This window comes from Pseudomonas sp. Irchel s3f7 (assembly GCF_900187615.1).
In the GTDB taxonomy this organism is placed as follows: Bacteria; Pseudomonadota; Gammaproteobacteria; order Pseudomonadales; family Pseudomonadaceae; genus Aquipseudomonas.
Genome location: NZ_FYDO01000002.1, coordinates 172193 through 287535, shown reverse-complemented (window position 1 = coordinate 287535; position 115343 = coordinate 172193). Strand labels below are relative to the sequence as shown.

The 115343-nt window shown below is 59.9% G+C and carries 95 protein-coding genes, 3 pseudogenes and 1 riboswitch (2 of these 99 running past the window's edge); of the genes and pseudogenes, 56 read left to right on the top strand and 42 right to left on the bottom strand.

Translation table 11 applies throughout. From position 1 onward, the window contains the following. The 18 genes from aroB to gspM all read left to right on the top strand — a co-directional run. Positions 1-1059: the 3' portion of a 3-dehydroquinate synthase gene (aroB, locus tag CKW19_RS02815; protein WP_095056484.1), read on the top strand. It extends 42 nt beyond the left edge of the window; only the last 1059 of its 1101 coding nucleotides appear in the window; its start codon lies off the left edge, out of view; its stop codon occupies positions 1057-1059. Between the two features lie 10 nt (positions 1060-1069). Continuing rightward, positions 1070-2662, top strand: a complete 1593-nt coding sequence (locus CKW19_RS02810; protein WP_095056483.1) for an AAA family ATPase — start codon at positions 1070-1072, stop codon at positions 2660-2662. A gap of 351 nt (positions 2663-3013) precedes the next feature. After that, positions 3014-7459, top strand: a complete 4446-nt coding sequence (gene gltB / locus CKW19_RS02800; RefSeq protein WP_095056482.1) for a glutamate synthase large subunit — start codon at positions 3014-3016, stop codon at positions 7457-7459. Positions 7460-7584: 125 nt separating this feature from the next. After that, positions 7585-9003 (top strand): FAD-dependent oxidoreductase, encoded by a 1419-nt coding sequence (locus CKW19_RS02795; RefSeq protein WP_095056481.1) that lies wholly within the window; start codon positions 7585-7587, stop codon positions 9001-9003. A gap of 222 nt (positions 9004-9225) precedes the next feature. Then, the gene (hemE, locus tag CKW19_RS02790) at positions 9226-10293 is read left to right on the top strand and encodes a uroporphyrinogen decarboxylase (protein WP_095056480.1); all 1068 of its coding nucleotides are present in this window, start codon (positions 9226-9228) and stop codon (positions 10291-10293) included. Between the two features lie 292 nt (positions 10294-10585). Next, the gene (gene gbpA / locus CKW19_RS02785) at positions 10586-12052 is read left to right on the top strand and encodes an N-acetylglucosamine-binding protein GbpA (RefSeq protein WP_095056479.1); all 1467 of its coding nucleotides are present in this window, start codon (positions 10586-10588) and stop codon (positions 12050-12052) included. Positions 12053-12061: 9 nt separating this feature from the next. Further along, positions 12062-12679, top strand: coding sequence for a cytochrome b/b6 domain-containing protein (locus CKW19_RS02780; protein WP_371856334.1), 618 nt, complete (start codon positions 12062-12064; stop codon positions 12677-12679). 179 nt (positions 12680-12858) lie between these two features. Further along, on the top strand, positions 12859-13221 hold the full coding sequence (locus CKW19_RS02775) for a hypothetical protein (RefSeq protein ID WP_371856333.1): 363 nt from the start codon (positions 12859-12861) through the stop codon (positions 13219-13221). A gap of 8 nt (positions 13222-13229) precedes the next feature. Then, complete coding sequence (gene gspD, locus CKW19_RS02770; protein WP_095056478.1) at positions 13230-15149, top strand: type II secretion system secretin GspD; 1920 nt, start codon at positions 13230-13232, stop codon at positions 15147-15149. Positions 15150-15153: 4 nt separating this feature from the next. Continuing rightward, complete coding sequence (gene gspE / locus CKW19_RS02765; protein ID WP_095056477.1) at positions 15154-16626, top strand: type II secretion system ATPase GspE; 1473 nt, start codon at positions 15154-15156, stop codon at positions 16624-16626. Between the two features lie 3 nt (positions 16627-16629). After that, a complete protein-coding gene (gene gspF / locus CKW19_RS02760) occupies positions 16630-17838 on the top strand; it encodes a type II secretion system inner membrane protein GspF (protein WP_095056476.1) in 1209 nt (402 codons plus the stop codon). A 3-nt stretch (positions 17839-17841) separates the two neighbouring features. Continuing rightward, entirely contained in the window at positions 17842-18285 is a 444-nt protein-coding gene (gene gspG, locus CKW19_RS02755) for a type II secretion system major pseudopilin GspG (RefSeq protein ID WP_095056475.1), read from the top strand. A gap of 7 nt (positions 18286-18292) precedes the next feature. Then, complete coding sequence (gene gspH / locus CKW19_RS02750) at positions 18293-18760, top strand: type II secretion system minor pseudopilin GspH (RefSeq protein ID WP_095056474.1); 468 nt, start codon at positions 18293-18295, stop codon at positions 18758-18760. Further along, positions 18753-19136, top strand: coding sequence for a type II secretion system minor pseudopilin GspI (gspI, locus tag CKW19_RS02745; protein WP_095056473.1), 384 nt, complete (start codon positions 18753-18755; stop codon positions 19134-19136). The genes gspH and gspI overlap by 8 nt, the downstream gene beginning before the upstream one ends. Continuing rightward, the gene (locus CKW19_RS02740) at positions 19129-19671 is read left to right on the top strand and encodes a type II secretion system protein GspJ (protein ID WP_095056517.1); all 543 of its coding nucleotides are present in this window, start codon (positions 19129-19131) and stop codon (positions 19669-19671) included. Before gspI ends, CKW19_RS02740 begins: the two co-directional genes overlap by 8 nt. 41 nt (positions 19672-19712) lie before the next feature. Further along, a complete protein-coding gene (locus CKW19_RS02735) occupies positions 19713-20516 on the top strand; it encodes a type II secretion system protein GspK (protein ID WP_256580289.1) in 804 nt (267 codons plus the stop codon). Next, positions 20513-21619: a type II secretion system protein GspL gene (gene gspL / locus CKW19_RS02730; RefSeq protein ID WP_095056471.1), complete on the top strand. Its 1107-nt coding sequence runs from the start codon at positions 20513-20515 to the stop codon at positions 21617-21619. Before CKW19_RS02735 ends, gspL begins: the two co-directional genes overlap by 4 nt. Further along, the gene (gene gspM, locus CKW19_RS02725; protein WP_095056470.1) at positions 21616-22047 is read left to right on the top strand and encodes a type II secretion system protein GspM; all 432 of its coding nucleotides are present in this window, start codon (positions 21616-21618) and stop codon (positions 22045-22047) included. The genes gspL and gspM overlap by 4 nt, the downstream gene beginning before the upstream one ends. On the opposite strand, the gene CKW19_RS02720 is transcribed toward gspM, so the two are convergent. Next, complete coding sequence (locus tag CKW19_RS02720) at positions 22040-23320, bottom strand: MFS transporter (protein WP_095056469.1); 1281 nt, start codon at positions 23318-23320, stop codon at positions 22040-22042. The genes gspM and CKW19_RS02720 overlap by 8 nt on opposite strands. A gap of 118 nt (positions 23321-23438) precedes the next feature. Between CKW19_RS02720 and CKW19_RS02715 the strand changes: the two genes are divergently transcribed. The 3 genes from CKW19_RS02715 to CKW19_RS02705 all read left to right on the top strand — a co-directional run bounded on the left by CKW19_RS02715 (position 23439) and on the right by CKW19_RS02705 (position 25797). Further along, the gene (locus CKW19_RS02715; RefSeq protein ID WP_095056468.1) at positions 23439-24341 is read left to right on the top strand and encodes a LysR family transcriptional regulator; all 903 of its coding nucleotides are present in this window, start codon (positions 23439-23441) and stop codon (positions 24339-24341) included. Between the two features lie 509 nt (positions 24342-24850). Continuing rightward, positions 24851-25114: a DUF6124 family protein gene (locus CKW19_RS02710; protein ID WP_095056467.1), complete on the top strand. Its 264-nt coding sequence runs from the start codon at positions 24851-24853 to the stop codon at positions 25112-25114. A 299-nt stretch (positions 25115-25413) separates the two neighbouring features. Further along, positions 25414-25797: a type II toxin-antitoxin system PemK/MazF family toxin gene (locus tag CKW19_RS02705; RefSeq protein WP_095056466.1), complete on the top strand. Its 384-nt coding sequence runs from the start codon at positions 25414-25416 to the stop codon at positions 25795-25797. A 214-nt stretch (positions 25798-26011) separates the two neighbouring features. Here the strand turns inward: CKW19_RS02705 and CKW19_RS02700 are convergent, their stop codons facing one another. Both CKW19_RS02700 and CKW19_RS02695 read right to left on the bottom strand, forming a co-directional pair. Beyond that, positions 26012-26266, bottom strand: a complete 255-nt coding sequence (locus CKW19_RS02700) for a hypothetical protein (RefSeq protein WP_095056465.1) — start codon at positions 26264-26266, stop codon at positions 26012-26014. 70 nt (positions 26267-26336) lie between these two features. Continuing rightward, positions 26337-26684, bottom strand: coding sequence for a DUF6124 family protein (locus CKW19_RS02695; protein ID WP_095056464.1), 348 nt, complete (start codon positions 26682-26684; stop codon positions 26337-26339). A 448-nt stretch (positions 26685-27132) separates the two neighbouring features. On the opposite strand from CKW19_RS02695, the gene CKW19_RS02690 reads away from it, so the two are divergent. Beyond that, positions 27133-27729, top strand: coding sequence for a helix-turn-helix transcriptional regulator (locus CKW19_RS02690; protein ID WP_095056463.1), 597 nt, complete (start codon positions 27133-27135; stop codon positions 27727-27729). After that, positions 27722-28594 (top strand): queuosine precursor transporter, encoded by an 873-nt coding sequence (locus CKW19_RS02685; protein WP_095056462.1) that lies wholly within the window; start codon positions 27722-27724, stop codon positions 28592-28594. The genes CKW19_RS02690 and CKW19_RS02685 overlap by 8 nt, the downstream gene beginning before the upstream one ends. 52 nt (positions 28595-28646) lie before the next feature. Here CKW19_RS02685 and queC read toward each other — a convergent pair whose 3' ends face one another. The 20 genes from queC to CKW19_RS02585 all read right to left on the bottom strand — a co-directional run bounded on the left by queC (position 28647) and on the right by CKW19_RS02585 (position 47150). Next, positions 28647-29342, bottom strand: coding sequence for a 7-cyano-7-deazaguanine synthase QueC (gene queC / locus CKW19_RS02680; protein ID WP_095056461.1), 696 nt, complete (start codon positions 29340-29342; stop codon positions 28647-28649). Between the two features lie 215 nt (positions 29343-29557). Continuing rightward, on the bottom strand, positions 29558-30784 hold the full coding sequence (locus CKW19_RS02675) for a beta-ketoacyl-ACP synthase (protein WP_095056460.1): 1227 nt from the start codon (positions 30782-30784) through the stop codon (positions 29558-29560). Continuing rightward, the gene (fabG, locus tag CKW19_RS02670; RefSeq protein WP_095056459.1) at positions 30784-31512 is read right to left on the bottom strand and encodes a 3-oxoacyl-ACP reductase FabG; all 729 of its coding nucleotides are present in this window, start codon (positions 31510-31512) and stop codon (positions 30784-30786) included. The genes CKW19_RS02675 and fabG overlap by 1 nt, the downstream gene beginning before the upstream one ends. Then, entirely contained in the window at positions 31505-31969 is a 465-nt protein-coding gene (locus CKW19_RS02665) for a hotdog family protein (protein WP_095056458.1), read from the bottom strand. Before CKW19_RS02665 ends, fabG begins: the two co-directional genes overlap by 8 nt. Further along, positions 31966-33162, bottom strand: a complete 1197-nt coding sequence (locus CKW19_RS02660; protein ID WP_095056457.1) for a beta-ketoacyl-[acyl-carrier-protein] synthase family protein — start codon at positions 33160-33162, stop codon at positions 31966-31968. Before CKW19_RS02660 ends, CKW19_RS02665 begins: the two co-directional genes overlap by 4 nt. Then, complete coding sequence (locus CKW19_RS02655; protein WP_095056516.1) at positions 33159-33650, bottom strand: hypothetical protein; 492 nt, start codon at positions 33648-33650, stop codon at positions 33159-33161. Before CKW19_RS02655 ends, CKW19_RS02660 begins: the two co-directional genes overlap by 4 nt. An 83-nt stretch (positions 33651-33733) precedes the next feature. Continuing rightward, positions 33734-34981, bottom strand: coding sequence for an NAD(P)/FAD-dependent oxidoreductase (locus CKW19_RS02650; protein WP_095056456.1), 1248 nt, complete (start codon positions 34979-34981; stop codon positions 33734-33736). Next, on the bottom strand, positions 34968-36125 hold the full coding sequence (locus tag CKW19_RS02645; RefSeq protein WP_095056455.1) for a sodium:proton antiporter: 1158 nt from the start codon (positions 36123-36125) through the stop codon (positions 34968-34970). The genes CKW19_RS02650 and CKW19_RS02645 overlap by 14 nt, the downstream gene beginning before the upstream one ends. Beyond that, a complete protein-coding gene (locus CKW19_RS02640; RefSeq protein WP_095056454.1) occupies positions 36125-38464 on the bottom strand; it encodes an MMPL family transporter in 2340 nt (779 codons plus the stop codon). The genes CKW19_RS02645 and CKW19_RS02640 overlap by 1 nt, the downstream gene beginning before the upstream one ends. Continuing rightward, complete coding sequence (locus CKW19_RS02635) at positions 38448-39152, bottom strand: outer membrane lipoprotein carrier protein LolA (protein WP_095056453.1); 705 nt, start codon at positions 39150-39152, stop codon at positions 38448-38450. Before CKW19_RS02635 ends, CKW19_RS02640 begins: the two co-directional genes overlap by 17 nt. Continuing rightward, entirely contained in the window at positions 39149-39574 is a 426-nt protein-coding gene (locus CKW19_RS02630) for a thioesterase family protein (RefSeq protein WP_095056452.1), read from the bottom strand. The genes CKW19_RS02635 and CKW19_RS02630 overlap by 4 nt, the downstream gene beginning before the upstream one ends. Further along, positions 39567-41111, bottom strand: coding sequence for a histidine ammonia-lyase (gene hutH / locus CKW19_RS02625; protein ID WP_095056451.1), 1545 nt, complete (start codon positions 41109-41111; stop codon positions 39567-39569). Before hutH ends, CKW19_RS02630 begins: the two co-directional genes overlap by 8 nt. Continuing rightward, a complete protein-coding gene (locus CKW19_RS02620) occupies positions 41092-42033 on the bottom strand; it encodes a glycosyl transferase (protein WP_095056450.1) in 942 nt (313 codons plus the stop codon). Before CKW19_RS02620 ends, hutH begins: the two co-directional genes overlap by 20 nt. Further along, positions 42030-42764: a glycosyltransferase family 2 protein gene (locus CKW19_RS02615; RefSeq protein WP_095056449.1), complete on the bottom strand. Its 735-nt coding sequence runs from the start codon at positions 42762-42764 to the stop codon at positions 42030-42032. Before CKW19_RS02615 ends, CKW19_RS02620 begins: the two co-directional genes overlap by 4 nt. Before the next feature lie 137 nt (positions 42765-42901). Next, complete coding sequence (locus CKW19_RS02610; RefSeq protein ID WP_095056448.1) at positions 42902-44581, bottom strand: acyl-CoA synthetase family protein; 1680 nt, start codon at positions 44579-44581, stop codon at positions 42902-42904. Then, a complete protein-coding gene (locus tag CKW19_RS02605; protein ID WP_095056447.1) occupies positions 44578-45123 on the bottom strand; it encodes a hypothetical protein in 546 nt (181 codons plus the stop codon). The genes CKW19_RS02610 and CKW19_RS02605 overlap by 4 nt, the downstream gene beginning before the upstream one ends. Then, a complete protein-coding gene (locus CKW19_RS02600) occupies positions 45120-45374 on the bottom strand; it encodes an acyl carrier protein (protein ID WP_095056446.1) in 255 nt (84 codons plus the stop codon). Before CKW19_RS02600 ends, CKW19_RS02605 begins: the two co-directional genes overlap by 4 nt. 9 nt (positions 45375-45383) lie before the next feature. After that, the gene (locus tag CKW19_RS02595) at positions 45384-45659 is read right to left on the bottom strand and encodes a phosphopantetheine-binding protein (protein ID WP_095056445.1); all 276 of its coding nucleotides are present in this window, start codon (positions 45657-45659) and stop codon (positions 45384-45386) included. Then, the gene (locus CKW19_RS02590) at positions 45640-46449 is read right to left on the bottom strand and encodes a 1-acyl-sn-glycerol-3-phosphate acyltransferase (protein WP_095056444.1); all 810 of its coding nucleotides are present in this window, start codon (positions 46447-46449) and stop codon (positions 45640-45642) included. Before CKW19_RS02590 ends, CKW19_RS02595 begins: the two co-directional genes overlap by 20 nt. Beyond that, positions 46425-47150 carry a beta-ketoacyl synthase chain length factor gene (locus CKW19_RS02585; RefSeq protein WP_095056443.1) on the bottom strand — a complete coding sequence of 242 codons (726 nt, stop codon included), beginning with the start codon at positions 47148-47150 and terminating at the stop codon, positions 46425-46427. The genes CKW19_RS02590 and CKW19_RS02585 overlap by 25 nt, the downstream gene beginning before the upstream one ends. Before the next feature lie 333 nt (positions 47151-47483). On the opposite strand from CKW19_RS02585, the gene CKW19_RS02580 reads away from it, so the two are divergent. Beyond that, on the top strand, positions 47484-48254 hold the full coding sequence (locus CKW19_RS02580) for a ParA family protein (RefSeq protein WP_095056442.1): 771 nt from the start codon (positions 47484-47486) through the stop codon (positions 48252-48254). A gap of 17 nt (positions 48255-48271) precedes the next feature. Here CKW19_RS02580 and trxC read toward each other — a convergent pair whose 3' ends face one another. Further along, positions 48272-48706 carry a thioredoxin TrxC gene (gene trxC / locus CKW19_RS02575; RefSeq protein ID WP_095056441.1) on the bottom strand — a complete coding sequence of 145 codons (435 nt, stop codon included), beginning with the start codon at positions 48704-48706 and terminating at the stop codon, positions 48272-48274. 196 nt (positions 48707-48902) lie between these two features. On the opposite strand from trxC, the gene CKW19_RS02570 reads away from it, so the two are divergent. Together CKW19_RS02570 and CKW19_RS02565 are read left to right on the top strand one after the other, a co-directional pair. Further along, positions 48903-49199 carry a type II toxin-antitoxin system HigB family toxin gene (locus CKW19_RS02570; RefSeq protein WP_095056440.1) on the top strand — a complete coding sequence of 99 codons (297 nt, stop codon included), beginning with the start codon at positions 48903-48905 and terminating at the stop codon, positions 49197-49199. After that, on the top strand, positions 49196-49597 hold the full coding sequence (locus CKW19_RS02565) for a type II toxin-antitoxin system HigA family antitoxin (protein ID WP_095056439.1): 402 nt from the start codon (positions 49196-49198) through the stop codon (positions 49595-49597). Before CKW19_RS02570 ends, CKW19_RS02565 begins: the two co-directional genes overlap by 4 nt. Before the next feature lie 6 nt (positions 49598-49603). Here the strand turns inward: CKW19_RS02565 and selO are convergent, their stop codons facing one another. The 5 genes and pseudogenes from selO to CKW19_RS29410 all read right to left on the bottom strand — a co-directional run. After that, on the bottom strand, positions 49604-51067 hold the full coding sequence (gene selO, locus CKW19_RS02560; RefSeq protein WP_095056438.1) for a protein adenylyltransferase SelO: 1464 nt from the start codon (positions 51065-51067) through the stop codon (positions 49604-49606). Positions 51068-51115: 48 nt separating this feature from the next. Further along, positions 51116-54466, bottom strand: a complete 3351-nt coding sequence (gene mscK / locus CKW19_RS02555; protein ID WP_095056437.1) for a mechanosensitive channel MscK — start codon at positions 54464-54466, stop codon at positions 51116-51118. A gap of 34 nt (positions 54467-54500) precedes the next feature. Continuing rightward, entirely contained in the window at positions 54501-56243 is a 1743-nt protein-coding gene (locus CKW19_RS02550) for a potassium/proton antiporter (protein WP_095056436.1), read from the bottom strand. A gap of 154 nt (positions 56244-56397) precedes the next feature. Then, a pseudogene (locus tag CKW19_RS29415) lies at positions 56398-56997 on the bottom strand (methyl-accepting chemotaxis protein); the annotation flags it as partial. Between the two features lie 303 nt (positions 56998-57300). Continuing rightward, a pseudogene (locus tag CKW19_RS29410) lies at positions 57301-57957 on the bottom strand (MCP four helix bundle domain-containing protein); the annotation flags it as partial. A gap of 341 nt (positions 57958-58298) precedes the next feature. On the opposite strand from CKW19_RS29410, the gene CKW19_RS02540 reads away from it, so the two are divergent. The 4 genes and pseudogenes from CKW19_RS02540 (at position 58299) to CKW19_RS29400 (ending at position 60845) form a co-directional block, all read left to right on the top strand. Next, positions 58299-58508 (top strand): hypothetical protein, encoded by a 210-nt coding sequence (locus tag CKW19_RS02540; protein WP_095056434.1) that lies wholly within the window; start codon positions 58299-58301, stop codon positions 58506-58508. Beyond that, positions 58505-58807 (top strand): cell division protein ZapA, encoded by a 303-nt coding sequence (locus CKW19_RS02535; protein ID WP_095056433.1) that lies wholly within the window; start codon positions 58505-58507, stop codon positions 58805-58807. Before CKW19_RS02540 ends, CKW19_RS02535 begins: the two co-directional genes overlap by 4 nt. A 40-nt stretch (positions 58808-58847) precedes the next feature. After that, positions 58848-59981, top strand: a pseudogene (locus CKW19_RS29405) (cache domain-containing protein); the annotation flags it as partial. 18 nt (positions 59982-59999) lie between these two features. Next, positions 60000-60845, top strand: coding sequence for a methyl-accepting chemotaxis protein (locus tag CKW19_RS29400; protein ID WP_371856337.1), 846 nt, complete (start codon positions 60000-60002; stop codon positions 60843-60845). Between the two features lie 139 nt (positions 60846-60984). On the opposite strand, the gene CKW19_RS02525 is transcribed toward CKW19_RS29400, so the two are convergent. After that, positions 60985-62787 (bottom strand): acyl-CoA dehydrogenase, encoded by a 1803-nt coding sequence (locus CKW19_RS02525; RefSeq protein ID WP_095056431.1) that lies wholly within the window; start codon positions 62785-62787, stop codon positions 60985-60987. A gap of 234 nt (positions 62788-63021) precedes the next feature. Beyond that, complete coding sequence (gene putA, locus CKW19_RS02520; protein WP_095056430.1) at positions 63022-66972, bottom strand: trifunctional transcriptional regulator/proline dehydrogenase/L-glutamate gamma-semialdehyde dehydrogenase; 3951 nt, start codon at positions 66970-66972, stop codon at positions 63022-63024. Positions 66973-67432: 460 nt separating this feature from the next. Between putA and putP the strand changes: the two genes are divergently transcribed. The 5 genes from putP to CKW19_RS02495 all read left to right on the top strand — a co-directional run bounded on the left by putP (position 67433) and on the right by CKW19_RS02495 (position 73498). Beyond that, positions 67433-68917 carry a sodium/proline symporter PutP gene (gene putP, locus CKW19_RS02515; RefSeq protein WP_095056429.1) on the top strand — a complete coding sequence of 495 codons (1485 nt, stop codon included), beginning with the start codon at positions 67433-67435 and terminating at the stop codon, positions 68915-68917. 288 nt (positions 68918-69205) lie between these two features. Further along, a complete protein-coding gene (locus tag CKW19_RS02510) occupies positions 69206-71146 on the top strand; it encodes a type VI secretion system tip protein VgrG (RefSeq protein WP_095056428.1) in 1941 nt (646 codons plus the stop codon). After that, positions 71136-71873 (top strand): DUF4123 domain-containing protein, encoded by a 738-nt coding sequence (locus CKW19_RS02505; protein ID WP_095056427.1) that lies wholly within the window; start codon positions 71136-71138, stop codon positions 71871-71873. Before CKW19_RS02510 ends, CKW19_RS02505 begins: the two co-directional genes overlap by 11 nt. A gap of 357 nt (positions 71874-72230) precedes the next feature. Then, on the top strand, positions 72231-72458 hold the full coding sequence (locus CKW19_RS02500; RefSeq protein WP_095056426.1) for a hypothetical protein: 228 nt from the start codon (positions 72231-72233) through the stop codon (positions 72456-72458). A gap of 203 nt (positions 72459-72661) precedes the next feature. Further along, positions 72662-73498, top strand: coding sequence for a 23S rRNA (adenine(2030)-N(6))-methyltransferase RlmJ (locus CKW19_RS02495; RefSeq protein ID WP_095056425.1), 837 nt, complete (start codon positions 72662-72664; stop codon positions 73496-73498). 104 nt (positions 73499-73602) lie between these two features. Here the strand turns inward: CKW19_RS02495 and msrA are convergent, their stop codons facing one another. The 5 genes from msrA to aceE form a co-directional block, all read right to left on the bottom strand. Continuing rightward, positions 73603-74250, bottom strand: coding sequence for a peptide-methionine (S)-S-oxide reductase MsrA (msrA, locus tag CKW19_RS02490; RefSeq protein ID WP_095056424.1), 648 nt, complete (start codon positions 74248-74250; stop codon positions 73603-73605). Between the two features lie 103 nt (positions 74251-74353). Continuing rightward, complete coding sequence (locus tag CKW19_RS02485; protein ID WP_095056423.1) at positions 74354-77047, bottom strand: bifunctional diguanylate cyclase/phosphodiesterase; 2694 nt, start codon at positions 77045-77047, stop codon at positions 74354-74356. 231 nt (positions 77048-77278) lie between these two features. Beyond that, positions 77279-78673 carry an alkaline phosphatase D family protein gene (locus tag CKW19_RS02480; protein WP_095056422.1) on the bottom strand — a complete coding sequence of 465 codons (1395 nt, stop codon included), beginning with the start codon at positions 78671-78673 and terminating at the stop codon, positions 77279-77281. Positions 78674-78950: 277 nt separating this feature from the next. Beyond that, a complete protein-coding gene (gene aceF / locus CKW19_RS02475) occupies positions 78951-80897 on the bottom strand; it encodes a dihydrolipoyllysine-residue acetyltransferase (protein ID WP_095056421.1) in 1947 nt (648 codons plus the stop codon). Between the two features lie 11 nt (positions 80898-80908). After that, a complete protein-coding gene (gene aceE, locus CKW19_RS02470) occupies positions 80909-83554 on the bottom strand; it encodes a pyruvate dehydrogenase (acetyl-transferring), homodimeric type (RefSeq protein WP_095056420.1) in 2646 nt (881 codons plus the stop codon). A 384-nt stretch (positions 83555-83938) separates the two neighbouring features. Between aceE and glnE the strand changes: the two genes are divergently transcribed. The 16 genes from glnE to CKW19_RS02390 all read left to right on the top strand — a co-directional run bounded on the left by glnE (position 83939) and on the right by CKW19_RS02390 (position 102910). Beyond that, complete coding sequence (glnE, locus tag CKW19_RS02465) at positions 83939-86878, top strand: bifunctional [glutamate--ammonia ligase]-adenylyl-L-tyrosine phosphorylase/[glutamate--ammonia-ligase] adenylyltransferase (RefSeq protein ID WP_095056419.1); 2940 nt, start codon at positions 83939-83941, stop codon at positions 86876-86878. Between the two features lie 328 nt (positions 86879-87206). Then, a complete protein-coding gene (waaF, locus tag CKW19_RS02460) occupies positions 87207-88241 on the top strand; it encodes a lipopolysaccharide heptosyltransferase II (protein WP_095056418.1) in 1035 nt (344 codons plus the stop codon). A gap of 1 nt (position 88242) precedes the next feature. Next, on the top strand, positions 88243-89304 hold the full coding sequence (waaC, locus tag CKW19_RS02455) for a lipopolysaccharide heptosyltransferase I (protein WP_095056417.1): 1062 nt from the start codon (positions 88243-88245) through the stop codon (positions 89302-89304). Then, positions 89304-90428, top strand: coding sequence for a glycosyltransferase family 4 protein (locus CKW19_RS02450; protein ID WP_095056416.1), 1125 nt, complete (start codon positions 89304-89306; stop codon positions 90426-90428). The genes waaC and CKW19_RS02450 overlap by 1 nt, the downstream gene beginning before the upstream one ends. Continuing rightward, a complete protein-coding gene (gene rfaP / locus CKW19_RS02445) occupies positions 90425-91231 on the top strand; it encodes a lipopolysaccharide core heptose(I) kinase RfaP (protein WP_095056415.1) in 807 nt (268 codons plus the stop codon). Before CKW19_RS02450 ends, rfaP begins: the two co-directional genes overlap by 4 nt. Next, entirely contained in the window at positions 91231-91965 is a 735-nt protein-coding gene (locus CKW19_RS02440; RefSeq protein WP_095056414.1) for a lipopolysaccharide kinase InaA family protein, read from the top strand. The genes rfaP and CKW19_RS02440 overlap by 1 nt, the downstream gene beginning before the upstream one ends. After that, complete coding sequence (locus CKW19_RS02435) at positions 91962-92714, top strand: lipopolysaccharide kinase InaA family protein (protein ID WP_095056413.1); 753 nt, start codon at positions 91962-91964, stop codon at positions 92712-92714. Before CKW19_RS02440 ends, CKW19_RS02435 begins: the two co-directional genes overlap by 4 nt. After that, positions 92714-94165, top strand: a complete 1452-nt coding sequence (locus CKW19_RS02430) for a lipopolysaccharide kinase InaA family protein (RefSeq protein ID WP_095056412.1) — start codon at positions 92714-92716, stop codon at positions 94163-94165. Before CKW19_RS02435 ends, CKW19_RS02430 begins: the two co-directional genes overlap by 1 nt. Positions 94166-94283: 118 nt before the next feature. After that, positions 94284-94619, top strand: coding sequence for a YceK/YidQ family lipoprotein (locus CKW19_RS02425; RefSeq protein WP_095056515.1), 336 nt, complete (start codon positions 94284-94286; stop codon positions 94617-94619). A 164-nt stretch (positions 94620-94783) separates the two neighbouring features. Then, positions 94784-96541 carry a carbamoyltransferase gene (locus CKW19_RS02420; protein WP_095056411.1) on the top strand — a complete coding sequence of 586 codons (1758 nt, stop codon included), beginning with the start codon at positions 94784-94786 and terminating at the stop codon, positions 96539-96541. Further along, positions 96525-97655 carry a glycosyltransferase gene (locus tag CKW19_RS02415; protein ID WP_095056410.1) on the top strand — a complete coding sequence of 377 codons (1131 nt, stop codon included), beginning with the start codon at positions 96525-96527 and terminating at the stop codon, positions 97653-97655. Before CKW19_RS02420 ends, CKW19_RS02415 begins: the two co-directional genes overlap by 17 nt. After that, positions 97655-98551 (top strand): antimicrobial resistance protein Mig-14, encoded by an 897-nt coding sequence (locus tag CKW19_RS02410; protein WP_095056409.1) that lies wholly within the window; start codon positions 97655-97657, stop codon positions 98549-98551. The genes CKW19_RS02415 and CKW19_RS02410 overlap by 1 nt, the downstream gene beginning before the upstream one ends. Positions 98552-98559: 8 nt before the next feature. Next, positions 98560-99990 carry a PIG-L deacetylase family protein gene (locus tag CKW19_RS02405; protein ID WP_095056514.1) on the top strand — a complete coding sequence of 477 codons (1431 nt, stop codon included), beginning with the start codon at positions 98560-98562 and terminating at the stop codon, positions 99988-99990. Next, the gene (locus CKW19_RS02400) at positions 99991-100947 is read left to right on the top strand and encodes a glycosyltransferase (RefSeq protein WP_095056408.1); all 957 of its coding nucleotides are present in this window, start codon (positions 99991-99993) and stop codon (positions 100945-100947) included. A 39-nt stretch (positions 100948-100986) separates the two neighbouring features. Then, entirely contained in the window at positions 100987-101754 is a 768-nt protein-coding gene (locus CKW19_RS02395) for a glycosyltransferase family A protein (RefSeq protein ID WP_095056407.1), read from the top strand. Further along, positions 101744-102910, top strand: a complete 1167-nt coding sequence (locus CKW19_RS02390) for a hypothetical protein (RefSeq protein ID WP_095056406.1) — start codon at positions 101744-101746, stop codon at positions 102908-102910. Before CKW19_RS02395 ends, CKW19_RS02390 begins: the two co-directional genes overlap by 11 nt. A 40-nt stretch (positions 102911-102950) precedes the next feature. Here CKW19_RS02390 and CKW19_RS02385 read toward each other — a convergent pair whose 3' ends face one another. Further along, positions 102951-103592 carry a toluene tolerance protein gene (locus CKW19_RS02385; RefSeq protein WP_095056405.1) on the bottom strand — a complete coding sequence of 214 codons (642 nt, stop codon included), beginning with the start codon at positions 103590-103592 and terminating at the stop codon, positions 102951-102953. A 114-nt stretch (positions 103593-103706) separates the two neighbouring features. Here CKW19_RS02385 and msbA point away from each other — a divergent pair, with 114 nt between their 5' ends. Together msbA and hldE are read left to right on the top strand one after the other, a co-directional pair. Then, entirely contained in the window at positions 103707-105506 is a 1800-nt protein-coding gene (msbA, locus tag CKW19_RS02380; RefSeq protein WP_177408767.1) for a lipid A export permease/ATP-binding protein MsbA, read from the top strand. A gap of 174 nt (positions 105507-105680) precedes the next feature. After that, on the top strand, positions 105681-107105 hold the full coding sequence (gene hldE / locus CKW19_RS02375; RefSeq protein WP_095056403.1) for a bifunctional D-glycero-beta-D-manno-heptose-7-phosphate kinase/D-glycero-beta-D-manno-heptose 1-phosphate adenylyltransferase HldE: 1425 nt from the start codon (positions 105681-105683) through the stop codon (positions 107103-107105). A 149-nt stretch (positions 107106-107254) separates the two neighbouring features. Here the strand turns inward: hldE and CKW19_RS02370 are convergent, their stop codons facing one another. From CKW19_RS02370 to CKW19_RS02355, 4 genes are all read right to left on the bottom strand, one after another. Further along, positions 107255-108223, bottom strand: coding sequence for a metal ABC transporter ATPase (locus CKW19_RS02370; RefSeq protein ID WP_095056402.1), 969 nt, complete (start codon positions 108221-108223; stop codon positions 107255-107257). A 33-nt stretch (positions 108224-108256) separates the two neighbouring features. Then, the gene (locus CKW19_RS02365) at positions 108257-109069 is read right to left on the bottom strand and encodes an aldo/keto reductase (RefSeq protein ID WP_095056401.1); all 813 of its coding nucleotides are present in this window, start codon (positions 109067-109069) and stop codon (positions 108257-108259) included. After that, on the bottom strand, positions 109066-110241 hold the full coding sequence (locus CKW19_RS02360; RefSeq protein WP_095056400.1) for an FAD-binding oxidoreductase: 1176 nt from the start codon (positions 110239-110241) through the stop codon (positions 109066-109068). Before CKW19_RS02360 ends, CKW19_RS02365 begins: the two co-directional genes overlap by 4 nt. 149 nt (positions 110242-110390) lie before the next feature. Further along, positions 110391-110723 carry a multidrug efflux SMR transporter gene (locus tag CKW19_RS02355; protein WP_008004867.1) on the bottom strand — a complete coding sequence of 111 codons (333 nt, stop codon included), beginning with the start codon at positions 110721-110723 and terminating at the stop codon, positions 110391-110393. A gap of 103 nt (positions 110724-110826) precedes the next feature. On the opposite strand from CKW19_RS02355, the gene CKW19_RS02350 reads away from it, so the two are divergent. Both CKW19_RS02350 and waaA read left to right on the top strand, forming a co-directional pair. Continuing rightward, positions 110827-111729: a LysR family transcriptional regulator gene (locus CKW19_RS02350; RefSeq protein WP_177408766.1), complete on the top strand. Its 903-nt coding sequence runs from the start codon at positions 110827-110829 to the stop codon at positions 111727-111729. Between the two features lie 11 nt (positions 111730-111740). Beyond that, positions 111741-113021, top strand: coding sequence for a lipid IV(A) 3-deoxy-D-manno-octulosonic acid transferase (gene waaA, locus CKW19_RS02345; protein ID WP_095056399.1), 1281 nt, complete (start codon positions 111741-111743; stop codon positions 113019-113021). A gap of 159 nt (positions 113022-113180) precedes the next feature. Here waaA and CKW19_RS02340 read toward each other — a convergent pair whose 3' ends face one another. Beyond that, the gene (locus CKW19_RS02340; RefSeq protein WP_095056398.1) at positions 113181-114620 is read right to left on the bottom strand and encodes a TolC family outer membrane protein; all 1440 of its coding nucleotides are present in this window, start codon (positions 114618-114620) and stop codon (positions 113181-113183) included. 205 nt (positions 114621-114825) lie between these two features. Next, a riboswitch (TPP riboswitch) is annotated at positions 114826-114931 on the top strand. 165 nt (positions 114932-115096) lie between these two features. On the opposite strand from CKW19_RS02340, the gene thiC reads away from it, so the two are divergent. Next, a protein-coding gene (gene thiC, locus CKW19_RS02335) for a phosphomethylpyrimidine synthase ThiC (protein WP_095056397.1) crosses the window boundary here: on the top strand, positions 115097-115343 show its start. The gene runs 1643 nt beyond the window's last position; only the first 247 of its 1890 coding nucleotides appear in the window; the start codon lies at positions 115097-115099; the stop codon falls past the right edge of the window.

The window sequence follows — 115343 nt, the reverse complement described above, 5'->3', positions numbered from 1 at the left end:
ATTCATATTGGCGAAGGTTTGTTGGATCAGCCTGAGCTGCTGGCCCCGCACATTCGCGGACGGCAAGTGGCGATCATCTCCAACGAAACCGTTGCGCCGCTTTATCTTGAACGTCTGACCCGCAGCCTGTCGCAATTCTCGGTGATCTCCGTGGTGCTTCCCGATGGCGAAGCCTTCAAGACCTGGGAAACCCTGCAACTGATTTTTGATGGCCTGCTGACTGCGCGTCACGACCGTCGCACCACGGTGATCGCCCTCGGTGGCGGCGTGATCGGCGACATGGCCGGTTTCGCGGCAGCCTGCTATCAGCGTGGCGTCGATTTCATTCAGGTCCCGACCACGCTGTTGTCGCAAGTCGACTCTTCCGTGGGTGGCAAGACCGGGATCAACCACCCGCTGGGCAAAAACATGGTCGGCGCCTTCTATCAGCCGAACGTAGTGCTGATCGATACCGCCAGCCTCAATACCCTGCCGGCCCGTGAGCTCTCAGCTGGCCTGGCGGAAGTCATCAAGTACGGTTTGATCTGCGACGAGCCGTTCCTGACCTGGCTCGAAGACAACGTCGACCGCCTGCGCAATCTGGATCAACAAGCCCTGACCTATGCCATCGAGCGCTCTTGCGCGGCCAAGGCGGCGGTGGTCGGTGCCGATGAAAAGGAGACGGGTGTTCGCGCCACGTTGAACCTGGGGCACACTTTCGGTCACGCCATCGAAACCCACATGGGCTATGGTGTCTGGCTCCATGGGGAAGCGGTCGCTGCTGGCACCGTAATGGCTCTGGAAATGTCCGCGCGTCTGGGCTGGATCAGTGAGCAGGAACGCGATCGCGGCATTCGCCTGTTCCAGCGTGCCGGGTTGCCGGTTGTCCCGCCAGAAGAGATGAGCGAAGCCGATTTCCTCGAACATATGGCAATTGATAAAAAAGTGATCGACGGTCGTTTGCGCCTGGTGCTGCTGCGCCAAATGGGCGAAGCGGTGGTGACCGACGATTATCCGAAAGAGGTTCTACAGGCCACGCTGGGAGCGGATTACCGCGCCCTGGCTCAGCTTAAAGGTTAATAAGATCGAGATGACTAGTTTGCATGCCGACGAGGCGTTCCTCGGCCATTTCCAATTGAGTCATGACCCTTTTGCTCCGCGGGTTCCTGGCTTCAAATTCTTCCCGGCCCAGCGCAAACCGGTACTGGGGCAACTGCATCATCTGGCGCGTTACAGCCAGTTGTTGCTGGTCGTCACTGGCCCGCAGGGCAGTGGCAAGACCCTGCTGCGCCAGGCCCTCGTGGCCAGTACCAACAAGCAAACGGTGCAGAGCGTGGTGGTTTCCGCCCGTGGTGCCGGTGATGCGGCGGGTGTCCTGCGCCAGGTGGCCCAGGCGCTGGACGTGGCGCACGCCGAAATCGACGCAATCCTGGCCCAGGTGGTGCAACTTGCCCTTACCGGGCAGGAAGTCTACCTGCTGGTGGATGATGCCGAGCAGCTCGACGAGTCCGCGCTTGAAGCCTTGATGGGCCTGGCTGCCGGCGCGCCGGAAGGTCGCCCACATGTGTTCCTGTTCGGTGAGTCGTCGCTGATTGCTCAGCTTGATGCGTTGCACCTTGAGGAAGAACGCTTCCACGTCATCGAGCTGCAGCCTTACACCGAAGAAGAGACCCGCGAATATCTGGATCAGCGCCTTGAGGGTGCGGGTCGGGGTATCGAACTTTTCACCGCGCAACAGATCTCTGATATTCACGAAAGCTCCGACGGTTGGCCTGGCAACATCAACCAGGTCGCCCGCGATGCAATGATCGAAGCCATGATTGCCAGCCGCTCAGCGGTGAAGCGTCCAAAAATGGGGTTCAATATGCCGAAGAAACACGTATTGGCGATTTCCGCCGTCGTCGTGGTCGCGGTAGCCGCCGCCTGGTTGATGCCAGGTCGCAGCAAAGCACCGAGCACCGGTGCGCCGGCCAACGAACAGGCGCAATTGCCACTCGGCCAGGGCGCGCCACAATCGAGCGATGGCGCTCCGTCCGTCGAATTCGCCGGCAACACGCAGCCGATGCCTTTGCCGTTGGTCGGTAACTCGCAGCCGGTCATGCGTGGCCCGCTGGCCGAAGCGGCGGGTGGCATCACCGAAGGCGATGATGGTGTGCCGCTTGAAGGTTCGAGCGATACACCGCCAACCGTGACCACGGTTGCGCCGCCAGCGGGCGTTACGGCCGGTGCTGCGCCGACGCCAGCGGCCAAGCCGACACCTGCGCCGACTCAAGTCGCTACAGCCAAGCCGGCACCGGTTCCGGCGCCTGCCGCCAAGCCTGCTCCAGCGCCTGCCAAACCGGCCGTCGCCGCAGCCAAGCCTGCCGAGAAAACCGCGCCTGCCGCCAAGGCCGCTGGCGGTACCTGGTATGCCGGTCAGGCGCCGGGCAACTACGTGGTGCAGATCCTCGGCACCAGCTCTGAAGCGAGCGCGCAAAGCTTCGTGAAAGAGCAGGGCGGCGAGTACCGTTATTTCAAGAAAGTCCTCAACGGCAAGCCGCTTTACGTCATCACTTACGGCAATTTCTCCAATCGTGATGCAGCCGTTTCCGCCATCAAGGCCTTGCCAGCGAAGGTTCAGGCTGGTAAACCTTGGCCTCGCACTGTCGCCAGCGTCCAACAGGAACTGGCAACAACTCGCTGAAGATTCGGCGGCCTTACCCAGGCCGCCTCTCCAGGCACCTCAAAATCTCTGCAAGTGCGCGCCGTCTCTACAGACTGCGTGCCTTGTGGTGTCTGCGTCACAGTAGTCTTTGAGTCGTTGCGGTCAGAATTAAAAAAAGTTTTGACTAGCACAGCGTATCGCTTTAAACCTTTCACAAATGCGACATAGATTTGCGACATCTCGTCGTCAAATTTGTGAGCCTCTGTGTCGGTGTGTACAATGACCTCCCTTTTGCCCCCGCAAAGCTGGCGTACGTTCGGCGCGGAAGGTAACTAGTTGAATTGAAAAGAAATTTGCCTCGATAAGAGGCAGCCTGGTGAGAAAGTGTCTATGAAAGCAGGTCTGTACCAACCAGATGAATTCAAGGATAACTGCGGTTTCGGCCTGATTGCCCATATGCAGGGCGAGCCCAGTCATACCCTTTTGCAAACGGCCATCGAGGCCCTGACCTGCATGACCCACCGCGGTGGGATTAATGCCGACGGCAAGACCGGTGACGGTTGCGGTCTGCTGATTCAAAAGCCGGACGCGTTCCTGCGCGCTATCGCCCAGGAAACCTTCGGCGTTGAAATGCCCAAGCAATATGCGGTGGGCATGGTTTTCTTCAACCAGGACCCGGTGAAAGCCGAAGCCGCTCGCGAGAACATGAACCGCGAGATCCTGGCCGCCGGCCTGCAACTGATCGGCTGGCGCAAAGTGCCAATCGACACCAGCGTCCTCGGCCGCCTGGCCCTTGAGCGCCTGCCGCAGATCGAGCAGGTGTACATCGGCGGAGAAGGCCTGAGCGATCAGGACATGGCCGTCAAACTGTTCACCTCCCGTCGTCGCTCGTCCGTGGCCAACGCCGCCGACAGCGATCACTACGTGTGCAGCTTTTCCCACAAGACCATCATTTACAAAGGCCTGATGATGCCGGCGGATTTGACCGCCTTCTATCCAGACCTGAGCGATGAGCGCCTGCAAACTTCGATTTGCGTGTTCCACCAGCGCTTCTCCACCAACACCCTGCCGAAATGGCCGCTGGCTCAACCGTTCCGCTTCCTGGCGCACAACGGCGAGATCAACACCATTACCGGCAACCGCAACTGGGCCGTGGCCCGTCGCACCAAGTTCACCAACGATCTGATGGATCTGGAAGAACTCGGCCCGCTGGTCAACCGTGTCGGTTCCGACTCCTCCAGCATGGACAACATGCTCGAGCTGATGGTCACCGGTGGCATCGACCTGTTCCGTGGCGTGCGGATGATCATTCCGCCTGCGTGGCAGAACGTCGAGACCATGGACCCGGATCTGCGTGCGTTCTACGAATACAACTCGATGCACATGGAACCGTGGGACGGCCCGGCCGGCGTGGTAATGACCGACGGTCGTTACGCGGTGTGCCTGCTCGACCGTAACGGTCTGCGTCCGGCGCGTTGGGTGACCACCACCAACGGCTTCATCACCCTGGCTTCGGAAATCGGCGTCTGGAACTACCAGCCTGAAGACGTGATTGCCAAAGGCCGCGTTGGCCCGGGCCAGATCTTTGCCGTGGACACCGAAACCGGCCAGATCCTCGACACCGACGCCATCGACAACCGTCTGAAGTCCCGTCATCCGTACAAGCAATGGCTGCGCAAGAATGCCCTGCGCATCCAGGCAACCATGGAAGACAACGATCACGGTTCGGCGTTCTACGACGTCGATCAGCTCAAGCAATACATGAAGATGTATCAGGTCACGTTCGAAGAGCGCGACCAGGTGCTGCGTCCGCTCGGCGAGCAGGGCTACGAAGCCGTTGGCTCGATGGGCGACGATACGCCGATGGCCGTGCTGTCCCAGCGCGTGCGTACGCCGTACGACTATTTCCGCCAGCAGTTCGCGCAGGTCACCAACCCGCCGATCGACCCGCTGCGTGAAGCCATCGTCATGTCGCTGGAGATCTGCCTCGGTGCCGAGCGCAACATCTTCCAAGAGTCGCCGGAACACGCCTCGCGCGTGATCCTCAGCTCGCCGGTCATTTCCCCGGCCAAGTGGCGCTCGCTGATGAACCTCGATCGTCCGGGCTTCGAGCGCGCGATCATCGATCTGAACTACGACGAAAGCGTCGGCCTGGAAGCTGCGATCCGCAACGTTGCCGATCAAGCTGAAGAAGCCGTGCGCGCCGGTCGTACTCAAGTCGTGCTGAGCGACCGTCATATTGCCCCGGGCAAGTTGCCGATCCACGCTTCGCTCGCCACCGGCGCGGTGCACCACCGCCTGACCGAAAAAGGCCTGCGTTGCGACTCCAACATCCTTGTTGAAACCGCGACTGCACGTGACCCGCATCACTTCGCCGTGCTGATCGGTTTCGGCGCCTCTGCCGTTTATCCGTTCCTGGCCTACGAAGTGCTGGGCGACCTGATCCGGACCGGTGAAGTGCTGGGCGACCTCTACGAGGTGTTCAAGAATTACCGTAAAGGCATCACCAAGGGCTTGCTGAAGATCCTGTCGAAGATGGGCATCTCGACCATCACTTCGTACCGCGGTGCGCAGCTGTTCGAAGCCATCGGCCTGTCCGAGGAAGTCTGCAACCTGAGCTTCCGTGGCGTGCCGAGCCGCATCAAGGGTGCGCGTTTCGTCGACATCGAAGCCGAGCAGAAAGCCCTGGCCACCGAAGCCTGGAGCCCGCGCAAGCCGATCCAGCAGGGTGGTCTGCTGAAGTTCGTCCACGGTGGCGAATATCACGCGTACAACCCGGACGTGGTCAACACCCTGCAAGCCGCTGTGCAGCAGGGCGACTACAGCAAGTTTAAGGAATACACGTCGCTGGTGGACAACCGCCCGGTGTCGATGATCCGCGACCTGCTGAAAGTCAAAACCCTCGACACTCCATTGGACATCAGCGAGATCGAACCGCTGGAATCGGTGCTCAAGCGCTTCGACTCCGCCGGTATTTCGTTGGGCGCCCTGTCGCCGGAAGCTCACGAAGCCCTGGCCGAAGCCATGAACCGCCTCGGTGCGCGTTCCAACTCCGGCGAAGGCGGCGAAGACCCGGCACGCTACGGCACCATCAAGAGCTCGAAAATCAAGCAAGTCGCGACCGGCCGTTTCGGTGTAACCCCGGAATACCTGGTCAACGCTGAAGTGCTGCAGATCAAGGTCGCCCAGGGCGCCAAGCCGGGCGAAGGCGGTCAACTGCCAGGCGGCAAGGTCAACGGCCTGATCGCCAAACTGCGTTATGCAGTGCCGGGCGTGACCCTGATTTCGCCACCGCCGCACCACGACATCTATTCGATCGAAGACTTGTCGCAGCTGATTTTCGACCTGAAACAAGTCAACCCGAAGGCACTGGTCTCGGTGAAGCTGGTAGCAGAAGCGGGCGTCGGCACCATCGCCGCCGGTGTGGCCAAGGCCTATGCGGACCTGATCACCATCTCCGGCTACGACGGCGGCACCGGCGCATCGCCGCTGACCTCGATCAAATACGCGGGCGCTCCGTGGGAGCTCGGCCTGGCCGAAACCCACCAGACCCTGCGTGGCAACGACCTGCGCGGCAAAGTCCGGGTACAGACCGACGGCGGCCTGAAAACCGGCCTCGACGTGATCAAGGCAGCCATCCTCGGCGCTGAAAGCTTCGGCTTCGGCACCGCGCCAATGATCGCCCTGGGCTGCAAATACCTGCGCATCTGCCACCTGAACAACTGCGCCACCGGCGTAGCGACTCAGAACGAGAAGCTGCGCAAGGATCACTACATCGGTACCGTCGACATGGTGGTGAACTTCTTCACCTACGTCGCCGAAGAAACCCGTGAGTGGCTGGCCAAGCTGGGCGTGCGCTCCCTCGAAGAGCTGATCGGCCGTACCGATCTGCTGGAAATCCTCGAAGGTCAGACCGCCAAGCAACATCACCTCGACCTGACCCCGTTGCTGGGCAGCGACCACGTGCCGGCGGACAAGCCGCAGTTCTGTGGCGTTGAGCGCAACCCGCCGTTCGACAAGGGCCTGCTGGCCGAGAAAATGGTCGACATGGCCACCTCGGCGATCAACGACCTGAGCGGCGCCGAGTTCGCCCTGGATATCTGCAACTGCGACCGTTCCATCGGCGCACGGATCTCCGGCGAAATCGCGCGCAAGCACGGCAACCAGGGCATGGCCAACGCGCCGGTCACGTTCCGCTTCAAGGGCACTGCCGGTCAGAGCTTCGGCGTGTGGAACGCTGGCGGCCTGAACATGTACCTGGAAGGCGATGCCAACGACTACGTCGGCAAGGGCATGACCGGCGGCAAGCTGGTCATCGTTCCGCCGAAGGGCAGCGTCTACCGCACCCAGGACAGTGCCATCATCGGCAACACCTGCCTGTACGGCGCCACTGGCGGCAAGCTGTTCGCCGCCGGTACCGCGGGCGAGCGTTTCGCCGTGCGTAACTCCGGTGCCCACACCGTCGTGGAAGGCACTGGCGATCACTGCTGCGAGTACATGACCGGTGGTTTCGTCTGCGTTCTGGGCAAGACCGGTTACAACTTCGGCTCTGGCATGACCGGCGGTTTCGCCTACGTGCTCGACCAGGACAACACCTTCGTTGACCGGGTCAACCACGAACTGGTGGAAATCCAGCGGATCAGCGGCGAGGCGATGGAAGCCTACCGCAGCCATTTGCAACGCGTGCTGAACGAGTACGTCGAGGAAACCGACAGCGAGTGGGGTCGTGAACTCGCCGAGAACCTCGATGATTACTTGCGTCGTTTCTGGCTAGTCAAACCTAAGGCGGCGAGCTTGAAATCTCTGCTCTCCAGTACTCGTGCGAATCCGCAGTAACGACGCAGCTGCAAGCGGCAAGCTTCAAGCCGCAAGTTAACAGCAGTGCGCGTTGTGCCTGCCACCGTGATTGTCTTGCAGCTTGAAGCTTAGAGCTTGAAGCTGTCGTGTAAGAGGTTTTGAAGATGGGCGAACGACTCAGCAACGACTTCCAATTCATCGAGGTCGGGCGCAAGGATCCGAAGAAGAAACTGTTGCGTCAACGCAAGAAAGAGTTCGTGGAAATCTACGAACCCTTCAAACCCCAGCAGTCGGCCGACCAGGCCCACCGCTGCCTGGGTTGCGGTAACCCGTATTGCGAATGGAAGTGCCCGGTGCACAACTTCATTCCCAACTGGCTGAAGCTGGTGGCCGAGGGCAACATCCTCCAGGCCGCCGAACTGTCGCACCAGACCAACACCCTGCCGGAAGTCTGCGGCCGGGTGTGCCCGCAGGACCGTCTGTGCGAGGGTGCCTGCACCCTTAACGACGGCTTCGGCGCGGTGACCATCGGTTCGGTGGAGAAGTACATCACCGACACCGCGTTCGCCATGGGCTGGCGCCCGGACATGTCCAAGGTCAAGCCGACCGGCAAACGTGTCGCGATCATCGGTGCCGGGCCTGCGGGCCTGGGCTGTGCCGACGTGCTGGTGCGTGGCGGCGTGACTCCGGTGGTGTTCGACAAGAACCCGGAAATCGGCGGTCTGCTGACCTTCGGCATTCCCGAGTTCAAGCTGGAAAAGACCGTGCTGAGCAATCGTCGCGAAGTCTTCACCGGCATGGGCATCGAGTTCCGCCTCAACACCGAGGTGGGCACGGACGTGACCATGGAGCAACTGCTCGAAGAATACGATGCCGTATTCATGGGCATGGGCACCTACACCTACATGAAGGGCGGCTTTGCCGGTGAAGACCTGCCGGGCGTGTACGACGCGCTGGATTTCCTGATCGCCAACGTCAACCGCAACCTGGGCTTTGAAAAGTCGCCGGAAGATTTCGTCGACATGAAAGGCAAGAAGGTCGTGGTACTCGGCGGTGGCGACACGGCGATGGACTGCAACCGGACGTCGATCCGCCAGGGCGCCAAGTCGGTGACCTGCGCCTATCGTCGTGACGAAGCGAACATGCCGGGCTCGCGCAAAGAGGTGAAGAACGCCAAGGAAGAAGGCGTGAAATTCCTCTACAACCGCCAGCCGATCGCCATTGTCGGTGAAGACAAGGTCGAAGGCGTGAAGGTGGTCGAGACCCGTCTCGGCGAGCCGGACGCCCGTGGCCGTCGCAGCCCCGAGCCGATCCCGGGTTCCGAAGAGATCATCCCGGCCGACGCCGTGGTTATCGCCTTCGGTTTCCGTCCAAGCCCGGCGCCGTGGTTTGAGCAGTTCAGCATCCAGACCGACAGCCAGGGCCGTGTCGTGGCACCGGAACAAGGTCAGTACAAGCACCAGACCAGCAACCCGAAAATCTTCGCCGGTGGCGACATGGTGCGCGGTTCCGACCTGGTGGTGACGGCGATCTTCGAAGGCCGCAATGCCGCCGAAGGGATCCTGGATTACCTGGGCGTCTGATCGACGCCTCACCCTGTAGGAGCCGGCTTGCTGGCGATGAACGATAACGCGGTGTACCTGATACACCGCGTCGTCTGCATCGCCAGCAAGCCGGCTCCTACAGTGTTTTTGGGTGCTGCAAAAATGCGACAAATTGACTCGATAGACAAAAGGCTGACCTGCAACCGTGCCTTTTGCGTCGCGCTCTGAGAAAATGCCCGCACTTTTTTTCCGGATGCCGACATGACTGCCCTGAAGAACGACCGTTTCCTGCGCGCCCTGCTCAAGCAACCCGTAGACGTCACCCCCGTGTGGATGATGCGTCAGGCCGGTCGCTACCTGCCTGAATACCGCGCCAGCCGTGCCAAGGCCGGCGATTTCATGAGCCTGTGCATGAACCCGGCGTTCGCTTGCGAAGTCACGATGCAGCCGCTCGACCGCTACCCGCAACTGGACGCAGCGATTCTCTTCTCCGACATCCTGACCATCCCCGATGCCATGGGCCAAGGCCTGTACTTCGAAACCGGCGAAGGTCCGCGCTTCAGGAAAGTCGTCAGCACCCTGGCCGACATCGAGGCCCTGCCGATTCCTGATCCGCACAAAGACCTCGGCTACGTGATGGACGCGGTCAGCACCATCCGCCGCGAACTGAACGGCCGCGTGCCGCTGATCGGCTTTGCCGGCAGCCCATGGACCCTGGCCACCTACATGGTCGAAGGCGGCTCGTCGAAAGACTACCGCAAGACCAAAACCATGCTCTACGACAACCCGCAAGCCTTGCACCTGCTGTTGGACAAGCTCGCGCAGACGGTCACCAGTTACCTCAACGGTCAGATCATGGCCGGTGCGCAAGCGGTACAGATCTTCGACAGCTGGGGCGGTGCCCTCTCGGCGGCGGCGTACCAGGAATTCTCCCTGGCCTACATGAAGAAAATCGTCAGCGGCCTGATCCGCGAACACGAAGGTCGCAAGGTGCCGGTCATCCTGTTCACCAAGAACGGTGGCCTGTGGCTGGAAAGCATCGCCGATGCCGGCGCCGATGCACTGGGCCTGGACTGGACCTGCGACATCGGCAGTGCCCGCGCCCGCGTGGGTGACAAAGTCGCCCTGCAAGGCAACATGGACCCGACCGTGCTTTACGCAAAACCGGAAGCCATCCGTACCGAAGTCGGGCGCATTCTGGCCAGCTATGGCAAAGGCAGCGGCCACGTGTTCAACCTCGGCCATGGCATCACCCCGGAAGTCGATCCGGAGCACGCCGGTGCCTTCCTGCGCGCGGTGCATGAGTTGTCGGCGCAGTATCACGAGTAACGGTTAATCCCGGTTTCGCAAAAACCTGTCCCGCCTCGTGCCGGACAGGTTTTTTTATGCCGTTTAAAAGTTCGGTCGATAAATCATCACTGGCTGTAAGAGTAGTTTCTGATGTTGTCAGATAGGGGAATAGAGAGACTGTTCCCGCCTCGTTTGTTGACTCCTCCTACATAGAATTTTCTTCTATCCCCGTAAGGTTCCAGGCCCTTGTCCGGCGCAACGCCGAACAATCACGAAGCGAACTTCGGCGCCCACAAGGTGCCCTGTTTTCGATAATCAGCCTGGAATATTCATGAAAATCACGTTTGATAAAAGAAGTGCGTTGACCGCGTGCACGTCCACTGCGGTCCTGTTGTCGGCAATGCTGACCACGCAAACCGTTTCCGCACACGGCTATCTGGAAGTGCCACCTTCCCGTGCCCTGGTTTGCCAGAAAGGTTTGAACACAAACTGCGGCGGCGCCCAGTACGAACCGCAAAGCGTCGGTGAAACCTTCAAAGGCTTCCCGGCTGGCGTCGGCGGCGCACCGCTGCAGGGCCCGGTCGATGGCAAAATCGCCAGTGGCGGCCACGCGCTGTTCTCCGCACTGGACGCGCAGTCCGCCACCCGCTGGCACCTGACGGAAATCAAGAATCGCACGATCGATTTCCAGTGGCGCTACACCGCCGTTCACCCGGCCACCAAGCATGAGTACTTCATCAGCCGCGACGGCTGGAACCCGAACGAATCGCTCAAGCGAGCCACTTTTGAAGAAAATCCGTTCTGCACCGTCGATGGTGGCAATCAGAAGCCGTCTGACAGCGATAAGCACACCTGCACCATCCCCCCTGAGAAAACCGGTCATCACGTCATTCTGGCGATCTGGACTGTCGGTGATACCGATGCGGCGTTCTACAACCCGACTGACGTGAACATCCTGGCGGAAGCAGAACTGCCGGGTGGTTGGTCCTCCGTGGGCAGCATCGCGCCTTCGACCACATTGCTGGTGGGCGACAAGGTCAAGGCTCGTGCGTTCTCCGCTACTGGCGAGAACCCGGAGTACAGCGTCGAAATCAGCATCGACAACGCTGAAGGCGGCGTGCCGCAAAACTGGGCATTCAACCTGGCGGAAAAGATCAACGCCACCCACACCCTGGTCCGTGCCGGTGTCCGTGATGAAAGCGGCAATATCGAACCGGTCAAAGGCAGCAACAGTATTTACGCCCAGAAACAAAGCGGTGTTATCCGTTACGAAGTGCAGCTGGACATGAAGGAAGACGCCGCCGCGCGCCTTGGGGTGTCGACGCTGCAACCTGAGTACGTGCTGGACAAAGGTCAGGCCAAAGTCGATTTCGGCGTGCTGTCCAACCGCAGGATGAACATCGAAGCGACGTTGTTCGACAAGAGCAACAAGCCGGTCGGTGTGACCTCGACACAAATCGACAGCGGTTCAGCCATGCTCAGCATGGATGTTCGCAGCAATCCGGATGTGCACACCCTGACGCTCGTCGGCACCACCCTGGATGGCCGTACCACTCGCCAGGATACCCAGACCGTCAACATGACCGGTGAAGGCGCAGGCGCCGACTATGACTTCGTGTTCCCCGAAGGCATCAGCGACTACACCGACGGCACCAAAGTCCTGCAACCGAAGACCAATGAAGTCTTTGAATGCAAGCCGTTCCCTAAGTCCGGTTACTGCAAGCAGTACAGCCCGAGCGCCAACGGTTACGAGCCCGGCGTCGGTGCTCATTGGCACATGGCGTGGAACAAGCTGTAAGTCCTTTGCGTGACACTTCAGGTGATCGAATTCGGGTCGCCTGAAGACTCATCTCATCTGTTGATGATCGGGTTGAAAATGACGGTTTTGGTTTACTCCACGCTGCGTGTATGGCTGCACTGGTTTTCGGCGGCTGTCATTTTATGGACGTTGCTGTCCGGTTTTTTTGTGGCCAGTGTTGACGTTTCGGCACCCATCAAACAGTCGGTAGCGTCCTTCAATGTCTCGCTGACGACCGTGTTCATACCGTTTTTTGTATGGCGGCTGTTTTTGTTTTTTTCGCATGTCCGTTGTTTGGACTGGAAATCCATTTTGCTTGTCGATGCGCTTGCACCGTTGGTGCACATGCTGATTTATCTGATTGTCGCCATCGTACTGGTGACTGGCGTGTTGATGATGGATCGTCCGATTGATGTGTTTGGGGTTGTGGAATTTGCTCAACCGCTGCGTGATCCGCATCTGATCGCCCGTTACTTCACCGTGCATATTTGGGCATGTGTTGTGCTTTCGTTACTGATTGCGCTGCATGTCGGTGCCGTGATTTTCCATGAAGCCTGCAACCATCGCGTGTTGCGACGAATGTCATTTTTTCGGTGCAACAAGGCGGCGAAGGGGCAATTTGAGTGAATGGAGCTGTGAGGTTTTCACTGGCACGTTTGACCAGGCTCGCTGCACGTCTGTGCTTATTGGCGGTGCCAGTAAGCTACGGCGCATTTCTGGCCTGGCAAGAGTGGCGTTTTCGCGAAGGCCTTGCGACTCCTCCCCAGCCCGTCGAGATCATTCGAACAGCTGCACTGCCCCGAGAAATGCTAGATGCAACCTCGGTCGCTACGGTGCTCGGCCTCACGGCCGGTGCGCAGTTGGTACCCAGTACCGAACCACTGATCTTGCACGCGAGTTTTGTTATCCGCAGCGGATTATCCAAAGCGTTGCTGGCGGACTCCCAGGGTTCGCACCTTTACAAGGTGGGAGATCGCCTGCCCGGCGGCAGCGTACTGCGCCGGATCGAGGCCGGTCAGGTGGTGTTGTGGAGCAAGGGGCGAGAAGAATTGTTGGCCCTCAAGCCTGCTGCCAGCGCTTTTCTGCATCGGGTTGAAGCCCCCGCCAAATCACCGGCACCGATCATTTCTCCGCGTTTTTTCCTCCCCGATACCGGGGTGTCAGAGTGAACACATTCATGAATAGCGTTCTCGGGGCACAGGCGTTGCGGCCTGTGCTTTTTTTTGTCGCCATGACGATCGCGTTGTTCCACGGCGCCCTTGAGGCCGAGGAAGAAAAATGGCAGTTGGCGATGAACAATGCCGAACTGCGCGACATCGTCGAAGAGATCTCCAACATTCTGGGAACCACCGTGGTGCTGGACCCTCGAGTCTCCGGCCGCATCACGGTCATGTCCCGCCAGGCGCTGGACCGCGAAGGGGTGCGCCGGCTGTTCTATTCGGTGCTCGATGCCCACAACTTTACGGTGATCGACGAGGGCGACCGGATCCTCATCACGCCGGTTGCCGAGGCCAGGACGCGCGCCGGTCAGGGCTCGGAAAAGACCGCCACGGCCTCGCAATATGTGACCCGTGTCATCGACTTGAACACCAGCAGCGCTGCGGACATTGCCGGGCTGGTGCGGCCGTTGGTGTCGGCCAGTGGCTACGTCGGCCCGTCGGTGTCGGCCAATGCGTTGGTGGTGACCGATACAGCGGCCAATGTGGCTCGCATCGGCAAGGTCGTGCGCCAACTGGATTCCGGTCAGAACAACCTGCATACCGTGGTGCAACTGCGGCATGCCCAGGCCGCTGATGTCGCGCCCGTGATCGAGGCTTCGCTGGGCAAACGCAACGCCGAGTCCGCCATCCAGGTGTTGGCCGACAACCGCACCAATCGCCTGATCTTCATCGGTCCGCCGGCCGTTCGCCAGCGCCTGACCGAGTTGGCGCGAGGCCTCGATACGCCCGCCACCGCCACCCTCGACAACGCCCGGGTGATTCGCCTGCGCCACAGCGATGCCAAGCAATTGGCCGAGATTCTGGAGTCGATGGGGCAGGGCAGAAAGCAGGCGCCCGGCGTCGGCAATGCAAGGGACGCATCCACCGGCGCGACGTTCATGATCAAGGCTGACGAAAGCCAGAATGCCTTGGTGCTGATCGCCGAACCGGCACAAGTGCGGACCATCGAAAGCATCGTGCGTCAGTTGGATCAGCCACGGGCCCAAGTGCTGATCCATGCCGCCATCGTCGAAATCTCTGGGGACATCGCCGAGGCCGTCGGTGTGCAGTGGAACCTCAACACCGGCGACGCCAAAGGCTTCATCAACTTCCCCGGCACCGACATTCCGATTGTCGGCGGGCTGACATTCGATGAGAAAAAATCGGCCCCCGAAGGCGCGATCCTGCAACTGGGCAGCGACCGCTTCGGTGCGTTGATTTCGGCGCTGGCCAGCAACACCCACAGCAACCTGCTCTCGACGCCGAGCCTGTTGACGCTGGATAACCAGGAAGCGGAAATCATCGTCGGCCAGAACGTACCGTTCAAGACGGGCTCCTACGCGACCAACAGCAACGGTGCGGACAATCCGTTCACTACCGTCGAGCGCAAGGACGTGGGCATCAGCCTGAAGATCAAGCCGTACATCAATGAAGGCTCGACTTTGCGTCTTGAGGTCCAGCAGGAAGTGTCGGACATCGCGCCGTCGGTGTCGGGCATCGACTCTTCGGATTTGATCACCAACAAGCGTGCGCTCAAGAGCACCATCCTCGCCGACGATGGCGAAATCATCGTGATCGGCGGGCTGATCCGGGATAGCGTGCGCACCCAGAAAAGCGGTGTGCCGCTGCTGCGCGATATTCCGTATCTCGGCGCGCTGTTTCGCTGGAGTCGCGACACCCAGACCAAAAGCAACCTGATGGTTTTTCTGCGTCCGACCATCGTGCGCAGCAAAGAGGACCTGTCCCAGGTCAGCCAGCAGCGGTACAACGCGCTGCGTGACCTGAGCAAGTCCGGCGCCGGTGAAAACAACTCGTTGCTGCTGCCGGCCGAAGCGCGCCAGTTGTTCGAGCCCGTGAGTGACGCGCCAGTGTTCGACCTGCGCGGCAAGGCGCCGTGATGCCATGAGCGGAGTCTGCGAGCAATTGGCGTTCGGGTTTGCCCGGCGTTGCGGTGTGCTGCTGGAGCAAGCGGGTGACAAGCCATGCCTGGTGATACGCGCCGATGCATCGCTGACCGCGTTGGCGGAAGCGCAGCGCGTGTGCGGCCGGGCGCTGCCGATACAGATCGTCGAGCCCGGCGAATACGCCTTGCGTCTGGCAGCGGCCTATCGCGAAGGGCATAGCGCGATGGAACAGGTCGCCCAAGGGCTGGACGAAGAGCTGGACTTGCTCAGCCTGGTCAATCAAGTCCCGCAAACCGCCGACCTGCTGGAGCAGCAGGGCGATGCGCCGATCATTCGGTTGATCAACGCCCTGCTCGGCGAAGCGGTGCGCGAGCATGCCTCCGACGTGCATCTGGAAACGTTCGAGCAATACCTGTCGGTGCGCATGCGGGTCGACGGCCAGTTGCGTGAAATGCTCAGGCCGCGGCGCGAACTGGCGACGCTGCTGGTGTCGCGGATCAAGGTCATGGCGCGCCTGGACATTGCCGAAAAGCGCGTGCCCCAGGATGGCCGAATGGCTTTGCGTCTGGCCGGTCATGAAGTCGATGTGCGGGTCTCTACGCTGCCTTCAGCGCACGGCGAACGAGTGGTGTTGCGCCTGCTCGACAAACAGGCCGGGCGACTGGATCTGCATCGGCTGGGCATGCCGGATGACACGCTTGCAGCGTTGCACCTGTTGCTGGGAAAACCCCATGGCATTCTCCTGGTGACCGGTCCCACGGGCTCCGGCAAAACCACCAGCCTGTATGCGGCCCTGAGCAGCCTCAACGACCAGACCCGCAACATCCTCACCGTCGAAGACCCTATCGAATATCACCTGCCGGGCGTCGGTCAGATGCCGGTGAATCCAAAGGTAGACATGACCTTCGCCAGAGGCTTGCGGGCGATATTGCGACAGGACCCGGACGTGGTGATGGTCGGCGAAATCCGCGACCGCGAAACCGCCGAGATCGCTGTCCAGGCCTCCCTCACCGGGCACCTCGTGCTGTCGACCTTGCACACCAACAGCGCGGCCGGCGCGGTCACGCGGCTGGTGGACATGGGTGTCGATGCCTATCTGCTGGCGTCCTCATTGGTCGGCATTCTGGCCCAGCGACTGCTGCGCATGTTGTGTCCGCACTGCAAGGTTTCGTACATCGCCGACACTGCGGCTTGCGAACGTCTGGGGCTCGATCCTATAACGCCGCCGTCGTTGTTCAGAGCGGTGGGGTGCGAGCAATGCCAGCACGGTTATCGCGGACGCATCGGCATTTACGAGTTGATCAGCGTAACCCCCGCGGTGTCGGCGCTCATCCATCAGGGCGCCAGCGAACAGGCGCTGATCGAAGAAGCGCGGAAGGTTTCACGCAGCCTGTTTCAGGACGGCCAGCAGCGGGTGGTGAGCGGATTGACCAGCCTCGACGAACTGTTGCGCGTGACGCAGGAGCACTGACCGATGCCGACCTTCGATTACCGCGCCCACGATGCCCATGGCCGATCCTGCAAGGGACGGTTGGAAGCTGATGGACCGCGTCATGCACGGCAATTGTTGCGTGAGCGTCACTTGTGGCCGCTTGCGTTGAGCGAGATAGACGTCAGCAGGGACGCGGGAAAGGCATTCCATCGCGGACGCTTGAGCGCAGCGGATCTGGCCTTGCTGACCTTGCAGCTTTCAACATTGGTGCAGGCCGGTCTGCCGCTGGAAGAAGCGCTCGAAGCGGTGGCGAAGCAGAGTGCCAAACGCAAGGTTGCAGGCCTGCTGTCGGCGGTCAGGTCCCGGGTAATGGAAGGCCATGCGCTGGCCTCGGCGTTAGGGCAGTTTCCCAAGGCGTTCCCCGAGTTGTTCCGCGCCACCGTGGCAGCCGGCGAGCGCTCCGGGCACTTGGGGCATGTGCTTGAACAACTGGCGGCTTACACCCAGGCCCGACAGGCCTCGCGACAGAAAATCCAGATGGCCCTGGTGTACCCGTTGATCCTGATGCTGGCCAGCGTGGCGATCGTCGGCTTTCTGCTCGGCTACGTCGTGCCGGACGTGGTGAAGATCTTCGTCGACAGCGGTCAGCCATTGCCCTGGTTGACCCAGGCGCTGATCGGTGTGAGCGACGGGTTGCGCAATCATTTCCTGCTGATGATAAGCGTGCTGGCCGCATTGCTCGGCCTCTGGCGCTGGAGTTTGCGCCAGCCGCTGTGGCGCCTGCGCTGGCATCGCTGGGTATTGAATGTGCCAGTCATCGGCGACGTATTGCGCGCCATGGATGCCGCACGGTTTGCCAGTACGTTGGCGATCCTCGGCAAGAGTGCCGTGCCGCTGGTGGATGCGCTGGAGATCGCCGCGGCGGTCATCGGCAACCTGACCATTCGAGCGCGGATGGTCGACGTCGCCCGTTCGGTCCGCGAAGGCGCAACCCTGACCCGGGGCCTGGAACAGAGCGGCGATATCCCGCCGATGATGCTGCACATGATCGCCAGCGGCGAACGCGCCGGTGAACTCGATCGCATGCTCGCCCGCGCCGCCGAACAACAGGAAAGCAGCCTCGCCGCGCGCATTGCGCTGGTGGTGAGCCTGTTCGAGCCGGCGATGCTGGTGCTGATGGGCGGCGTCGTGCTGCTGATCGTCATGGCCATCCTGCTTCCGATTCTCAGCCTCAACCAATTGGTGAATTGATCCATGCAACCTGTCCGTAAAAACAAACAGCGCGGTTTTACCCTGATTGAAATCATGGTGGTGGTCGTCATCATTGGTGTGCTGGGGGCCATCGTGGTGCCGCAGTTCATGAGCCGTCCCGATCAGGCCAAGGTCACCGCTGCCAAAATCGATATCCAGGCCATCGCCACCGCACTGGAAATGTATCGACTCGACAACGCCCACTATCCCTCGACCCAGCAAGGCCTCGAAGCCTTGGTCAAGCGACCTTCCGGATCGCCGGCGGCACGCAACTGGAACCCGCAGGGCTACCTCAAGAGCATGCCCGTCGATCCCTGGAGCACGCCCTATCAGTACCTCAACCCCGGCGTGAATTCGGTCGATGGCACCTACGATTTGTATTCCCTGGGCGCCGATGGCGTCGCGGGCGGTGAAGGGCTCGGGGTGGATATTGGTCTCGGAGGATGACTGATTCATGGAAAAGCGCTGCCGAGGATTTACCTTGCTCGAACTGATGATCGTGATCGTGGTGATCGGCGTGTTGTTGGGCATGGTGAGCCTGGCCACGGGTGTCAGTCCGGCGCGCAAGGTCAAGCAGGAAGCCGGCCTCATGGCGCAGATGATCGGGCAACTGCGTGAGCGCGCCGTGCTCGACGGCCAGGAGTACGGCGTGCGGCTGAGCGTCGATGGTTTCCGGGTCATGCGTCTTGGCGACAGGGGATGGGAGTCGGTGGCGGCGCTGTCGCGCTGGCCGGATGGCGTGCAACCTCGTTTGGAACGGGACGGCTATACGCTGAGTTTGGGGGCTGACGAAGGTGCGCCGCAGTTGTTGATGCTCAGCAGTGATGAAACCAGCGCTTTCACGCTCAGATTCGTCTCCAGCAACAGGACCTGGTTGAGCCTGTCCGGCGACGGCATCGGCGAGGTCGTGATCAATGATTGAGCGCAAACCAATGTCGCACATGGCCGGCTTCACACTGTTGGAAATCATGGTGGCCCTGGCGATCTTCGCCACGCTGGCGGCAGCCGTTTTGTCGGCCAGCCAATACGTGCTGAAGCAGAGCAGCGCTGTCGAACAACGATTGTTCGCGGTCTGGCTGGCAGACAACCAGTTGAATGAATTACGCCTGCAGTCGCGCCTTGAAGTCGGGCAGCAGCAACGCTTGGTGCAGATGGATCAGCGTGACTGGCAGCTGCGTCAGCACATCAGCGCCACCGACGATCCGCGCCTGCTCAGGGCAGACGTTCACGTCAGCGTTCCGGGGCGTGAGCACACCCTGCACCGCGCCACTGGCTGGATTCCTGTTCGTGATCAGTAAGCAGCGTGGGTTCACCTTGTTGGAACTGGTGATCGCCATGGCTATTTTCGCCGTGCTGGGTTTGGCCAGTTGGGGCTTGTTCGATGGCGTGGTGCGCGTGCAGCAAGGCACGACGGCGCATGAACGGGAGCTCAGGCGTTTGCAGCGGGCGGTGGCGGTCATCGAGCGGGATTTGATGCACGTCACTGCGCAATCGGTGGTGCTTGCGCCGTCGCTTTTGCGGTTCCAGCGCAGCCATTGGCGCAACCCTCTGGATCAGCCCCGAAGTGAGCGCCAAGCGCTGACCTATCGCCTGGACAACGGCGTGCTGTGGCGTGAAAGCCAAGGCGAAGGCTCGCAAGTCATGCAACGGCAAAAGTTGCTTGAAGGTGTTCGTGGATTGAGCTGGCGTTTGTTCGACGAGCAGGCTGGCTGGTTCAGTGAATGGCCGCAAGGGCAGGCGTCCGAAATGCCGCTGGCGTTGGAGTTTCAGCTGTCGGTCGGGCGTTTCGAAGGCATCCGAAGGGTGCTGCCAATGCCGGGAACACGGCGGTGAATCGGCAGCGCGGCATCGCGCTGATCAGCGTTTTACTGGTCATGAGCCTGGCGCTGTTGATCACCAGCGGCTTGTTGCGCAGTCATCACCTGTCGCTGCAAAGCAGTGGGCAGCAGTTGCAGCAATTGAGTTTGCGCCAACTCGCGACCGGGGCAGAAGACTGGGCGATCTTGTGGTTACAGGCGGCGTTGCAGGAGCCCGAGCAAGCCACCGGCCAGGCTCATAACCGGATCGGCATGACACCCGGTTTTGAACTTGAAGACGCACAGATCCGAGTCGACATCGAAGACCTCGCCGGGCGCTTCAATCTCAACGCGTTGCTGCGTCAGGGACAAATCGATCAGGTCACCCTGGACCGCTGGGAGCGCCTGCTGAAACTGCTCAACCTGCCGCCGTTGCAGTTGAGCCAGGTCGGTCCGTTGGGTGAGCTGAGCCAGTTGCGTTTGTTGCCGGGCATCGATGGACCACTGTTGCAGCAACTGGAACCCTGGGTGGCGACGTTGCCCCTCGACGCGGCGCTGAACATCAACGCCGCGCCGACGCTGGTGATGCGAGCGCTCGGTGACGTAGACGCCGCGACCGCCAACACGCTGGTTCGACAGGCATCGACGACGCCCTGGGCCAGCGTTCAGGCCTTTACGCAAGACCCGTTGCTCTCCGGGTTGGGTTTGAGCAGCCACGGCCTCGGCATCCAGAGTCGCTGGTATCGGATCACCGTGCAGGTGACCCAGGGCGGACGCATTTTGCGCTTGGCCACGGATGTCGAACACGATCCGGACACCAGTCGCCTGAGCGTACTGCAACGCCGTTTTCTTCCTTTGACTGCCAACGAGAGGTCGCGATGAACACCTGGCTTTACCTGACTGCAGAAGGTTTGGAAACGGTATCGGTCGACTGGCCTTGTTGTGTAGGGGGCTCGACCGCTGACGGTCAGTCCATGCCTTTGAACCAAGCCGCGCAAGCGCTGCAAGGTCAGGCGATTGATCTGCTGTTGCCCATGGAAATGTGCAGCTGGGTACGCACCGATCCCTGGCCGACCAAACGCAAACCGAAGGCCCAGGCCATCGCCTTCGCCGTTGAGGACCAATTGAGCGAAGCGCTGGAGATGATGCACTTGAGCGTTGGCCCGCGTGACCGTGATGGCTGCTATCCGGTGTTGGTCATTGGAAGGGAACGTCTGGCGGGCGTGCTCGCACTGCTGGCCGAAGCGGCCATTGAGGTGCGTGGCGTGTTCGTCGATGCAGACCTCTTGCCCGGCGATCAACCGCTGGGCGTCTGGTGGTTTGGGCGCTGGTTGATCGGGGGTGCATTGCCGATGCGCATGGCCTTGTCGCACGACCATCGGGCGCAGCTCACACCGTTACTGCCCAAGGACATGCAGTGGCTGGATGCGCCTCAAGGTCACGACTCCTTCGCGCAATGGATGCACTCCCGACCGGCGCAGGCCATCAATCTGCTGCACGGCGTATTCGCACCGCGGCGACAGCGTTTGCCCTGGCGAATGGGGGGAATGGCGGCGCTGATGGTGGCGCTGTTGAGCTGGGGCGCCCTTGAAACGCGAATCAATTTTCTCGACAGCGAAACCCAGCGCCTCACGCTCCAGAATGAGCAGCGATTCAAGGCGCTGTATCCGGATCAAAGCCGCATCGTCGACCTGGCGGTACAACTCAAAATGCTGCAAAACCAGCCCGTAGAAGTGCAAGGCACGCGGGTGGCCGGGTTGGTCAACCTGATCGAACGGGTGGTCGGCGCCAGCCATGTCGAGGTCCAGCGCATCGAGTTTCGCGAGGGCGATGGCTGGAAAATCCAGCTGACCGCCAACACGTTCGCCGAGCTCGAACAGTTGCGTGAACGTGGGCGCCAGCAAGGCCTGCCCGTCAGGCTCGATAGCGCGAACAAAGCGGCCGACCGCGTACACGCGACCCTCACCATGGAGAACGAGGCATGAAACACGCATGGCAGCGACTGTCCGTCCGCGAACAACGGCTATTGCTGGGGTTGGGGGCGTTTTTGCTGGCAGTCATGGCGTTCAGCCTGATCTGGCAACCGACCCGCCAGCGACTGGAAGCGGTCGAGCGTCAATATCAGCAGCAGAGGGGGCTGGCCGCGCAACTGCAACACGCACTGCCGCGCAGTCAGGCACCGGCTTCCGCTCATCAGCCGCTGTCGCTGCGTATCAGCGAAAGCGCCGCGAAGGCGGGGCTGGAGATTCGTCAGATGGACAGCGATGACGATGTGTTGCGCCTGACCCTGAGCGGCAACGCGCAAGCCTTGATGCAATGGCTCGATAACCTTGAGCGCGACGGTGTTGCGCTGCAATCGCTGACGCTGGAAGCTCGCGACACCGAGTTGGAGGCTCGGGCTGTGTTCAGGTAGTCGAGGTGTTTTGCGGCAGTAGTGGCAACTTCGCCAGCTTCAACGCCACCAGCAACGCAATCACCAGCAGCGTGCCGATGAACAGCCCGATCCCGTTCCATCCACCCAAGTGCCAGAACACGCCACCCGCCGTACCAGCGATGCTCCCCCCGGCGTAATAGCTGAACAGGTACAACGACGACGCCTGCCCCTTGGCCCGGGTGGCGCGGCGGCCGATCCAGCTGCTGGCCACCGAGTGGGCGCCGAAGAAGCCGAAGGTGAAGATCAGCATGCCGATGATCACCAGCGGCAGCGGGGTGAACATCGTCAGGGCGAGACCGCCGATCATCAGCGTGATGGTGCTCCAGAGCACTTTGCGACGACCGAGTTTGTCAGCCAGCGAGCCGACTTTTGCCGAGCTGTAGATACCCGACAGGTACACCACCGAAAGCAACCCGACGAAGGCCTGTTCCATGTGGTACGGCGCGGCCAGCAGGCGATAGCCGATGTAGTTGAACAGCGTGACGAACGCGCCCATCAACACAAAGGCTTCGAGGAACAACAGCGGCAACCCGGCGTCGCGAAAGTGCATGGTGAAACCGTCGACCAGGCTGCGCGGATGCAGCGAGCGGGCGCGGAAGTTGCGCGATTCGGGGAGGATTTTCCAGAACACCGCCGCCGCAATCAGCGCCAGGCCACCGATCACCAGCATCGCCGTGTGCCAACTGACGAAGTCGATCAACACCCCGGTGATCAAACGCCCGCTCATCCCGCCAATCGCATTGCCGCTGATGTACAAACCCATGGCGAGGCCGATGTGCTGCGGGTGGATCTCTTCGCTCAAGTAAGTCATCGCCACCGCTGCCAGACCGCTCAACGACAACCCGATCAGCGCGCGCATCGCCAGCACGCCGTGCCAGCTCGGCATCATCGCACTGCCCATAGTGCACAGCGCGGCGGCGAACAGTGCCGCTACCATCACCTGTTTACGCCCGACCCGGTCGGAGATCGGGCCGGTGATCAGCAGGCCGATGGCGAGCATGCCGGTGGCGATCGACAGGATCAGGCTGCTCTGCGCCGCGTTGATGGAATACTCGTCGGACAGCAACGGCATCATCGGCTGCACGCAATAGAGCAGGGCGAACGTCGCGAAGCCGCCGCAGAACAACGCCAGCACCGTGCGCATGAACGCCGGGGTGCCTTTTTCGATGTAGATCTCTGCCAGCTCAGTAGCGATAGCGTCCGGTGCTGAAGGTGGAACTTCATGGGCGAGTGGGGCGACAGCAGTTTTCACGGGGGACCTCGGAGGACGCAGCCGGTCAGGCAATGAAAAAAGCATATAGCTGGCTAATGATTCAATCCAATATATTGTTCGACCTGTTTGATAGCTTTTACGACCTAATGGGGTTTCCATGGAATTGCGTCATCTGCGCTACTTCATCGCCGTCGCCGAAGAACTGCACTTCGGCCGCGCCGCACAGGTGTTGGGCATCTCGCAGCCACCGCTGAGCCAGCAGATTCAAGCGCTGGAACAGGAAGTCGGCGCACGGCTTTTTGAACGTACCAATCGTCGGGTCGAACTGAGCGAAGCCGGCCGCCTGTTCCTCGAAGAGGCGCGACTGGCGCTGGCGCAAGTCGCCAAAGCGGCGGATGTTGCGCGGCGGGCGCAGTTGGGCGAGTTGGGCGAACTGAAGATCGGCTTCACCTCGTCAGCCCCTTTCAACTCGACCATCCCCCAGGCAATTTTCTCGTTTCGCCAGCGCTTCCCGGCGGTGCACCTGAACCTGCGGGAAATGAGCAGCACCCAGGTCGCCGATGCGCTGGTGGACGAATCGATTGAAGTCGGCATCATGCGACCGTTGGGGCTGCCGGATTGCCTCAGCGTGGTCGAATTGATGCGCGAGCCGCTGGTCGCGGTCCTCAGCTCCAAACATCCGCTGGTGGAGGGCAGCGAAGAGGGCTTGTTCCTGTCAGCTCTGGCGCTTGAGCCTTTTGTGTTTTTTCCGCGCAGCTACGGCAGTGGCCTGTATGCGCAGCTGCTCAGCCTCGCCCGCGATGCCGGGTTCACGCCGCATTTTGCCCAAGAGGCTGGCGAGGCGATGACCATCATCGGGTTGGTGGCCGCGGGTCTTGGCGTCTCGGTGATGCCGGCGTCCTATCAGCGTATGCGCATCGACGGCGTGGTCTATCGGCCGCTGCTCGATCCGGCAGCGGTATCGGCGGTGTGGCTGGTGCAGCGCAAGGACCAGAAATCGGCGATGGCGCGGGCGTTTGTGGAGTTGCTGACGAGCAAGGTTGAGCCGTTGAAACCCTGACGGCTTCGCCGTCAATCGCTGGCAAGCCAGCTCCTACAGTGTCCAGCGGAGTGAACACAATGCTCGCCACACCACGGAACCCAGTAGGAGCTGGCTTGCCAGCGAAGGCGTCCGCAAGTACACCCAAAAGACCCTCTGCATGCCAACCTGGCGGGAAACTTCACCCCCTCCCGTGGGACATTTCTGAAATCCTTCCCAAAGGCTACAGCGTCTTGCGGCGCTGCCTACACCTACTCCAGAATCCGCCGGCTTGTGCGCTTTTGGGGCTGTCGGTAGCTTGATTCTTGTCACTGATTGTCAGTGATCGGGTTTAGCAGCCCGTATCGAAGTAAAGCGCATTTGCGCTCCTGATAGGCAGGTATGTCCATACCTGCCCTTGACGGTAGCTGTGCGCAGGGCGCCTTCGGGCGCGCCGGTTTCGCTTCGTCCGGTCTGCTAACCTGCGTACAGCTGCCACCCTTTTGATCAGTAGCAATTTGGTGTGGCCGCCATTTTCAGGACGCTGAATCATGACCCATGTGCCAAACCCACCGGATACCGATCCGGACGTGCCACACCAACCCAGCCCCCTATTCCTCATCGCCCCCGATATCGACAACCACACCCTGCTGGAATACGCCTGCGTGTCGCTAGCCTCGGCAAACGTCATGGCAAGTGACTTCGCCAGAGACCTGAAGGGCTCACAGGGCCACACACTGCTGGGGATCCAGCAGTCGATCATGCTGGGGGAGCTGGCGGTGAATCGGGTGCTGGATAATCTTGATCCGCCCTGATCACCCCATTGAGGGCTATGACAACTTGACCTGTCTGTGAAGGGGCCGAAAGGCGCTCAATCCAGCACGCCGCATAACGTCACACACACAATACTTCTGCTTGGGGCAGCTTTATCCGGTGACGGCGGCGTGGCTGGTGCAGCGCAAGGACCCAATGATCGCCGATCACCAAGGTATTTGTTGAGCTGTCGACGAGTCGAGATAAGGGGCTTGAACGCAGGGACACTTCACGTAACGGATCCGGTTTCGTGATTCACCCGATATTGAGCAGAATCGATTTCTTTAGATGAGTGCCATGGATGCCACTTCTATATCAACCCAAGGAAGGCAGCGTACTGATTTGCGATTTCAGGGGTTACGAAGTTCCCGAAATGATCAAGGTCAGACCTGTTGTCGTGATTCGCAAACACAGAACCAACAGCTTGTTGGTGACGGTTGTGCCGCTTAGTACAACCGCTCCGGATCAACTGCTTGAACACCATCTAGAGCTGCCGAATCATCTGCAGGGAGCAAGCCCGACGTGTTGGGCTAAATGCGATATGGTTGCCACCGTCAGTCTTTCCAGGCTCGACCGAATAAAGAGCCGAGATCGTCGAGGGAAGCGCACTTACGTCATTTCACAACTTGAAACAGATGAGTTTTTTGCGATAAAAGTCGCTGTACGCAAGGCCTTAGGCCTATAAGCGCAGCAAATTTGGCTGAGGTGGGCAAGTTGCCAGCGGTTGTTCGTAGGGGGATTTCGGACAATACTGATGGCGTTCCCGAAAGGGGCTTGTGAGACTCTGAGGATCCTGGGCAACCAGCCATCACAGAGCCAGGCAGGTAAAGGGCGATGACAAGCCGACCTGTTTGTGAAGGGGCGCCGAAAGGCGCCCTTTGTCGTTTCTGGTGTACGAGCTACGCCGAAATTTGCTTCTGCAATCGTCGCCCGATGACATCCATCAAATCACAGCCATCGCGCAATGACGTGACCAGTACACGCGCCAGTTCGCTGTAAATGCCTTCGTCACACGCTAGGTTTTCCAGCAGTTGAGTCGCGGTGCGGATGCGGTAGGCCGCTGTTTCGTGCAACACGTCCAGCGGTGCTTCGGTGTCGATCACCAACGATGCAATGGTGCAGTCGATGCCAGTGATAGGCATGTATCGATCCATGACAAAAAACCTCCAGTGGTAAGAACGCGAACACACCGTGCTCGCGGTTTGGCGAAACCTCAGGCGAGCCCTAAGGTGGGTCCAGGTTATCCAACGCTCTGTTGACCAGCAGTTCACCTAAAGCAGCCAGTTGCTGAATGGCCAGTGCGACATTGCGGCGCGAGCCTTCCAGCTCGCAGGCGAGATCCGTGCTCATGACATTCAGTGAGGCGAGGGTTTCGCAGGCGTGGGAAAGCAGCGACTCCGTATCGACGTTCGGAACGATGGTGAATACGTGGCTGACAGGATCGGGGCGATCCGGATTGCGCAGACGAGCGCTGACGAGGCGTTCGGTGATCTCGGAGAGTTTGGACAACTCGATGTGGTCGTCGGGTGGAAGGTCCGTTGATGGCGGAGGATTCGAGGTGGTTTTTTTCATGATGGAGCTCCCTGCAAGGTTAAAAGAAACATCGCCCGATCTCTTGGCGTCGCTGTTATTAATTACTGATTACGGGTGATGCGCAGGTAGATTTATTACCAGAAAATTCAATTTTATTAATCTAATAAATGAACATCTGTGTAATTAAATGATTCGTGAGTTGTAGTTTGTGCGTAATGTCTTACATCTTTTTCTTGTTTGTTTTTATTTGGTGTTTTTTACAATTTTTATGTGAGGTGTTTCTGTAGGAGACTCCTGTAAATTCTCGATGATTCGTATGTCGGAAATATCGTGGATGAAATATTTCCTAACGGTTGCTCTGCGTATTCCTGATATTTTTTTTGTGCCGCGCGTAGCTATGTAGGATGCTACTCTCACAAAGGCTTCTCGGTAGTATTTGCTTGAAGAGTCGGTAGGGCATGATCGAAAACAGAGTGCTAGAACGTTGATGTACAAAAAAGAAAAGACGGAAAAACTGAAAAATAATATTAAGTACCTGATTAAAAGTCGTGGCGAGACGCAGTTGTCGTTATGTAATTCCAGTGGTTTGACCAGAACTACGATCTATAACATTCTCGAAGGGCGAGTTGTAAATGTCCAACAGTCTACGATTCGCAAAATTTCGGATTTTTTTGGAGTGTCCTATAAAGAAATAGAAACTGTTGATTTTCAAGAGAGGGAAATAATCGAAAGCGATGTTTCTCCGGAAGGGAATATGAATCCGGCCGCTGTTCCGGTGATAACGGAAAGTGATTTGGTTCGAAGTCTGGATAAGAGGATTGGAGAGCTGTGTACGATTTATCCGCTGACTTATTATTTTGGAACGGCCTGTAATTTGATAGGTGTGCTTGTGGAGAATGAAATTTCTGGCGTGAATGAGCCAGGAGATCTGTTGATTGTAAAGAAAGGTTTGTCGACTTGCGGTAAAGAGCAGTTGGTGTACGACGCCGAGGTGAAGAGGCTGCGTATAACAGCTGAATGTTGTGTTGAGTCAGATATTGTTCGAGTTGTGGGTGAGATCATTGAGGAAAGATTTAATGGGTAGTGAATGTGAAAATAGTAAGTATAAATTGTTAGGTTTCGAGAGTAATAAGAGTCTAGCTGTAATTATGATTATCTCTACTGGAAAAGTCATTAAGGTTAAGCTGGGGGAGGTGCTGAAGAGCGAAATTATAGATAATTTAAATAAGTCTGAAGTTAAAGATTTGTACAAAAAATATTACTCGGCTGGAGCCGTGTTGACCACCTATGAAATGCAAGACCGTCATGAACGATCATGGATGATTTATGTTCTTCTCAACGTTTTCCTGCTTGCGATTTACGTTTTTACAAATATTGCGGCGACAAAGCTTGTTTATTTTAAGATGTTTGATCTTGTCCTTCCTTCTGCCGTATTTCTATATCCGTTGACATTTCTAATAGTTGATTTGTTGAATGAGACATATGGACTTAGATTGGCAAGAAGAGCGTTGATATTTGCTTTTGCTAGCAACGCTTTTATTGTGTTAATGCTAAATGCTGTCACGTATCTGCCGGAGTTGCCTGATTGGAAGCTTAATGCGTCATATTCTGAAATTGTTGCTCAGGTGTCATCTGTTTTATTGGCGTCTTCAGTGTCGTTTCTTTTTTCTGAATACATAAACTCTTACTTATTGTGTAAGATAAAAGAGCTGACGAACTCCAGGTTTCTTTTTTTGCGGGTTTTTTTCAGTACTTTTTTTGCGGTTATAATAGATAGCTTTCTTTTTTGTTATTTCGCATTTTATGGCGTTATGCAAAACAACGAAATTCTCAATGTTGTGTTTGCTCAGATAGCTGTAAAAATGTGCTTCGCGGTATTCAATATTTTTCCAGCATACGGAGCAAGGTCATTATTTAAAAGGTATGTGGCTAATGGGCGGGATGCATAACGCAAGGGGCGTTAGGTGTTGATTGCTCACGACCCTTGATGTTAGGTTGTACTTATAGTTCTATTTTGAATTTTAGACTTTTTATGATTTCGCTTTTATTTATTAGAAACTCATTCAATCCATTTGTCCGAAGGTTGCAAGCATCACAGTTTTCGCAGCCACTTCCCTTTAACCCGTTATAACAAGTCAATGTATGGTTACGGATTAAGTCCAGTTGTTCGTGATGGTCAGCCAAAGCCCAAGTCTCTGCCTTATTTAGCTGCATAAGAGGGGCTTCAATGCGAACGCTGTAATCCATGCCCAAGTCAGTGGCGTTGTTTAAGGCCTTAACAAACTCATCGCGACAGTCGGGGTAGCCGGAGCATTCTGTTTCCGAAATACCCGTTATTACCGTTGCGGCACGTACTTGATAGGCATAGATACACGCCAACGTTAAAAACAGAATATTCCGGCCAGGCACAAAGGTGTTCGGCACTCTGCAATCGACACTGCTCGCACTGGGAACCGGGATGTTGTCGCGTGTCAGGCTGCTGACTGCCAGCTCATTGAGCACAGACACATTCAACACTTTATGAGCCGTCACGCCAAGTTGCTTTGCAAGCTGCTGTGCGACTTCAATTTCGGCGCGATGGCGTTGGCCATAATCAAACGTGATGCAGTGGACTTCGTCGTATTTCGGTAACGCATGGATCAGGCAGGTCGTTGAGTCTTGCCCGCCACTGAAAACGATAACGGCCTTTCTTGTCATGGTTCGTTCTTCCTTGGGATGCCCTGACGGGTGTCGGGGGAGCATTGACCCTACCGGGAAGCTCGAACGCTGACTGTGGGACGTTTCTGAATTTTTGTACTCCGGCGTCCGGTTGTGTCATTTCTTTGCGGTGAAATTGAAAAGATCGCAGCCTTCGGCAACTCCTACACCAATCTCTGTAGGCGCTGCCGAAGGCTGCGATCTTTTGACTTGAATTACGACCAGCGCTTGAAAATCAGCGACGTATTGACCCCACCAAACGCAAAGTTGTTGTTCATCACAAACTGATTGCTCATCTGCCGAAACTCGCCACGCAGGTAGTCGAGTTTGCCGCAGTGCGGGTCGACGTTGTCGAGGTTGAAGGTGTGGGCGTAGAGGTCGCGGTTCATCATTTCGATGCTGAACCACGACTCCAGTGCACCGCAGGCGCCGAGGGTGTGGCCGAGGAAGCTCTTTTGCGAGCTGATCGGCATGTGTTCGCCAAAGAGGCTGCTGGTGGCCAGGGTTTCGGCAATGTCGCCCTGTTCGGTGGCGGTGCCGTGGCCGTTGACGTAGCCAATGTCTGAAGGCACAAGCCCGGCATCTTCCAGGGCCAGTTCCATGGCCCGGCGCATGGTGATTTGTTCAGGGCGGGTGGTGTGCTGGCCGTCGGCGTTGCTGCCGAAGCCGACGATCTCGGCGTGGATGTGGGCTCCGCGTGCCAGGGCATGTTCCAGTTCTTCGAGCACCAGCATGCCGCCACCTTCACCAATCACCAGGCCATCACGTTCGCTGTCGTAAGGGCGTGGGCTGCGTTGCGGGGTGTCGTTTTTCAGGCTGGTGGCGTAGAGCGCGTCGAAGACCATGGCTTCGGTCGGGCACAGTTCTTCGGCACCGCCGGCGAGCATCAGCGGCAGGCGCCCGAATTTGATTGCTTCGTAGGCATAGCCGATGCCCTGGCTGCCGCTGGTGCAGGCGCTGGACGTGGGGATCAGCCGACCGGTGAGGCCGAAGAAGATGCTGATATTGGCCGCCGTGGTGTGCGGCATCATCCGCACGTAGGAATTGGCGTTCAGGCCTTCGGCCACCGAGTTGAGCAGCATGTTGCCGAAGGCCTTGATCTCGTCGGTGCTGCCAGTGGAGGAGCCGCAGGCGACGCCCATGCGCCCGTCCTTGATCGATTCGTCGCCCAACAAACCGGCGTCGGCCAGTGCCAGTTCCGACGCGCCGACGGCCAGCCGTGATACCCGGCCCATGCTGCGCAGCTGTTTGCGGGTCCAGTGGCTTGGCACCGTGAAGTCATCGATCGGGCCGGCCAGGCGTGTGTTGAGTTCGGTGAAGCGGTCCCACTCGTGCATCCGGCGGATGCCGCTGCGGTTGGCCGCGAAGTTGCCGACGATGGTCGCCCAGTCGCTGCCCAGTGAGGTGATACCGGCCATGCCGGTGACGACGACGCGCTTCATCAGCACAGGCCTCCGTTGACGGCCAGAACTTGCCGGGTGATGTACGAGGCTTCCGCCGACATCAGGAAATTCACTGCGCCGGCCACTTCTTCAGGGGTGCCCATGCGCTGTGCGGGGATCATTTTCATCAGTTCTTCCACCGGCACGTTTTCGTCGAGCATGGCTGTGTCGATCAGGCCGGGGGCGACACAGTTAACGGTGATTTTGCGCTTGCCCAACTCAATCGCCAATGCCTTCGCCGCACCGATCAACCCGGCCTTGGAGGCACTGTAGTTGACCTGACCACGGTTGCCGATCAGCCCGGACACCGAGGTGATGCAGACGATCCGCCCCGGTGCGCGGCGGCGAATCATCGGCATCATCACCGGGTGCAGCACGTTGTAGAAACCGTCGAGATTGGTGCGCATCACCACATCCCAATCATCCTCGCTCAGCGCCGGAAAAGCACCGTCGCGGGTCAGGCCGGCATTGAGCACCACGCCGTAATAGGCGCCGTGGGCTTCCACGTCCGCTTCAAGGATGGCTTTGCAGCTGGCGCGGTCGGACACGTCGAATTGCAGGATGCGCACCTGGCGCCCCACGGCTTCGATTTCGGCCTGGACGGCTTGCGCATCGGCCACGCCGCTACGGCAATGCAGCACGATGTCATGCCCGGCCTGGGCCAGGCGCAAGGCGATGGCGCGGCCGATACCACGGCTGGAACCGGTGACCAGTACGGATTCAGTCATCACTGGATTCCTGGGATTCATGAAGATATTGAGCCGCGTGGGGCGGGCGATACACGTTCAGACGGGCTGTCACGTGAATGCCCGTGCCGTTGATATGGCATTCGAACACGCCCATGCCGTTTTCGTCTTCCAGGGAGCGGATGCCATGGATGGTCAGCTCGGTGCCTGCCGGGAAATTTTCGACGTTGCTCTCGAATTTGCGGCTGCCGAGCAAGAACCCCATTTCCACGTCATCACCGCGCTGGCGCGCATGGCAACCGGCGAACGCGGCGACGCTCTGGGCCATCAGTTCAATGCCGACCCATGCCGGCATGCTGCCGTCGGGACGACTGAACAGGCCGTTGGGTCTGACGGTAAGACGGGTGTGAATCTGCTCTTCATCGAACGCCAGGATCTGCTCGATGAGGATCATGTCGCCGCCGTGGGGCAGCAGTTCGGCGAGCGGCCAGTCAATCATGGGGCGTCTCCGATAATCAGGCTGACGTTGTTGCCCCCGAAAGCGAAGGAATTGCTCATCAGGTAGCGCGGAGCAATGGACGCCAGGCGAGCGGCCGGGGTCACCCAATTCAGCGCGGGTAACTGAGGATCGGGCTGGCCATCCCAGACATGGGGCGGCAGAACGTGATCGACATTGACCGGGCTCAGGCTCAACCAGCAGAACGCGGCTTCCAGCGCACCGGCGGCGCCGAGGGTGTGGCCAGTCATGGGTTTGGTGGAAGAACAAGGCACGCCTTCGGGGAACAGCGTCGCGACCGCCTGGCTTTCCATGGCGTCGTTGTGCTGGGTGGCCGTGCCGTGAAGGTTGAGGTAGTTGATCTGCTGCGGCTTCAGGTGCGCACGGCTCAAGGCTTTGTTCATCGCCTGCAAGGCGCCACGGCCCGTGGGTTCGGGGGCGGAAATGTGGTGTGCGTCGGAGCTGGCGCCGCTGCCAAGCAAGGCAATTGATGGTGCATCGCCAGCCTGTCGGCTCATCACAAACAGCGCCGCTGCCTCGCCGATGTTGATGCCGTTGCGGTTCACCGAGAACGGGTTGCAGCGTTGCCCCGAGACCGCTTCCAGTGCCGAAAAACCATTGAGCGTCAGCTCACACAGGGTATCGACGCCTCCGCACAGCACCGCATCGCACACGCCGAGGTCCAGCAGGCGCTGTGCGCTCATCAACGCACGGGCGCTGGAGGTGCACGCTGTGGAAATGACGTAGGCCGGACCGCTCAGTTGCAGCCAGTCGGCGAGAAAATTCGCCGGGGCGGCGAGTTCCTGTTGCTGATAGTCATACTCGGCCGGGAACTGTTTTTCGCGGATGTAATGGGTCAGGCCCTGGCTGGCCTCGTGGATACCCGAGGTGCTGGTGCCCAACACCACACCAACGCGGTGGTGGCCGTAGGTCTGAATTGCACTGTCGATGTCCGGGCGGATTTGCAGCGCGGCTTCCAGCAGCAACTGATTGTTGCGGCTGCGATGCAGCGACATGTCGTCTGGAATTGCCACCAATTCGCCTCGGACCGCACCGACCGGCAATGACCGCTCGCGTACCCATCCAGCCTCATCGACCATGCCGGAGCAGTCGCCGGCAAACAGGTTTTGTGCGACTTCCTGTTTGTTGCGGCCCAAGGCGCAGACCACCCCGAGGGCATTGAGGTAGGTGGTCATGGCGCGTCACCACTCAGTGGAGTGACTTGGTAGGTCGGACCTTTCGGTAGCTGCAATTGAAAATTCTGCGGTTGTGCGTAGCGGATGTCCCAGCGCTCGGGCAAGGACCGTTGTGTGCCGTGCTGCCAGGCGCCAGGATAATTGGCGGCCAGTTCATCGTTCGGCGTCAGTGCAAACAGCAACGCTGCGAACAGCTCCCGGGCTTCCGGATTGGGTGGCAAAAACCCGTCGGATTCCCAGTGTTTATCGATCAGTTTCTGGCGGGCCTGAGGAATGCCCAACAGGTCCATCATCGACCAGCGAATGCCTTGGTCTTCACGCTGGATCACCAATACCCAATCCTGGCGCTGGTCCGCCTGCAAGCGCTGGATGTGCAGTTGCATGGGCAGCGCAAGGTTCGGGTTTTGCTCGGGCAGCGGCGCACGACTGGCGCAGGCGCTCAGCAACAGGGTCGTCGCGACCAGCAGCCATCGCAGATAGTCCGTCATCCCCGTGGGAGCGAGCTTGTTCGCGAGGGTGGTGAGGCATTCAACATTAATCTTAGCTGACCCACCGCAGTCGCTCGGAAAGCTCATGTCTCCTCTCTTGCACAGAGCGCCGAAATAACCTTCAAGCGGCGCTTGGCTTCGCTGACGAACGGATTGCGTTCGTCCCAGGCATACCCGGCGAGAATGGAGCAGATCATCCGGCGGATTTCCGCTGAGCCGCCCTCATGGTAGATGACGTCCTGGAAGGTCCCGGCGTACCAGCCTTCGACGTAGCAGCGGAACGTGTCGACGCCGCGCTTGAGCGGATCGGCGAACTCGGTCTGCCAGTCAACGCTTTCGCCTTGCAGCTGACGGTGCAGCACAGCGGCGGCCATGCTGGCCGAACGCATGGCGATGGTGACACCCGAGGAGAAGACCGGGTCAAGGAACTCCGCCGCGTTACCCAGCAGCGCGAAACCCGGGCCATGTAAGCTTTTGACGTTGGCCGAGTAGCCGCCAATGGTTCGGGCTTCGGTGTCCCACACGGCGTTGTTCAACACGCCGGCCAGGCTTGGCGTCTCGGCAATGAAACCGCGCAGGCAGTCGTCGAGGTTGTCGGTGCGACCTTCGAAGTGTTCCTCGGCGGCGACCACGCCAATCGAGCAGCGCCCGTTGCTGAACGGAATGGTCCAGAACCAGACATCGCGTTTTGTCGGGTGGGTGGTGATGAGAATCTTGGTGCGGTCGAAGTCCGGGCTGTCGATGCAGTCTTCGACGTGGGTGAACACGGCCTGGCGCACCGGGAAGTTCGACGGCGCCTCAAGCTCGAGCAAGCGCGGCAGGACGCGCCCGTAGCCGCTGGCGTCGAGCATGAACTCGGCTTCGATGGTGTATTCGCTGCCGTCTTCGCGGCGTACGCCAAGTTGCGGCTTGGCGCCCTTGATATCGACGCTGACGATGGCCTCGCCGTAACGAATTTCCACGCCTTGCAGCGCGGCCTGATCGGCCAGCAACTTGTCGAAATCCGCACGCTGAACCTGGAACGTCGTTGGTTTGCCCTGGGTGAAGGTGTCGCTGAAATCGAAGGCGCTGTAGCGCTCGCCCCAGGCGAACGCAGCACCGGTTTTCACCTGGAAACCGGCGGCGTTGACGGCGTCGAGCATGCCCGCTTCTTCGACGAAGTCCAGGCAGTGGGCCAACAGGCTCTCGCCGATGGAAAAGCGCGGAAAATGCTGGCGCTCGATCACCAGTACATCGTGACCTTTGCGCTTGAGCAGTGCGGCGGCGATGGCGCCGGAAGGGCCGGCACCGATCACTACGACCTGGCGGCGTTGCATTTCAACGGTTGGCATTTGGGCTCCTTGCCGGCGCGGCGGCTTTCAACGGGATTCGGTGCATGCCGGTCAGGGCCGGCAGCAATGTAGCGATCAAGCCCATCAACATCAGCGCGAAGTACAGCGGCGGGCTGATGAGTTGTTGTTGGAGCAGCAGGTTGAGGAAGACAATTTCGCTCAAGCCGCGAATGTTCAGCAATACGCTTTCCCGCCAGCGGCTGGCGCCACTGAACGAGGCGCCGGCCCAACCGAGGCCGAGCCAGTTGCCCAGCAGTTTGCTGGTGATCGGCAGCAGCAGCAATGCCATCAGTTGAATCCAGCCAAGGCTGTCCAGGGCGCTGTGCACGTTGATCTGCACGATGCCGAACGTGAGGATCAGCGGAATGGCGAAGTACGTCTGCAAACGGCTCATCCACAGCAGTGGAATGGGCAGGATCAACGGCGCCTTCAGTGCGGCCATGATCAGCACATAACCGATGCCGAAAATCAGCGCATTGAGCTTGAAGTGCTCGGCCACCATCAGCAGCGCAAAAAAGCATCCGCTGTACAGCCACGCCTGACGCAAGCCCAGCAGGCGCAGCAGCACCGGCAGGCAAGCGCCGGCCAGGGGCAGCAACAAACTGCTCAGCTGCAGGCTGCCTTGGGCGATGCCGAACACCGTCCAGCAGGCGAGGTCGATGAGGATCGCGGTTTGCACCAACCGTCGGGTCGCGGCGGGCGGGTAGTCGATGTGTTGCAGGTACAGATACAACACCGGGATGGCGGTAATGGCGAACAACAATCCGATCGCCAATGAACTGATCCAGGGTTGTGGTGGCAGTAGCCAGATCGCCGTGACCAGGCCGCAGGCAAATGGAATGCAGAAGCTCGGCAAGGCGATTTTCAGGCTCTGGCGGTCCAGTTGCAGGTCGATCACATCGCTGAGGATGTAACCCAGCAACAGGGCGAAGCTCAGGCTGTAGAGGTTTTTCAACCAGTCCGGCGACACCAGTGCCGCACCGCTCAGTTGCCATTGCGGTTCGATCCAGAAGTACATCAACAGCGGCAGGCCAAGGGTCGCCAGCAGCAACTGGCTGACAATCGGAATCAGGCCGAAATGACGCCCGACGCGAGTCGCCACGGCGAACAACGTCAGGGCCATCGCCCAGAACAGAACCACCATCACGCTGCCGTCTCCGCGACGGACGCGGCATGCAACTGGCGACCGGCCCAAGGGGCGAGCAGGAAACTGAAGACCAGACCCAGGCTCACAGACAGCCCGAAATTGCTCACCGCCGGGGTGCTCGACACCGCCAGCAAACCGAACGACAGCCAGGTGGTGACCGCCGCCAACAAGGTCCCCAACAGGCTCACGGCAGCGCCACCGACCTGTTCGCGCATGAGGATGGCGTAGTCGACGCTGATCGCCGTCACCAGCAGCAAGCCGAACAGGCTGAACAGGGTCAGCGGTTGCCCCAGCCAACCGAGGCTGGCGAGGCTGCACAACGCTGCCAGCAGAGGCAGGGAGACGATGCGCAATGCGCCGCTGAAACCGAACGGCAGGATCAGCACCAGCACGATCAACACGCAGGAGGCGAGCTTCAGTTCGGCGGCGCTGATCTGGGTGGCGGCGAAGACGCTGTTCAACTCGCCCAGTCGATCCACCAGCACCACGCCTGGTAAGTCCTCAGCCTGGACTTTCAGCAAGGTCGGGTTGCTCACGCCTTGCAGGCTGACGATGGCTGCGACGCCGTCATCCGTCGGCCCCAGCCACAGGGTGCGATAAGGCTCGGCCAATGGGCCGGTGAGTGCTGTGTCGATGTCTTCGGCGGGCAGCGATTGCAGCGTAGCCAATTCGGCCTGGAGCGCTTCGACCGGCACACCGACATCGATCAACGGCTGCCAGAACTGCGGCAGTTTGTTCAGTGCATCGCGCACTTGCTGCTGTTCGTTCGGCGGGCTGACCAGTTGGTTGAGCGACAGATAACCCTGAAGTTTGTCGAGACCGGTCAACTGATCCAGGCGTTCGCTCAGGGCGCTTGAGCGTTCGAGCAGTTGTTGCTGGTTTGCGGCGCGCACCAGGAAGAACTGACTGGTGGGTTGAAAACCGGTTATTTGCGCGATGGTCCGCGCTTCGTCGGTCAATGATTGCGGTGCGCTGATCCATTGGCGGATGTCGTTCCTGCTGTCGAGTTGCAGCAGTCCGCCTACGCAGAAGGCGATCAGCAGCGCCAGCAACACCGGCGTCTTGAGGTGCTTGAGCAGCGCTTCACGGCAGCTCAACAGATACTCACAAATGCGTAATGGCCAATCGGCCGGGCGCAGTTCTACACCTTTGAGCAGCGCGGGCAGCAGGCATACCGCGGACAAATAGGCGCCGAGCAGGCCGGCAGCGGAGAACACGGCAATCTGGGTCAATGCCGGGAACGGCGTCCAGGCCAGCGCCAGGTAGCCGATGGCGCTGGTGATCAGGCTCAGGGTCAGCCCAGGCAACGTCAGGCGCAACGCCGGCCAGCTGTGCCAGGGTTTCAGGCTCCAGCTCTTGGACAGGTAATGCAGCGGGTAATCGACGGCGACGCCGATCAGGCTTGAGCCCAATACCAGCGTCATCACGTGCATGTGGCCGAACAGCGCCACGCAGGCCACCGCACCGAAAAGCATGCCCACCAGCACCGGAATAAACGCCAGCAAGACGCGCCAACGACGGAAAGCCAACAGCAGTAACAGCAGGATCCCGACGGTGGCACCGCCGCCGACCCAGGTCATCTCCCGCGAAGCCTGTCGCTGGCCGCTGGCCGCGTACAGCAGACCGCTGGCGGCCAACAGTTGCACGTCGGCCTGGGCGGCCTCTTCGCGACTGTGCTGCAGCAGGTCAGCCACTTGCAGCGGCAGGTTCATGTCGAAGGCGTTGCCAGCGGTGCGCGCTCGCAGCAGCACCCAGCTTTTACCGTCGGCATCAGCTATCAAGGCGCCGCTGCCGATGTCCAGTTGCACCGAACCGCGTTGCGGCTGGCTGTTCTGGATGCGCCCGGTCAGGCCCAGCCAGTCATCCTGGCTGGGCACCAAGGTGAAACCGGTGAAGGGATCGAAAAGCGCTTGCACCCGTTGCTGGATAAAAACGTCAGGGTGTTCGACCAGTTGCTGACGATCTTCGGTCGAGAGCATCGCCAATCGACCTTGCAGCAGTTGCGTGCGCAGTGCCGGGAGGTCGGCTTGCAGGTTCCACTGGACCTTTTCGAACAAGCCGCTGGCTTGCCACTGATCGCCCAGCTTCTGCGCCATGCTGATGGCTTGTTCACGATTTTTGTGGCCGACCAGCACCAGCATCTCGCGGTTCAACGGCGCTTGCATGCGCTGTTCGGCGCGCTGTTCCAGCGCATCCGGTGCCGTACCGGGCACCAGTTCCATCAGGTTGGCCGACAGCGGCGCACCGTCACGCCATTGCCAGCCGGCGAGTGCCAGCACGGCCAGCAGCAGGAGAAGAAACAGCCACGGCAGTCTGCGTTCACTCGGCAAAGTCATGTTGCTCCGCGTCGCTCAACGGTTGGGCGCTGGTGCTGTCCTGCATGCGCAACAAGGTGCTGTCGCCCTGGGTTTCCAGCAGTTCGATGCTGTGCACCAGATCACTGCCCGCGATGTTGATTTGATTGAACACCTGCTTGAGCAGCAACGAGCGCGGTACCAGTGTCAGTTGCCATTTGTGTGCGTCGCCACTCAAGGACAACTCGAAATCCCGTTGCAGTCCTGTGCTGTCGCCTTGCAACACGGCGAGGAACAAACGGTTCTGCTCGGCACCGGCGCTCTTGCCCGGCAGCATCTGCCAACCATGGACATCACGCCGGGCAATGCCTTGGGCGGTGATGCGGTAATCCTGTTGCAGCGGCGTTTTCAGCAGCCACAACAAACCGTGGTTTTTCGCTAGGACGAAGGTGCCCTTGCTGGTCAAAGGCTGGGGCAGGGCACGCAGGTGCTTTTCCTGGATGAAGCTGCCGTGGATGACATCGGGCTTGGCCAGTTGATCGCTCAGCTGCTGCAGGTCGAATGCGTGGGCCAGCCCGGGAATACCCAGCAACACGCAGAACACTGTAGGAGCGAGCTTGCTCGCGAAAGACCTGAGGGCGCCGCGCAGTGTCAGGTGCCCTGCGTCATCGTTGACGTCCATCGCGAGCAAGCTTGCTCCTACAGGGGAACGGGGAGGGCAGAAAATCATCGCAGAGCTCTCTCTACAGCTTCGACAAACACCTTCGGCGAGGCCAGTTGCATCTCGCGGCTGGCGATCTCGACGGCGACCTGCACCGAGACAGCGCGGGTCAGGCGTTCGCCGGTGACCAGATCCGTGATCAGGTAATTGATCTTCAAACGGTTCTCCCACTCCACGAGGCTGGCGCGCACATTCAGCTTCTGGCCGAACACGGCGCCGCGCACATAGCGCAATTGCAGGTCGATCACCGGCCACGCGAAGCCCGAGTCGTTCATCACCGTGTAGTTATGACCGATTCTGTCCAGCAGCGCGCAACGGGCGACTTCCAGATATTTCACATAATGGCCGTGCCAGACCACATGCATGCTGTCGACGTCGAAAAACGGCACGAGGATTTCCGTGTCGGTGTGAAGCACTCCCTTGCTACGCATGCAGCCTCCAGTGTTGTTCGGCGATGCGTTGCAGGCACAGGCGCAATTCGCCTTCCAGCGCACGGTCTTCGATGACCGGTGGAAAATCGTCGGCCAATGCTTTGTGCATGGCGGCGAGGGCGGGTGGCAACGGTCGAGCGTCTTCGGCCTGACCGCGCAGCCAGACACCCTGATTGGCCGCCAGTAATGTTGCGGCGGCGACCTGTTCGGTCAGCTCCAGCACGCGGATGGCATCGCGGGCGGCGATGGTGCCCATGCTCACCTTGTCCTGGTTGTGGCACTCGGTGGAGCGCGAGAAAACGCTCGCCGGCATGGTGTTCTTCAAGGCTTCGGCGGTCCAGGCGCTGGTGCCGATCTGCACCGCCTTGAAACCATGGTTGAGCATCGCCCGCTCGGCGCTGGCGCCGGACAGGTTGCTCGGCAAACCGTGGTTGTAGCGCTCGTCCACCAGCAGCGCCAGTTGTCGATCCAGCAGGTCGGCGACGTTGGCCACGAGGTTTTTCAGGCTGTCCATGGCGAACGCGATGTGCCCGCCGTAGAAGTGCCCGCCGTGCAAGACACGCTCGGCTTCGGCATCGATGATCGGGTTGTCGTTGGCACTGTTGAGTTCAATCTCAATGAACGAACGCAGCCAGTTCAGGCTGTCGGCCAACACGCCGAGCACATGCGGTGCGCAACGCAGGGAGTAACGGTCTTGCAGGCGATGCAGCGGCGCGGTCGGTGCGTCGATCGCCAGATCCTTGCGCAGCCACGCGGCGACTTGCATCTGCCCCGGGTGCGGTTTGGCGGCGAACAGGCGCTCGTCGAAGTGCTCGGGATTGCCTTGCAGGGCGACCACGTTCAGCGCCGTGATACGCGTGGCCAGTTGCAGCAGGTAATCGGCGCGGGCATAGGCCAGGCAGGCGAGGCCGGTCATCACGGCGGTGCCGTTCATCAATGCCAGCGCTTCTTTCGGGCGCAGCACCAGCGGTTGCCAGCCGAGTTCGCGGTGCACATCGGCGGCTTGCCGGCGCTCGCCACGGAACATCACTTCGCGTTCGCCGGACAAGGTCGCGGCGACGTACGACAACGGCGTCAGATCGCCGCTGGCGCCCACCGAGCCTTCTTCCGGGATCAGCGGCAGAATGTCGTGTTCAAGGAACGCTTGCAGGCGTTCCAGCAGTTCCACACGCACCCCGGACACGCCGTGGCACAGCGACTGCAAACGCGCCGCCAGCACGGCGCGGGTGGCCTGGGCGTCGAGCAACTTGCCCAGTCCGCAGCCGTGGAAGGTGTACAGATGACGTGGCAGTGCCTCGACGTGATGCAGCGGCACCGCAACCACGCAAGAATCGCCGTAGCCGGTGGTCACGCCGTAGATCACGCCTTCCTTGTCCAACAGGGAATCGAGGAATCGCGCACCCTTGGCAATGCGTTCGCGGTAGGCGGGATCGCGCTGCAACTGTGTCGGCACCTTGCGGTTGGCCAGGGCCAACACATCTTCGATGCGCAAAGGGCGTTCGCCGAAGGTTACCGGCTCAAGCGTTGGCGTCGTCATCGGTCTTCCAGAAAGGGTAAAAGTTGAACCATTGTCGGGGGGCTTCGAGGCAATAGTGACTCAGTCGTTCGGCATAGCGCGAAGCCCACTGATGAATGACCTGCTCGCGATCGCTGCGTTTCCAGATGATCGCCTCGGCGAACGGCTCAATCGTCAGGCGATAGCCGCCGTCGGGCTTCTTCAGGCACATCAACAGATTGACCGGACATTTCAATAAACCGGCCAACAGCCACGGGCCTTGGGGGAATTTTGCCGGGTGGCCGAGGAAGTCCACGGTCACGCTGCGCCCGCCATGCAGCGGTACGCGGTCGCCGGCAATCGCCAGCCATTCGCCGCGCTCCAGGCGTTCGTGCAGTTGCAGCATGATGACCGGGTTCAGTTCGCTGACCTGAATCAGGCGCAAGTGGGTCGCCCCGGCTTCGCCCAGCAAACGGTTGAACTGCTCGGCGTGCTTGGTGTGCACCAGCACGTTCATCGTGACCCTTTCGCCGATTTCCGCCAGCGCCCGGCAGACTTCCAGATTGCCCAGGTGCGCGCCCACCAGCATCTGCCCGCGTGTGCCGCGCAACTGATTGCGCAGCAGCGCCGGGTCGATGATTTCGATCTGCTCGATGCTCAGCTTGCCGTTCCACACGTCGAGTTTGTCGAGCATGGAATCGGCGAAGGCCATGAACTGGCTAAATACGCGCCAATGGCTAGGCCGCAATTCTCTGCGACCGCTCCAGTCGGCGAGCCGTTGCTGGTATTGCCAGGCACTGTGGCGGGCGCTGCGGCCGAACAGGAAAAAGTACAAGACGATACCGTACAGCAGCGGGCTCAACAGTCGGCGACCGAGAACCCTGGCGGCAAACGCGGTGAGCTTCATCAGCCAGAAACTGCCGCGCTCTTCGCGGTCGGCCCAATGCTGATTGTCTGGCGTCATGGTCGCCACCGCCGCCAGAGGATCACCGGCGAGCGCAACAACATGCCGAAGAACAGCCGGGTGTGCATGCTCGTGATCAGCACGTTGTCGTGGAACATGCGGAAGTGCGAAACACCGTCCAGCGGGTAGTGAACTTTGGTTTTCAGCCACTGCATCGGCTGATTGCGCCAGGCCAGGCGCACCAGAATGTCCGAATCGAAATCCATGCGCTTGCCGATCTTCGCCGAGTCGATCAGCTTCAGAGCCGGCGGCAGCGGGTAAACCCGAAAGCCGCACATGGAGTCGCGGATCTGCAGCGACAGGGTGTTGATCCAGACCATGACGTGGGTCAGGTAGCGGGCGTACAACCGGCCTTTGGGCACGCTGTCATCGTATTGCGGGTAGCCGCAGATGACCGCTTGCGGATGGGCGCGTGACAGTTCGATAAACCGTCGCACGTCTTGCAGGTCGTGCTGGCCATCGGCGTCCACTTGCAGGGCATGGCTGAAACCCAGGCGCGAGGCTTCACGCAGACCGGTCATCACCGCGGCGCCCTTGCCCTGATTGGTGGCCAGGCGGATCAGGTACACCATCTCGCGCCGGGCCAATCGATCGAGCACCCGGGCACAGGCCGGGCTGCTGGCATCGTCCACCAGAATGCAGGGCAGGTTGCAGGCGATCAGTGCATCGACCACGGTGGTGATGGCGGTTTCGTGGTTGTAGACCGGGATGACGGCGCAGGGGCTATGCATGGACCGAAACCTCTACAACACTTTTGTGGCGAGGGAGCTTGCTCCCGTTCGAGTGCGAAGCACTCGCCATGACGCCGGTGCGAGATGGTTTTGGGTCTGCTTCGCAGCCCAGCGGGAGCAAGCTCCCTCGCCACAGGTTATGCATTCAAAGCCTCCAGCAAGATCCGCCCGCTGGAGCAGGTTGCGGTCTCGTTGCGATAGGCGAAATACAATTTGCCCCGGGTCGGGTCGTAACGCAGGTGCAGCTGGATTTCATCGCCGGGGCGCACCAGTTGCTGAAACTTCAGCACTTCCATGCCGGCGAATTTTTCCGGCAGGTTCATCAATTGCTGGCCCAGGTTCAACGCCCACTCCACCTGCACCACACCGGGCAGAACCGGCGCGGTGGGGAAGTGACCGCTGAAGTAGGCCAGGTCCGGTGGCACGGCCAGTTGCAGGCTCCACTCGCCATCGGTTTCGGTTTGCGCCAGCACTTGCGGCGCCTTGGGCCGTGGTGCCAGCAGTAAGGCGTCGACGTCGGCCTGAGGCAGTTTGCCTTGGGCGTTCAGCGGCAGTTGCCGCAGCAAGCGCCATCGCCGTGGCAAGGCGAGCGCCTCACAATGCAGGCTCAGGTGCTGGCGCAATTGTTCGGTGAGGGTGCGTCGGCCCTGATTGCGCAGGGCATGCAGGCCCGTTTCAGTCAGCACCAGCAAGGCACCCAGCGAGGCACGTTTTTCCTGGACCACGCCAAGGCGCGCTTCGGCGACCCAGGCATGAGTCATGAGTGCCTGTTCCAGCATTGGCAGCGAGATACGTTTTTCTTCCAGTTTGACGATCCGGTCCAGTCTTCCGAGCAATTCGAACCGGCCATCCGCGGCGACTCTCGCGGAGTCGGCGGTGTGTTCGACATGGCCATGTGGCAAGTACGGCGAGGCAATCAGCAGCGCGCCGTCGCTGTCCTGGCCCAACACAACGTCGGTGAAGGGCCGCCAGAGCTCCGAGGCTTGGCGCCAGGCGATACCGCCGGTTTCCGAGCTGCCGAAGATTTCCGTCGGCCATTGTCCCAGGCGTTCGTGCAGGCTCTGTGCGGCCTCGGCCGGCAAGGCGCCGCCGGAAGAAAACACTCGACGCACCGCACTCAGGGCCGGCCAGTCGAGGTTGTCGCCCATGCGTTTGAGCAGCGCTGGGCTGGCGACCCAGGCAAAGGCTGGGTGTTCGCGGCTGGCGCGCTGCAAATCTTCGGGAAAGGCCAGTTGTCGACGCACGAACGGGCGCCCGGCACACAGCGGCCACAGCACCCGAAACAGCAGGCCGTAGATGTGCTGAGTGGCAACGCTGCCGATGATGCACGCCGGCCCCAGGTCCGTTCCCCACAACTGTTCCAGGGCATCGACTTCATTGGCCAGTTGGCGCAGGTTCTTTTCGATGCGCTTGGGCTCGCCACTGGAACCGGAGGTGCACAGGTTGAGCCGACAGTGATCGAGATCCAGTGCGGCGCCTTCCAATGGCGGATGGCGATACTCGCTCAGGTGCGCATCGCCGGTTTGATCGGTCAGCCACAGGTCGACGTCATTTGACCAGCGTTGGCGGGTCTGCGGTTGCAGGTCGGCAGGCAGCAACACGCTGACCCCGGCGCGCCAGGCGCCGAGCAACGCAACCGCCAGATCGGCGGCATCCTCAAGGTGCACGGCCATCTGCCGCACGCCTTGGGCTTGCAGGCCGCCGGCCAGGCGCAACGCCCGGTCGCACAGTTGGGCATGATCCAGTGCCGGACCGGCCGTTACGGCACGCTCCGGTTGCGCCTTGAGCAACAGGTGCTCAAGTTTTATCCAATTCATGGGTGGCCTCGTACCCGTTGGCGTATCAGCCATTCAATGGCAAACATCAGGCCTATCAATCCGTAGGAAATCAGACCGGTGTACAACATCCACCAGCTCAGCGGTGCCCACAGCGTCAGGGCGGTGGCGCACAAACCGTTGCAGAGAAAAAACACACTCCAGGCGATGGTCACCTGGCGGGTATAACGAATGGCCTTGGCCGGTAACTGCGGTTCACGCAGACGGGCCAGGCGTTCCACCATCGGCGGGCCGAATTTAAGGCTCAGGCCGAACAGCCCCAGCATGAATCCGCTGATCAGCACCGGATACCAACGCAGCAACTCCGGGCTGTCGAACAGCGCCAGCAACAGACAGAACACGATGGCCACCGCGGCCATCCACAGGCTGTCGGGGCGTCGCCGTCCGGTCAGCGCGCGCGCCAGCCACAGGCTGCCCAGCAGCAGCGCGAACTGCCACGGCGCGAAGTGCTCCATGCCGAAATACACCGCAAAGGGGTACAGCAGGCCTGCCAGCAGCAGGCCCAGGCCGATCAGTCGGCTCATGCGACCGGTTGAACCAGACGGTAGACCGCCTCGACCACGTCGCTGACGGTACGCACCGATTTGAACTCTTCGGCGGCGATTTTCTTGCCGGTCTGGCGTTTGATGTGATCGATCAGGTCGACCGCGTCAATGCTGTCGATTTCCAGATCCTGATACAGGTTGGATTCGAGACTCACGCGCTCGGGGTCCAGTTCGAACAGCTCGACCAAGGCATCGCGCAAGGTGTTGAAAATGTCTTCACGAGTTTGCATGGTCCGGTCTCAAGCTGCCTGTTTTGCAGTGACGAACGCCGCAAGGCTCGCCACGTTGCTGAAGTGATTACGCGTGTCCTTGGCGTCTGCATCGATTTTGATGCCGTATTTTTTCTGGATGGCCAGGCCGAGTTCCAGGGCGTCTACCGAGTCCAGGCCCAGGCCTTCGCCGAACAGCGTTTGCTCATCGCCGATGTCGTCGGCACTGATGTCTTCGAGACCCAGGGCGTCGATGATCAGGTCTTTTATTTCCAGCACCAGGTTCTTAGTGTGCAGATTGCTCATCTTCGGCGAGCTCCTTGATAAAGTAAGAATGTAGATGATCGTTGAGCTTGCGCGAGGCCTGAGGCGCTGGCCCCTGCACGGCGAAGGCCTGTGGATCTATATCGGCCCCGACACGGAAACTGAAGTGCACGCGCCGCTTGGGTATGCGGTACCAGGGTTCGGCCTTGGTCAATGTCGTCGGGCTGACCTTGATCACCACGGGGGTGAGGATTTTCGCACCGCGCAGGGCAATTGCCGCACCCCCCCGATGAAAGGCGGGGGTCTGTCCAGGTTGCGTCCGGGTACCTTCGGGGAAAATGATCAGGGTCTGGCCGTTTTTCAGCGCATCGGCAGCGGTATCGAGCATGTCCATACTGCCATCATTGCTGATGTAATCGGTGCGGCGCAGCGGGCCACGCGTGAACGGGTTCTCCCACAGGCTTTGCTTGACCACGCAGTTGGAGTGCCCCACCAGCCCGATCAGGAACACCACGTCGATCAGCGACGGGTGATTGGCAATGATCATCTGGCCCGGGCGCCCGAGTTTTTCCGCACCCTTGATATCGTAGGTCAGTACGCCGGAACGGGCCATGAACTGCACGAAAAGCCAGAAGCAACGGCTGACGGTTTGCCGTGCACGCAACCGGTGGGTCTGGGCGTCGCCCGGCAGGCAGCTCAACAGCGGGAAAACCAACACGCGCAGACACATCGCACCCAACCCGAACAGGGTAAAGCTCGCAGCGGTCGCCAGCAGGCGCCAGTAATAGGCGTCGCGGTTCTTTTCGGTCACGGGTTGCGTTGCCAGGTCCATACACGATTTTTCCAGGCATGTTGGCAGGTGGTTTGCTGGTCGAGTAGCGCACGCAACAGATTCAGTGCGTGGGGCCAGCGGGATTTTGACAACGCGTCCGAAGGGCTGTTCAGGGTCAACTGCCAGTCATGGCCGGGTGTGATCAACAGGCCGACGGCATACGGGAACGGCACATCATCGATCCAGGCCGAATAGGCCGCGGGCGGTTGCTCCTCGGTCACCACCAGCAAGACTGCCGGGGCGCCTTCGGCCAGGAGCGCCGCTGCTTCCAGCATGCCGTGTTCAAGGCCGTCGCCAGCGGCGGCGAGAGCGGTCATCTCGCTGGTTTCACCGCGCATGATCGACCACAGACCGATGATTGCATTATGCACCGAGAGGCTGAACTGGGTTGGCGACAGCGGTTGTTCGGTGGCCAGGTCGCTCAGAATATCGAAGGTGCGCGGGGTTTCTCCGTGACGGGAAACAAAGACCAGCGGCAGATCCTGGTGACCGTCAGCCAATGGCCAGCCAACGCTGAACGCCATCCGCGCCAATCGACTGAGGCGTCGGCGCTGCATGGCCGGCAGGAACGAGACGTCCGGCGCCACATCGTTCAATGGCAGTACGACCGGTTGGCGACTCCATGCCTGCCAATCATTCACGCTTTCGAGCCCTGGAGCCCACGCGCGCCATTGGGCGATGTTGAAGTTGATCACAGACATACAATCCCGCCCTTGATGGGCTTCCTGACGCGTGAGGGGTCGAAAACCGCGACTCGCCTTACGTGGCGCCGGACGCCGACTGGTGCGCATTATCCCGGTGCCGGGAACGTGTAGCAAATGCTGGATACGTTTTGCTCAAACAGATGTACCGTTTAGTGAGCAAAAACTGAATAGTTGCCAATTATTCGCATTTTTACTGACCCGTCTGTCGGCGCTCGTCGCTTTTTCAGCAAGAGATGGCCGTTGACTGTGTAGTCCCGATGCCAGCGAGGTAGCGAAGCCATGCCGTCGCCCACTACACTCGGTCATTCTTTGATACACGGAGGTTTTGACATGCGGCGTGTGGTGTTCAATCAGAAAGGTGGTGTGGGCAAGTCCAGCATTGCCTGCAATCTGGCAGCGGTCAGTGCCAGCGAGGGCTTTCGCACCCTGTTGGTGGATCTCGATGCCCAGGCGAACTCCACCCAGTACCTGACGGGGCTTACCGGTAACGATATTCCGATGGGCATTGCCGATTTTTTCAAGCAGACCCTGTCGTCCGGGCCTTTCTCCAAGAAAAATCAGGTCGACATCTACGAAACCCCGTTCAACAACCTCCACGTCATTACAGCGACCGCTGAATTGGCGGATCTACAGCCAAAGCTTGAAGCCAAGCACAAGATCAACAAGCTGCGTAAGTTGCTCGAAGAGCTAAGTGAAGATTACGACCGGATTTACCTGGATACCCCGCCAGCGCTGAACTTCTATGCAGTTTCGGCACTGATCGCCGCCGATCGTGTGTTGATTCCATTCGACTGCGACAGTTTCTCCCGACAGGCGTTGTACGGCCTGATGGCGGAAATCGAAGAATTGAAGGAAGACCACAATGAGGGCCTGGAAGTCGAAGGCATCGTCGTCAATCAGTTCCAGGCCCGCGCCAGCCTACCCCAGCAGATCCTCGACGAACTGATCGCCGAAGGCCTGCCAGTGTTGCCCGTTTACCTGGGCAGCTCGGTTCGCATGCGTGAATCGCACCAGGCGAACACGCCGCTGATCCATCTTGATCCGCGGCACAAGCTGACCCAGCAATTTGTGGAGCTGCATAACCTGCTGGAAAACGCCTGAGGCACAAAAGATCGGTGTCAAACCCCTTGGCTACGCAACCAGCTCATCAACTGCGGTAACGGGAAGGCCCCGCTCTGGCGTGCGACTTCCCGGCCGTTCTTGAACAGGATCAGGCTCGGAATCGAGCGAATCCCCAGCTGCGCCGACAACTGCTGGTTCGCCTCGCTGTCCAGCTTGGCCAACCGGCACTTGCCCGCCAATTGCCCCGCCGCCTGTTCGAACACCGGTGCAAACGACTTGCACGGCCAGCACCAGTCCGCCCACACATCCACCAGCAGCGGCAGATCGCCCTTGATCTGGCTGGCGTAGTCGCCCTGTTTCAACTCAAACGGCGTGTTCAGCAAGACTTCGGCTTTGCAGCGCCCGCATTTCGGGTGGTCGTTGAGGCGCTCGGCCGGGATGCGGTTGAGGCCGTTGCAGTGCGGGCAGGGAATCAGAAGTGGATTAGACATGTAGGTGGTCCTGTTAAAAATCCGATTACTCACTATTTGGAGACGTCTGCTCACATTTTCAATCGAGCGGGGAGCGGCGATAAAACTAGGCTGAGTCGTACTCAGTCAGACCACTGGTCTTGTTGTGGGTATCGCATCTTGCGATATTTTTGATCTGTGATTAACTCCCCATAGCAGAATGCGATAAGGATGTTGCATGCATGTCATCACCGAAAAACGAATACGTGAAGCCGCAACCAAATGGCCAAGAGCAGCTACTGCACTGGATCATTGGTATCAACTGGTCAAAGGAAGTAAACCCTCGGATTTTGCGGCGATGAGGGCCTTATTTCCTGCCGTCGACAAGGTGGATGAGTTTCATGTTTTTGATATTGGTGGCAACAAGCTACGGTTGATCGCTTTTGTCAGATATCGATCGCAAAAGCTTTATATCAAGCATGTGCTGGATCACCGCGAATATGACCGCGGAAAATGGAAGGAGGGAAGAGCATGAGTGTCCTGATCAAAAGAGCTGCGGAGCATTGGGAGTTCGTCTCGCCGTTGCTTCGAAAACCGAAAAACGAAGACGACTATGACTTGCTGGCGCAGGCGCTGGACGAGTTGCTCGAGATGACCGGCGATGATGAGTCCCATCCGCTTATGAGCCTGGTAGATATCATCGGTGACTGGATTGAGGAATGGGATCACAAGCATCACCCTATGCCGAAGCCTGGTGGGGTCGATATTCTTGGCTACTTGATGCGCGAACATGGCCTGACCCAGAGCGACCTTCCCGGTGTTGGTACCCAATCGGTTGTTTCGGAAATTCTGAGTGGCAAGCGTCAGCTCAACCTGCGGCAAATCCGCTGGTTGGCCGAACGATTTGGTGTGTCGGTTGAAACCTTCATCTGACCAGATTCAGGAAGAACAACTGATCTCCAGATGCTTGCCCCACTCCGGCGGCCGCTCGGCATAACTTTCCATCCCCGGTTGCTCTTCGAACGGTTTGCTCAGCACCGCGTGCAGACGGCGGACCTCTGAGTAGTCGCCGCTCTCTGCTGCATCGATGGCTTTCTGTGCCAGGTAATTACGCAGGATGTACAGCGGATTGACCGCGTCCATCCGTTGGCGGCGCTGCTCTTGATCAAGCGTGCCTTCACGGTCCACACGGGCGACGTAGAGCTCGCCCCAGGCATCGAAGCCCTTGAGGTCGACGAAGTTATCACGCAAGTGGGTAATGGCCTGTTCGGGCGCCTTTTCACCCAAACGACGGAAAAACAGGCTGTAATCCACGCCGCTGTTCTGCATCAGTTGCAGCAAGTGCTCCAACAGTTTCTGGTCTTCGTCTTCGGCGGTGGTCAAGCCGAGGCGGCGACGCATCAGGTCCAGGTAATGGGCCTGGAACAGCGGCAGGTACAGGCCGAGGGTTTCGCGCAGGGCTTCGACGCTGATGAACGGCGTCAGGGCCTGGGCCAGGGCGCTGAGGTTCCACTGGCCAATCGGCACCTGGTTGCTGAAGGAGTAGCGGCCCTGATCATCGGAGTGGTTGCAGATGAAGTTGGCGTCGAAGTCGTCGAGGAAGGCGAACGGACCGAAGTCGAAGGTGATGCCGAGGATCGACATGTTGTCGGTGTTCATCACGCCGTGGCAAAAACCGTAGGCCTGCCACTTGGCGATGAGTTCGGCATTGCGCTCGACAATCTCGCGGAACATCGCAAGGTACGGTTCCGGTTGCTCCAGGCATTCCGGGAAATGCATGGCCAGCACATGTTCGCCGAGTTCTTTCTGCTTTTCGGGGCGCTTGGTGTAATAGAAATACTCGAAGTGGCCGAAACGCACATGGCTCGGCGCGAGGCGCAGGACCATGGCGGCGCGCTCCTGCTTTTCGCGCCATACCGGCGTATCGGAACCGATGACGCACAGCGCTCGGGTGGTCGGGATGTTTAGCGCATGCAGGGCTTCGGACGCGAGAAATTCGCGGATCGAGGAGCGCAGCACCGCTCGGCCATCACCCATGCGTGAAAACGGCGTCTGGCCCGCGCCCTTGAGGTGCAGGTCCCAGTGCTCGCCGGCCTCGTTGTACACCTCGCCCAACAACAGGCCGCGACCGTCGCCCAGTTGCGGGTTGTACGAACCGAACTGATGCCCGGAATAGACCATCGCCCGAGGCACCGCGTCGGCCCAGAGCTTGTGGCCGCTGAACAGCTCGGCAAACTCTGGGGTTTCGGCCACGGCCGGGTCGAGGTCCAGCAACGCCATGGCGGCAGGGCTCGCGACCACAAGGCGTGGATTATCGATGGGCTCGGGCAGCACGTGGGCAGAAAAGGTATCGCCCAGGCGGTCGAAGCGATTATCGAAGGTCAGTTCGTCGAGGGCTTTCAAGGGCCGGCTCCAGCAGAATGTCCGAGCATTCTGCTGGGGAAAGACCGGTTAGTCGAGTTTGGCGGCCGGCGGTTGCTGCGACGACTTGCCATCGGTGATCGGCACGATGGTTTTCGCTTCCGGCTCGATCGGCACCATCTTGTATTCCTGGCCATGCAGGTTCTTGAGGTAGACCTCCATCTGCCGGAACGAGATGTTGATGTGCTGCTTCTTGAACTCGCGGTTGATGAAGCGGTTGACCTCGTCGAGCACCGGGTTGCGGTCGCCGAGGTCGCGCACGTGCATGCGCAACTCGTGGTCGAGGGTGCTTTCGCCGAAGTTCAGGAAGTACACGTGGGGTTCGGGGTCTTTCAGCACACGCGGGTTATCGCGGGCAGCCTTCAGCAGCAGTTCTTTCACCAGATCGAGATCCGAACCGTAGTCGACGCCGAGCTTGAGCGTCACTCGGGTAATGGTGTCGGTCAGCGACCAGTTGATCAGTTGCCCGGTAATGAACGTCTTGTTCGGGACAATGATGTCCTTGCGGTCGAAGTCGGTGATGGTCGTGGCGCGAATGCGGATTTTGCTCACCGTGCCCGACAGGTTGCCGATGGTGATAGTGTCGCCGATCCGTACCGGACGCTCGAACAGGATCATGATGCCGGAGATGAAGTTGGCGAAGATCTCCTGCATGCCGAAGCCGAGGCCGACCGACAGCGCCGCCACCAGCCATTGCAGCTTGTCCCAGCTCACGCCGAGGGTCGACAGCGTCGAGACGAAACCGACGCCGGCGATCACATAGGACAGCAGCGTGGTCGTGGCGTAGGCACTGCCCTGGGCGAGGTTGAGCTTGGACAGCACGAACACTTCCAGCAGGCCCGGCAAGTTGCGGGCGAGGGCGAAGGTGATGCCGATGATGATCAGCGCGCCGAGCATGTCGCCGATGCTGATCGGCACCATGCTCATGTTGGCGCCGGTGCCGCTGGTGTACTCGTAGAGGGTGATGTTGTCCAGGTACGAGAAAACCGTGATCAGGTCGGCCCAGACCCAGTACAGCAACGCCATGAACCCGCCGAGCAACGCCAGACGGATCAGGCGCAGGGACTGTTCATTGACCTTTTCGATGTCCATGGTCGGTTCTTCGATCACCGCTTCGCCATCGCCGGCCTCTTTGGCAGCCTGACGTTTGGCCAGGGCGCGCTGGTAGGCCAGACGGCGTGCCGCGACGCTGAGGCCGCGGACGAAAGTGGCTTCGATCACCAGCCAGAACATCAGCAGATACAGGGTGTTGATCAGACGGTCGCTGAGTTTCAGTGCGGTGTAGTAGTAGCCGAAGCACACGGCGACAAACAGCGCGACGGGCAGGATGGTGAACAGGAAGCCCACGATCTTGCGGAACAACGAGGCGTTTTCGTGGGTCGGGCTGCTGATCAGCAAGCGGCTGAGCAGCAGGGTCATCAAGGCGTAGCACGTGAGCACCACGGGCATGCCGATCACGTCGTCGGCCAGTCCCGCCGGTTGCAGTTCGGCAACCGCCACCACCGCCACCAGAGCCATCACGACCATGCCGAGACGGCGGACCCAGCCGCGCAGGAACTCGACCTGAGGCTTTTCCCAGCGGAAATGCAGCTCGGCCACGCCACCCGGCGCCAGAATCCGGTAGGCGGTGTAGAACACCAGCCACGCCTGGGCCATTTGCAGCAGTGCCGCGCCCATGTTGGCGTTTTGCCCGCGGGCGTCGATTTGCAGGGCCAGGCCGCACAGCGCGAAGGCCAGGGACACCGGCATCGCCAGCAAGATGTTGATCAGAATGGCCTGCGGCGTGTGCCACTGGCTGTCGCGCTTGAAGTGGCCGATGTCCTGGTGAACTTTGTTCAGTCGTGAATACAGTTGTTTGCGGCGCCACAGCAGGGCACCAATCAGCAGTGCCAACGGCAGGAACAGCAGCGGTCGCTGGGTCAGGCCATCGGTCAGTTCGCTCAGGCTTGAGGCCAGGGGTAGTGTATCGATCTGACGCTCCAGGCGATCCGGTACGCTGTAGATCCATTCCAGGTCCAGCGGCTTGTTGCTGGGAATCCAGAACATCTGTTCATCGAGCGTGGCCCGCAGGCTTTGCGCGGTGCTGAGCAATTGCTTCTGGTTCAGTTGCAGGGTGATGGATTCGTTGAGGACCGCACTCAGCTCCCGGTTCAGACGCTCCAGCAGGTCGGCACGGGTGGTGGCCAGTTCCAGCAGGCTCTTGCGCAGCTGCGGGGTCACTTGCTCGGGAGGCTGGGTCGACAGCAGGTTATCGACGTAGGTGGCCGGGTTGCTGAGCAATTCACGTTGCTGGCTGACTTCGAACTGATAGAGGCGAATGTCGGCGATCTGGTCGGCCAGGTCGCGGTCGACCTTGAGGCGCGGCAGGGCTTGCTTCTGCTTGTAGAGAATCTTGGAGAGCAGCAGGCTGCCTTTGAGCACGTTGATCTGTTCATCCAAAGCCGAGTCGCTTTGGGTCACGCTGTCGAGTTGCTGCTTGGTCTGCAGGTTTTTCTGGGTGACTTCGTTGAGGCGGTCGGTGCTTTTGAGCAGGTAGTCCGAGAGCTTCAGGTTGGCCGTGCTTTCGGTCGCCAGCAGGCTACTGCCGCCGGACTTCTGTGCTTCGATCGACTGTTGCGTAACCGTTTCCTGAGACTGCGCCAGACGTTTCTGATTGATCAGGTTTTGCAGTTCTTGAATCTCACGATCCAGACGGTCGGACCTTTCCGACAACAAGTCATGCTGGCTGTTGCCCAGGTCTTGCAGCTGAGTATTGCCGGCCAGTTCCTGGCGACGCAGCGGGATCAGGGCATTGAGCGCCGCGAGTTCGGCGTTGAGTTGATCGCGATGCTCGGCACTCAAGGTCTTGCCGGCGTCTTTGCCGGTCTTGAGGATGTTGTTGATCTGCTGGATGCGTGTCTGGCTTGCGGAAATTTCCGCCTGCGCACGCTCCGGACGGGTCTGGGCAGTGATGATCAGGCTGTTGGCGTCGGCCAGGGCTTTTTGCAGATCGCTTTGCTGGGTCGAACGCTCGGTGAGCAATTGCTCCAGCTGCTGAATGTTCTCTTTGGCGAACCGTTGCGCCACCGGCACCACACTGGTGGCCTTGAGGCGGGTCAGTTCACGCTGGTTCTCGATGGTCTGCTTGGGCGCGCTGCTCAGCTGTTGCTTGAGATCAACCAGCTTCTGCTCGTAATCGCGCTGGTTGTTGAGCTGGGTCAGCGTGCCTTGCAGGACAGACTGCAGAGCCTTTTGATCCGCCTCCGGCAGTTTACGGTCGGCGATCTTGTCCAGACTCGTCTGCACGGCTTCGCGGGTGGGCGGTTCGGCGGCTTGCAAGGGACCGACGGAGAGGCTCAGGCCCAACAGGGCCATGATGAAAATAGTGCGCAGGCTTGACATAGAGACCGATCAAAAAGCTGACGAGAAGTGGAGTTTAGAGGAAGAGTCCCGGACCCGGGCGACTTCCTTCGGGGAATCTGACGCCCACTTTGCCGATCTTGTTCCCCTCCATGACGGCAACGGTCCAGATGGTGTTGTTCCATTCCACCTGGTCGCCGACCACCGGCGCGCCACCGACTTTCTGGGCGATGAAGTGGCCCAGGGACATGTCCGGGTCGATGCCTTCGACTTTCAGGCCATACAGGGCGGCAACCGCGGCCAGCTGGGCGTCTCCTTCGAGTACGAAGTCGCCGAAGAAACGCAAATCGAGGCCCCGTTGCGGCGCCTGGCTGAAGAGTTTTCCGAGGGCCGGCAGGTTGTGTTCATGGCCGATAACACACAGTAAATCATCGACTTCCAGCACCGTACTACCCGACGGATGGAGCAATTGCTGGCCACGAAACAGGGCGGCAATGCGGGTGCCTTCGGGCATTTTCAGTTCACGCAGGGGCGAACCGATGCACCATTTTTCCGCACCGAGTCGATAAACGAACAGTTCCCATTCGCTGGTGACGTGGACTTCCAGGGCGGAGCGGGAGATCGGTGCAGGCTCCGGCGGCACCGTCACCTTCAGCAGTTTGGCGACCCACGGCAAACTCGTGCCCTGCACCAGCAGCGACACCAGCACGATAAAGAACGCGAGGTTGAAATACAGTTGGGCGTTGGGCAGGCCGGCCATCAGCGGGAACACCGCCAGAATGATCGGCACCGCGCCGCGCAGACCGACCCAGGAAATGAACGCCTTTTCCCGACCATGGAAGGCCTTGAACGGCAGCAGGCCGACGATCACCGACAGCGGCCGGGCAAACAGAATCATCCACAGGGCCAGTGCCAGTGCGGGCAGCGCAATCGGCAGCAGGTCGTGGGGTGTGACCAGCAGGCCCAGCACCAGGAACATGCCGATCTGCGCCAGCCACGCCATGCCGTCGAGCATGTGCAGGATGCCGTGACGGCTGCGCACTGGACGGTTGCCGATCACCAGGCCGCAGATGTACACCGCGAGGAAGCCACTGCCATGCAAGGCGTTGGTCAGGGCAAAGACAACCAGCCCCCCGGCAATGACCAGAATCGGATACAAACCGGTGGCCAGATTGATGCGGTTGACCAGTTGCAACATCAGCCAGCCGCCACCTAGACCGATGACGCCGCCGATGCCGAATTCGCGCAGCAAGTGGGTCAGCAGGCTCCAGTGCAGGCCGGTCTGGCCGCTGGCGAGCATGTCGATCAAGGTGACGGTGAGAAACACCGCCATCGGGTCGTTGCTGCCGGATTCGATTTCGAGGGTGGCGGTGACCCGTTCGTTCAGGCCCTTGCCACCCAACAGCGAGAACACCGCCGCGGCGTCGGTGGAACCGACGATGGCGCCGATCAGCAGGCCTTGAATCAGGTTCAAGTCGAACAGCCACGCGGCCGCCATGCCGGTCAACCCGGTGGTAATCAACACCCCGACCGTCGCCAGCGACAGCGCCGGCCATAACGCTACGCGGAAACTCGATACCCGGGTGCGTAAGCCGCCGTCGAGCAGGATCACCGCCAGCGCGAGGTTGCCGACCAGATAAGCCGTGGGGTAGTTATCGAAAACAATGCCGGCGCCATCGACACCGGCCACCATGCCGACGGCCAGGATTATTACCAGAATCGGGATGCCGAGGCGTGACGAGAGGGAACTCACCAGAATGCTCGCACCCACCAGCAACGCGCCGATCAAGAACAGGCTGTTGATGGTCGTCGCATTCAAAGGCAGTACTCCAGAAAAGCTGAAAGGCGGGCGCAAAGTGACCATGCAGTCTGCGTGCCAGCGATTCTAACCTGTTGAATTGCGGTGCTGTCAAAAAGCTTTTTGCAGGCGATTCCGCACGCAAGCCCCCTCGCCACAGGGGGGCGGTGCTTGTTTAGAGACTAAATCGCCCAACCATGGTGTTCAGGTCTACCGCCAGGCGCGACAGTTCATTGCTGGCCGCACTGGTCTGGTTGGCACCCGTGGCCGATTGCACCGACAGATCACGAATGTTCACCAGGTTGCGGTCCACTTCGCGGGCCACTTGCGCCTGCTCTTCCGCGGCGCTGGCGATCACCAGGTTGCGTTCGTTGATTTCGACGATGGCGCTGTTGATGGTGTCCAGCGACATTCCGGCGCCGCGGGCAATGTTCAGGGTCGACTCGGCGCGTTCGGTGCTGTTGCGCATTGAATCCACCGCCTGCCCGGTGCCGCTCTGGATGCTGCCGATCATGCGTTCGATTTCGCTGGTCGATTGCTGGGTGCGATGCGCCAGGGCCCGCACTTCATCGGCCACCACCGCAAAGCCACGACCGGCCTCACCAGCACGAGCCGCTTCGATGGCCGCATTGAGGGCCAGTAGATTGGTCTGGTCGGCGAGGCCGCGAATCACGTCCAGCACCTTGCCGATATCACGGGATTCGTTGGCCAGATCGCCGATCAGCGTTGCGGTGCTCTGAACATCCGCGCTCATGCGTTCGATGGCGCTGACGGTTTCCTGCACCAGATCGCGACCGTCACCGGCGGACGTGGTGGCGTTCTTCGACGCTTCGGAAGTGCTGACCGCGTTGCGCGCGACCTCTTCCACGGCGCTGGTCATTTCGTTGACGGCGGTAGCGGCCTGTTCGATTTCATTGTTCTGCTGGGTCAGGCCACGGGCGCTTTCGTCCGTGACGCTGTTGAGTTCTTCGGCTGCCGAAGCCAGTTGAGTGGCCGAACCGGAGATTCGCTGCAAGGTGTCGCGCAGCTTGTCCTGCATCTTCGACATCGCCAACAGCAAGCGCCCGGCCTCGTCGTTGCCATCAACGGTGATCGGTCGTGTCAGGTTACCTTCGGCAATCTGTTCGGCGGCGTTCAGGGCGTTGGCAATCGGCTGGGTGATGCTGTTGGTCAGCAGCCAGGCGAACAGCAGGGTCAGCGCAGTGGCGATCACCAGCAGGACGATGACCAGATTAAACGCCGAATCGTACTGCTCGGCGGCCCGCTGGTTGGTGTCGAGGGTTTGTTGGGTGTTGATCTCCAGCAATCGGCTCAGCACGGTATTGATCGCTTCGGAGTTGCTGAGCAGATCGGTGTTGAGCAGGTTGCGCAGTTCATCGACCTGATCGTTGCGCGACAGGGTTTTCATCCGGTCTTCGATCTGGCGGTACTGCCCCAGCAATTGCACGTATTGATCGTAGGTCGAGCGCTCCTGCGGGCTGGTGATCAGTTTTTCGTAAGTCGCCTGAGCGGCGCGAATCTGCTGATTGCGCAGGTCCAGCAGTTCCATGGTTTTCTGCTGTACGTCGGGCTCGCGGTTCACCAGCAAGCGGTAGGACAGAACGCGCAGGCGCAAAGTGAGTTGGGTGAACTCGTCGAGACTCTTGATGCTCGGGACGCTGTTGGACGTGATGTTCTCGGCGGCGCCGCGGATCTTGCTCATCTGATTCAAGGCAAACACGCCCAGGATCATCATCAATCCGCCGATCAGGGCAAAGCTGAGGAACGCCCGCGGGGCAATATTCATATTACGAAGGGACATGGCGGTTTACCGAAAAGAGCGCGCCTGGGCGGTGCCGAGACTGACGTATAAATGTCTTATCGGTCGCGGGGCTGAACTCTTGAGCCCCGTGTGTTTGAGGCGGTTGCACCTTTTAGTGACGAAGTGCAGGAACCAGATCGGTCATTCACAGTCTTTAAAACTCGCGAGGACGGTTGCCCGTCAGGAAAATCAAGGCTTTGCGCCGGTATAACCCTGGCATCCACGGTGACTTTTCTTTATCGTACGCGCCCTTTGAAAATGCCCGGAAAATCAAAATGTTGGAAGCATCCCTGAGTCAACTGGAACAACTGGTCAGCGACCTCGTGCAGCAGAACCAGACCCTGAGCGCCGAACTGGCCCAGGCCAAGGACGAAAACGAAAGCCTGCAACTGAACCTGATGGAGCAGGAAGAGAAGCAAGGCGCCACCGCCGCTCGCATCCAGGCCCTGGTTGAACGCGTCAGTGCAGGCCCTGTCAGCGCATGAATTACAACGCCGCAGGGGTAAAAGTCGTCTCGATACTGGGGGAGGACTATTCGATCAAGGCACCCGCCGGGGAAGAACAGACCCTGCTGGACGCTGCGATGATGTTGAAAGCTGCCCTGGACGACACCAAAAGAAAGTACCCGACACTGATCGGTGACCGACTGCTCGTGCTGGCCGCGATGAATCTGTGCTCCCAGCAGATCGAAATGCGCAAGCAGCACCAACTCGAACTCGACCGTTACCAAGAGCAAGTCAGCGCCACGGTTGAAGTGATCTCCAAGACGATCAATCAAGCCTGATCGGCTTTGCGCACAACCAAAGAATAAATTGTCGACTTGGATGTATACAATCGGCACGGCTGTTGCAGTGATTCAGCCTCTTATTCTTTGGGGGTGCTCCATGCAGTTCTGGCGACGCAGTATCCAATGGCAGTTGATCCTGAGCATGGGCAGCGCCCTGCTGGTCAGTATTTTGATCGTGGTTGGCATTTATACCCTCGTGGTCAACCGCCTCGCCCAGAGCTATCTGGTCGAGCAAGCGTTGCCGTCGAGCATCGAAGCGATGCGCAACGACATCGAACGCATCCTCGTCCAACCCCTCACCGCCGCCAAGGACATCGCCAGCAACAGCATGGTGCGCGACTGGCTGGTCGCGGGTGAAGACAGCGCCCAGGTCGGCACCTTCACCACTTATCTCGAAGGTGTGCGCGCCGAGCACAAAGCCTTTACCGCGATCATTGTCGGTACCGCCTCCAACCATTACTTCACCGAAAAAGGCCTGGATCGCACCCTCAGTCGATCCAACCCGAAAGACGCCTGGTTCTATGAATTCGTGGACAGCAACCAGTCGCGCACCCTCAATATCGACAATGACACCGCCACCGGAGAATTGGCGCTTTTCATCGACTTCAAAGTCGAGCAGGGCGGCAAAACGGTGGGCGTTGCCGGTCTCGGCTTGAGCATGAAAGAGCTGTCGGAGTTGATTCACAACTTCAGCTTCGGTGAGCGCGGCAAGGTCTATCTCGTGCGTTCCGACGGTTTGATCCAGGTTCATCCCGAAGCGCAATTCAGCGGCAAACGTACCCTGACAGAGCAAGTTGGCGATGCAGCGGCCCGTCAAGTCATGGGTCAAAAATCCGCCACCAGTAATAGCTTCCAGCGTGACGGTGAAGATTTCCTCGCGTTAAGCCTGCCATTGCGCGATCTCGGCTGGACCTTGGTGGCCGAAGTGCCGCAGTCGCAGATCTATGCTGAAGCCCGTCGCGCCATGTGGATGAGCAGCGGCATTGGCCTGGCGGTGGCGATTGTGTGCCTGTTGCTGGTGGTGTTGCTGGCCCGTGGATTGGTAAAACCGATTCGTCAGGTAACAGCGGCACTGGTCGCCATCGGTAGCGGTGGTGGAGATTTGACCCACCGGTTAGATTCCAGCCGCGCCGATGAACTGGGTGATCTGGCGCGCGGGTTCAATCGCTTCCTCGACAGTCAGCGCGACATGATCGGCGAAGTGCTGACCACCAGCGAACGCCTGCGCACGGCGGTGAGCCAAGTGGCCAAGGTTGTGGATAACACTGCTGAACGCTCCGGACGCCAGCAGGAAATGACTGACATGGTCGCCACGGCGGTTCACGAAATGGGCCTGACGGTTCAGGAAATCGCGCAGAACGCCGGCAATGCGGCGGTCGCGTCGCAAACGGCGCGGGATGAGGCAATGCAAGCGCGGGAAGTAGTCGGTGGCTCGATCCGCCACATCGAAAGCATGTCCGATGAAATCGGCGTCGCCGCCCATGCCGTTGGTGCGCTGGCCCATCAGGTGGCGTCGATCGATCAGGTGTTGGCGGTGATTCGCGGCATCTCCGAGCAGACCAACCTGCTGGCGCTCAATGCCGCGATTGAAGCAGCGCGAGCCGGGGACATGGGCCGCGGGTTTGCGGTCGTTGCCGATGAGGTGCGGACCCTGGCACGACGCACCCAGTCGTCCACCGACGAGATTCAGCAAATGATCGGCAGCCTCAAGCAGGGCGCAGAGAATGCGGTGTCATCGATGCATTCGGGGCAAGCGGCGACGGGCACGGGTGTTGAGTCGAGCCAGCGTACCGGGGCGTCGTTGACCGAGATTACCGAGCAGGTGGAGCGCATCAGCGACATGAACCATCAGGTGGCGACGGCGACGGAAGAGCAATCGGCCGTGACCGAAGAGATCAACCGCAACGTGCAGGGGATTTCCGATCTGGCCCGGGCGACGGCAGGGGAGGTGCGGGCTTGCCGCGAGGACTGCCAGACGTTGCAGCGCTTGGCCGATGATCTGGCGCGTCAGATGGGTGGGTTCAAGCTGAAGTGATGTGTTGTTTGTTCTGACGCCATCGCGAGCAAGCTCGCTCCTACAGGTTTTGTGTCGAACACATTATTCGTGAACGACCGGATCCCTGTAGGAGCCGGCTTGCCGGCGATTGGATCTCAAAGGCGGCACAAGGCGCGGATCAGAACCACTCATCCTGCATCGTCAGGCACACATCATCCCGAGATTCGAGCAATGCCAGCTCATGATGGCAACCCGGCACTTCCCACGTCAGGAAGTACCGCGCCGCCTGCAGCTTGCCTTTGTAAAAGCTCACATCCGCCGCATTCCCCTTGGCCAAACCTTCCTCGGCGTGGATCGCCTGTTCCAGCCAGCGCCAGCCAATCACCGTGTGGCCGAACACCTTCAGGTACAGCGCCGAGTTCGCCAGGCTGCTGTTGACCTTGCCCTGGCCCAGATCAACCAGCAGGCCGATGGTCACGGTTTGCAGGCGCGCCACCAGTTTTTCCAGTGGTTCGCGCAGCGGCGTCAATGAATCAAACGCCTGCGCTCGCTCGCCCGTGTTGGCGATCAGGCGGATCAGTTGTTTCAGGCCTGCACCACCGTTCTGCGCCAGTTTGCGCCCCAGCAAGTCCAGCGACTGGATGCCGTGGGTGCCTTCGTGGATCGGGTTCAGGCGGTTGTCGCGGTAGTACTGCTCCACCGGGTATTCGCGGGTATAGCCGTGGCCGCCAAGAATCTGGATCGCCAGTTCGTTGGCCTTCAGGCAAAACTCCGATGGCCAGGATTTGACGATTGGCGTCAGCAGGTCCAGCAGTTCATGGGCCTGTTTGCGTTCGGCTTCGGTCGCAAGCGTCGTGGTGTCATCGAACAGCCGCGCCGCATAAAGACCCAAGTCAAACGAACCTTCGACATAGGCCTTTTGTGTCAGCAGCATGCGCTTGACGTCGGCGTGGTTGATGATCGCCACCGGCGCGGTGTTCGGGTCCTTGCTGTCCGGCACGCGGCCCTGTGGACGCTCGCGGGCGTACTCCAGCGAATACAGGTAACCGGCGTAGCCGAGCATCACCGCACCCATGCCGACGCCGATCCGCGCCTCGTTCATCATCTGGAACATGTAGCTCAAGCCCTGGTGCGGCTTGCCCACCAGATAGCCGACACACTCACCGTTATCGCCGAAGTTCAGCGCGGTGGACGTGGTGCCGCGCCAGCCCATCTTGTGGAACAGGCCAGCCAGCAACACATCGTTGCGCTTGCCGAGACTGCCGTCATCGTTGACCAGGAATTTCGGCACGATGAACAGTGAAATACCCTTCACCCCGGCCGGTGCGTCCGGCAGTTTGGCCAGGACCATGTGCACAATGTTTTCCGACAGCGGGTGATCGCCGCCGGAAATGAAGATCTTGTTGCCCTTGAGGCGATAGGTGCCGTCAGACGCAGGCTCGGCGCGGGTACGAATATCCGACAGCGACGAGCCGGCGTGCGGTTCGGTCAGGGCCATGGTGCCGAAAAAGCGGCCGTCGATCATCGGTTGCAGGAAGCGCTGCTTCTGTTCGTCAGTGCCGAAGCTTTCGATCAGGTTGGCCGCGCCCATGGTCAGGAACGGATAAGACGTCGAAGCGGCGTTGGCGGACTGAAAGTGCGAAAAACAGGCTTGGGACAGCAAGGTAGGAAGTTGCATGCCGCCGGCGTCGAAACTGCGCGCAGCGTTGAGGAAACCCGCCTCGAGGAAGGCATCCACTGCCGGTTTCACTTCGGGAATCAGAATCGCCTGACCGTTCTCATAGCGCGGCTCGTTCTCGTCGCCCTTGCGGTTGTGCGGGGCAAAGAACTTCTCGGCGATGCTGCGGGCGGTGCCAATGGCGGCATCGAAGGTTTCGCGATTGTGCTCGGCGAAACGCTCACGCTGGGTCAGGCCCTCGGCATCAAGGACTTCATACAGCTCGAAAGCCAGATTGCGGGAACTGAGCAACGTCTCGGACATGGCGGCCTACCTTTTATTGGAATGGGCCGAGTCTAAGATGGGGAATAGAGGCTGAACAGGATGATTGATGTCGGTGATAAAGGGGCAAAACACCGACCTGTAGGAGTCGGCTTGCTGGCGATGGCGGTGCATCAGACGCACCGTAGTGTATTGATCGCCAGCAAGCCGGCTCCTACAAGGCAAAAAAATGGGCGCCGATGAGGGCGCCCATTTTTACAGTGACTGCATCGCTATTTAGCCGATGGTCATCAAGCTGGCATTACCACCCGCCGCAGCGGTATTGACGCTCAACGCACGCTCAATTACCAGGCGCTCCAGCGCAATGTTGGATTCGCCTTGCGACAGGCCCTGAACCCCAACGATAGCGCCGGCACGTTTGGCGACCTGCTGGCAGACCGCACGCAACTGGTCGGAATGGCCGTGATGCAGAACCGCATCAAACACCACTTCGTCCTTGTTCCAGTCGGAAACCAGCTTGATGCGCGCCTGAATGTCCTTCGGCAAGCGTGCGAACAAGGCTTTGGTCATGTCAGCTTCCGGCCAGACTGCCGAACCGCCAACAGCCAATACGGCCGCCAGTTGAGTCAGCAGGTCGCCTTCGACTTCCGCCAGGCACAGCACGTGTTCACGCGGCAGGATTGCATAGCTGTTGCGCTCGCCGGTCGGGCCGGCCAGTACGCGGGTGATACCGCTTTGCGATTGCGCGGCGAACTGTACGCACAGGGTGCTCAGGTCGGCGAACTTGTTGCTGTCGGCCCAGGCTTTCAGGGCAATCAGCGGCTTGCTCATCGCATCGCGCAGACGTACATCCGGTGCAACCTCGGCATCACCGCGAGCGAAGGATTGTTCGATCGCATCGGTAGGACGCGTCGACAGCAGGCGGTACAGGTACAGCGGGCCACCGGCTTTCGGGCCAGTACCCGACAGGCCTTCGCCGCCGAACGGTTGAACGCCGACCACGGCACCCACGATGTTGCGGTTGACGTAGACGTTACCGGCGTTGACGTTGTCGATCACCTTGGCGATGGTTTCGTCGATGCGGGTGTGCACGCCCAGCGTCAGGCCGTAGCCGGAAGCGTTGATCTGAGCGATCAGCTGGTCGATGTCTTTGCGCTTGTAGCGAACCACGTGCAGCACCGGGCCGAAGATTTCGCGCTGCAGTTCATCGAAGCTTTCCAGTTCGATCAGCGTCGGCATCACGAAGGTGCCGCGTTTGACTTCTTCGGCATCGGCGATGGCCACCTGGTACACGCTGCGACCTTTGTCGCGCATGGCCTGGATGTGCTTCTCGATGCCGGCCTTGGCTTCGGCGTCGATCACCGGGCCAATGTCCACGGACAGACGCTCAGGGTTGCCGAGGCGGCTTTCAGCCATGGCACCTTTAAGCATTTCGATGACGCGATCAGCGGAATCTTCCTGCAAGCACAGCACGCGCAGGGCCGAGCAACGCTGGCCGGCGCTGTCGAAGGCCGACGAAACCACGTCGATCACCACTTGCTCGGTCAGTGCCGAGGAGTCGACGATCATTGCGTTCTGGCCACCGGTTTCGGCGATCAGCGGGATCGGACGACCCTGGCTGTCCAAACGACCGGCAATGTTGCGTTGCAGCAAGCGAGCGACTTCGGTGGAACCGGTGAACATCACGCCTTTAACGCGATCATCACCGACCAGACCGGCACCGACGGTTTCGCCACGGCCCGGCAGCAGTTGCAGCACGCCTTCCGGGATGCCGGCTTCGAGCAGCAGGCGCACGGCCTGAGCGGCGACCAGCGGGGTCTGTTCAGCAGGCTTGGCCAATACCGGGTTGCCGGCAGCCAATGCAGCGGCGACTTGACCACTGAAGATTGCCAGCGGGAAGTTCCACGGGCTGATGCACACGACTGGACCCAGCGGACGGTGAGCGTCGTTGGTGAAATCGTTGCGTGCCTGCACCGCGTAATAACGCAGGAAGTCCACGGCTTCACGCACTTCGGCGATGGCATTGGCGAAGGTCTTGCCAGCTTCACGAGCCAACAGGCCCATCAGCGGCTGGATCTCGCCTTCCATCAAGTCAGCGGCACGTTCCAGGATCGCGGCGCGCTCGGCGGGCGGGGTGGCCTGCCAGATCGGTGCAGCGTTCAGGGCGCACTGGATCGCATTGTCGACGTCTTCGACGGTCGCTTCCTGCACGTGGCCGACCACGTCACGCATATCCGACGGGTTCAGAACCGGTGCCGGCGCTTCGCTGCTGGAGGCGCAACCGAGCATCGGCGCGGCTTTCCAGTGGTTATGCGCGGTAGCGAGCAGGGCGCAGGACAGCGAAGCCAAACGATGTTCGTTGGCCATGTCGATGCCGCTGGAGTTGGCGCGTTCCGAACCATACAGGTCTCGCGGCAGCGGAATGCGTGGGTGCGGCAGACCGAAGCCACCTTCCACGGTCGCCATCTGCTCGATGCTGGCTACCGGATCGGCTACCAGTTCCTGGATGGAAATCGACTGGTCGGCGATGCGGTTGACGAACGAGGTGTTCGCACCGTTTTCCAACAGACGACGTACCAGGTAAGCCAGGAGGGTTTCGTGGGTGCCGACCGGAGCGTACACGCGGCACGGACGGTTCAACTTGCCTTCGGAAACTTTGCCTACAACTTGTTCGTACAGCGGTTCACCCATGCCGTGCAGGCACTGGAACTCGTACTGACCAGGGTAATAGTTCTGACCGGCGATGTGATAAATGGCCGACAGCGTGTGGGCGTTGTGCGTGGCGAACTGCGGGTAGATGACTTCCGGTACCGACAGCAGTTTGCGTGCGCAAGCGATGTAGGAAACGTCGGTGTACACCTTGCGGGTGTAGACCGGGTAGCCTTCCAGGCCTTCGACCTGGGCGCGCTTGATCTCGCTGTCCCAGTACGCGCCTTTTACCAGGCGGATCATCAGGCGATGACGGCTGCGGCGAGCCAGGTCGATCACGTAGTCGATCACGTACGGGCAACGCTTCTGGTAAGCCTGGATCACGAAACCGATGCCGTTCCAGCCAGTCAGTTGCGGCTCGAAGCACAGGCGCTCGAGCAGATCCAGCGACAGCTCGAGGCGGTCGGCTTCTTCGGCGTCGATGTTCAGGCCGATGTCGTATTGCTTGGCCAACAGAGTCAGCGACAGCAGGCGCGGGTACAGCTCGTCCATCACGCGCTCGTACTGGGCGCGGCTGTAACGCGGGTGCAGGGCGGACAGTTTGATGGAGATGCCCGGGCCTTCATAAATCCCACGGCCGTGGGACGCTTTGCCGATCGAGTGGATGGCTTGTTCGTACGAGGCCAGGTACTTCTGGGCGTCGTGCTCGGTGAGTGCGGCTTCACCCAGCATGTCGTAGGAATAGCGGAAGCCCTTGGCTTCGAATTTGCTGGCGTTGGCCAAGGCTTCGGCGATGGTTTCGCCGGTCACGAACTGCTCGCCCATCAGGCGCATGGCCATGTCGACGCCCTTGCGGATCATCGGCTCACCGCTCTTGCCGATGATGCGGCTCAGGGACGAGGTCAAGCCCGCTTCGTTGTGCGTGGACACCAGCTTGCCGGTCAGCAGCAGGCCCCAGGTCGCGGCGTTGACGAACAGCGAAGGGCTGTTGCCCAGGTGCGGATGCCAGTTGCCGGTGCTGATCTTGTCGCGGATCAGTGCATCGCGAGTGCCTTTGTCCGGGATGCGCAGCAGCGCTTCGGCCAGGCACATCAGCGCCACGCCTTCCTGGGAAGACAGAGAGAATTCCTGCAGCAGGCCCTGAACGATGCCGGCACGGCCGCCAGCGCTCTTCTGGTTGCGCAGTTTTTCCGCGATGGACGCGGCGAGTTTGTTGGTGGCTTCGGCCATCGGAGCCGGCAGACGCGCCTGCTCGATCAGCATCGGTACCACTTCCGGCTCAGGGCGACGGTAGGCGGCGGTGATCGATGCGCGCAGGACCGATTGCGGCAGGATGCTTTCGGCGAATTCGAGGAAGCACTGGTGGGCATGATCCAGAGGCGCGTCGACGGAGTCGTCGGAATCCTTGGTCAAACCGTTCAGCTCGGACAGGGTTGCACCACCCTCGAGTTTTTCCAGGTAATTAAAGATTGCCTGCTTGATCAGCCAGTGAGGCGTGCGATCAATCGAGGTCGCGGCGGCCTTGAGGCGTTCGCGGGTCGGGTCGTCAAGTTTGACCCCAAGGGTGGTGGTAGCCATGTTTTTATCCTCATGTTTGCCACGACTGCGTGGCATCAGCTGGCGGCAAGATTAGCCGTGCAACTGGTGAGGTGCAACCGGGTGCAACCCTTTTTTTGTCGGAATAATAAGCAGCTCGTCAGGAAATAAATTCTGGTACGTCAGTGCCGCCTCTGCTTGGTGCTTTTTAGGTTAGTCAGCGGCGGTTCTTGCTCCGAAAAGGAGCAAAAACAAGGGTTTGGAATTTATTTCCGACTGGGTGCAACTTATTCAAGAGAAACTGGTTGCACCTTATTTGCTTTGTTGAATAGCATTCGCGCCCAAGGTGCAACCCGAGCGAAATCGGGTGCGCCGGCCGATGGCTTTCCTGGGGAAACATCGGTCATAAATGCGCGGCATCCCGAATCGTCTGTCAAACGTCACCGTTTGCGATCGGTTCACCCGCCGCCGCTACATAAAAACAAAGCCAGGGCGTAACTCAATGAGCGTAAGCAACCCCACCCTGATCACGTTTGTGATCTACATCGCAGCAATGGTGCTGATCGGCTTCATGGCCTATCGCTCCACCAACAACCTTTCCGATTACATTCTGGGCGGCCGTAGCCTGGGCAGCGTCGTGACTGCACTGTCCGCCGGCGCTTCCGACATGAGCGGCTGGTTGTTGATGGGCCTGCCGGGCGCCATCTACATGTCCGGTCTGTCTGAAAGCTGGATCGCCATCGGCCTGATCATCGGTGCGTACCTGAACTGGCTGTTCGTCGCTGGCCGTCTGCGTGTGCAGACCGAGCACAATGGCGATGCGCTGACCCTGCCGGACTACTTCTCCAGCCGTTTCGAAGACAAAAGCGGCCTGCTGCGGATCATCTCCGCCGTCGTGATCCTGGTGTTCTTCACCATCTACTGCGCTTCGGGCATCGTGGCTGGCGCCCGTCTGTTTGAAAGCACCTTCGGCATGTCCTACGAGACCGCGCTGTGGGCCGGTGCTGCGGCGACAATTGCCTACACCTTCGTAGGCGGTTTCCTGGCAGTGAGCTGGACTGACACCGTACAAGCCACACTGATGATCTTCGCCCTGTTGCTCACGCCGATCATCGTGCTGCTGGCGACCGGCGGCGTCGACACCACGTTCCTGGCCATCGAAGCGCAAGATCCAAGCAACTTCGACATGCTGAAAAACACCACCTTCATCGGCATCATTTCGCTGATGGGCTGGGGTCTGGGCTACTTCGGTCAGCCGCACATCCTGGCGCGCTTCATGGCTGCCGATTCGGTCAAGTCGATCGCCAAGGCTCGTCGCATTTCCATGGCCTGGATGATCCTGTGCCTGGGCGGCACCGTGGCGGTAGGCTTCTTCGGTATCGCTTACTTCTCGGCGCACCCTGAGCTGGCCGGTCCTGTGACCGAAAACCACGAGCGTGTGTTCATCGAGCTGGCGAAAATCCTGTTCAACCCATGGATTGCCGGTGTTCTGTTGTCGGCCATTCTGGCTGCCGTAATGAGTACCCTGAGCTGCCAGTTGCTGGTGTGCTCGAGCGCCCTGACCGAAGACTTCTACAAAACCTTCCTGCGTAAAACCGCTTCCCAGGTTGAACTGGTCTGGGTTGGCCGCGCCATGGTGCTGTTGGTTGCTCTGGTTGCGATCGCTCTGGCGGCCAACCCGGAAAACCGTGTACTGGGTCTGGTGAGCTACGCGTGGGCTGGTTTCGGTGCTGCGTTCGGTCCGGTCGTGCTGATCTCCGTGATCTGGAAAGACATGACCCGTAACGGCGCACTGGCCGGTATCCTGGTCGGCGCGATCACCGTGATCGTGTGGAAACACTTCGAACTGCTGGGCCTGTACGAAATCATCCCTGGTTTCATCTTCGCCAGCCTGGCGATCTACATCGTCAGCAAACTGGGCACGCCGACTGCCGGCATGCTTCAGCGTTTCGATGCTGCCGAAAAAGATTACCGCCTGAACAAGTGATGGGGATGAGCTGACGCTCTGACCTTTCGCGCAAAACGGCCCGCTTCCTACAGGATGCGGGTCGTTTTTTTTGGCCTTTGCAAAATATTCGAACCTCTGTAGGCGCGAGCAAGCTCGCTCCTACAAGGGGTTCGGTGTTTTCTTTGCTTGTCTGTAGTTGGATAAACCGTTTTCTGAAGGGAAATGCTTCGAGGGAAGTAGGCTAATTCTGATTTTTCCGCACCCCGTTCGGACGCCGTAGTCGCTCATGCAGAATCGCTCGCCTTCGTTCTGCAGAGACCACATCGGATGTTCGCCCCTGCTAACCAACCGCGATTCACACTGACCCTCCAAGGCGATCAGAACCCCGAGTTCAAGGTGCTTGAATTCACGGGTACGGAAACCATCAGCGAACCCTATCGATTCGACCTGGAACTGGTCAGTGAGCGTGCGGACATTGCGCTCGAAAGCCTGCTGCATCGTCAGGCATTTCTGAGTTTCGATGCACAAGGTTCCGGTGTTCACGGTCAGATTTTTCGCGTCGGGCAAGGGGATTCCGGCAAGCGTCTGACGCGCTATCAGATCAGCCTGGTCCCGCGTTTGACCTACCTGGGCATGCGCATCAATCAGCGAGTTTTCCAGCACAAACCGGTGCCGCAGATCATCGCCCTGGTGCTGAAAGACCACGGAGTCCTTGAGCACGCTGATTTCAAATTCCTGCTCAGCGGCCAATACCCCGAGCGCGAGTATTGCGTGCAATACGCTGAAAGCGACCTGGCCTTCATCCAGCGCCTGTGCGCCGAAACCGGCATTCATTATCACTTTCAGCACAGCCCCGACGGGCATCTGCTGATGTTTGGCGATGACCAGACGGTTTTTCCTCGGCTGCCCAAGCCAGTGCTGTATCTGCCGGGCAGCGGTATGGCAGCCGAAACCGCGGCGATCAAAACCTTCAATGTCCGCCTGGAAACCCGCACCACAGCAGTGGCTCGCCGGGACTACGACTTCCACAAGCCGAACCTGCAACTCGACAGTCATCTCGACAGCCAACAATTACCGCTGCTGGAGGACTACCGGTTTCCCGGTCAATTCACGGATCGCGAACGCGGCAAACATCTGGTTCAGCGAGCGTTGGAACGTCATAACGCAGACTTTCGTCTGGCCACAGGCCGAGGCGATGTTTCCTCCTTGGTCAGCGGACATTTCCTGCAGCTCGCCGAGCATCCGAATCAGGCATGGAATGATCTGTGGCTGATCACGCAGATCGAGCACCGTGGCTGCCAGCCTCAGGTACTGGAAGAGTCGGCCCCCAGCGACAACGGGGACACCTTCCAGGGTTATCGCAATACCTTTCTGGCCACGCCGTGGGACGTATTGTTTCGCCCGCCGTTGAGCGAAAAACCTCACGCGTCGGGTTATCAGTCGGGCGTGGTCACTGGCGCAAAGGGCAGCGAAATCCATTGCGACGAGTACGGTCGGGTCAAGGTTCAGCTGCGCTGGGACCGGGATGGCCAGTTCAACGAACATTCCAGTTGCTGGTTGCGGGTCGCCTCGGGCTGGGCGCATGACCGTTATGGCAGCGTGCTGATCCCGCGTGTCGGCATGGAAGTGTTGGTGGGTTTCATCGATGGCGATGTCGATAAACCGATGGTCATGGCGTGTGTGCCCAACGCAGCAACTCAAGTGCCCCTGGACCTTCCAGCGGACAAGACCCGCAGCATTTTCCGCACTCAAAGCAGTCCTGGAGGCGGGGGCTACAACGAACTGCGCATCGAGGATCGCAAAGGCGCCGAGGAAATCTACCTGCGCGCCCAGCGAAACTGGAGTCAGCAGGTGCTGCAGGACATGCAGGTTCAGGTCGGCAACCAGCGCAACGTTCTCATCGGCAGTGCCGAGGGGCATGCCTCGCTCGACAGCCTGCATGTTTACGGCGACCGCCAGATCCGTGTCAGTAACCAGACGCTCAAGGCCAGCGGGCAGGTGCACGCCAGCGCGGGCGAGATGATCGTCATCGACGGTGGTATCAACACATCGATTCAGTCCGGTGGGCACTGGATCAACATTGGCCCGGCGGGGATTTTCAGCAGCGTACCGATTGAAGTCGGTGGCGCGCCGATGCCACTGATGGGAGCCCGAAGCTCTCGACAAAAACTCGAACCCCTCAGCGCGGCACAGACCCTGAGCCTGCAAAGCGACGCGCCGTTCTGCGAAGAATGTGCGCGATGCAAGGACGGTGTCTGTGCCGCGTGACGTCTTGTTACCCCATGAGTGGCTGGAGCAACAACCACTTAAAGAGGCTGAGCAGTTATTCGCGGTGTTCAGCAGCGCCAGCATCGCCCAGCCTTTGAAGACCTGGCAGCGCTCAATAGGTGCGAAAGCTCCTACACCCATCTGGGCCGACACGCCTTACGCCGAGTGGGAGCCCGTGATGCCCTATGTCGGAATTGCCGCGGCGGACAGTGAGTTTTTGCAGTGGGTGGCGACCACCACGTCTTGCGATTGGGGTTGGCTGGCAGTGTCTTCGGCGAGTCAGGAGGCGCTGATCGAGCATTTGCGTAGCCTCACGCAAGTGCTTCTGCCTAACGGCAATCCGGTGTTCTTCCGCTTTTGGGATGGGCGCTTTCTTTGGCCGACTCTTCAATCTGCCGACATTGATGCGGCGCAATTGTTGCCGGTCATCGGTCGCTGCCTGATCAATGGGCAGCCGGTGGAGATTGGCGGTCGTGCGGTGAAAACGCAGAAGGTGTTTCCGTGGTGGGAAGTGCCGGACTCTGTGTTGCAGGCATTGGGCGCTGGGGATTTGTCGACTCTGCTGAGCAACCTGTTGCAGTGGTTGAGTGAGGAGCAGCCGGGCGTTTTCGAGGCGTTTTCCGAAGAGGTGTTGCGCAGCAAGGTGGCGCATTTTCTTAGCCAGCCTGAGCTGTCGCCTGCGCCGAAGGAAGCGTTGTTGGCGTACTTGATGGATCAGCAAGGCTGAGGGGGGGAGACTCCTAGGACATTTCCGGGCAGTGTCCTCGGAGATTTCCTTCAAGTTGTGGCGGTTTGCGTGAACTGGTGGGCGATAGGTTGGAGGGATAGTCTTTTGCCTGTCACCGCGGATGCGGTGGCAGGGTGTAGGAACCCTTTCCCCCAACGCGCATCAGCGCTGTCGTTTGATTGCGGCACTTATTTTTGTATTCGTAACATCGTTCGCGGCGGCTGTGTGCGGGACACGTTTCGACGTGGCTGAGTTTGGGGTTTTGCTCAGTTTCCTACTCCCGCGCACGGCTGCCACCCAAGCCCGTAGGAAGGGTCGTTGTCAGCTTCAAATAAATACCCCGGAGATATTTGAAAAATGACCAAACTTAATCCCGATCCACCGTACGTAAAACCAGTCCCCCATCCCGAAAACCGCTTCATGGCCCTCACCCAAGTGCTGGGAAACCTGTCCATGCGCGGTACGGTTGAGTGCGAGTCGTTCATCCTCAGTGACTTTGCCTTGCTCTGCGCGATTCCGTTGCGCGATGGCTGTGATGTGCTGGATGTGCTTGGTCGGCGATTGCGGGCGCAGCCTTCTCGGTAGCGACGCGTTCGCCTGATTCTGTAGGAGCCGGCTTGCTGGCGATAGCGGTAGGTCAGGCAATATCCATGTTGATTGATACGCCGCAATTGCCAGCAAGCCGGCTCCTACAGGTCAGGGCGACCACTGCGTCTCGCCACTCAGCTGCGAACCCCTGACTTGCCGGCCGGTAAAAGGTAAACTTCCCGGCCTTCGCAGGAGCAACCATGAATTATCGTCACGCCTTCCATGCCGGCAATCACGCCGATGTGTTCAAACACCTGACCTTGACCCGCCTCATCGCCCTGATGTCGCGCAAGGAGCAGCCGTTTGCCTATCTCGACACCCACGCCGGTATTGGTCTGTATGACCTGCAGGGCGATCAGGCCAGCCGTACCGGTGAGTACCTGGAAGGCATCGCGCGTTTGTGGGATCAGCCGGATCTGCCGATCCTGACTGCCGATTACATGCAGGTGCTGCACGAGATGAACCCGGATGGCCAGTTGCGCTATTACCCGGGCTCGCCGGAATTGGCGCGGCGCCTGACCCGTGCGCAGGATCGCGTGATGCTCAACGAAAAGCACCCGGAAGATGGCGTGCTGCTCAAGGACAACATGGCCGGTGATCGCCGGGTCAAAGTGCACCTGGGCGAAGGCTGGCATGTGCCGCGTGCCATGCTGCCGGTGCAGGAGAAGCGCGCGGTGATGTTGATCGATCCGCCGTTCGAGCAGCTCGACGAGATGCAGCGTTGTGCGGCGTCGTTGAAAGAGGCGATTGGCCGGATGCGTCAAACCGTGGCGGCGATCTGGTACCCGGTGAAGGATCAGCGCGCCTTGCGTCGTTTCTATCAGGACCTGGCGGGTACCGGGGCGCCGAAGTTGTTGCGCGTGGAGTTGCTGGTGCATCCGCTGGATACGCCGAACAGCCTGAACGGTTCCGGGTTGGCGATTGCCAATCCGCCGTGGGGGCTGGAGGAAGAATTGCGCGAGCTGCTGCCGTGGCTGGCCCAGAAACTGGGGCAGACCGAGGGTAGTTGGAAGATGGATTGGTTGATTGCCGAGTAATGCTCGGCCTGTAGGAGCCGGCTTGCCGGCGATGGCAATCCAGAGTTCACCGCTGGACAGTCTGCCGCCATCGCCAGCAAGCCGGCTCCTACAAGTGATCTGCGTCAGATCGGGCAGGTCACGCCTGTGCCGCCAATCCCGCAGTAGCCTTCCGGGTTCTTCGCCAGGTACTGCTGGTGATACGCCTCGGCGAAGTAAACCGTTGGGGCTTCTTCGATTTCGGTGGTGATGTCGCCTTTGCCGGCCTTGGTCAGTTCGACCTGGAACACTTCTTTGCTGTGTTCGGCGGCGGCCAGTTGCGTCGGGTTGGTCGCATAGATCACAGAGCGATATTGGGTGCCGATGTCGTTGCCCTGACGCATACCCTGGGTCGGGTTGTGCAGTTCCCAGAACATCTTCAGCAATTCTTCGTAACTGACTTTTGCCGGCTCATAGACCACGAGCACCACTTCGGTGTGGCCGGTCAGGCCCGAGCAGACTTCTTCGTAGGTAGGGTTTGGCGTGAAGCCGCCGGCGTAACCCACCACGGTGCTGACTACGCCTTCACGCTGCCAGAAGCGACGTTCCGCGCCCCAGAAGCAGCCGAGGCCGAAGATCGCAAAATCGACATCGGTGGCGAACGGACCCAGCAGCGGGGCGTCGTGGACGAAATGTCTTTCCGGCAGGTTCATCGGGGATTCACGGCCAGGCAGAGCTTGTTCTTTGGTAGGGAGCACGTTTTTGTTCACCAGAATTTCCGAGCGCAGAACCATGATCAGTCCTCTCAGTCAGGTTGAGATGTAAATAAACAGACCATCAGTGTGCCCAATACCAGCGGGATGCGCACTACCCTTGTAGGAGCGGGATGTGTGTTTGTCAGGCGATTGGGCCGCGCGGGTAGCGTTTGAGCCTTTCGATCAGCTCGGTGCCCGGGATAGGGCGGTCGAACAGGTAGCCCTGGCCGACGTCGCAGCGGTGACGGCGCAGGAACGCCAGTTGCTCGGCGGTTTCGATGCCTTCAGCCACGACCTTGAGCTTCAGGTTATGAGCCATGGCGATCACCGCGGAGGTGATTTCCATGTCGTCCTGGTTGTCCGGGATTTCGTGGATGAAGCTTCGATCGATCTTGATGATGTCGATGGGGAATTTTTTCAGGTAGCTGAGCGACGAATAACCGGTACCGAAGTCATCCATGGCCAGGGTGAGGCCCAGGCGCTTGAGCTGGTCGAGCTGCAAGTGGGTGTCTTCGGTGGCCTCCAGCAACAAGCCTTCGGTCAGCTCCAGCTCCAGCAGGTGAGCGGGCAGGGCTTCTTCCTTGAGGATGTTGGCAATCGATGTCACCAGATCCGGATCGGAAAACTGCTTGGGGGACAGGTTGATCGCCACCTGCAAATTGCCCAGGCCCGCGGCGGTCAGGGCTTTGCTCATGCGGCAGGCCTGACGGGCGATCCATTTACCGATCGGAATGATCAACCCCGTCTCTTCGGCCACGCTGATGAACTGGTCCGGGCGGATCATGCCTTTTTCCGGATGATCCCAGCGCAGCAGCGCTTCCATCCCCAGCAGGCGACCGCTGCGCAGGCACAGCTTTGGCTGGTAGAACACGTCGAGTTCGTTCTGGGTCAGGGCGCGGCGCAGGTTGTTTTCGACGAACAGCTTGTAGCTGGCCTCGGCGTTCAGTGCTTCGGTGAACACTTGCACTTGATGTTTGCCGTTGGCCTTGGCCTTGTGCAGCGCCAGACCGGCGTTGCGCATCAGGGTTTGCGGATCTCGCCCGTGCAACGGCGCGCAGGCCAGGCCCACGGAGCCGGTGACGCTGATCAATTGGTTGTCGACGAACATCGGCTTGTCGAGGGTCGCCAGCAATTGGTTGGCCACTTGCTGGCCTACCGTGAGGTCGCTGTTGTCCAGCAACACGGCGAATTCGTTACTGGCGAATCGCGCCAGGCTGCCGCTCGGTATCAGACTATTGCGCAGACGTCGGGCCAGGCTGATCAGCAGTTTGTCGCCGGTCTGGTGGCCGAGGCTGTCGTTGATCCGCTTGAAGTTGTCGATGTCCACCAGCAACAGGCTGATCGGCGCATCGCTGTCTCGGGCAAAGCGCTCATCGAGGTTACGGATGAACGCCGGGCGGTTGCCGAGGTTGGTCAGGTTGTCGGTGTAGGCCAGGCGCTCGATGCGTTGCTGAGCGAGCTTGGTCTGGGTGATGTCTTCATAGATGCCGATGTAATGGGTCAGTTCGCGGTTGTCGCCGTAAACCTTGGAGATCGACAACTGGCCCCAGTAGGGTTCGAGGTTCTTTCGACGGCTCTTGAACTCGCCCTGCCAGCTGTTGCTCTTGGCCAGTGCCGAAGGTGCGTCGAACAGCAGTTCGCTGAGGTTTTCCAGTGCCGGCAGTTCCGACAGCCGCTGGCCGTGGACTTCTTCGGTGCTGTACTGGGTGATCGCGGTGAAGCTCGGGTTGACGTATTCGACAACGCCGTCGCAATTGACCAGCAGAAAGGCGTTCGCACTTTGCTCGACTGCGCGCTGGAACAGGTGCAGGGCGCTGGTCGCGGTGCGGCGATTGTGATTGCTGATGACCTGGGCGAACTGATCCGCCAGTTCACCGGCAAAGGCGATTTCATCGGACTGCCAGGCACGCGTCGCACCGGTCTGTTCCAGGCACAGCACGCCCACGACTTGGCCGTCGACACGGATACTGGCGTCGAGCATCGCGTTTACATCGCGCGGGCGCAGGCTTTCGGCCATTTCCCGGGTGCGCGGGTCGCGCATGGCGTTGTGCGCGTCGATGGCGCGACCGGTGTGCAAGGCGTCGAGGTAATCGGGGAACACGCTGACGTCGATCGACTCCTGCAGCAAATATTCCTGGGTCGTGCGGTGATAGGCCGAGATCGGCACCAGTTTTGAGCCGTCGAGGTGCCACAGGCTGGCGCAGTCGATTTCGTAGATGTCGCAGGCGCTGCGGGTGATCAGTTCGGCAGCTTCTTGCAGGGAATTGTTGCTGCTGTAGCGCTGGCGGGTCAGCAACAGGATCAGGTCCTGCTGGGCACGCGCTCGATCCAGATGCAGCAGTTGCTCCTGCTGGGTACGCTGGTTGAGCTCAAGGGCAATCTGCAGGCGCGAGTTCTGGGTTTCGAGGTCCAGGGCCGGTTGCAGCGCAGAGCCCTCGAGCACGCCGTCGACGACCATCAGGTAGCCGCGCAACAAGTGCCGGTTGTGTTGTTTGTAGGCTTCGCCCAGTTCCAGCAGATTCAGGGAGCCGGCGGCGGTGTGCAAGGTATAGCGGATCTGGTAATGCGGGCTTTCGGTCAGTTGCTGCTGGACGGCGTCATGCAGCTGATAGCGCGCTTCGGGCTCCATCAGGCTGGCGTAGGGCGAGTCGACCAGCGCACAAAGCTCCATGGCCTGCATGCCGAATTGGTGTTCGCAGTTGGGATCGAGAAACAGCAGCGCCCAGCTGGGTTCATTAAGCCGTTCGAAACGCAGCATGCCGAGCCGCGAGGGCACAGGCAACTGCGTCACTACCTCGGCCACCATACGGCTGGCGGCATCGGGTTGGCTTTTCATGGAGGGAAACTCGCTTCGAATTTGCTGAACGCGCCGGGCTCTCGCCCTCTGTACTGTTGCCTGCGGCAAGGTTGCATCATTGCGGCACCGACTGACAAGAGAGATGAAGGCCAAGTGCTATAAGAATATGTCGGCAGGCGATAAGTTTTCTCCAGTCTGCGGCGAAAAGTAATGGTATTAGCGAAAAGATCGCAGCCCGTAGGCGCTGCCGAAGGCTGCGATCTTTTGGTTTCAACGCAATTTGATACTGGACGATTGCAGCAGCTTTCCATCCCGATCGTGGTAATTCACCTCAATCCGATCCCCCTCGACGACCAGATGCGCGAAGTTATCCTGGCTGATGACTCTACCGGTCAGCTCATGTCGGTAATCCCCGGCGGCCGTGCGGGCCAAGGGTTGGTTGAGGATGAAGGTGGAAGCCTTGGCGTAGGGCAGCAGCTTGCTGTTGCACAGCGGGGACGAGACGATGGTGTGAACCTCGAAATCCGGATCCTCGCTATGGGTCAGCCGACTGCACAGCGAGCCATGGACATCGCCGGAAATGAACACGACGTTCTTGATGCGGTGTGTACGAATGGTTTCCAGCAGCCGTAGCCGTTGTTCGGGAAAGGCCTGCCAGGCGTCATCGCCCAGTCGTTTGCGGTCGGGGTAGAACATGACGCTGGTGACCACGAATTTGACCCGCGCCTGGCTGTGAATCAGCCAGTCACACAGCGCTTGCTCTTGGTCTGTGTCGAGAATACGTCGGTCGGTTGCCGACAGATTGCGACGGGTTCGACTGTCGGTGACAAACCATTCGATATCGCCGTCGGTGAATGGATACCAGTATTTATCGAGTTGCTTGTTTAATTGTCCGTTGGCGGAAAGTGTGTGCGCCGGGCTGTGGCTGGCTTGATATAACTCATAGGCCTTTGTTGCGTTGCGATATAAGTGTTCATCGGTTTTATGTTTATTGGCAGGCCAGTTGTCTTCTATCTCGTGATCATCAAGGATCATGTAAGTGGGCAGGCTGGCCATCAACTTGGCGATATGAGGCTGTGAAAACGCAGCGCGATACTTCTGCAGTATTTCCTTGAATTCCCGATCAGGGGCAATGATGTTCAAATCATCGACATAGATCTGATCGCCGGTCATCAGTAATGCACTGATGGGCAGTTTTGCTTGCTCCGCCAGGCGCGAGATTGACGCGAAGATCCTGTCGCCAAGGTGAGGCATCGAAGGAACTCCCGCCGTCATGCGCAGGTAACGGCAGGAGCCGACAATGTACGCCCGCGGCCGGTTGGCCTCGCTGGAGCGGGTGCGCAGGCGATGAATCGGGCGGGGCCATTGCAGCGGCAGCTCCTGCACAGAGTCCACTGTATGCGCCGGGTTCATCGGGCTGAACCAGCCGGCCTGGTATTCGTAGTCGGTGTCGGCGGCAAGGTCATTGAGTGCGATCACATCGGACATATCGCGCATCGGCTCGAGTTTGGCGAATGCACCCTTTGACCAACTCTCTTCGCCCCGTCGTCGATAACGAATGCCGGCAAATACCAACGCATTATTTTGTAAGTCTCCCCGCAGAAATATTCGCGCATGGTGAGTTGTTGTGTGGCCAAGAATTGGCCCGACGGTGGGTTTTAACATGTTCGAGTCCATTCGATTTTTAACCAGATAAATAAATGATGTTTTCAAGGGTGTTCAATAACACTCGAACTAAGCCTAGTTATTGAGCCTGAAAAAATATCTGGCCGAAATGGATTCGACTTGTAGCCGATATCAGCCACAAATGTAGGAATACACTTTTGTAATTTAAAAGCTTCAGGCAAAAAAAGCCCCGCCAATTGGCGGGGTTGAGGTACGAGCGTGGCGCTCGGAAACGTGGAACGCGAACGGCCCTCCAGCGATGGAGGGCCATTCGGGATTACAGGAGCATGGTACGGATGTCGCCCAGCAGATCGCTCAGACGCTTGGTGAAGCGTGCAGCAGCGGCGCCGTTGATCACACGGTGATCGTAGGACAGAGACAGCGGCAGCATCAGTTTCGGCTGGAAGGCTTTGCCGTCCCAGACTGGCTGGATGGTTGCCTTGGAAACACCGAGGATCGCCACTTCCGGCGCGTTGACGATCGGCGTGAAGCCGGTGCCGCCAATGTGGCCGAGGCTGGAAATGGTGAAGCAGGCGCCTTGCATGTCGTCAGCGGTGAGCTTTTTGTCGCGGGCTTTGGCGGCCAGCGCAGCGGCTTCGGCTGCCAGTTGCAACAGGCTCTTCTGGTCGACGTTCTTGATGACCGGTACCAGCAGGCCTTCAGGGGTGTCGACGGCGAAGCCGATGTTCACGTACTTCTTGCGGATGATCGCTTTGCCGCTTGGTGCCAGCGAACTGTTGAAGTCCGGCAGTTCTTTGAGCAGGTGCGCGCACGACTTGAGCAGCAGCGGCAGGATGGTCAGCTTGACGCCAGCCTTCTCTGCAACGGCTTTCTGAGCAATGCGGAACGCTTCCAGCTCGGTGATATCAGCCGAATCGAACTGAGTCACGTGCGGAATGTTCAGCCAGCTGCGGTGCAGGCTCGACGCGCCGATTTGCATCAGGCGAGTCATCGGCACTTCTTCGGTTTCACCGAAGCGGCTGAAGTCCACGACCGGAATCGGCGGGATGCCCGCGCCACCGGTTGCGCCGGCAGCAGCGGCCGGTGCTTCCTTGGCCTTTTGCATCATGGCTTTGACGTAAACCTGCACGTCTTCTTTCAGGATGCGACCGTGCGGACCGCTGGCGCCAACGGCGTTCAGCTCGACGCCGAACTCACGGGCCAGTTGACGCACGGCAGGGCCGGCGTGAACTTTCGCGCCAGGCTTGGCTGGAGCAGCGGCCGGGGCAGCAGGTGCAGCGGCGGCCGGAGCAGCCGCGGCTGGAGCCGGTGTGCTTGGAGCGGCAGCGGCAGGTGCCGGAGCAGCAGCCGGCGCAGCGCCTTTGACTTTCAGCTTGAGGATCAGGTCGCCGGTACCGACTTCGTCATCGAGCTTGATGGAAACACTTTCCACCACGCCAGCGGCTGGCGATGGGATTTCCATGCTCGCCTTGTCGGATTCCAGGGTAATCAGCGACTGGTCGGCGGCAACGGTGTCGCCAGCCTTGACCAGTACTTCGATGATCTTGGCCTTGCCCGCCGAACCGATGTCCGGAACGTGGATGTCCTGAACGCTGTCAGCCACTGGAGCAGCCGGAGCCGCCGCAGGAGCAGGTGCAGCGGCGGCAGTTGCAGCCGCCTGGGCCGGAGCGGCAGCCGGTGCCGCAGCACCTGCCACTTCCAGGTCCAGAATCAGGTCGCCGGTGCCGACTTCGTCGTTGAGCTTGACGCTGATGGCCTTGACCACGCCAGCGGCGGGCGACGGGATTTCCATGCTCGCCTTGTCGGATTCCAGTGTGATCAGCGACTGATCAGCCGCGACGGTATCGCCGACCTTGACCTGGATCTCGATGATCTGGGCCTTGCCCGACGAACCGATGTCCGGCACGTGCACTTGCTGAATGCTGGCAGCAGCCGGCGCAGCAGCAGGAGCGGCGGCAGGAGCAGCAACCGGTTGGGCTTCAGCCTTGGCGGCTGGCGCAGCGGCAGCCGCTGGGGCCGCAGCAGCGGCACCTTCGACTTCCAGCTCCAGCAGTTCGTCGCCTTCTTTCAGACGATCGCCCAGCTTCACTTTCAGGCTCTTGATGATACCGGCCTTCGGCGCAGGCACTTCCATGCTCGCCTTGTCCGATTCCAGCGTCAGGATGCTCTGGTCGGCTTCGATACGGTCGCCGACCTTCACAAACAGTTCAATTACTTCACCTTCACCGCTGCCGATGTCAGGTACGCGAATGAGTTCGCTCACAGAATCTCTCCTCAGCAGTCCAGTGGGTTGCGTTTTTCCGGGTTGATACCGAACTTGGTGATGGCTTCAGCCACAACCTTAGGTTCGATGTCACCACGGTCAGCCAGTGCTTCCAGGGCTGCCAACACCACGAAATGACGGTCGACTTCGAAGAAATGACGCAGTTTCTTGCGGCTGTCGCTGCGACCGAAACCGTCGGTGCCCAGGACTTTGAATTCCTTGACCGGTACCCACTGACGGATCTGTTCGGCGAACAGTTTCATGTAGTCGGTAGACGCGATGACCGGACCTTTACGGCCGTTCAGGCACTCTTCCACATAGCTCAGCTTAGGCTTCTGGCCCGGGTGCAGACGGTTGGTGCGCTCAACGGCCAGGCCGTCGCGACGCAGTTCGTTGAAGCTGGTAACGCTCCAGACGTCAGCACCAACGTTGAACTCTTCACGCAGGATCTTCGCTGCTTCACGGACTTCACGCAGGATGGTGCCGGAGCCCATCAGCTGAACGTGGTGCGCCGCTTCGCGGTTGTCTTCCTCGAGCAGGTACATGCCTTTCTTGATGCCTTCTTCGGCACCGGCCGGCATGGCTGGCTGCTGGTAGGACTCGTTCATCACGGTGATGTAGTAGAAGACGTCCTGTTGCTCTTCGGTCATCTTCTTCATGCCGTCCTGAATGATCACCGCCAGCTCGTAGCCGTAGGTTGGATCGTAGGTGCGGCAGTTCGGGATGGTCGAGGCCAGCAGGTGGCTGTGACCGTCTTCGTGTTGCAGGCCTTCACCGTTCAGGGTGGTACGGCCGGCGGTGCCGCCGATCAGGAAGCCACGGGTACGGCTGTCGCCAGCGGCCCAGGCCAGGTCACCGATACGCTGGAAACCGAACATCGAGTAGAAGATGTAGAACGGCAGCATCGGCTGGTTGTGGCTGGAGTACGAAGTACCGGCCGCGATGAAGGAGCTCATGGCGCCCGCTTCGTTGATGCCTTCTTCAAGGATCTGACCCTTCTGGTCTTCCTTGTAGAACATCACCTGGTCTTTATCGACTGGCTCGTAGAGCTGGCCGACGGAGGAGTAGATACCCAGCTGACGGAACATGCCTTCCATACCGAAGGTACGGGCTTCGTCCGGGATGATCGGAACGATGCGCGGGCCGATTTCCTTGTCCTTGACCAGTTGCGCGAGGATCCGCACGAACGCCATGGTGGTGGAAATTTCACGGTCGCCCGAGCCGTCCAGGATCGCCTTGAGGGTGTCCAGTGGCGGAGTCGGGATGTTGAAGCTTTGTGCGCGACGCTGTGGCACGAAACCACCCAGCGCAGTACGACGTTCGCTCAGGTAACGGGCTTCGGCGCTGCCTTCTTCCGGCTTGAAGAACGGCAGGTTTTCCAGCTCTTCGTCTTTGACCGGAATGTCGAAGCGGTCGCGGAACAGCTTCAGGCTCTCGACGTCGACTTTCTTGGTGTTGTGCGCGGTGTTTTTCGCTTCGCCGGCACCGGTGCCATAACCCTTGATGGTCTTGGCCAGGATGACGGTCGGTTGTTCTTTGTGATTGACCGCTTCGTGGTACGCCGCGTAGACCTTGTACGGGTCGTGGCCGCCACGGTTGAGTTTCCAGATCTCGTCGTCGGACAGGTCTGCAACCATCGCCTTGAGTTCTGGCGTGTTGAAGAAGTGTTCACGCACGAACGCGCCGTCTTTGGCTTTGTAGTTCTGGTACTCGCCGTCGATGACTTCGTCCATGCGACGCTGCAGGATGCCGTCGACGTCCTTGGCCAGCAGTGGGTCCCAGAAACGGCCCCAGATGACTTTGGTCACGTTCCACTGAGCACCGCGGAACACGCCTTCGAGTTCCTGGATGATCTTGCCGTTGCCGCGAACCGGGCCGTCGAGGCGCTGCAGGTTGCAGTTGATGACGAAGATCAGGTTGTCCAGCTTCTCGCGGCCGGCCAGGGAGATAGCGCCCAGGGATTCCGGCTCGTCGCACTCGCCGTCGCCCAGGAAGCACCAGACTTTCTGTTTGCCTGGCTGGATGAAACCGCGGTGTTCCAGGTACTTCATGAAGCGTGCCTGGTAGATCGCCTGGATCGGGCCCAGACCCATCGATACGGTCGGGAACTGCCAGAAGTCAGGCATCAGCCAAGGGTGCGGGTAGGACGACAGGCCCTGACCGTCGACTTCCTGGCGGAAGTTGTTCATCTGGTCTTCGGTGATGCGGCCTTCCATGAATGCACGGGCGTAAACGCCTGGCGAGGTGTGGCCCTGGAAGTAGATCAGGTCGCCGCCGTGTTCGTCGGTCGGGGCCTGGAAGAAGTAGTTGAAGCCAATGTCATACAGGGTCGCACTGGAAGCGAAGCTGGAGATGTGACCGCCGAGGTCAGAATCTTTCAGGTTCGTACGCATTACCATGGCCATCGCGTTCCAGCGTACCAGCGAGCGAATGCGGCGTTCCATGAACAGGTCGCCAGGCATGCGTGCTTCGTGGGTTACCGGGATGGTGTTGCGGTAAGGCGTGGTGATGGCGTAAGGCAACTGCGAACCGCTGCGGGTCGCCAGTTCACCCATACGGGTCATCAAATAGTGAGCACGGTCTTCGCCTTCTTTGTCGAGAACCGATTCCAGGGCGTCCAGCCATTCCTGGGTTTCGACGGGATCGAGGTCTTGCATGGCTTGCTCCAGGGCGGAAAGGCTACCAGAATCGGTTGCCTGAGTTAGCGACTGGCCTTGTGGGCAGACGTTTTGAATTCTTGGATTTGCCGACAGGTTGTTCCGGCGGCGTGTAGTTTTACTACAAATCTTCCGGCATTTCAGCCTTGGTAATGTATATACGAGTAGTAAAACTACAGATGAGCGGCTTGGGGCCCCCGGCTGCGTTGTGAGAATAATCGTTAAGGTTGGTCTTTTTCCAACTCGAATAGGTGAAAGCTTGATGCTGGCTGCCAAAAACAAAGAAATTTCAGCTATTTCTAACTTTTGTTCGACACTCCATCAGGTAGTGGGTTTTCGAAATCCACTACATGCAGCCCGTTGCACGCCGATCAAGGATAGACCATGAGCCTCCCTTCGCTTGCTGAACTGCCTGGCATTCTCCTGCCGTTTGTCACCCGTGCCGAACAGTCGTTCCGTACCGCCGTCGCCGCGCTCGATGATGACCACGGCCTGTCGGCCTGGACGCCAGAGCGTTGGGCGCAATTTGCCCGCGTGACCGCCGCCAGCGACTTCGTCATTGAACAGAGCGTGCGTGACCCTTTGATGTTGCTGGCGCTGGTGCAGTCCGGCGAACTGGACCGCAGTTTTGCCCCCGGCGAATTGTGTGCACAGATTGCAGCCGCAGTGAGCGCCGCCGAAACCGACGACCAGCTCGGCCGCGCACTGCGCCGCCAGCGTGCGCGCCATCAGGTGCGGATCATCTGGCGCGACCTGACCCGTCAGGCCGACCTGGTCCAGACCTGTCGCGATCTGTCGGACATGGCCGATGCCAGTATCGACCAGGCATACCAATGGTTGTACGCGCGTCATTGCGAGCAATTCGGCGTCCCGACCGGCCGGCGCAGCGGCGAGCCGCAGCAGATGGTCGTCCTCGGCATGGGCAAGCTGGGCGCCGTGGAGCTGAACCTGTCGTCGGACATCGACTTGATTTTCGCCTACCCCGAGGGCGGCGAAACGGTTGGCGTCAAACGCTCGCTGGATAACCAGGAGTTTTTCATCCGGCTCGGCCAGCGTCTGATCAAGGCGCTGGACCCGATGACCGTCGACGGTTTTGTGTTTCGCGTCGACATGCGTTTGCGCCCCTACGGTTCGGCGGGCGCGTTGGTGCTGAGCTTCAACGCGCTGGAGCAGTATTACCAGGACCAGGGCCGCGACTGGGAACGCTACGCGATGATCAAATCGCGGGTGGTGGCGGGCGACCAGGTGGCCGGCGCGCAACTGCAAGACATGCTGCGACCTTTCGTTTACCGGCGTTACCTGGACTTCTCGGCCATCGAAGCGCTGCGCACCATGAAGCAGCTGATCCAGCAGGAAGTCCGGCGCAAGGGCATGGCCGACAACATCAAACTCGGTTCGGGCGGTATCCGTGAAGTGGAGTTCATCGCCCAGGCGTTCCAGCTGATTCACGGCGGCCGCGACTTGAGCTTGCAGCAGCGCCCTCTATTAAAAGTACTGAGCACACTGGAAGGGCAGGGCTATCTGCCGCCAGCGGTGATCAGCGAACTGCGTGAAGGTTACGAATTCCTGCGTTACACCGAACACGCGATCCAGGCGATTGCCGACCGCCAGACCCAAATGCTGCCGGATGGTGAGCAGGATCAGGCGCGTATTGCGTTCATGCTCGGTTTCGCCGACTGGGAAGCCTTCCACGAAAAACTGATGTTCTGGCGTGGCCGCGTGGCTTGGCACTTCGCTCAGGTGATCGCCGATCCCGACGAAGAGGAAGGTGCCGAAAGCGAAGTGGTGGTGGGCGGAGAATGGTTGCCGCTGTGGGAAGAGGCCCAGGATGAAGAGGCCGCCTGCCGTCAATTGGAAGAGGGCGGGTTCGTCGATGCGCCGAAGGCGCTGAAGGCGCTGGCCGGTCTGCGCGGCAGTCCGCAATTGCGCGCCATGCAGCGACTGGGGCGCGAGCGTCTCGATGCCTTTATTCCGCGTTTGCTGGCCCAGGCCGTGGAGCACGCCAACCCGGACCTGGTGCTGGAGCGAGTGCTGCCACTGGTGGAAGCGGTGGCGCGTCGTTCGGCGTACCTCGTCTTGCTGACCGAAAATCCCGGTGCGTTGCGGCGCTTGCTGACCTTGTGCGCCGCCAGCCCGTGGATCGCTGAACAAATCACGCGCTTCCCGCTGTTGCTCGACGAGTTGCTCAACGAAGGCCGACTGTTCAAGCCGCCGTTGGCGCCGGAACTGGCCGCCGAACTGCGCGAGCGTTTGACGCGCATTCCCGAAGACGATCTGGAGCAGCAAATGGAAGCCCTGCGCCATTTCAAACTGGCGCACCGCTTGCGGGTCGCCGCTTCGGAAATCGCCGGCAGCCTGCCGCTGATGAAGGTCAGCGACTACCTGACGTGGCTTGCCGAAGCGATCCTCGAACAAGTGATGGCCCTGGCCTGGCGGCAAACGGTGGCCAAGTACGGTTCGCCGATGCGCCCCGACGGGACCGTGTGCGATCCGGGCTTCATTATTGTCGGTTATGGGAAAGTCGGTGGCCTGGAACTCGGGCATGGTTCGGACCTGGACCTGGTGTTCATCCACGACGGCGATCCGCAGGCGGAAACCGATGGGCCCAAGCCTATCGATGGCGCGCAATTCTTCACCCGTCTGGGCCAGCGCATCATTCACTTGCTGACGGCGCAGACCAACTCCGGCCAGTTGTATGAAGTGGACATGCGCCTGCGACCGTCCGGGGCATCGGGTCTTTTGGTGAGTTCGCTGGGGGCGTTTGCGCGCTATCAAGAAAGTGAAGCATGGACATGGGAGCATCAGGCCTTGGTACGGGCGCGGGTGTTGGTGGGCAGTCAGGATGTCGGCCAGGCGTTCGAGAAAGTCCGCGCCGCGGTACTGGGCAAGCCGCGTGACTTGCCGACCCTGCGCCAAGAGGTCAGCGAGATGCGCGCCAAAATGCGCGAGAACCTCGGCAGCAAGGGCACCGCAGCCGGAACCGGTGCAAATGCCTTCGAAGCCGCGGCGCCCTTCGACCTCAAGCAGGACGCCGGAGGTATCGTCGATATTGAATTTATGGTGCAATACGCGGCCCTGGCGTGGTCGCAAACGCACCCGCCATTGCTGCGCTGGACAGATAACATCCGCATTCTGGAAGAGCTGGAGCACGAAGGGTTGTTGCCCGTCGAAGATGCCAGTCTGCTACGTGAAGCTTATAAAGCTTACCGTTCCGCTGCCCACCGGCAGGCCTTGCAGAAGGACGTCGGCGTCATACCGGGTGATCAGTTCGCGGACGAGCGGCGGCAGGTCATGCGGATCTGGCGTGAGTTGGGGTTAAGCTGAAACGGGATATTTGATACGCCAATATCCCCTGTAGGAGCGAGCTTTTGTGGCGAGGGAGCTTGCTCCCGCTGGAGCGCGAAGCGCTCCCAAATCAGCTTGTGCGGTCAGTCAGATGAGAATGCGGTGGCAGGTTTTGGGGCTGCTGCGCAGCCCAGCGGGAGCAAGCTCCCTCGCCACAGGATTTATGCTGACTGACGTGATTGTGTATTGAATTGATCCGATGAGCCCCAACCGGCTCGTCCAAATGACCTGGCGGTTCACCCCCCGCAGGTGCTGGATTTTCGAGGCGGGGAGGCGTAGGCCTCCCCGGTTCGTTTATGGAAACCACATGAAAATTCTGATCGTTGGGCCCAGTTGGGTCGGTGACATGGTGATGGCGCAGACACTCTTTCAGTGTCTCAAACAGCGCCACCCGCAATGCGAAATCGACGTGCTGGCCCCCGAGTGGAGCCGGCCGATTCTTGAGCGCATGCCCGAAGTTCGCCAGGCCTTGAGCTTCCCGCTCGGCCATGGCGCACTCGAATTAGCCACGCGTCGGCGCATCGGCAAATCCCTGGCCGGTCAGTACGATCAGGCGATCCTGTTGCCAAACTCCTTGAAATCGGCGCTGGTGCCGTTCTTTGCTGGCATCCCGAAACGCACCGGCTGGCGTGGCGAGTTCCGTTACGGCCTGCTTAATGATGTGCGCACGCTGGACAAAGACCGTTATCCGCTGATGATCGAGCGCTTTATGGCGCTCGCTTTCGAGCCAGGTGTCGAGCTGCCAACACCGTACCCGCGCCCGACGCTGCAAATCGACCCGGTCACCCGCGAGGCGGCACTGGCCAAGTTCGGCTTGACCCTCGATCGCCCGGTGTTGGTGCTGTGCCCCGGCGCCGAGTTCGGCGAATCCAAGCGTTGGCCGTCCGAGCATTACGCGAAAGTGGCGGAAGCGAAAATCCGCGAGGGCTGGCAAGTCTGGCTGTTCGGTTCGAAAAACGACCACGCCGTGGGCGAAGACATCCGCGCGCGGCTGATTCCCGGCCTGCGTGAAGAGTCGGTCAACCTCAGCGGCGGCACCTCGCTGGCCGAAGCCATCGACCTGATGTCCTGCGCCGATGCGGTGGTGTCCAACGATTCCGGCCTGATGCACGTCGCCGCCGCGCTGAACCGCCCGCTGGTTGCGGTCTACGGTTCGACGTCGCCAGGTTTCACGCCGCCGCTGGCCGAGCACGTCGAAGTCGTTCGCCTGGGCATCGAGTGCAGCCCGTGCTTCGATCGCACCTGCCGTTTCGGCCATTACAACTGCTTGCGCCAACTGATGCCGCAAGCGGTGAACGAAGCCTTGCAGCGGTTGCAGGGCACTGTGGTCGAGGTCAAATAGTTTGCGCGTTCTGTTGATCAAGACTTCATCGCTGGGCGACGTGATTCACGCGTTGCCGGCGCTGACCGACGCGGCGCGGGCCATTCCCGGCATTCAGTTCGACTGGGTGGTGGAAGAGGGCTTCGCCGAAATCCCGACCTGGCACCCGGCCGTGGGCAAGGTGATTCCGGTGGCGATCCGTCGCTGGCGCAAGAACATCTGGCAAACCATCAAGAGTGGTGAGTGGAAACGCTTCAAGCAAAGCATTCGCGCCACAAAATACGATCTGGTGATCGACGCTCAGGGGCTTCTGAAAAGTGCCTGGCTGACCCGTTACGTCAAAGCGCCGGTGGCCGGGTTCGACAAGAGTTCGGCCCGCGAACCGATCGCGGCACGCTTCTACGATCGGCGTCTGGCGGTTGCCCGTGGTCAGCACGCAGTGGAGCGGGTTCGTCAGTTGTTCGCCATCGCGCTGGGCTATGACTTGCCCAAAGGCCTGGGCGATTACGGTTTGAGCGTCGAACGTCTGGTCGAGTTGCCGCGCAAGAATCCCTACGTGCTGTTTTTGCACGGCACTACCTGGGACACCAAACACTGGCCCGAAGCCTACTGGCGCGAGCTGACCGAGCGTGTCGGTTATCTCGGTGTGGGCGTGAAACTGCCGTGGGGCAATCCGGCGGAGAAGGCCCGTGCCGAGCGCATTGCGGCAGGCTTCAAGCACGCCGAAGTCCTGCCGAAGCTGAACCTGGCCGGTGTCGGCAAGGTGCTGGCAGGCGCACAGGCCTGCGTCGCGGTGGACACCGGCCTCGGTCATCTGGCCGCCGCGCTGGACGTGCCGACACTGTCACTGTTCGGCCCGACCAATCCGGGCCTGACCGGCGCCTACGGCAAATCGCAGATCCACCTGGCCAGCGATTTCCCTTGCTCGCCATGCCTGCAAAAGAAATGCACCTATCAACCGACGGCCGAAGATGCCCGTCAGTTTGACCTGAAGCGCGAGTGGCCCCTGTGCTTCACGCGTCTGAATCCCGAGCGTGTCGCCAGCCGACTGAGCACGTTGTTACTGGCTGAGGAGCTGCGCTGATGCAATTGGCATTTGTCCTGTACAAATACTTTCCGTTTGGTGGTTTGCAGCGCGATTTCATGCGCATCGCTCTGGAGTGCCAGAAGCGCGGCCATCAGATTCGCGTCTACACGCTGATCTGGGAAGGCGACGTGCCGCCGGGCTTCGAAGTGCTGGTGGCGCCGGTCAAGGCGTTCTTCAATCATCGACGCAACGAAAAGCTCAGCGAGTGGATGGAAGCGGACCTGGCCAAGCGCCCGGTCGACCGCCTGATTGGCTTCAACAAGATGCCGGGCCTGGACGTCTACTACGCTGCCGACGGCTGTTTCGAAGACAAGGCGCAGAACCTGCGCAATTCGCTGTACCGTCGCTGGGGCCGCTATCGTCACTTCGCCGAGTACGAGCGGGCGGTGTTCGCCAAGGACGCCAAGACTGAAGTCCTGATGATTTCCGAAGTCCAGCAGCCGCTGTTCATCAAGCATTACGACACCCCGCTGGAGCGCTTCCACTTGCTGCCACCGGGTATCGCCCAGGACCGTCGCCGGCCGGCGGATGCCGACGAAATTCGCGCCGGTTTCCGTGCCGAATTCAGCCTGAAGGACGATGAGCTGTTGCTGGTTCAGATCGGCTCCGGGTTCAAGACCAAGGGCGTGGATCGAAGCCTCAAGGCGTTGGCGGCATTGCCCGCTGATCTGAAGAAACGCACTCGCCTGTTTGTAATTGGCCAGGACGACCCCAAATTATTCCAGATGCAGAGTGCGACGCTGGGGCTGGGCGACAACGTGACGTTCCTTAAAGGGCGCAGCGATATCCCGCGTTTCCTGCTGGGTGCCGATCTGTTGATTCATCCGGCGTACAACGAAAACACTGGCACCGTTCTGCTTGAAGCCTTGGTCGCCGGGTTGCCGGTGCTGGTGAGCGCGGTCTGCGGTTACGCGCATTACATCGCCGAGGCTGACGCTGGCCTGGTGCTGGATGAGCCTTTCGAGCAGACGCAACTGACGCAGTACCTGACCGGCATGTTGAATGACGCTCAGGCACGGGCGGCCTGGAGCCGCAATGGTCTGGCCTTCGCCGAGACGGCCGACCTCTACAGCATGCCGCAACACGCGGCCGATGTGATTCTGGCGGAGCAGGCTAAATGAAGTTGATGCTGGCTGAACCGTTCAAGAGCCTCTGGGCTGGACGTGACCCCTTCGCCGAAGTCGAGGGCTTGCAGGGCGAGGTGTACCGCGAGCTTGAAGCGCGCCGAACCCTGCGTACCGAGGTGAACGGTCGCGGGTTTTTCGTGAAGATCCACCGTGGCATCGGCTGGGGTGAAATCTTCAAGAACCTGCTCACCGCCAAGCTGCCGGTACTCGGCGCAGGCCAGGAGTGGAAGGCCATTCAGCGCTTGCAGGAAGCCGGCGTGCCGACCATGACCGCCGTCGCTTACGGCGAAAAGGGCAGCAATCCCGCCGATCAGCATTCGTTCATCGTCACCGAAGAACTGGCGCCAACCGTCAGTCTTGAAGATTTCAGCATCAACTGGATCAAGCAACCGCCGGAGCCAACGCTCAAGCGTGCGCTGATCGCCGAAGTCGCACGCATGACCGGCATGATGCACCGCGCTGGCGTCAATCACCGCGACTGCTACATCTGCCACTTCCTGCTGCACACCGATAAACCGGTGACCGCCGATGATTTCAAACTCTCGGTGATCGACCTGCATCGCGCCCAGACCCGTCCGGCGATCACCCAGCGCTGGCGCAACAAAGACCTGGCGGCGCTGTACTTTTCCGCACTGGACATCGGCCTGACCCGGCGCGACAAGCTGCGCTTCCTCAAGGGCTATTTCCAGCGACCGCTGCGGCAGATCCTGGGCGAAGAAGCCGGATTGCTGAACTGGCTCGAAGGCAAGGCGAACAAGCTCTACGACCGAAAACAGCGATACGGGGATGCGCTCTGATGTCCGGTTGGAGACTGGAACCGGCTTACAGCGATCTGGCAGTGGACTTCGGCAGCCTTGAAGCGGTGTTCTCGCTTCAGGGTGAGCGACTGACCCGCGATCCGCTGTCCGAGGTCATCCGCGTGCGGCGCAATGGCGTCAATTACTATGTCAAACGCTACGTGGGCGCCGGCAAGGGGTTGCGTCGCTATATCGGCAAACCCCGAGTGAAAATGGAATGGCAAAACCTCAAGCGCTTCGCCAAGTGGGGCATTCCCACCGCCGAAGTGGTGGCGTGGGGGCTCGAACGACGCGGCGCGGCGTACGATCGCGGTGCGATGATTACCCGCGAATTACCCAATACTGAAGACCTGTCGGCATTGGCCGAACGGCGCGATCCCAAACTGGCGGATCGCGCCTGGGTCGACGCCGTCAGCCGCCAGCTGGCCCAGTACACCCGAACCATGCATGACCGTCGTTTCACCCATAACGATCTGAAGTGGCGCAACCTGCTGATCGACGATCAGGCCCGACTGTTCCTGATCGATTGCCCCAATGGTGATTTCTGGCGGGGTTTCTGGCTCAATTACCGCATTACCAAGGACCTGGCATGCCTGGACAAGGTCGCCAAGTATCAGCTGTCAGCGACCCAGCGCCTGCGTTTCTACCTGCAATACCGCAACCGGACCCGGCTCAATGCAGCCGATAAAAAGCGCATCCGGCACGTGGTGAGATTTTTCGAGGGACGCGAATGATTGATTTCCTGGCGGCTGAAGATCGTGCGCTGCTTGAACGGCATGGTCTTGGCACGTTCGATGCGCTCTGGGGCAAGCAACTCGACGCGGTGGATGAGCCCAATACTGGGCGCGGAGGCTGGAGTAGCGTGTTTCGGCTGGACCTGGAAGGTCAGGGTTTCTACCTGAAACGCCAGAGCAATTACATGACCCGCACGTTGCGCGCACCGTTCGGCGAACCAAGCTTCGCCCACGAATTTCGTAACATCCTGCGCTATCAGAAAATGGGCATCCCGGCGATGCAAGCGGCGTTCTACGGCGAGCGAAAGGTTGATGGAGAGGTCCGGGCGATCCTGTTGACCCGCGCGCTGGATGGCTGGAGCGATCTGGATTCGCTGTTGCAGCGCTGGACGGACCTGAGCACGCAACAGCATTCGCACATCCTCAAGGCCTGCGGTGTACTGGCGCGGCAACTGCACGCAGCGCGTCAGGTGCATGGTTGCTTCTACCCCAAGCACATTTTTCTGAAAACAACCGGCAGCGGCTATCAGGCTCAGTTGATTGATCTGGAAAAGACCCGGCCGTTACTTTACGGGCAGCGTGACCGGGTCAAGGACCTGGAACCGCTGACACGCCGCGCCCCTCAATGGGACGAGTCTCAGTTGCGTGAATTGCTCGCCGCTTATCTGGATCAAGGCCAGGAAAGTGCTCTGATCGATAGCTGGTTGCAGCGCCTGATGGCACGCCGTAGTCACAAAGGGGCGCATTGATGCGTTTGTCTGAACTGAAAACCGCTGGCCGTCTCCCGGCCCTGCCACTGACAGTGTCACTGGCCGACGCCGCTGGCCCCGCCGATCTGCAACTGTTGAGCTTGCTGCGGGTGTTGCCGGGGCAGCGCTATGTCGGTGCCGGCGTCTGGCGTGGCCGGCCGGTGCTGGCCAAGTTGCTGGTCGGCACCAGGGCGGCGAGGCATTTTCAGCGCGAGCTGGATGGCGTTCGCTTGCTTGCCGCCCAAGGGTTGACCACGCCGCAGTTGCTGGCCGATGGCCTGGAAGAAGGCGAGGGTGGCTGGCTGTTGTTCGAGTTTCTGGAGCGAGCCGAAAGCCTGGGCGATACCTGGAAGCAGGTTGAGCGCCAGCCCGTACTGTCCGATGGGCAAGGGGCGGTACTGGCCGAGGCTTTGGGCGCGATCGGGCAAATGCACCGCAAAGGCCTGTGGCAGGAAGACCTGCATCTGGACAATCTGTTGCGTCAGGGCGGTCGTCTGTACTTGATCGACGGCGGTGGTATCTGCTCGGAAACGCCGGGCCAGCCGCTTTCACGGCAGAAAGTCCTGGAAAACCTCGGTGTGTTTTTCGCTCAGTTGCCCAAAACGCTGGAGCCGTTCACCGAAGAGTTGCTGGTGTATTACCTGCTCAGTAACGGCGAACACGCCTTGCCCATGGAAGCGTTGCAGAAGCAGATCGACAAGGTTCGCCAATGGCGCCTCAAGGACTACCTGGTCAAGGTTGGCCGCGAATGCACGCTGTTCAGTGTGCAGCGCGATGCGTTCGGCTTGCGGGCGATTCGTCGCGAGGAAGAGGCGGCCATGTTGCCGGTGCTGGAGCAGGCCGATGCCTTGCTCGATCAGGGGCACCTGTACAAGACCGGCGGCGCAGCGAGCGTCGGCAAGGTCGAAGTGGATGGCCGCACGCTGGTGATCAAACGCTACAACATCAAAGGGGTTGCTCACTGGCTCAAGCGCTTCTGGCGCCCGAGCCGCGCCTGGCATTCCTGGCGCGAAGGCAATCGCCTGGCGTTCCTCGGGATCGCCACGCCCAAACCGCTGGCGATGCTGGAAAAGCGTTATCTGTGGTTGCGCAGCCGGGCTTATTTGATCACCGAGTATTTGCCCGGGCCGGACATCATCGAGCGCTTCGCGCCGTATGTTGAGCGTGGCGATGCACCTGAGTCCGAGTTGGCCGCGCTGGATCATCTGTTTGCCGAGCTGATTCGCGAACGTATCAGTCATGGCGACTTCAAGGGTCACAACCTGTTCTGGCAGGGGGATCGCTGGGCGCTGATCGATCTCGACTCAATGTGTCAGCACAGCTCCGTCGGCAGCTTTGCCCCGGCCTATGCACGGGATCGCGCGCGGTTTATGCGCAATTGGGCCGAAAGCAGTGCGCTGTATCAGAAAATCAATCAGCGTTTGCCCAAGGATGCTTTCACCGCTGCCTGAATAGGGCCGAGAGCGGCGACAAGCGCTTGGGATCCGTCCTACATCAACTTCAGAAGCCATGAACTGTGGCTGAAATCGCCACGATGCTAGCTTGCCTGACGTTCTCGGAGGGCAGGCTGTGACGATAAAAATGGCGGTTTCATCAGGTGTTCTATCACTGGCTTTGGGCGGATGCGGGACGGCGGCGACGGTCCTGCAGGATGACGCTGAGGCGGCGCAGGACCTGCGCAGGCAAAAGACCTATTGCCAGTCCATTCCCCGGGTCTATAGCGGCCTCACTTACGACTTCTGCGTGCTGAACGCACCGCCTGACCCCACAGGTTTCCTCGTTCCGCTCATTCTGGTGGACCTCGCCCTGTCAGGTGCGCTGGATACCGTTGTCTTGCCGTACACGATCTATCGGCAGGGCGTGGACGGAAACCTCTCGATTTACTGGCGGCCGTCCCGTGGATAAGCACCGGTTAGACCATCGCTTCGGTGCTTGCCGCTTGCAGCTAGAGGTTTGCCACTGCTTTTAAGTTATAATCCCGCCCTTTAGCTGTCTCTCGCCCATTGCGAGGGCACATTAATTTTTGAGGCGCTTGTCGCCTGCACGCAGACTTAAGAGGCTAGACCCCTGTGGCATTGACGATTCTTGGCCTGTCCGGCGCCCTTAGCCATGATCCTTCCGCAGCCTTGTACATCGACGGCAAGCTGGTCGCGGCGGCTGAAGAAGAGCGCTTCGTACGCGATAAACATGCAAAGAACCGCATGCCCTACGAATCGGCGAAGTTCTGCCTGGAACAGGCCGGTATCAAACCTTCCGACGTTGACGTGGTAGCGATCCCGTTCGCTCCGATCAGCCTGTTCGGCAAGGCCCGCTGGCAGTACGCCAAGCGTTACTGGTACGCCCCGGACCGTGCCCTCGACGCGATCCTGATGGGCAACCGTCGCTACAAGCGCTATCGCAACAAGATCGTCTGGTGCCTGGAGCAATTGGGTTTTGATCCGAAGAAGATCAAGATCGAGCCGGTCGAACACCACCTGGCCCACGCCTCCAGCGCGTATCACTGCTCCGGTTTCAAAGAGAAAACCGCGATCCTGGGCATCGACGGCAAGGGCGAGTACGCCACGACCTTCTTCGGTTACGGCGAAAACGGCAAGATCCACAAGATCAAGGAATTCTTCGATCCGGACTCCCTCGGCGGCCTGTACGGCGCGATCACCGAGTTCCTCGGTTTCGACATGCTCGACGGTGAGTTCAAGGTCATGGGCATGGCGCCGTACGGTGACGCCAGCAAATACGATTTCTCCCGCCTGGCTTCGTTCGAAAACGGCGAGCTGGTAATCAACACCGACTACGCCAACGTCATCGGCCTGCGTCGCTACAAAGAGAAGGGCAAGGGTTACTACTTCTCGCCGAAGCTGATCGAGTGGCTGGGTCCCAAGCGCGAAGGCGACATCGCCGACGAGCCGTATATCCACTACGCCGCCAGCATTCAAGCACTGTTCGAAAAAATTTCGCTGCAGATGATCGACCACTACCTGGGCGACGTGCTCAAGGAAACCGGCAAACTGGCCTATGCCGGTGGCTGTGCGTTGAACGTCAAGCTGAACCAGAAAATCATTGCCCGCGACGACGTCAAAGAGCTGTTTGTGCAGCCTGCATCCGGCGATGCCGGTACCGCAGTCGGCGCCGCCGCCTATGTGTCCCACGCCCGTGGCGTTCCGGTCGAGAAGATGGAACACGTCTACCTCGGTCCGTCGTACAGCAACGAAGACGTGATCGCAGCCTGCGCCCGTCATGCCGACAAGCCGAACTGGCGCAAACTCGACAACATGCCTGAGCAGATCGCCAGGATCATGGTCGATGGCAACCCGGTGGCCTGGTTCCAGGGTCGCATGGAGTTCGGTCCGCGTGCATTGGGTGGTCGTTCGATCATCGGGTGCCCGAGCATTCCCGGCGTGGCCGACCGCATCAACCACCAGATCAAGTTCCGCGAGCGCTGGAGGCCTTTCTGCCCGTCGATGCTCGACACCGTGGCGTCGCAGATGATCAAGATCGATCACCCGGCCCCGTTCATGACGTTCACCTTCGAAGTGGCGGAAGAGTGGAAAACCCGCGTGCCGGAAGTCGTCCACGAAGACGGCACTTCCCGTGCCCAGGTGCTCAAGCGTGAATACAACCCGCGCTACTACGACATGATGAAAGCGCTGGAAGTGCTGACCGGTAACGGTGTGTCGCTGAACACCTCGCTCAACCGTCGCGGCGAGCCGATGATCTGCTCACCGACCGATGCGCTGAACATGTTCTTCGGTTCGGATCTACAGTATCTGATCATGGAAGACATCCTGGTGGTTAAAGAGGGCGCAAACGCCTATGACACGCTCGGCTGAACGCCATGTGTTGCAGTTCTGCCACGGCTATGACGGCCCGTTTCTGGACTGCGCCCGGCAGTACGCCAGCCTGTTCGCGGGGACCGGTTATCGGGTGACCACGGTGTTTCTCACCGGGGTCGCCGATGCCGATGTCGCCGAGGGCTGCGCTTCCGATGAAGTGCTGTTCATGGAGTACAGCTCCAAGGCCATTCGTGGCCTGAAGCTGGGCGCCATCGGTGATCTGCGCAAGATCGCCGCTTCGCGCAACTTCAGTTTCTGCATCGCTCACCGCTTCAAACCGATCTATATCGCCTTGCTCGGCACGTCTTTGCCGGTAATTGGCGTGCACCACGCGTTTGACGATTACAAACGCGGCAGTCGCAAGCTGTTCGCGCACCTCTTGCGCAAACGCTTGAGCTTGATCGGCGTGTCCGATGCCGTGCGCGACGACATGCGCAGCTGCCTGCCGAAATGGCCGGCGTCGCGTATTCAGACGTTGTACAACCGAATTGATGTGGATGCCTTGCAGGCGACCCAGGTGTCGGCTCGTGAGGCCCGTGAAACCCTTGGCCTGGCGGCGGACGCCTGGATTGTCGGCAACGTCGGACGCCTGCATCCGGACAAGGATCAGGCCACGTTGCTGGACGGATTTGCCGAAGCATTACCGGGGTTGCCGGCCAATAGCCAACTGGTGATCCTCGGTTCAGGGCGGCTGGAAGAGGATCTCAAGGCGCAGGCCCGTGAGCTTGGCATGGGTGATCGGGTGCTGTTTCTCGGTCAGGTCCCCGATGCACGTCGCTATTTTAGTGCCTTTGATGTGTTTGCCCTGAGTTCCGACCACGAACCGTTCGGCATGGTGTTGCTGGAAGCCATGGCTGCCGGTGTACCGTTGCTGGCCACTGCGTGCGGTGGGGCCAGGGAAGTGGTCGAAGGCGTCGGCATTCTGTTTCCGCTGGGCGATGCCAAACACCTGGCTCAAGGTCTGCAGCATCTGGCCGCAATGGACGAGCATCAGCGTCGCCAGTGTGCCGAGCTGATGCTCGAGCGCTTGCGCGAGCGCTTCTCTGACCGTGCGGTTCGCGATGCATTCTGGCACTTGCCCCACGTTACCGAACTGGCACAGAGGGGCTGATGCTCAACCGATTTCAAGGCTGGCGTGAACGTGGCTGGGCGGTCGTCGACGCTTCGGTTTACAGCCAAACCTGGCAGCGATATGGCGGCAGCGTCGCAACGCACCCTGTTGTGGTCGAACGTTTGGCGAAACTGGCCGGCATCCCGGTGCGTTACCTGGCCTGGATGCAGGACGGTGACGTCAAGGCAGCCATTGCGACCTGGGGCCGCGACCTCGCCTTGTCCAAGGACGTACTCAAGCGCCATGGCAAGAAAGGGCTGTTCGACCTGGGGAATGCCGAGATCATTCTTCCGGCAGCGGCTGATGCCCAAGCGCCTTTGCGTCATCGCGCACGCTATTTGTCAGCGCTGAACGAAGGGCGTTTCACTGGCATCAAGTTGCAGGCCGAACAGTTGGCCATGGCCCGCACACCGGAAGAGCTGTCCAAGAAATTTCGCTATAACCAGCGCCGCGAATTGCGTTTGCTGGAAGAGGCGGGTGGTGTGGTGCGACCGGTATCCGAATTCTCCAGCAGCGAACTGGCCGCGATTTATTGCGATCTGTTCCAGCGCCGCTGGGGTTTCCCGGCGACTGGCGCTGAACGCATGGCCGAGGTCATCGAGTTGCTGCGTGAGTTGCTGATCGGCTCGGTGATTTTCCTCAACGATGCGCCGATTGCGATTCAACTGGTGTACCGCGTCGAGACGCCGCAGTGGATCAGTGTCGAGTACATCAATGGCGGTGTTGATCCCGAAACCCGCGAGTTCAGCCCCGGCAGCGTATTGAGCTTCCTCAACACGCAAAGTGCCTGGGAACATGCCCGCGCGCAGGACAAACCGTTGCGCTTTTCCTTTGGTCGCGCCGACCGTGAATACAAGGACCGCTGGTGCAACCCCGTGCCGGTCTTCACCGTATGAGCCAGGTCATGAGCCGCAAACAACAATTGCTCAAGCGCCATCGGCGCAATAAACGCATTGGCCTGATGATTGCGCTGGTGCTGTTGGCTGTTATTGGCACATTGGTCGCGTGGTGGGTGCCGCTGGTGCTCGCGGTGCTGGGCTGGATTGCCCACGAGGCCTGGTTTGCCGATCATTTGTTCTACTCGCCCGCTGACGATTACGCGTACAGCTTCCCGCCTTACACGCCACAGCCCAAGGTCCACTTGAGCGGCGAGCATCTGCGGCTGGACGACGGTGTCATGCTGGTTGACGACGCGACGCTGGTGTTGGCGTTGCGGATCAAAAGCACCTGGCTGGGACGCTTCCTCGATCCGGTGGTCGAGTTGTCCGGGGGCGATAACCCGGATCGGCAAACCTTCGAGCGTGGTGTGAACGGCCTGCGTTATCTCAATCTCAGTGGTCAGGCGCAGACGCTGTCACAAGGTGACTTGCGTCTGCGTGGGCGTTTTTGTCGATTGCTAGGCGAACCCGTGTTGTGGGCCTTCGAGCATCCGGATTACCGTCGTCAGCGGGTGATGGTCATCGCACCTCATGCCGATGATGCGGAGCTGGCGGCCTACGGCCTGTACAGTCAGGCAGATGAAGCCTGGATCGTCACGTTGACGGCCGGTGAAATTGAAGCCGAACACTATCGGCAGATGGGGCTTGATGGGGTCGAGGCTGCACGGTTGAAGGGTTCGCTGCGCGCCTGGGACAGTGTCAGTGTGCCGTTGTGGGGAGGGGTGCCCCAACAACGCTGTATCCAGCTGGGGTATTTCTGTCTGCAATTACCCTTGATGCAGAGCGAGCCAGGCGAAGCCGTTGTGTCCCGCGAGGCACAGCTTGGTGATACGCGTTTTTTCCGGCAGTTCAATCCATTCGCCCTGGGCAGTGATGCTGATGGTGTCCCTTCCTGGAACAATCTGCTGGGTGACCTGAGCGAGCTGATCGAGCGTATTCAGCCCCAGGTCATTGTTTTGCCACATCCGCGTTTCGACCCGCATCCGGACCATATCTGCTCCCAGCAGGCCGTCATGCAGGCGCTGAGCGCTACTGTCTGGCAGCCCGGAACACTGTTGCACTATGCCAATCACTTGCATGACAACGATCGTTGGCCAATGGGTGACGCTGGCACGGGTGTGGCGTTGCCGCCGCAGCTCAATGCTGATGAGCCCTTGCGGCCATGGGCACCCAGCCTGTCGATGGAGCATCAGTGGAGTAAAGCAATGTCGTTGGGCATGATGCATGACCTCCAACCTCCACTTCCCCTCAAGCGACTTCTTCGGCGGTGTATTCAACGTTGCCTTGCAGGCCGTCGCTGGCCGGCTTTTGGTGAAAACGAGTTTTTCCGTAAAACAGTGCGACGCCATGAGCTGTTCTGGGTCCAAGAGCAGCCTGGCAAGCAAGAGAGAAGCTAATTGAAAGTCCTGTTTCTGGTGCAGAAAGAGCAACGAGCGATCCTCGATCGACTGTACGACGGTATCGCCGAGTCCTGCGATTGCGACAAGCGTGAGCTGAGCAGTGCCGAGCAGGACGACTTGCGTGGGTATTTCCGCAAGCATGTCGATGTGTCTCTTTACGATCGAATCGTGTTTTTTCTGCGCTTCAAAAAAGAAATCAGACAGGTGCGGTTCATCCAGACACTGCCGAATCTGGTTATCCTTGAACACGACGCGTATCAGAATTACATCCCGTGCAAATACACCGGAAAATTCAGTGCTCATTACCGCAAATTGCCGTGGGCGCGGGTGATCAGCTCGGGATACATGGTCAGCCAGCGTTTGTGTGACGAAGGTTTTGATGCCCATTTCGTACCCAAGGGTTACGACCAGTCGCTGCTGCAAAACCGTCAGCGTGAGCGTGATATCGAGCTGGGTTTCGTCGGCAGTCTCAACAGCGTTGCCTATGCCGGGCGCAAAGCCATGCTCGAATCGGTGGCCGAGGTCGAAAACCTGTTGATCACGCGCACCAAGTCGGGCGAGGAATACTGCGAAACGTTGAGCCGGATCCGTTGTTTTGTCAGTGCCGACGTTGGCATGGGCGAGTACATGATCAAGAACTTCGAAGCCATGGCCTGCGGTTGTGTGTTGTTTGCTTACGACCAAGGGGAAAAAGAGAATCGCGCCCTGGGTTTTGTCGATATGCAAAACATTGTGCTTTATCGAACGCGCGAGGAAATTCGCGAAAAACTGGCGTTGTTGCGTGAGTCACCGCAGCTGACCGAGACCATTTCGGCGGCTGGCCAAACCCTGGTAGAGCAGCGTTACACGTTCCGTGCGGTAGGGCATGCAATTGTCGAAGCGATGCGGGAGCCGCTGCGCGAGCGAGCTGCGCTGAGCTGGAAAGAAAAATTACGCTTATCGCTGGGGCTGTAAAGCCTGGCGATTCAACAATAGAGAGTGCGGTGTAAACACATGCTGTTCAGCGAGACTAGCGATATTTCGGTTGTTATCACCAGTTGCGGCCGCTTCGACCTGTTGAAGCGAACCCTCGAAACCTTCGACCGGTACAACACGGCCCCCATCCGTAAGGTCTTCATTACCGAGGACTCTGGTGACAGTGCCGTCGAAGCTTGTATTCCGGAACATTGGAGGGCGCATACCCAGTTTTTCATCAACAATCCGCGTCTGGGTCAGTTGAAGTCGATTGATGCCGCTTATGCCCAAGTGCAGACGTCCTGGATTTTCCATTGTGAAGATGACTGGGATTTCTATCGCGAAGGGTTTATCGAAGAATCCCAGTGCCTGCTGGAGGAAGATCCGCAGGCGCTACAGGTTTGGCTGCGCAGCTTCAATCATGACCTCATGGTTCACAGCCCTTACGTGTTCCTGAACGAGCGCAAGATCAGCCAAGGCATTCCTTTTTACGTATTGGGTTCACACAAGGTGGACTGGCAGGGCTTTTCCTTTAACCCTGGGTTGCGGCGGCGTGCAGACTATCTGCTCCATGCACCGTATTCCGCGTTTTCCGGAGAAAAAGACCTGTCGCGCCTGTATGCCGCGCAAAATCGCTATGCGCTGATCCTGGAAAACGACGCGGTGTTGCACACCGGCTTCGGCGGGCACGTGGAAGTTCCAGAGGAACGCGTGAACAAATTGCGACGCAAGCGCCTCGATCGATTCAAACTGGTCGCGGTCCTTGTTTTCGGCCTGATAGCAGGTTGGGTGCTTCATGGGGTTTAACGGTGTAAAGCTGCAAAAGCTCACCATGACGAAGTATTTCGGAATAGCGCTCTGTCTGTTTCTGGGGAGTTACATAGCGGGCTGGTCTTCGAAGTGGACCAACAATCTGTTCTACGGCCTGATCGTAGTGCCGGGGCTGGTGTTCCTGATCAAGGAACGAGGTGCAGGTTTGTTCAGGCAGCCGCTCGCACTGGGGTGGCTGGCTTTTACGCTATGGTTTCTGGTGCCGGCGACTATTGCCGGGCACATTCAGTTTTTCAAGCACATCTTCTACGTGATGATGTTCGTCATGGTGGTCGGTGCCTTCAGTGATCCACAGTTTTTTCGTAGCCCGACGTTTGTCCGTGGACAGTTCTGGCTCCTGGCGTTGTACATCTTCAGTTGCGCGTTCTATAGCTGGATCACTGGCGAGTACCCGTTCGGGTCTCGGGTCGCGTTGCTGCCGGCACGCCTGGAGAATGTGATCTACGCCAGTATCTGGCTACTGTGTGCGCTGGCGCTGGCAGTGCCTTACTGGGTCAGGACGCATCGATGGATCGAGAGTGCATTGGCGGTTGTTTTATCGATCTTCGCAGTGACCTTTGTATTGCAGACGCGTACGGCGTTGGTTGGGGTGGCGTTCCTGTTGGGCGTATGGCTGCTTTACGGTCTTTACCGCAAGCCGCGGCAGGTTGGCTGTGCGCTTGCGATCAGCTTGGCGGTGATCGGTGTGCTGTTTCTGATAGTGCACCAAGAAGCCTGGTACCAGTCGCTGTGGACTCGCGGCGATTCCTATCGCATTGAGCTCTTTCACATCATGGTAGGCGAGTGGCGGAACTGCGGCTGGATGCTTGGCTGCGGTGTCACCTTCCACACCAGCCAGTTACTGGGCGGCTGGATGCCGATTCAGCATCCGCACAACATTTATGTGGCGTTGGGTTTGTACAGCGGCGCGGTGGCGCTGGTGCTGTTTCTCGGGCTGATGACCGCCACGCTTTGGCAGGCCTGGCGTCTGCGTGACGCCTGGGGAATGTTTCTGGTGTGTGCGCTGGTCATGCTGAATTTCGATGGCAGTTTGCTGATCGGAAACCCTGACGAGTTGTGGCCATTGGTGTTGTTGCCTGCAGCAATGATCCTCGGGCGAGGATTGCAGGCGCAGCGTAACGGGGCGGCATGACGCTGACCTTCGCCTCCTCGTTGGGGGCGAAGGGGGCAGGTTATTTTTGCAGGGCGCTGCTCAGCTCTTCCGGGGAGCAGGTGCTTTGGGTCTGGGCATAATGTTGCATGAAGATCTCCCCCTGTCTGTCGAGCAACCATTGCCGATCCTGGGGGTAGCGCACCATATGCTTGAAATTGCGCAATCGCAGTCCCTTACGCAACGGACGGCGATAAACTTGCAGGTCGGCAATGTCGATCAGGCCCAACTGATGTTCAGGCGTGAGCACGATGTTGCCCAGATGCGCTGACCGGAAATAGATCCCGCGTTCATGCAAGGTGGCCATGAAGGTCCCTAGCTTGCCGCGTAACGGATCTGCGTCATTTTGGGTGTCGAGCAGCTGGCGCAAGGTCTGGCCCGGCAGCGGATCGTAATGCACGGCATCACGTTCGATACTCGCAATGCGGTAGACCTGACGGATCGACGGGCAGGGAATCTGTCGCTCACGTAGCGCAATGCAATTATCGGCAAAGCGTTTTGCATACGGATACCAGGCCGCTGACGTCAGCAGGCGCTTGCGACGAAACAGCTTGAGAATCGAGCCGTCTGTCAGCCGCAAAACCTTATCCCCCGAACCATCGGCTTCAAGGACTTGCGCTCCCTCGCGCAGGGCAAGGTATCGACTGTAATCAAGGGCTTGCATCTATACTCCGGGACGACGCCATGAGGCATGGATAGCCGGCCATGTTACCGCAGCTCAGCGACTAAAGTGGCCTGTGTTACAATCGCGGGCTCTTTTCTCACACAACGGGTTCACATGACCAGCCCTGATTCGCCTGCGCCGTCGAGCTTGAAAATTTACCTGCGCCTGCTGTCGTATGTGCGCCCGTACTGGGGCATGTTTTCGATCAGTATCGTCGGCTTTGTGATTTTTGCGTCGACGCAGCCGATGCTGGCGGGGATTCTCAAATACTTCGTCGATGGTCTGAGCAACCCTGAAGCAGTGCTTTTCCCAACGGTTCCCTATCTGCAGGATTTGCAGCTGCTGATGGCCGTACCCTTGCTGATCATTCTGATCGCCGCGTGGCAAGGTCTCGGGTCATTTCTGGGTAACTACTACCTGGCGAGGGTTTCGTTGGGCTTGGTCCATGACCTGCGCGTCGAGTTGTTCAACAACTTGTTGGTCCTGCCAAATCGTTATTTCGATACCCATAATTCCGGACACCTGATTTCGCGTATCACCTTCAACGTGACCATGGTGACCGGTGCCGCTACCGATGCCATTAAAGTGGTCATTCGTGAAGGCCTGACGGTGGTCTTCCTGTTTGGTTATCTGCTGTGGATGAACTGGAAGCTGACCTTGGTGATGCTGGCGATCCTGCCGTTGATCGCGGTCATGGTGAGCAGTACCAGCAAGAAATTTCGCAAGCAGAGCAAGAAAATCCAGGTGGCCATGGGTGACGTGACTCATGTGGCGTCCGAGACCATTCAAGGCTATCGCGTAGTGCGCAGCTTCGGTGGTGAAAGCTACGAGCAGCAACGCTTTGCCGCCGCCAGCCAGGGCAATACCGACAAGCAATTGCGCATGACCAAGACCGGGGCGGTCTATACGCCGATGCTGCAATTGGTGATTTACTCCGCCATGGCCGTGCTGATGTTCCTGGTGCTGTTCCTGCGCGGTGATGCTACCGCCGGTGATCTGGTGGCCTATATCACTGCCGCCGGTCTGTTGCCCAAGCCGATCCGCCAGCTCTCGGAGGTCAGTTCGACCATTCAGAAGGGCGTTGCCGGGGCCGAGAGCATTTTCGAGCAACTGGACGTTGAACCGGAAATTGACAACGGCACGGTTGAACGTGATCGCGTCAGCGGCCACCTGCTGGTACGCAACCTCAGCTTCACGTACCCGGGGACCGAGCGTGAAGTGTTGAAGAACATCAACTTCTCGGCGGCACCGGGACAGATGGTCGCGTTGGTCGGGCGTTCCGGCAGCGGCAAGTCGACCCTCGCCAGCCTGATTCCACGTTTTTACCATCACGAGTCCGGGGAAATCCTGCTCGATGATGTTGAGATCGAGGACTATCGCCTGCGCAATCTGCGTCGGCATGTGGCGCAAGTCACGCAGCATGTCACCCTGTTCAACGACACCATTGCCAACAACATCGCTTACGGTGACCTGGCCGGCGCCCCTCGTGCCGACATCGAAAAGGCCGCCACGGATGCGTTCGCCATGGACTTCATTTCGCAGATGCCCCAAGGCCTGGACACCCAGGTCGGTGAAAATGGCGTGCTGCTGTCTGGAGGCCAGCGTCAGCGTCTGGCGATCGCCCGGGCGCTGTTGAAAAATGCGCCGTTGCTGATCCTCGACGAAGCGACGTCGGCACTCGACACCGAATCCGAGCGCCACATTCAGGCGGCGTTGGACCAGGTCATGAAGGGTCGTACCACGCTGGTGATCGCTCACCGCTTGTCGACCATCGAGAAGGCTGACCTGATCCTGGTGATGGATCAGGGCCAGATCGTCGAGCGAGGCACTCACACGCAGTTGCTGGCCCAAAACGGCTATTACTCGCGCCTGCATGCGATGGGCCTCGACACGCCGGCCGAAGACATCGCCTGACCCCGATAGCGTCAGGGTGAGCCGGGCTCACCCTGACGTCGCTTTTTGGCTTGTTCTTTGCTCAAAAAACGACCAATAAAGCCCGGCAAATCATCCCGTTGCAGCCGTCGCACAAGCCGATGCCAACCCTGTGTTAATATCGCGCCCCTGTTCATTTTGTATGTGGGTTGCTCCATGAAGTTGTCCATGCCGCGATTCGATCAAGCCCCTGTCTTGGTGGTCGGCGATGTCATGCTCGACCGTTACTGGCATGGTGGTACCTCACGGATTTCTCCTGAGGCACCGGTGCCGGTGGTCAAGGTCGATCACATCGAGGACCGCCCGGGCGGTGCCGCCAACGTTGCCTTGAACATTGCCGCGCTCGGCGCGCCAGCCTCGCTGGTCGGTGTGACCGGCGACGATGAAGCTGCCAACAGCCTGGTCAATAGCCTCAACGGCGCAGGTGTGCGGGCCATATTCCAGCGCATCGCGCACCAGCCGACCATCGTCAAGCTGCGGGTCATGAGTCGTCACCAGCAACTGCTGCGTATCGATTTCGAAGAACCGTTCGCCACCGATGCCCTGGCATTGGCGGCGCAGGTCGATGAGTTGCTCGAAGGCATCAAGGTGCTGGTCCTGTCCGACTACGGCAAAGGCGCGTTGAAAAACCATCAGGCGTTGATCCAGGCCGCGCGTGCCCGTGGCATTCCGGTCCTGGCCGATCCCAAGGGCAAGGATTTTTCGATCTACCGTGGCGCGAGCCTGATAACGCCGAACCTCAGCGAATTCGAAACCATCGTCGGTGGTTGCGCCGATGAGCATGAGCTGGTGAACAAGGGCGCGCAGTTGATGCACGACCTGGATCTGGGTGCCTTGCTGGTGACCCGTGGCGAGCACGGCATGACCCTGCTGCGTCCCGATCACCCGGCACTGCACCTGCCCGCCCGGGCCCGTGAGGTGTTCGACGTGACCGGTGCCGGTGATACGGTGATTTCCACCCTGGCGGCCGCGATTGCTGCGGGTGAAGAGCTGCCCCACGCGGTGGCCCTGGCCAATCTGGCGGCGGGCATCGTGGTCGGCAAACTGGGTACGGCGGCCATCAGTGCGCCAGAACTGCGTCGCGCGATTCAGCGTGAGGAAGGTTCCGAACGCGGTGTGCTGGGGCTTGAACAACTGCTGCTGGCCGTTGACGATGCTCGCGCGCATAACGAGCGGATCGTCTTCACCAATGGTTGCTTCGACATCCTGCATGCCGGCCACGTGACCTACCTTGAGCAGGCGCGAGCGCAAGGCGATCGCCTGATTGTTGCGATCAACGACGATGCGTCGGTCAGCCGCCTGAAAGGGCCGGGTCGTCCGATCAACAGCGTCGACCGGCGCATGGCTGTGCTGGCAGGGCTGGGTGCTGTGGACTGGGTGATCAGTTTCTCGGAGGGCACCCCGGAAAACCTGCTGAGCGCGGTCAAGCCGGATGTACTGGTCAAGGGTGGCGATTACGGGATCGACCAAGTGGTCGGTGCAGACATCGTCACCGCTTACGGTGGCACCGTGAAGGTGCTGGGGCTGGTGGAAAACAGCTCGACCACGGCGATTGTCGAGAAGATCCGCAAGTCCGAGTGACGCAATCTATGTAGGAGCTGGCTTGCCAGCGATGGTCGTTAACGATGACGCGTATCTGCTGAGAAAACGCGGCGTCCTTGAATCCTTCGCTGGCACGCCAGCTCCTACGAGGTTGTGCGTACACCCGTCGGAGCTGCAGCAGTTTGCTTTCAGGAACTGACTTTTTTACGCGGCACGATTTTTTTCAGCAGCAATTTGGCCTTGCCGCGTAACCGCGCCAGACCAGAATCCTTCCTCGGCGGGGTCAGACCTTGCTGACTCACCCAATCCTTCCAGCGAATTCGCTCATCGTGAACCAGCCAGCCTTCCTGCCGGGCAAAACTTTCGGCCAGGTAAAGTCCGCGCGTGCTGGCCGGGTACAGCTGATCTTTTTTCAGGGTGAAGAGCTCGGCCGTGGGGTGACCGTCCTTCAAGGGCATCAGGTACAGGTCAGGGCGTTTGCGATCGAGGCGGGCGACGAGTTGATCGCCTTCCAGCCTTTCGTCGACGTGAAACAGGCTCAAGGATTTGGCTTCCTTGGGGACATCCAGGCGCAAGTCGTAAATCAGTTGCAACGATGCTGTCGGCAAATGCACGTAGGCCCGCGGTCGCTCGATCAACATCAGATTGGCGCAACGCACCGGCCGCGCGGAACCGGACAGCGGCGTCAGGCGAAACGGCAAGGCTTCGCGGTAATGCAGGGCGGCGGAGTAGGGCGCCGGCAACCACGTTTCATTGAAACGACCACCGAGCCAGCCTTCAGGGGTTTCCAGCAGGCATTCCTCGGCAACTTCCTGAATCGCCGTGTGCAACGGCAGGTTCAGCTCATGGGCCGGTACATAGCCGGAGATCAACTTGAGGACCACGTCGCCGCGGTCCTGCCGACGCTGGCGAACCAGCACCCAATAGTCGCGATTCTGCCAATGCAGCGTCAGACGCACCGAAACCCCGAGGTTGGCCAGTTCCAGGGCAAACTTTTCGCTGTCGCCAACCGTCACGGGGCGGCGCCGTTGCAGGGTCTGGGAGAAGTTCAGCGGCCTCCCGACGCTTTGGTAAGTCAGGCCTTCGGGGGTCGCTTCGACGAATAACGGCAGGGTCTTGAAGTTGCTCGGGTTCTTTCTTATGAGCGTGCGCGGCATGTCGGCTCCTGCTTAAGGCCGCGTGGGGCGGCATCAGTTGCTACGTAGGACCTGGGCAACGGTCGCGACGTTGTGGGCGAGGTGCAGCGGATTGATGGTCCCGACAATAGCACTGGCCACACCCGGATGATCAAACAACAGCTCGAAACTGGCGCGCACCGGATCCACACCCGGACTCAGGCAGACATGACCGCTGGCCAAGGCTTTCTTGACCAGAATGGCTTTGCCGTGTGCAGCAGCATAGTCAATCACGGCCTTCTCGTTTTGTTCGTTCAGATTGTAGGTGACCATCGCGCAGTCACCTTGTTCCAGAGCCTTCAAGCCACCTTCGACGGTTTTGCCGGAAAAACCAAAACCACGAATTTTGCCTTCGGCCTTGAGTTCGGCGAGGGTCTGGTAGGCCTCGCAATCATTGAGAATTGCCAGGTCGTTGCCGTCGGAATGCACCAGCACCAGATCGATGAAATCCGTTTCCAGGCGTTGCAGGCTGCGTTCCACCGACAGGCGTGTGTGAGCGGCGCTGAAATCGTGGCGGGACTGACCGTCGGCAAATTCTTCACCGACCTTGCTGACAATTACCCAATCCTGACGCTGGCCGCGCAGCAACGGGCCCAGGCGTTCTTCACTGCGACCATAGGCCGGGGCGGTGTCGATCAGGTTGATGCCCAGGTCGCGTGCGAGTTTGAGCAGCATACGTGCTTCATCGTCGTCGGGGATCTGGAAGCCATTGGGGTACTTCACCCCTTGATCCCGACCCAGTTTCACCGTGCCCAAGCCCAGCGGCGACACCCGCAGGCCGGTGCTGCCCAGCGGGCGATGCAGGTCGTGCAATGTCGGTTGGCTCATGGCAGCAGTTGCTCCCACGCCGGGACGCTCATCGGCGGCTTTGGCAGCTCAGGCAGCGGTTCCGGGTGGCTTGGCTGGATGCCATCGCGGGTCAGGCTGGTCATCACGCGGTCAGCGAAGTCTGGCGCCAGGGCCAGCTTGGTTGGCCAGCCGACCAGCAAACGCCCCTCTTCGGCGACGAATGCGTTGTCGGGTCGGACAAGGCCCGATTGCAGCGGTTCGGCGCGATCCACGCGCAAAGTCGCCCATTGCACCGTGCTCAAGTCGATCCATGGCAGCAACTGGCCGATTTCTTTCTGTGCCGTGGCGATTTGTTCGGCAGGCTCTCGGGCCACACCCTCGGCTTCGGCGATGTCGCCTCCGAGGTACCAGACCCATTGGCCATCCGCTGCCGGGTGCGTGGTCACGGTGATGCGTGGTTTGGTGCCGCCACCCAGGCAGTGGGCATACAGCGGTTTGAGGCTCGGACCTTTGGCGATGATCATGTGCAACGGCCGACGCTGCATGGCCGGCCGGCTCAACCCCAGCGCTTCAAGCAGTGCCGCCGTACCAGCGCCGGCGCTCAGGACGATGCGCTGGGCGCGGATTTCGCGGTCATCCACTTTCAGGCCGACCAGCACGCCGCCATCCAGCAGCGGTTCGATCGTCTGCCCGGCGAGCAGGCCGTCACCGGCCAGATCGGCCAGGCGCTGGATCAGGCTCGGCACGTCGATCACCAGTTCCGCCAAGCGATAGACCTTGCCCTTGAAGCGCTTGTCTTGCAGGGCGGGCGGCAATTGGTCGCCCTTGACCTGATCGACGCGACCGCGCACGGCTTTGCTGGCAAAGAAACTGGTGAGGTTGCCGGCGAGGGTGCCGGGGGACCAGAGGTAGTGGGCTTCGGACAACAGGCGCACGCCGGACAGGTCCAGTTCACCGTCACCGGCCAGGGCTTCGCGCCAGCGACGCGGCATGTCGGCAATGGCTTCCGAAGCGCCGGTCAGCGCGCCATGCAAGGCGTACTTGGCGCCACCGTGGATGATGCCTTGGGACTTCACGCTCTGCCCGCCGCCGAGGCTGGAGTTCTCCACCAGCACGGTCGAAAAGCCTTCGCGGCGCAGGCGTGCATTAAGCCAGAGGCCGGCGACACCAGCGCCGACAATCAGAACGTCGGTGGAAATAACGGTTGGCATTCGGCGACCTCAGTGTTCAAGACGAGGGCGCAGTATACAAGGCATCTTCAGGATGCAGGTGAGCCTGTAGGAGCCGGCTTGCTGGCGATCCGGCCAACGCGGTGTGCCGGATGCACCGCTATCGCCAGCAAGCCGGCTCCTAGAGCGTGTCAGTGTCCGGCAGTTTTGGAGAAGAGTTGAATGACGACGACGCCCAGCACAATCAACGCCATCCCCAGCATCGCCGGCACATCCAGTTTCTGCCCGTAGATAAACAGCGCCGCGACGCTGACCATCACGATGCCCATGCCGGCCCACACCGCGTATGCCACGCCCACCGGCACGCTGCGCACCACCAGCGTGAGCATCCAGAACGCAATGCCGTAGCCGACGATCACCAGCAGCAGTGGTAATGGCGTGCTGAAGCCTTTGACGGCTTTCATCGAAACAGTGGCAATCACTTCGGCGCAGATGGCTATGGCCAGGTAGTAGTAAGCGGTCATGGGTCAATCCTCGTGTGAAGTGTTGCTTTCTGAGCTCGGCATTCTAGTGATTCTCCAGATGCGGTAAAGTCATTACCTATCTGCTATAGAGATGGGTCGGTCCATGAACATGCAATGGAATCTGGAACAGCTGCGGTTGTTCGTCAGCGTCGCGGAACAACGTTCGTTTTCCGCCGTGGCGCGGGATCAGCGCAAGGCGCAGTCGGCAGTCAGCAGCGCGATTGCGTTGCTGGAGGAAGACCTCGGCGTCAGCCTGTTTGATCGTAGCAGTGGCCGTCAGCCGAAGCTCACCGAAGCCGGCGCTGGATTATTGGAGGAAGCACGGGAAGTGCTGCGCCAGTGCGAACGCCTCAATGGCCGGGCACTGGCGATGATGCGCGGTCAGGAAGCGCGCCTGCGCCTGGCCCAGGATGAGGCGATGCCTTATCAGCCGATCATTGAGAGCTTCGAGGCTCTGGCGGAAAAGTTTCCCAGCCTTGAAGTGCAATTGACCAGCGCCGCTCAAGGCGATGTCGCGCGCAAACTGGTGGAGCGTCGCGCCGATCTCGGTTTGTTGTTCTACCACGACCAGATTCCCGAAGCCCTGGAACGTCGCGTGCTCGGCAGCGTGGAGATGGTCACCGTGTGCGGTGTTGATCATCCGCTGGCGAAGCAAGGGCGAATCGACTGCCAGCAGTTGGCGCAGCACCGACAGTTGTTGATGTCGACCCAGTCCAGCGTTTATCCGGGCAGTGAACCGGCCAGCCCGCAAGTCTGGCGTGCCGACAGTTTTTATGTGATGGCTGAATGGTTGGTGCGCGGGCTCGGCTGGGCCTGGCTGCCGCGCCACGTGGTGCAGTACCCGACCTATCAGAACCAGATGGTCGAACTGGCCAGCGAATGGACGCCGCCAGCCCTGGTCGTTGAGCTGGTCTGGCGCCGGGACGAACCGCTGGGGCCGGCCGCTCGCTGGCTCGCCGAACGTTTTGCCGTGCACTTGCAGGCGATCGGCGAGAAAAGCCGATAAACTCCGGCGCCATGAATAGAACTCTCTATACCGCACTGTTTTATCTGGGGCTGCCATTGGTAGCGTTTCGGCTGTGGTTGCGGGCGCGCAAGGCGCCGGCGTATGCCCAGCGCATCGGCGAGCGTTTCTCGTATGGCCTGCCGGCGATGAAGCCGGGCGGCATTTGGGTGCACGCGGTGTCGGTGGGCGAAAGCATCGCCGCGGCGCCGATGATCCGCGCGTTGTTGGCACGCTATCCGGCGTTGCCGATCACCGTGACTTGCATGACCCCGACCGGGTCGGAACGCATCCAGGCGTTGTTCGCCAATGAGCCGCGCATCCAGCACTGCTATTTACCCTACGACTTGCCGTGCGCTGCCCGGCGTTTCCTTGATCGGGTCCAGCCAACACTGGCGGTGATCATGGAAACCGAACTGTGGCCCAACCATATCCATCAATGTGCCAAACGCGGGATTCCGGTGGCGCTGGCCAATGCGCGGCTGTCCGAGCGATCCGCCAAGGGCTACGGTCGTTTCCACAAATTGACCCAGCCGATGCTCGCCGAAATGAGCCTGTTCGCGGTGCAGACCGAAGCCGAAGCACAACGCTTCCGTGACCTGGGTGCCCGGCCCGAAACCGTCGACGTCACGGGCTCGATCAAGTTCGACCTGACCATCGATCCGCAACTGCTTCAGCGTGCCGGCGAGTTGCGTGGGCAATGGCAAGCCCTGGAGCGTCCGGTGTGGATCGCCGCCAGCACGCACGAAGGTGAAGATGAAGTGGTGCTGGCGGCCCATCGCCAGTTGTTGGCCAATCATCCCGATGCCTTGCTGATTCTGGTGCCGCGTCATCCGGAACGCTTCAATTCGGTGTACGCGTTGTGTCAGCAGCAAGGGTTCGCCACGGTCCGTCGTTCCTCGGGGGACGCGGTCGACGCAGGCACGTCGGTGTTGTTGGGCGACACCATGGGCGAGTTGCTGTTTCTCTATGCGCTGGCCGACAGTGCGTTCGTCGGCGGCAGCCTGGTGCCCAACGGCGGGCATAACCTGCTGGAGCCGGCGGCATTGGCCAAACCGGTGTTGAGCGGGCCGCATCTGTTCAACTTCCTGGAAATCGCCGCGCAATTGCGCAGCGCCGGGGCGTTGCAGGAAGTGGAGGATGCAGAAGGCCTGGCACTGGCGGTACAGCGTCTGTTTGAGTTGCCGCGGGATGCACAGCGGATGGCTGAGGCGGGATTGAAAGTGATGCGCACCAACCAGGGCGCGTTGCAGCGTTTGCTGGATGGGTTGGGGCGGTTGATCGACAGATCTTGAGCCTGATGGTGATCCTTTGTGGCGAGGGGGCTTGCCCCCGTTCGGCTGCGAAGCAGTCGTAATTCCTGCGGCTGCGGTGCCGCAGAAAAATGCTATTGCAGATTTTGGGGCCGCTTCGCGACCCAACGGGGGCAAGCCCCCTCGCCACAGGAATGACTTTTACTGGCCAGGTCGCGCTTTCAACTGCTCTTCTGCCGCCTTGGCCAGATCCGGTGGCAGGAAATCCTTGTCCGGGTTGTAGTTGGGATTGAGCCAGCGTGCCAGGTCTTGCAGATCCCCTGGGTTCAACGTGCCGGCCTGTTGCTTGAGGCGCAGGTTGTCGAGGATGTAGTCGTAGCGGGTGTTGTTGTAGTCGCGTACCGACGTGTAGAGCTGACGCTGTGCATCCAGCACGTCGACGATGTTTCGTGTACCCACCTGATAACCGATTTCGGTCGCTTCCACCGCGCTCTGGTTGGAAATGATCGATTGCTTGCGCGCCTGTACCTGCTCGACGTCGGTATTCACCGCGCGGTGCAGGTCGCGGGTGTTTTCCACGATGCTTCGGCGCAGGGATTCGCGTTGTTGTTCGGTCTGGTCCAGTTGCGCATACGACTGACGGACCTGGGAGTTGACCAGTCCACCGCTGTAGATCGGGATGTTCAGTTGCAGGCCCACGGTCGTTTGCTCGACGTTGCCGCCGTAGGGTTGGCCCAAGGGGACCGGGTTGCTGAAGCCCAGCGCATCGTTGTCGCCTTTCTCGTACTGCGCGATGGCGTCGAGGGTAGGCGCGTGGCCGGACTTGCGTTGCTTGATGGTTTGTTCGGCGGCACTGACGGCGTAGTTGCTGGCCAGCAGGTTCAGGTTCTGGCGAGCTGCGGTTTCGACCCAGGCTTTGGCGTCATTTGGCGCCGGTGGCAGGATCGGCAGGTTATGGCTGATACCCTGAATCGATTTGTACTGACGGTTGGTCAGGGTGACCAGGGCTTCGAAAGCATCATCCACCTGACGCTGCGCGACGATCCGGTTGGCGCGTGCGGTGTCGTAGCTGGCTTGCGAGTTCAGCACGTCGGTCTTGTCCGACAGGCCGACGTCAAAGCGTTCCTTGGACTGATCGAGCTGGCGTTTGAACGCGGCTTCTTCGGCCTTGTTCGAGGCCAGGTTGTCCTGGCTGCGCAGCACGTTGAAATAGCTGTCGGCGGATTGCAGGATCAGGTTTTGCTGGGTCGCCGAGAGTTGCAGGGCAGCCTGTTCATTTACATCCTTGGCGGCCTGGAACTGGAACCAGCGATCAGCGCGGAACAGTGGCTGCGCCAGGGTGGCCTGGTAGGAATGAGCGTTGCGGTTGGCCGTGGACGAAGGCTGATCGAGCGCCGTTCGCACACTGGAAACATTGGCGCCGCCCGAAAGGTTGGGCAGCAGCCCGGCGCGGGCCTGCGGGACGATTTCCTTTTGCGCGCCATATTGAGCGATGGCAGCGGCGAGGTCGGCGTTGTTGTCCACCGCTTCCTGATAAACGCTGACCAGGTCCGTCTTGGTCGATAAGGGCGCTTCTGCTGCCCAGACCATTCCGTTGGACGCACAAGACACGGCAAGGGCCAGTGAGAGTTTGCGCAGCATAGACGATCCCTAGATTAAATATTACACGGGTAATTTGAACGCCAAGGCTAAGGCGCGGTTCGCACCGCGTCAATGCGCAGCTTGGCGTAGCGAGTGTAGTTGCGCATGAGGGCGGCAACAATCCTGGTTCGGCGTGTTATTGCGCCATTCATCATGGTATTTGCAACGGGGTTGGCGTTCTTTGCCGGTTGTGTCTAGACTGGCCGGGTTCTTGTCGGGGTGCCTTGCTATGAGGCTGAGATCGAATAATTTCGGATCCCGTTGAACCTGATCAGGTTAGCGCCTGCGTAGGGAACAAGATTTCTCGTCACCCGGCGAGTCCTCTTGTGCTTCGTCCGGGATGTTGTTCGACAATCGAACACCCCTCGAGCACTGAGCACAGCACAGCTGGTATCTCCAGCGCCCGTGCGTCCATTCGTTTACAGGTTCGCTCCGACAAAAATCCACTGCCTGGATGTGTGTCTGGAGAGCCCGTGATGACTACAAAAGCAAAAATCGCCACCAACCTGAGTGACTCGGCCAAGGTCGATCAGCAATCGGTGCAGCCGTTTACCCGCTCGCAAAAAATCTATGTTCAGGGCTCTCGCCCGGACATCCTCGTGCCGATGCGCGAAATCAGCCTTGATGTGACGCCGACCGACTTCGGCGGCGAGGTCAATGCGCCGGTCGTGGTGTACGACACCTCGGGCCCGTACACCGATCCCAATGTCATCATCGACGTGC

Bases quoted from the DNA above. Each gene is read 5' to 3' on its own strand.
- CKW19_RS02810 (WP_095056483.1), top strand. From the start codon at position 1,070: ATGACTAGTTTGCATGCCGACGAGGCGTTCCTCGGCCATTTCCAATTG.
- gltB (WP_095056482.1), top strand. From the start codon at position 3,014: ATGAAAGCAGGTCTGTACCAACCAGATGAATTCAAGGATAACTGCGGT.
- CKW19_RS02795 (WP_095056481.1), top strand. From the start codon at position 7,585: ATGGGCGAACGACTCAGCAACGACTTCCAATTCATCGAGGTCGGGCGC.
- hemE (WP_095056480.1), top strand. From the start codon at position 9,226: ATGACTGCCCTGAAGAACGACCGTTTCCTGCGCGCCCTGCTCAAGCAA.
- gbpA (WP_095056479.1), top strand. From the start codon at position 10,586: ATGAAAATCACGTTTGATAAAAGAAGTGCGTTGACCGCGTGCACGTCC.
- CKW19_RS02775 (WP_371856333.1), top strand. From the start codon at position 12,859: ATGCTAGATGCAACCTCGGTCGCTACGGTGCTCGGCCTCACGGCCGGT.
- gspD (WP_095056478.1), top strand. From the start codon at position 13,230: ATGAATAGCGTTCTCGGGGCACAGGCGTTGCGGCCTGTGCTTTTTTTT.
- gspE (WP_095056477.1), top strand. From the start codon at position 15,154: ATGAGCGGAGTCTGCGAGCAATTGGCGTTCGGGTTTGCCCGGCGTTGC.
- gspF (WP_095056476.1), top strand. From the start codon at position 16,630: ATGCCGACCTTCGATTACCGCGCCCACGATGCCCATGGCCGATCCTGC.
- gspG (WP_095056475.1), top strand. From the start codon at position 17,842: ATGCAACCTGTCCGTAAAAACAAACAGCGCGGTTTTACCCTGATTGAA.
- gspH (WP_095056474.1), top strand. From the start codon at position 18,293: ATGGAAAAGCGCTGCCGAGGATTTACCTTGCTCGAACTGATGATCGTG.
- gspI (WP_095056473.1), top strand. From the start codon at position 18,753: ATGATTGAGCGCAAACCAATGTCGCACATGGCCGGCTTCACACTGTTG.
- CKW19_RS02735 (WP_256580289.1), top strand. From the start codon at position 19,713: ATGAGCCTGGCGCTGTTGATCACCAGCGGCTTGTTGCGCAGTCATCAC.
- gspL (WP_095056471.1), top strand. From the start codon at position 20,513: ATGAACACCTGGCTTTACCTGACTGCAGAAGGTTTGGAAACGGTATCG.
- gspM (WP_095056470.1), top strand. From the start codon at position 21,616: ATGAAACACGCATGGCAGCGACTGTCCGTCCGCGAACAACGGCTATTG.
- CKW19_RS02715 (WP_095056468.1), top strand. From the start codon at position 23,439: ATGGAATTGCGTCATCTGCGCTACTTCATCGCCGTCGCCGAAGAACTG.
- CKW19_RS02710 (WP_095056467.1), top strand. From the start codon at position 24,851: ATGACCCATGTGCCAAACCCACCGGATACCGATCCGGACGTGCCACAC.
- CKW19_RS02705 (WP_095056466.1), top strand. From the start codon at position 25,414: ATGCCACTTCTATATCAACCCAAGGAAGGCAGCGTACTGATTTGCGAT.
- CKW19_RS02700 (WP_095056465.1), bottom strand. From the start codon at position 26,266: ATGGATCGATACATGCCTATCACTGGCATCGACTGCACCATTGCATCG.
- CKW19_RS02695 (WP_095056464.1), bottom strand. From the start codon at position 26,684: ATGAAAAAAACCACCTCGAATCCTCCGCCATCAACGGACCTTCCACCC.
- CKW19_RS02690 (WP_095056463.1), top strand. From the start codon at position 27,133: ATGTACAAAAAAGAAAAGACGGAAAAACTGAAAAATAATATTAAGTAC.
- CKW19_RS02685 (WP_095056462.1), top strand. From the start codon at position 27,722: ATGGGTAGTGAATGTGAAAATAGTAAGTATAAATTGTTAGGTTTCGAG.
- queC (WP_095056461.1), bottom strand. From the start codon at position 29,342: ATGACAAGAAAGGCCGTTATCGTTTTCAGTGGCGGGCAAGACTCAACG.
- CKW19_RS02675 (WP_095056460.1), bottom strand. From the start codon at position 30,784: ATGAAGCGCGTCGTCGTCACCGGCATGGCCGGTATCACCTCACTGGGC.
- fabG (WP_095056459.1), bottom strand. From the start codon at position 31,512: ATGACTGAATCCGTACTGGTCACCGGTTCCAGCCGTGGTATCGGCCGC.
- CKW19_RS02665 (WP_095056458.1), bottom strand. From the start codon at position 31,969: ATGATTGACTGGCCGCTCGCCGAACTGCTGCCCCACGGCGGCGACATG.
- CKW19_RS02660 (WP_095056457.1), bottom strand. From the start codon at position 33,162: ATGACCACCTACCTCAATGCCCTCGGGGTGGTCTGCGCCTTGGGCCGC.
- CKW19_RS02655 (WP_095056516.1), bottom strand. From the start codon at position 33,650: ATGACGGACTATCTGCGATGGCTGCTGGTCGCGACGACCCTGTTGCTG.
- CKW19_RS02650 (WP_095056456.1), bottom strand. From the start codon at position 34,981: ATGCCAACCGTTGAAATGCAACGCCGCCAGGTCGTAGTGATCGGTGCC.
- CKW19_RS02645 (WP_095056455.1), bottom strand. From the start codon at position 36,125: ATGGTGGTTCTGTTCTGGGCGATGGCCCTGACGTTGTTCGCCGTGGCG.
- CKW19_RS02640 (WP_095056454.1), bottom strand. From the start codon at position 38,464: ATGACTTTGCCGAGTGAACGCAGACTGCCGTGGCTGTTTCTTCTCCTG.
- CKW19_RS02635 (WP_095056453.1), bottom strand. From the start codon at position 39,152: ATGATTTTCTGCCCTCCCCGTTCCCCTGTAGGAGCAAGCTTGCTCGCG.
- CKW19_RS02630 (WP_095056452.1), bottom strand. From the start codon at position 39,574: ATGCGTAGCAAGGGAGTGCTTCACACCGACACGGAAATCCTCGTGCCG.
- hutH (WP_095056451.1), bottom strand. From the start codon at position 41,111: ATGACGACGCCAACGCTTGAGCCGGTAACCTTCGGCGAACGCCCTTTG.
- CKW19_RS02620 (WP_095056450.1), bottom strand. From the start codon at position 42,033: ATGACGCCAGACAATCAGCATTGGGCCGACCGCGAAGAGCGCGGCAGT.
- CKW19_RS02615 (WP_095056449.1), bottom strand. From the start codon at position 42,764: ATGCATAGCCCCTGCGCCGTCATCCCGGTCTACAACCACGAAACCGCC.
- CKW19_RS02610 (WP_095056448.1), bottom strand. From the start codon at position 44,581: ATGAATTGGATAAAACTTGAGCACCTGTTGCTCAAGGCGCAACCGGAG.
- CKW19_RS02605 (WP_095056447.1), bottom strand. From the start codon at position 45,123: ATGAGCCGACTGATCGGCCTGGGCCTGCTGCTGGCAGGCCTGCTGTAC.
- CKW19_RS02600 (WP_095056446.1), bottom strand. From the start codon at position 45,374: ATGCAAACTCGTGAAGACATTTTCAACACCTTGCGCGATGCCTTGGTC.
- CKW19_RS02595 (WP_095056445.1), bottom strand. From the start codon at position 45,659: ATGAGCAATCTGCACACTAAGAACCTGGTGCTGGAAATAAAAGACCTG.
- CKW19_RS02590 (WP_095056444.1), bottom strand. From the start codon at position 46,449: ATGGACCTGGCAACGCAACCCGTGACCGAAAAGAACCGCGACGCCTAT.
- CKW19_RS02585 (WP_095056443.1), bottom strand. From the start codon at position 47,150: ATGTCTGTGATCAACTTCAACATCGCCCAATGGCGCGCGTGGGCTCCA.
- CKW19_RS02580 (WP_095056442.1), top strand. From the start codon at position 47,484: ATGCGGCGTGTGGTGTTCAATCAGAAAGGTGGTGTGGGCAAGTCCAGC.
- trxC (WP_095056441.1), bottom strand. From the start codon at position 48,706: ATGTCTAATCCACTTCTGATTCCCTGCCCGCACTGCAACGGCCTCAAC.
- CKW19_RS02570 (WP_095056440.1), top strand. From the start codon at position 48,903: ATGCATGTCATCACCGAAAAACGAATACGTGAAGCCGCAACCAAATGG.
- CKW19_RS02565 (WP_095056439.1), top strand. From the start codon at position 49,196: ATGAGTGTCCTGATCAAAAGAGCTGCGGAGCATTGGGAGTTCGTCTCG.
- mscK (WP_095056437.1), bottom strand. From the start codon at position 54,466: ATGTCAAGCCTGCGCACTATTTTCATCATGGCCCTGTTGGGCCTGAGC.
- CKW19_RS02540 (WP_095056434.1), top strand. From the start codon at position 58,299: ATGTTGGAAGCATCCCTGAGTCAACTGGAACAACTGGTCAGCGACCTC.
- CKW19_RS02535 (WP_095056433.1), top strand. From the start codon at position 58,505: ATGAATTACAACGCCGCAGGGGTAAAAGTCGTCTCGATACTGGGGGAG.
- CKW19_RS29400 (WP_371856337.1), top strand. From the start codon at position 60,000: ATGATCGGCGAAGTGCTGACCACCAGCGAACGCCTGCGCACGGCGGTG.
- CKW19_RS02525 (WP_095056431.1), bottom strand. From the start codon at position 62,787: ATGTCCGAGACGTTGCTCAGTTCCCGCAATCTGGCTTTCGAGCTGTAT.
- putA (WP_095056430.1), bottom strand. From the start codon at position 66,972: ATGGCTACCACCACCCTTGGGGTCAAACTTGACGACCCGACCCGCGAA.
- putP (WP_095056429.1), top strand. From the start codon at position 67,433: ATGAGCGTAAGCAACCCCACCCTGATCACGTTTGTGATCTACATCGCA.
- CKW19_RS02510 (WP_095056428.1), top strand. From the start codon at position 69,206: ATGTTCGCCCCTGCTAACCAACCGCGATTCACACTGACCCTCCAAGGC.
- CKW19_RS02500 (WP_095056426.1), top strand. From the start codon at position 72,231: ATGACCAAACTTAATCCCGATCCACCGTACGTAAAACCAGTCCCCCAT.
- CKW19_RS02495 (WP_095056425.1), top strand. From the start codon at position 72,662: ATGAATTATCGTCACGCCTTCCATGCCGGCAATCACGCCGATGTGTTC.
- msrA (WP_095056424.1), bottom strand. From the start codon at position 74,250: ATGGTTCTGCGCTCGGAAATTCTGGTGAACAAAAACGTGCTCCCTACC.
- CKW19_RS02485 (WP_095056423.1), bottom strand. From the start codon at position 77,047: ATGAAAAGCCAACCCGATGCCGCCAGCCGTATGGTGGCCGAGGTAGTG.
- CKW19_RS02480 (WP_095056422.1), bottom strand. From the start codon at position 78,673: ATGTTAAAACCCACCGTCGGGCCAATTCTTGGCCACACAACAACTCAC.
- aceE (WP_095056420.1), bottom strand. From the start codon at position 83,554: ATGCAAGACCTCGATCCCGTCGAAACCCAGGAATGGCTGGACGCCCTG.
- glnE (WP_095056419.1), top strand. From the start codon at position 83,939: ATGAGCCTCCCTTCGCTTGCTGAACTGCCTGGCATTCTCCTGCCGTTT.
- waaF (WP_095056418.1), top strand. From the start codon at position 87,207: ATGAAAATTCTGATCGTTGGGCCCAGTTGGGTCGGTGACATGGTGATG.
- CKW19_RS02450 (WP_095056416.1), top strand. From the start codon at position 89,304: ATGCAATTGGCATTTGTCCTGTACAAATACTTTCCGTTTGGTGGTTTG.
- rfaP (WP_095056415.1), top strand. From the start codon at position 90,425: ATGAAGTTGATGCTGGCTGAACCGTTCAAGAGCCTCTGGGCTGGACGT.
- CKW19_RS02440 (WP_095056414.1), top strand. From the start codon at position 91,231: ATGTCCGGTTGGAGACTGGAACCGGCTTACAGCGATCTGGCAGTGGAC.
- CKW19_RS02435 (WP_095056413.1), top strand. From the start codon at position 91,962: ATGATTGATTTCCTGGCGGCTGAAGATCGTGCGCTGCTTGAACGGCAT.
- CKW19_RS02430 (WP_095056412.1), top strand. From the start codon at position 92,714: ATGCGTTTGTCTGAACTGAAAACCGCTGGCCGTCTCCCGGCCCTGCCA.
- CKW19_RS02415 (WP_095056410.1), top strand. From the start codon at position 96,525: ATGACACGCTCGGCTGAACGCCATGTGTTGCAGTTCTGCCACGGCTAT.
- CKW19_RS02410 (WP_095056409.1), top strand. From the start codon at position 97,655: ATGCTCAACCGATTTCAAGGCTGGCGTGAACGTGGCTGGGCGGTCGTC.
- CKW19_RS02405 (WP_095056514.1), top strand. From the start codon at position 98,560: ATGAGCCGCAAACAACAATTGCTCAAGCGCCATCGGCGCAATAAACGC.
- CKW19_RS02395 (WP_095056407.1), top strand. From the start codon at position 100,987: ATGCTGTTCAGCGAGACTAGCGATATTTCGGTTGTTATCACCAGTTGC.
- CKW19_RS02390 (WP_095056406.1), top strand. From the start codon at position 101,744: ATGGGGTTTAACGGTGTAAAGCTGCAAAAGCTCACCATGACGAAGTAT.
- CKW19_RS02385 (WP_095056405.1), bottom strand. From the start codon at position 103,592: ATGCAAGCCCTTGATTACAGTCGATACCTTGCCCTGCGCGAGGGAGCG.
- msbA (WP_177408767.1), top strand. From the start codon at position 103,707: ATGACCAGCCCTGATTCGCCTGCGCCGTCGAGCTTGAAAATTTACCTG.
- hldE (WP_095056403.1), top strand. From the start codon at position 105,681: ATGAAGTTGTCCATGCCGCGATTCGATCAAGCCCCTGTCTTGGTGGTC.
- CKW19_RS02370 (WP_095056402.1), bottom strand. From the start codon at position 108,223: ATGCCGCGCACGCTCATAAGAAAGAACCCGAGCAACTTCAAGACCCTG.
- CKW19_RS02365 (WP_095056401.1), bottom strand. From the start codon at position 109,069: ATGAGCCAACCGACATTGCACGACCTGCATCGCCCGCTGGGCAGCACC.
- CKW19_RS02360 (WP_095056400.1), bottom strand. From the start codon at position 110,241: ATGCCAACCGTTATTTCCACCGACGTTCTGATTGTCGGCGCTGGTGTC.
- CKW19_RS02355 (WP_008004867.1), bottom strand. From the start codon at position 110,723: ATGACCGCTTACTACTACCTGGCCATAGCCATCTGCGCCGAAGTGATT.
- CKW19_RS02350 (WP_177408766.1), top strand. From the start codon at position 110,827: ATGAACATGCAATGGAATCTGGAACAGCTGCGGTTGTTCGTCAGCGTC.
- waaA (WP_095056399.1), top strand. From the start codon at position 111,741: ATGAATAGAACTCTCTATACCGCACTGTTTTATCTGGGGCTGCCATTG.
- CKW19_RS02340 (WP_095056398.1), bottom strand. From the start codon at position 114,620: ATGCTGCGCAAACTCTCACTGGCCCTTGCCGTGTCTTGTGCGTCCAAC.